At 37.3% G+C, this 109,206-nt stretch carries 99 protein-coding genes, 2 pseudogenes and 1 riboswitch (1 of these 102 running past the window's edge); of the genes and pseudogenes, 75 read left to right on the top strand and 26 right to left on the bottom strand.

All coding sequences use genetic code 11. From position 1 onward, the window contains the following. On the bottom strand, nt 1-226 hold a 226-nt coding region (locus tag BUC25_RS05470), incomplete at its 3' end, for a helix-turn-helix domain-containing protein (protein WP_139251766.1). A gap of 202 nt (nt 227-428) precedes the next feature. On the opposite strand from BUC25_RS05470, the gene BUC25_RS05465 reads away from it, so the two are divergent. The 13 genes from BUC25_RS05465 (at nt 429) to erm (ending at nt 9,428) form a co-directional block, all read left to right on the top strand. Then, nucleotides 429-623: a hypothetical protein gene (locus BUC25_RS05465; protein ID WP_073200358.1), complete on the top strand. Its 195-nt coding sequence runs from the start codon at nt 429-431 to the stop codon at nt 621-623. Nucleotides 624-791: 168 nt separating this feature from the next. Further along, a complete protein-coding gene (locus tag BUC25_RS05460; RefSeq protein ID WP_073200357.1) occupies nt 792-1,277 on the top strand; it encodes an SRPBCC family protein in 486 nt (161 codons plus the stop codon). A 414-nt stretch (nt 1,278-1,691) separates the two neighbouring features. Continuing rightward, the gene (locus BUC25_RS05455) at nt 1,692-2,126 is read left to right on the top strand and encodes a YciI family protein (RefSeq protein WP_073200356.1); all 435 of its coding nucleotides are present in this window, start codon (nt 1,692-1,694) and stop codon (nt 2,124-2,126) included. Continuing rightward, on the top strand, nt 2,126-3,394 hold the full coding sequence (locus tag BUC25_RS05450; RefSeq protein WP_073200354.1) for an RNA polymerase sigma factor: 1,269 nt from the start codon (nt 2,126-2,128) through the stop codon (nt 3,392-3,394). The genes BUC25_RS05455 and BUC25_RS05450 overlap by 1 nt, the downstream gene beginning before the upstream one ends. Nucleotides 3,395-3,505: 111 nt before the next feature. Then, complete coding sequence (locus tag BUC25_RS05445) at nt 3,506-3,928, top strand: YciI family protein (protein ID WP_073200352.1); 423 nt, start codon at nt 3,506-3,508, stop codon at nt 3,926-3,928. A gap of 313 nt (nt 3,929-4,241) precedes the next feature. Continuing rightward, nucleotides 4,242-4,805: a dihydrofolate reductase family protein gene (locus BUC25_RS05440; RefSeq protein ID WP_073200350.1), complete on the top strand. Its 564-nt coding sequence runs from the start codon at nt 4,242-4,244 to the stop codon at nt 4,803-4,805. A 460-nt stretch (nt 4,806-5,265) separates the two neighbouring features. Continuing rightward, a complete protein-coding gene (locus tag BUC25_RS05435; protein WP_073200348.1) occupies nt 5,266-5,610 on the top strand; it encodes an ArsR/SmtB family transcription factor in 345 nt (114 codons plus the stop codon). Nucleotides 5,611-5,644: 34 nt separating this feature from the next. Next, nucleotides 5,645-6,148: an SRPBCC family protein gene (locus BUC25_RS05430; protein ID WP_073200346.1), complete on the top strand. Its 504-nt coding sequence runs from the start codon at nt 5,645-5,647 to the stop codon at nt 6,146-6,148. Then, nucleotides 6,145-6,600, top strand: a complete 456-nt coding sequence (locus BUC25_RS05425; RefSeq protein WP_073200344.1) for a hypothetical protein — start codon at nt 6,145-6,147, stop codon at nt 6,598-6,600. The genes BUC25_RS05430 and BUC25_RS05425 overlap by 4 nt, the downstream gene beginning before the upstream one ends. Nucleotides 6,601-6,694: 94 nt before the next feature. Next, the gene (locus tag BUC25_RS05420) at nt 6,695-7,588 is read left to right on the top strand and encodes a VOC family protein (protein WP_073200343.1); all 894 of its coding nucleotides are present in this window, start codon (nt 6,695-6,697) and stop codon (nt 7,586-7,588) included. 115 nt (nt 7,589-7,703) lie between these two features. Next, complete coding sequence (locus BUC25_RS19835) at nt 7,704-7,922, top strand: DUF899 family protein (RefSeq protein WP_084543372.1); 219 nt, start codon at nt 7,704-7,706, stop codon at nt 7,920-7,922. A gap of 307 nt (nt 7,923-8,229) precedes the next feature. After that, nucleotides 8,230-8,274 carry an erythromycin resistance leader peptide gene (locus BUC25_RS19830; RefSeq protein WP_139251780.1) on the top strand — a complete coding sequence of 15 codons (45 nt, stop codon included), beginning with the start codon at nt 8,230-8,232 and terminating at the stop codon, nt 8,272-8,274. 293 nt (nt 8,275-8,567) lie between these two features. Further along, the gene (erm, locus tag BUC25_RS05410; protein WP_073200341.1) at nt 8,568-9,428 is read left to right on the top strand and encodes a 23S ribosomal RNA methyltransferase Erm; all 861 of its coding nucleotides are present in this window, start codon (nt 8,568-8,570) and stop codon (nt 9,426-9,428) included. Between the two features lie 129 nt (nt 9,429-9,557). On the opposite strand, the gene BUC25_RS19680 is transcribed toward erm, so the two are convergent. Beyond that, nucleotides 9,558-9,692: a hypothetical protein gene (locus tag BUC25_RS19680; protein WP_280174039.1), complete on the bottom strand. Its 135-nt coding sequence runs from the start codon at nt 9,690-9,692 to the stop codon at nt 9,558-9,560. 433 nt (nt 9,693-10,125) lie between these two features. On the opposite strand from BUC25_RS19680, the gene BUC25_RS05405 reads away from it, so the two are divergent. After that, on the top strand, nt 10,126-10,710 hold the full coding sequence (locus BUC25_RS05405) for a Crp/Fnr family transcriptional regulator (RefSeq protein ID WP_073200340.1): 585 nt from the start codon (nt 10,126-10,128) through the stop codon (nt 10,708-10,710). Here the strand turns inward: BUC25_RS05405 and BUC25_RS05400 are convergent. Continuing rightward, nucleotides 10,707-11,411, bottom strand: a complete 705-nt coding sequence (locus BUC25_RS05400; RefSeq protein ID WP_073200339.1) for a DUF4386 domain-containing protein — start codon at nt 11,409-11,411, stop codon at nt 10,707-10,709. The two genes, BUC25_RS05405 and BUC25_RS05400, sit on opposite strands and share 4 nt — an antisense overlap. Nucleotides 11,412-11,556: 145 nt before the next feature. Here BUC25_RS05400 and BUC25_RS05395 point away from each other — a divergent pair, with 145 nt between their 5' ends. Then, complete coding sequence (locus BUC25_RS05395; RefSeq protein WP_073200338.1) at nt 11,557-12,525, top strand: NAD(P)-dependent alcohol dehydrogenase; 969 nt, start codon at nt 11,557-11,559, stop codon at nt 12,523-12,525. A gap of 60 nt (nt 12,526-12,585) precedes the next feature. On the opposite strand, the gene BUC25_RS05390 is transcribed toward BUC25_RS05395, so the two are convergent. The 3 genes from BUC25_RS05390 to thpD form a co-directional block, all read right to left on the bottom strand. Continuing rightward, a complete protein-coding gene (locus BUC25_RS05390) occupies nt 12,586-13,188 on the bottom strand; it encodes a DUF421 domain-containing protein (protein WP_073200336.1) in 603 nt (200 codons plus the stop codon). Nucleotides 13,189-13,295: 107 nt separating this feature from the next. Further along, nucleotides 13,296-14,603, bottom strand: a complete 1,308-nt coding sequence (locus tag BUC25_RS05385) for a chloride channel protein (protein ID WP_073200334.1) — start codon at nt 14,601-14,603, stop codon at nt 13,296-13,298. Between the two features lie 826 nt (nt 14,604-15,429). Beyond that, nucleotides 15,430-16,362: an ectoine hydroxylase gene (gene thpD, locus BUC25_RS05380; protein WP_073200332.1), complete on the bottom strand. Its 933-nt coding sequence runs from the start codon at nt 16,360-16,362 to the stop codon at nt 15,430-15,432. A 306-nt stretch (nt 16,363-16,668) separates the two neighbouring features. On the opposite strand from thpD, the gene BUC25_RS05375 reads away from it, so the two are divergent. The 9 genes from BUC25_RS05375 (at nt 16,669) to BUC25_RS05335 (ending at nt 28,452) form a co-directional block, all read left to right on the top strand. After that, nucleotides 16,669-17,340 carry a FadR/GntR family transcriptional regulator gene (locus BUC25_RS05375; protein WP_244535127.1) on the top strand — a complete coding sequence of 224 codons (672 nt, stop codon included), beginning with the start codon at nt 16,669-16,671 and terminating at the stop codon, nt 17,338-17,340. A gap of 216 nt (nt 17,341-17,556) precedes the next feature. Next, nucleotides 17,557-19,230, top strand: coding sequence for a dihydroxy-acid dehydratase (ilvD, locus tag BUC25_RS05370; protein WP_073200330.1), 1,674 nt, complete (start codon nt 17,557-17,559; stop codon nt 19,228-19,230). A gap of 306 nt (nt 19,231-19,536) precedes the next feature. Then, nucleotides 19,537-20,412: a carbohydrate ABC transporter permease gene (locus BUC25_RS05365; protein WP_425292868.1), complete on the top strand. Its 876-nt coding sequence runs from the start codon at nt 19,537-19,539 to the stop codon at nt 20,410-20,412. Further along, nucleotides 20,413-21,240 (top strand): carbohydrate ABC transporter permease, encoded by an 828-nt coding sequence (locus BUC25_RS05360; protein WP_073200328.1) that lies wholly within the window; start codon nt 20,413-20,415, stop codon nt 21,238-21,240. A 76-nt stretch (nt 21,241-21,316) separates the two neighbouring features. Continuing rightward, nucleotides 21,317-22,636 (top strand): ABC transporter substrate-binding protein, encoded by a 1,320-nt coding sequence (locus BUC25_RS05355; RefSeq protein ID WP_073200327.1) that lies wholly within the window; start codon nt 21,317-21,319, stop codon nt 22,634-22,636. 137 nt (nt 22,637-22,773) lie between these two features. Further along, nucleotides 22,774-24,594, top strand: a complete 1,821-nt coding sequence (locus BUC25_RS05350) for a cache domain-containing sensor histidine kinase (RefSeq protein ID WP_073200326.1) — start codon at nt 22,774-22,776, stop codon at nt 24,592-24,594. Beyond that, nucleotides 24,575-26,158: a response regulator transcription factor gene (locus BUC25_RS05345; RefSeq protein WP_073200325.1), complete on the top strand. Its 1,584-nt coding sequence runs from the start codon at nt 24,575-24,577 to the stop codon at nt 26,156-26,158. Before BUC25_RS05350 ends, BUC25_RS05345 begins: the two co-directional genes overlap by 20 nt. 542 nt (nt 26,159-26,700) lie before the next feature. After that, complete coding sequence (locus BUC25_RS05340) at nt 26,701-27,861, top strand: ParM/StbA family protein (protein ID WP_073200323.1); 1,161 nt, start codon at nt 26,701-26,703, stop codon at nt 27,859-27,861. Nucleotides 27,862-27,870: 9 nt separating this feature from the next. Next, nucleotides 27,871-28,452, top strand: a complete 582-nt coding sequence (locus BUC25_RS05335; RefSeq protein ID WP_073200315.1) for a hypothetical protein — start codon at nt 27,871-27,873, stop codon at nt 28,450-28,452. A 101-nt stretch (nt 28,453-28,553) separates the two neighbouring features. On the opposite strand, the gene BUC25_RS05330 is transcribed toward BUC25_RS05335, so the two are convergent. Then, nucleotides 28,554-29,012: a staygreen family protein gene (locus tag BUC25_RS05330; RefSeq protein ID WP_073200310.1), complete on the bottom strand. Its 459-nt coding sequence runs from the start codon at nt 29,010-29,012 to the stop codon at nt 28,554-28,556. Nucleotides 29,013-29,299: 287 nt separating this feature from the next. Here BUC25_RS05330 and BUC25_RS05325 point away from each other — a divergent pair, with 287 nt between their 5' ends. Further along, nucleotides 29,300-31,411 (top strand): peptidoglycan D,D-transpeptidase FtsI family protein, encoded by a 2,112-nt coding sequence (locus tag BUC25_RS05325; RefSeq protein WP_073200309.1) that lies wholly within the window; start codon nt 29,300-29,302, stop codon nt 31,409-31,411. 94 nt (nt 31,412-31,505) lie between these two features. Here the strand turns inward: BUC25_RS05325 and BUC25_RS05320 are convergent, their stop codons facing one another. Both BUC25_RS05320 and BUC25_RS05315 read right to left on the bottom strand, forming a co-directional pair. Further along, nucleotides 31,506-31,889: a VOC family protein gene (locus tag BUC25_RS05320; protein ID WP_073200308.1), complete on the bottom strand. Its 384-nt coding sequence runs from the start codon at nt 31,887-31,889 to the stop codon at nt 31,506-31,508. A gap of 86 nt (nt 31,890-31,975) precedes the next feature. Then, on the bottom strand, nt 31,976-32,257 hold the full coding sequence (locus BUC25_RS05315; protein ID WP_073200529.1) for an ArsR/SmtB family transcription factor: 282 nt from the start codon (nt 32,255-32,257) through the stop codon (nt 31,976-31,978). Between the two features lie 160 nt (nt 32,258-32,417). On the opposite strand from BUC25_RS05315, the gene BUC25_RS05310 reads away from it, so the two are divergent. Then, nucleotides 32,418-33,407 carry an aldo/keto reductase gene (locus tag BUC25_RS05310; RefSeq protein ID WP_073200307.1) on the top strand — a complete coding sequence of 330 codons (990 nt, stop codon included), beginning with the start codon at nt 32,418-32,420 and terminating at the stop codon, nt 33,405-33,407. A 129-nt stretch (nt 33,408-33,536) separates the two neighbouring features. Here the strand turns inward: BUC25_RS05310 and BUC25_RS05305 are convergent, their stop codons facing one another. The 5 genes from BUC25_RS05305 to BUC25_RS05285 all read right to left on the bottom strand — a co-directional run bounded on the left by BUC25_RS05305 (nt 33,537) and on the right by BUC25_RS05285 (nt 37,076). Further along, the gene (locus BUC25_RS05305) at nt 33,537-33,983 is read right to left on the bottom strand and encodes an OsmC family protein (RefSeq protein ID WP_073200306.1); all 447 of its coding nucleotides are present in this window, start codon (nt 33,981-33,983) and stop codon (nt 33,537-33,539) included. Nucleotides 33,984-34,092: 109 nt separating this feature from the next. Continuing rightward, nucleotides 34,093-34,197: riboswitch (SAM riboswitch) on the bottom strand. Between the two features lie 159 nt (nt 34,198-34,356). Further along, entirely contained in the window at nt 34,357-35,256 is a 900-nt protein-coding gene (locus BUC25_RS05300; protein ID WP_073200304.1) for a ferritin family protein, read from the bottom strand. 160 nt (nt 35,257-35,416) lie between these two features. Beyond that, the gene (locus tag BUC25_RS05295) at nt 35,417-35,962 is read right to left on the bottom strand and encodes a hypothetical protein (RefSeq protein ID WP_073200302.1); all 546 of its coding nucleotides are present in this window, start codon (nt 35,960-35,962) and stop codon (nt 35,417-35,419) included. Between the two features lie 86 nt (nt 35,963-36,048). Further along, nucleotides 36,049-36,522, bottom strand: coding sequence for a DUF4188 domain-containing protein (locus BUC25_RS05290; protein WP_073200301.1), 474 nt, complete (start codon nt 36,520-36,522; stop codon nt 36,049-36,051). Between the two features lie 14 nt (nt 36,523-36,536). Beyond that, nucleotides 36,537-37,076 (bottom strand): PadR family transcriptional regulator, encoded by a 540-nt coding sequence (locus BUC25_RS05285; RefSeq protein WP_073200299.1) that lies wholly within the window; start codon nt 37,074-37,076, stop codon nt 36,537-36,539. A gap of 567 nt (nt 37,077-37,643) precedes the next feature. On the opposite strand from BUC25_RS05285, the gene BUC25_RS05280 reads away from it, so the two are divergent. The 5 genes and pseudogenes from BUC25_RS05280 to BUC25_RS05265 all read left to right on the top strand — a co-directional run bounded on the left by BUC25_RS05280 (nt 37,644) and on the right by BUC25_RS05265 (nt 43,908). Further along, nucleotides 37,644-40,835 carry a carbohydrate binding domain-containing protein gene (locus BUC25_RS05280; protein WP_073200298.1) on the top strand — a complete coding sequence of 1,064 codons (3,192 nt, stop codon included), beginning with the start codon at nt 37,644-37,646 and terminating at the stop codon, nt 40,833-40,835. 32 nt (nt 40,836-40,867) lie between these two features. Beyond that, a pseudogene (gene bglS / locus BUC25_RS19765) lies at nt 40,868-41,599 on the top strand (beta-glucanase); the annotation flags it as partial. A gap of 54 nt (nt 41,600-41,653) precedes the next feature. After that, nucleotides 41,654-41,992, top strand: a pseudogene (locus BUC25_RS19760) (carbohydrate-binding protein); the annotation flags it as partial. A gap of 151 nt (nt 41,993-42,143) precedes the next feature. Then, nucleotides 42,144-43,211, top strand: a complete 1,068-nt coding sequence (locus BUC25_RS05270) for a LacI family DNA-binding transcriptional regulator (RefSeq protein ID WP_073200293.1) — start codon at nt 42,144-42,146, stop codon at nt 43,209-43,211. Between the two features lie 76 nt (nt 43,212-43,287). After that, on the top strand, nt 43,288-43,908 hold the full coding sequence (locus tag BUC25_RS05265; protein ID WP_084543387.1) for a DUF3298 and DUF4163 domain-containing protein: 621 nt from the start codon (nt 43,288-43,290) through the stop codon (nt 43,906-43,908). A 275-nt stretch (nt 43,909-44,183) separates the two neighbouring features. On the opposite strand, the gene BUC25_RS05260 is transcribed toward BUC25_RS05265, so the two are convergent. The 3 genes from BUC25_RS05260 to BUC25_RS05250 all read right to left on the bottom strand — a co-directional run bounded on the left by BUC25_RS05260 (nt 44,184) and on the right by BUC25_RS05250 (nt 48,117). Beyond that, nucleotides 44,184-45,476: a serine hydrolase gene (locus BUC25_RS05260; RefSeq protein WP_084543369.1), complete on the bottom strand. Its 1,293-nt coding sequence runs from the start codon at nt 45,474-45,476 to the stop codon at nt 44,184-44,186. Between the two features lie 204 nt (nt 45,477-45,680). Beyond that, a complete protein-coding gene (locus BUC25_RS05255; protein ID WP_073200291.1) occupies nt 45,681-47,414 on the bottom strand; it encodes a sensor histidine kinase in 1,734 nt (577 codons plus the stop codon). Next, entirely contained in the window at nt 47,401-48,117 is a 717-nt protein-coding gene (locus tag BUC25_RS05250) for a response regulator transcription factor (protein WP_073200290.1), read from the bottom strand. Before BUC25_RS05250 ends, BUC25_RS05255 begins: the two co-directional genes overlap by 14 nt. A 151-nt stretch (nt 48,118-48,268) precedes the next feature. Here BUC25_RS05250 and BUC25_RS05245 point away from each other — a divergent pair, with 151 nt between their 5' ends. The 9 genes from BUC25_RS05245 to BUC25_RS05210 all read left to right on the top strand — a co-directional run bounded on the left by BUC25_RS05245 (nt 48,269) and on the right by BUC25_RS05210 (nt 56,085). Then, complete coding sequence (locus BUC25_RS05245) at nt 48,269-48,961, top strand: ABC transporter permease subunit (RefSeq protein ID WP_073200289.1); 693 nt, start codon at nt 48,269-48,271, stop codon at nt 48,959-48,961. Then, nucleotides 48,962-49,867 (top strand): ABC transporter ATP-binding protein, encoded by a 906-nt coding sequence (locus BUC25_RS05240; protein ID WP_073200288.1) that lies wholly within the window; start codon nt 48,962-48,964, stop codon nt 49,865-49,867. A gap of 230 nt (nt 49,868-50,097) precedes the next feature. Continuing rightward, nucleotides 50,098-50,796, top strand: coding sequence for a class I SAM-dependent methyltransferase (locus BUC25_RS05235; RefSeq protein ID WP_073200287.1), 699 nt, complete (start codon nt 50,098-50,100; stop codon nt 50,794-50,796). Beyond that, nucleotides 50,793-51,962 carry an ABC transporter substrate-binding protein gene (locus BUC25_RS05230; protein WP_073200286.1) on the top strand — a complete coding sequence of 390 codons (1,170 nt, stop codon included), beginning with the start codon at nt 50,793-50,795 and terminating at the stop codon, nt 51,960-51,962. The genes BUC25_RS05235 and BUC25_RS05230 overlap by 4 nt, the downstream gene beginning before the upstream one ends. Nucleotides 51,963-51,998: 36 nt before the next feature. Continuing rightward, nucleotides 51,999-53,027 (top strand): FecCD family ABC transporter permease, encoded by a 1,029-nt coding sequence (locus BUC25_RS05225; protein ID WP_073200284.1) that lies wholly within the window; start codon nt 51,999-52,001, stop codon nt 53,025-53,027. Further along, nucleotides 53,027-53,788 (top strand): ABC transporter ATP-binding protein, encoded by a 762-nt coding sequence (locus BUC25_RS05220; protein WP_073200283.1) that lies wholly within the window; start codon nt 53,027-53,029, stop codon nt 53,786-53,788. The genes BUC25_RS05225 and BUC25_RS05220 overlap by 1 nt, the downstream gene beginning before the upstream one ends. A 144-nt stretch (nt 53,789-53,932) precedes the next feature. After that, nucleotides 53,933-54,088 (top strand): hypothetical protein, encoded by a 156-nt coding sequence (locus BUC25_RS19280; RefSeq protein WP_170862639.1) that lies wholly within the window; start codon nt 53,933-53,935, stop codon nt 54,086-54,088. A 57-nt stretch (nt 54,089-54,145) separates the two neighbouring features. Beyond that, nucleotides 54,146-55,195: an NAD(P)H-dependent flavin oxidoreductase gene (locus BUC25_RS05215; protein ID WP_073200282.1), complete on the top strand. Its 1,050-nt coding sequence runs from the start codon at nt 54,146-54,148 to the stop codon at nt 55,193-55,195. Between the two features lie 53 nt (nt 55,196-55,248). Then, a complete protein-coding gene (locus BUC25_RS05210) occupies nt 55,249-56,085 on the top strand; it encodes an SDR family NAD(P)-dependent oxidoreductase (RefSeq protein ID WP_073200281.1) in 837 nt (278 codons plus the stop codon). A 335-nt stretch (nt 56,086-56,420) separates the two neighbouring features. On the opposite strand, the gene BUC25_RS05205 is transcribed toward BUC25_RS05210, so the two are convergent. Further along, nucleotides 56,421-57,065, bottom strand: coding sequence for an FMN-dependent NADH-azoreductase (locus BUC25_RS05205; protein WP_073200280.1), 645 nt, complete (start codon nt 57,063-57,065; stop codon nt 56,421-56,423). 512 nt (nt 57,066-57,577) lie between these two features. Between BUC25_RS05205 and BUC25_RS05200 the strand changes: the two genes are divergently transcribed. From BUC25_RS05200 to BUC25_RS05145, 10 genes are all read left to right on the top strand, one after another. Further along, complete coding sequence (locus BUC25_RS05200) at nt 57,578-59,647, top strand: Ig domain protein group 2 domain protein (protein ID WP_244535143.1); 2,070 nt, start codon at nt 57,578-57,580, stop codon at nt 59,645-59,647. Nucleotides 59,648-59,976: 329 nt separating this feature from the next. Further along, nucleotides 59,977-60,732 carry a hypothetical protein gene (locus BUC25_RS05195; RefSeq protein ID WP_073200278.1) on the top strand — a complete coding sequence of 252 codons (756 nt, stop codon included), beginning with the start codon at nt 59,977-59,979 and terminating at the stop codon, nt 60,730-60,732. Between the two features lie 23 nt (nt 60,733-60,755). Beyond that, complete coding sequence (locus BUC25_RS05190; protein WP_073200277.1) at nt 60,756-61,388, top strand: hypothetical protein; 633 nt, start codon at nt 60,756-60,758, stop codon at nt 61,386-61,388. 1,437 nt (nt 61,389-62,825) lie between these two features. After that, nucleotides 62,826-63,848: a LacI family DNA-binding transcriptional regulator gene (locus tag BUC25_RS05175; RefSeq protein ID WP_073200271.1), complete on the top strand. Its 1,023-nt coding sequence runs from the start codon at nt 62,826-62,828 to the stop codon at nt 63,846-63,848. Nucleotides 63,849-64,094: 246 nt separating this feature from the next. Next, a complete protein-coding gene (locus tag BUC25_RS05170) occupies nt 64,095-65,444 on the top strand; it encodes an extracellular solute-binding protein (RefSeq protein WP_073200269.1) in 1,350 nt (449 codons plus the stop codon). Between the two features lie 74 nt (nt 65,445-65,518). Further along, the gene (locus BUC25_RS05165; protein WP_073200267.1) at nt 65,519-66,400 is read left to right on the top strand and encodes a carbohydrate ABC transporter permease; all 882 of its coding nucleotides are present in this window, start codon (nt 65,519-65,521) and stop codon (nt 66,398-66,400) included. 14 nt (nt 66,401-66,414) lie between these two features. Continuing rightward, nucleotides 66,415-67,287 (top strand): carbohydrate ABC transporter permease, encoded by an 873-nt coding sequence (locus tag BUC25_RS05160; RefSeq protein ID WP_084543368.1) that lies wholly within the window; start codon nt 66,415-66,417, stop codon nt 67,285-67,287. A 38-nt stretch (nt 67,288-67,325) separates the two neighbouring features. Further along, nucleotides 67,326-68,801, top strand: coding sequence for a glycoside hydrolase family 32 protein (locus BUC25_RS05155; protein WP_073200265.1), 1,476 nt, complete (start codon nt 67,326-67,328; stop codon nt 68,799-68,801). 57 nt (nt 68,802-68,858) lie between these two features. Further along, entirely contained in the window at nt 68,859-69,734 is an 876-nt protein-coding gene (locus BUC25_RS05150; protein ID WP_073200263.1) for an ROK family protein, read from the top strand. A gap of 116 nt (nt 69,735-69,850) precedes the next feature. After that, nucleotides 69,851-71,194 carry a NosD domain-containing protein gene (locus tag BUC25_RS05145; RefSeq protein WP_073200261.1) on the top strand — a complete coding sequence of 448 codons (1,344 nt, stop codon included), beginning with the start codon at nt 69,851-69,853 and terminating at the stop codon, nt 71,192-71,194. 157 nt (nt 71,195-71,351) lie between these two features. On the opposite strand, the gene BUC25_RS05140 is transcribed toward BUC25_RS05145, so the two are convergent. From BUC25_RS05140 to BUC25_RS05130, 3 genes are read right to left on the bottom strand one after another with little or no spacing between them, the layout of a single operon-like run. Then, nucleotides 71,352-72,221, bottom strand: coding sequence for a phosphorothioated DNA-binding restriction endonuclease (locus BUC25_RS05140; RefSeq protein WP_073200259.1), 870 nt, complete (start codon nt 72,219-72,221; stop codon nt 71,352-71,354). Then, a complete protein-coding gene (locus BUC25_RS05135) occupies nt 72,218-73,495 on the bottom strand; it encodes a hypothetical protein (RefSeq protein ID WP_073200257.1) in 1,278 nt (425 codons plus the stop codon). The genes BUC25_RS05140 and BUC25_RS05135 overlap by 4 nt, the downstream gene beginning before the upstream one ends. Beyond that, nucleotides 73,492-75,315 carry an AAA family ATPase gene (locus BUC25_RS05130; protein WP_073200256.1) on the bottom strand — a complete coding sequence of 608 codons (1,824 nt, stop codon included), beginning with the start codon at nt 75,313-75,315 and terminating at the stop codon, nt 73,492-73,494. Before BUC25_RS05130 ends, BUC25_RS05135 begins: the two co-directional genes overlap by 4 nt. Nucleotides 75,316-75,592: 277 nt before the next feature. Between BUC25_RS05130 and BUC25_RS05125 the strand changes: the two genes are divergently transcribed. Then, nucleotides 75,593-78,472: a DEAD/DEAH box helicase gene (locus BUC25_RS05125; protein WP_073200251.1), complete on the top strand. Its 2,880-nt coding sequence runs from the start codon at nt 75,593-75,595 to the stop codon at nt 78,470-78,472. A 19-nt stretch (nt 78,473-78,491) separates the two neighbouring features. On the opposite strand, the gene BUC25_RS05120 is transcribed toward BUC25_RS05125, so the two are convergent. Further along, on the bottom strand, nt 78,492-78,902 hold the full coding sequence (locus BUC25_RS05120; RefSeq protein WP_073200250.1) for a (deoxy)nucleoside triphosphate pyrophosphohydrolase: 411 nt from the start codon (nt 78,900-78,902) through the stop codon (nt 78,492-78,494). An 841-nt stretch (nt 78,903-79,743) separates the two neighbouring features. Between BUC25_RS05120 and BUC25_RS05115 the strand changes: the two genes are divergently transcribed. The 3 genes from BUC25_RS05115 (at nt 79,744) to BUC25_RS05105 (ending at nt 82,685) form a co-directional block, all read left to right on the top strand. Next, nucleotides 79,744-80,475, top strand: a complete 732-nt coding sequence (locus tag BUC25_RS05115) for a DUF4145 domain-containing protein (protein ID WP_073200248.1) — start codon at nt 79,744-79,746, stop codon at nt 80,473-80,475. A 12-nt stretch (nt 80,476-80,487) separates the two neighbouring features. Then, the gene (locus BUC25_RS05110; protein WP_073200246.1) at nt 80,488-81,003 is read left to right on the top strand and encodes a hypothetical protein; all 516 of its coding nucleotides are present in this window, start codon (nt 80,488-80,490) and stop codon (nt 81,001-81,003) included. Nucleotides 81,004-81,392: 389 nt separating this feature from the next. Next, the gene (locus BUC25_RS05105) at nt 81,393-82,685 is read left to right on the top strand and encodes a DUF3427 domain-containing protein (RefSeq protein ID WP_084543367.1); all 1,293 of its coding nucleotides are present in this window, start codon (nt 81,393-81,395) and stop codon (nt 82,683-82,685) included. Between the two features lie 76 nt (nt 82,686-82,761). On the opposite strand, the gene BUC25_RS05100 is transcribed toward BUC25_RS05105, so the two are convergent. Then, entirely contained in the window at nt 82,762-83,169 is a 408-nt protein-coding gene (locus tag BUC25_RS05100) for a (deoxy)nucleoside triphosphate pyrophosphohydrolase (RefSeq protein WP_073200244.1), read from the bottom strand. Nucleotides 83,170-83,307: 138 nt separating this feature from the next. Between BUC25_RS05100 and BUC25_RS05095 the strand changes: the two genes are divergently transcribed. Both BUC25_RS05095 and BUC25_RS05090 read left to right on the top strand, forming a co-directional pair. Beyond that, entirely contained in the window at nt 83,308-83,403 is a 96-nt protein-coding gene (locus BUC25_RS05095; RefSeq protein WP_073200242.1) for a putative holin-like toxin, read from the top strand. Between the two features lie 343 nt (nt 83,404-83,746). Then, nucleotides 83,747-84,283, top strand: a complete 537-nt coding sequence (locus tag BUC25_RS05090; RefSeq protein WP_073200240.1) for a hypothetical protein — start codon at nt 83,747-83,749, stop codon at nt 84,281-84,283. 177 nt (nt 84,284-84,460) lie between these two features. On the opposite strand, the gene BUC25_RS19670 is transcribed toward BUC25_RS05090, so the two are convergent. Continuing rightward, entirely contained in the window at nt 84,461-84,595 is a 135-nt protein-coding gene (locus BUC25_RS19670) for a hypothetical protein (protein WP_280174038.1), read from the bottom strand. Between the two features lie 326 nt (nt 84,596-84,921). Between BUC25_RS19670 and BUC25_RS05085 the strand changes: the two genes are divergently transcribed. The 5 genes from BUC25_RS05085 (at nt 84,922) to BUC25_RS05065 (ending at nt 89,849) form a co-directional block, all read left to right on the top strand. Continuing rightward, nucleotides 84,922-86,619, top strand: coding sequence for a T7SS effector LXG polymorphic toxin (locus BUC25_RS05085; RefSeq protein ID WP_073200238.1), 1,698 nt, complete (start codon nt 84,922-84,924; stop codon nt 86,617-86,619). 17 nt (nt 86,620-86,636) lie between these two features. After that, nucleotides 86,637-87,026, top strand: coding sequence for a hypothetical protein (locus BUC25_RS05080; protein WP_073200236.1), 390 nt, complete (start codon nt 86,637-86,639; stop codon nt 87,024-87,026). 456 nt (nt 87,027-87,482) lie between these two features. Beyond that, the gene (locus BUC25_RS05075) at nt 87,483-88,121 is read left to right on the top strand and encodes a DnaD domain protein (RefSeq protein ID WP_073200234.1); all 639 of its coding nucleotides are present in this window, start codon (nt 87,483-87,485) and stop codon (nt 88,119-88,121) included. Between the two features lie 142 nt (nt 88,122-88,263). Continuing rightward, the gene (locus BUC25_RS05070; protein WP_073200232.1) at nt 88,264-88,590 is read left to right on the top strand and encodes a replicative helicase loader/inhibitor; all 327 of its coding nucleotides are present in this window, start codon (nt 88,264-88,266) and stop codon (nt 88,588-88,590) included. Further along, on the top strand, nt 88,497-89,849 hold the full coding sequence (locus tag BUC25_RS05065) for a replicative DNA helicase (protein WP_244535126.1): 1,353 nt from the start codon (nt 88,497-88,499) through the stop codon (nt 89,847-89,849). The genes BUC25_RS05070 and BUC25_RS05065 overlap by 94 nt, the downstream gene beginning before the upstream one ends. A 255-nt stretch (nt 89,850-90,104) precedes the next feature. On the opposite strand, the gene BUC25_RS05060 is transcribed toward BUC25_RS05065, so the two are convergent. Together BUC25_RS05060 and BUC25_RS05055 are read right to left on the bottom strand one after the other, a co-directional pair. Then, entirely contained in the window at nt 90,105-90,695 is a 591-nt protein-coding gene (locus BUC25_RS05060; protein WP_073200229.1) for a hypothetical protein, read from the bottom strand. Nucleotides 90,696-90,844: 149 nt separating this feature from the next. Beyond that, complete coding sequence (locus BUC25_RS05055) at nt 90,845-91,312, bottom strand: hypothetical protein (RefSeq protein WP_073200227.1); 468 nt, start codon at nt 91,310-91,312, stop codon at nt 90,845-90,847. Between the two features lie 100 nt (nt 91,313-91,412). On the opposite strand from BUC25_RS05055, the gene BUC25_RS05050 reads away from it, so the two are divergent. The 14 genes from BUC25_RS05050 to BUC25_RS04985 form a co-directional block, all read left to right on the top strand. Then, the gene (locus BUC25_RS05050) at nt 91,413-92,573 is read left to right on the top strand and encodes a GntR family transcriptional regulator (RefSeq protein WP_084543366.1); all 1,161 of its coding nucleotides are present in this window, start codon (nt 91,413-91,415) and stop codon (nt 92,571-92,573) included. 225 nt (nt 92,574-92,798) lie between these two features. Next, on the top strand, nt 92,799-94,085 hold the full coding sequence (locus BUC25_RS05045) for a glycoside hydrolase family 125 protein (protein ID WP_073200223.1): 1,287 nt from the start codon (nt 92,799-92,801) through the stop codon (nt 94,083-94,085). A gap of 23 nt (nt 94,086-94,108) precedes the next feature. Next, nucleotides 94,109-95,401 (top strand): ABC transporter substrate-binding protein, encoded by a 1,293-nt coding sequence (locus tag BUC25_RS05040; protein WP_170862638.1) that lies wholly within the window; start codon nt 94,109-94,111, stop codon nt 95,399-95,401. 199 nt (nt 95,402-95,600) lie between these two features. Beyond that, nucleotides 95,601-96,320: a carbohydrate ABC transporter permease gene (locus tag BUC25_RS05035; protein WP_244535142.1), complete on the top strand. Its 720-nt coding sequence runs from the start codon at nt 95,601-95,603 to the stop codon at nt 96,318-96,320. Between the two features lie 16 nt (nt 96,321-96,336). Beyond that, nucleotides 96,337-97,206 (top strand): carbohydrate ABC transporter permease, encoded by an 870-nt coding sequence (locus tag BUC25_RS05030; protein ID WP_073200220.1) that lies wholly within the window; start codon nt 96,337-96,339, stop codon nt 97,204-97,206. A 20-nt stretch (nt 97,207-97,226) separates the two neighbouring features. After that, entirely contained in the window at nt 97,227-97,862 is a 636-nt protein-coding gene (locus BUC25_RS05025; RefSeq protein WP_073200218.1) for a YesL family protein, read from the top strand. 69 nt (nt 97,863-97,931) lie between these two features. Continuing rightward, nucleotides 97,932-99,728, top strand: a complete 1,797-nt coding sequence (locus tag BUC25_RS05020) for a glycoside hydrolase family 76 protein (RefSeq protein WP_073200216.1) — start codon at nt 97,932-97,934, stop codon at nt 99,726-99,728. A gap of 32 nt (nt 99,729-99,760) precedes the next feature. Next, the gene (locus BUC25_RS05015) at nt 99,761-100,729 is read left to right on the top strand and encodes a Gfo/Idh/MocA family protein (protein ID WP_073200214.1); all 969 of its coding nucleotides are present in this window, start codon (nt 99,761-99,763) and stop codon (nt 100,727-100,729) included. A 43-nt stretch (nt 100,730-100,772) separates the two neighbouring features. Further along, on the top strand, nt 100,773-101,624 hold the full coding sequence (locus BUC25_RS05010; protein ID WP_244535125.1) for a sugar phosphate isomerase/epimerase family protein: 852 nt from the start codon (nt 100,773-100,775) through the stop codon (nt 101,622-101,624). Between the two features lie 94 nt (nt 101,625-101,718). Beyond that, nucleotides 101,719-102,771 (top strand): oxidoreductase, encoded by a 1,053-nt coding sequence (locus BUC25_RS05005; RefSeq protein ID WP_073200210.1) that lies wholly within the window; start codon nt 101,719-101,721, stop codon nt 102,769-102,771. A 140-nt stretch (nt 102,772-102,911) separates the two neighbouring features. Then, complete coding sequence (locus BUC25_RS05000; RefSeq protein WP_073200208.1) at nt 102,912-103,733, top strand: sugar phosphate isomerase/epimerase family protein; 822 nt, start codon at nt 102,912-102,914, stop codon at nt 103,731-103,733. Nucleotides 103,734-103,854: 121 nt separating this feature from the next. Beyond that, nucleotides 103,855-104,925, top strand: a complete 1,071-nt coding sequence (locus BUC25_RS04995) for a glycoside hydrolase family 76 protein (RefSeq protein ID WP_073200206.1) — start codon at nt 103,855-103,857, stop codon at nt 104,923-104,925. Nucleotides 104,926-105,490: 565 nt separating this feature from the next. Beyond that, the gene (locus BUC25_RS04990) at nt 105,491-106,483 is read left to right on the top strand and encodes an Rpn family recombination-promoting nuclease/putative transposase (RefSeq protein ID WP_073200519.1); all 993 of its coding nucleotides are present in this window, start codon (nt 105,491-105,493) and stop codon (nt 106,481-106,483) included. 187 nt (nt 106,484-106,670) lie between these two features. Then, nucleotides 106,671-109,206 carry the 5' portion of a phosphatase PAP2 family protein gene (locus tag BUC25_RS04985; RefSeq protein WP_084543385.1) on the top strand. The gene runs 407 nt beyond the window's last position, so 2,536 of the gene's 2,943 nt are visible here — the first part of the coding sequence; its start codon is at nt 106,671-106,673; its stop codon lies beyond the right edge, outside the window.

The raw sequence follows: 109,206 nt of genomic DNA, 5'->3' as shown, positions 1-109,206 counted from the left end.
CTGTGGACCATTTTCCGACACGGCCGCAATTTAACCGACGTTCGTTATATTTCTCTTGAGCATATTCAGATTTATAGGATGCTTTTTGTGAATTACGCTTTAACTCTCTTGAAATGGTAGACGGCGAACGCTGAAGTTTTTCAGCGATGGTACGAATAGGTTTACCTTGTTCATATAGCGTTTCTATACGTGCTCGTTCAAATGTGGTAAGATGACTGTAGCTCATAACAGACCTCCGTGTATGTGTTTGTGTGGTTACTTACATTTTACACGAAGTCGTTATGGGCTGTTTTATTTTAGCCACATTTTTAGGTGTTGCACTTAATATTACAATTCGTCTTATAAAAAAACGCAATAAAAAAGAAATTCGGAATCAAGGTACATGTTATACTTTTGACAATATGAAAAACATATGAAGGAGGATTTTTATGAGTTCCCATAAGGTGATCATAGCAGGATGGTTTATCGTTGATCCAGCACGAATTAACAATTTCGAGTTTTGGCAATCCGAAGAAGATTTGCAAGCGTTTCGTGCTGTAGCAAATCCCCCAAAAGAAATTACTCCAATGCTACGTGTAGAAATGCAAAAACATGAAATTAATAAATCCGGACTGCCATTTTAGGTAAGTCTTAGAATAGCGATACATCTTCCTCAAAAGGAGGTTCACTTATCCAAAACTGTGGACCTTATTACAACCACTCTGTATATCACTCAATGAATGGAAGCTTTTAACTAGTAAAATCAAAATTATCAAGCTGTGAATGTAGAATTTAAAGGGAGGTTAGAAGTTATGAATGATAAATCGAATAAACCAAGAATTGATTCTGCTTCGAGAGTTATTAAAGCGTCACCTCAAACGATCTATAAAGCGTTCGTGGACCCGAATGCCCTCGTTTCGTGGCTTCCTCCGAAGGATATGAAAGGTCATATATACGAGTTCGATGCTCGGGATGGTGGAGCTTATCGAATGTCATTAACTTATGTTGATACGGATCATTCACTACAAGGAAAAACATCAGAAAACACTGATATAATCAAGGGGAAATTCTTGGAGTTTGTCCCAAATAAGAGGGTCGTACAGTTAATAGAATTCGAGTCCGAAGATCCAGTTTATTCTGGTGAGATGATCATGACGTGGACTTTAACAGCTGTTCCCAAAGGCACCAAGGTTTCTATTGATTGCAAGAACGTACCCGAAGGAATACAAAAAGCTGATCACAAAGTTGGTTTGTCGTCTACCCTAGAGAATCTTGCAGACTACGCTGAACGAATCTAATAAGGAAGTAATCAATCAATTAGAGAATTGACCAATCTATAACAATTTGACACTTTATCGAGGAAAAACGACATTGGTTTCTATTGAGCCATAATGAATAAACATTGCTCTCACAACGTCTTAGGTTGAGGACTGGAAGATAAAAGACTTTCTTTTCCTTCAGTCTTTTTTCTGTTAGTGAAAAACAGTATAAATGCTCGTCATTTTCAAAAAATTGCATGCCAAAAAATGTTGGAAGTTATATGAAAATATAGTAATTCTCCAGTTGAAGAAATTATTAGGGAAATGGATGAAAATTTTGTAACCGCTGTCGATTTAGTCGCGATTAGTTCGTCGTATAAATAGAAGCGGAATTACCCACATGGTTTTAAATCGGTATACGAAGCTTCACAAAAATAAAGGAGGTAAACACAAATGAAATTTATGATGATTGTCAAGGCTACAACTGATTCAGAAGCGGGAGTTATACCACCCCAGGAACTTATTGATGCTATGCAAAAATATAACGAGGAATTGGTAAAGGCCGGTGTGTTATTGGCAGCTGATGGCCTGCAACCTACCTCAAGCGGAATCCGCATTTCCTATCCGGAGCCCGGAGAAAAACCTAAGGTAACAGATGGCCCTTTTACTGAGTCAAAAGAATTGATCGCAGGATATACGCTAATTGAAGTGAGATCAAGGGAAGAAGCCGTTGAATGGGCCCTCCGTATGCCGGATCCCCACGGATATGGACAAGGGGAAATTGAACTCAGACAGGTGTACGATGTGGAGGATTTTATCGATAACCCTGAAACACTGGAAAAAGAAGTAACACTTCGTAAACAAGTTGCAGAGCAAAAAAAGGCGTGATGACGTTGACCCAAACCCATCGAACCATTGAAGCAATATGGCGAATGGAATCGGCAAAGCTAATTGGAAGTTTAACCCGTATGCTAAGAGACGTGGGTGTTGCAGAGGACCTTGCTCAGGATGCTTTGGTAATTGCCTTAGAAAAATGGCAGGAGATCGGTATTCCAGACAATCCTGGTGCTTGGTTGATGACAACGGTTAAGCGGCGTGCGATTGACCTTATGCGCAGGAAAAAGTTGCGAGATCAAAAGCATGTGGAGATTGCCCGCGAAATGGATTTAAATCATGAGGAAGATATAGATCAGACTTTAGACGGGGAAATCGGTGACGATCTCCTTCGTCTGGTCTTTATGACTTGCCATCCAGTGCTATCACAAGATGCCAAAGTTGCCCTCACACTTCGACTGTTATGTGGACTTACTACAGCTGAAATCGCACGTTCTTTCCTCGTTGCTGAATCGACGATTGCCCAGAGGGTGGTTCGGGCCAAAAGAACCCTTAGGGTTGAGAAGGTTCCTTTTGAGGTACCTCCTAAAGGGAGACAACGAAAAGAACGTCTATCTGCAGTACTTGAGGTGATTTACCTGATGTTCAATGAAGGGTATTCAGCAACCTCTGGGGACCAGTATATTCGACCACTGCTATGCCAGGAGGCACTAAGACTCGGACGCGTACTTTCCGAGATCACACCACATGAATCAGAAGTTCACGGACTGGTTGCTTTAATGGAGATTCAATCCTCGCGTCTTAAAACTCGTGTTAGTGCTACGGGTGAACCTGTACTTCTGATGGACCAAAATCGGGCAAAGTGGGATAGACTGCTGATCCGTCGTGGATTAGCGGCACTTAAACGAAGCCAGACGCTTGGAAGTACACTTGGTCCATACGCCTTGCAGGCTGCGATTTCTGCTTGTCATGCGGAAGCTCCTACTGCAGCCGATACCAATTGGATCCGTATCGCGGCCCTTTACGAAGCTCTGTCCAGGGCAACTCCATCGCCGATCATCGAACTAAACCGAGCGGTTGCCATATCAATGGCTTTTGGACCCGCTTATGGACTACAGATCGTCGATGAGTTGAGTGCAGAACCTTCCCTAAAAGGATACCATTTACTCCCTAGTGTTCGGGGCGATCTCCTGTTCAAGCTAGGGCGGTGCGAAGAAGCCCGTAAAGAATTTGAACGTGCAGCATCAATGACCCGTAATGACCGTGAGAAGGAGCTTTTACTGAATCGGATAAATGAATGTGAGTACCGAGGTACGAATTAATGTTTTTCAACCTTGTCGATTATAGAGTTCCTTGTTCGTCGTTATAGTAGGGAAGGGTTAGGAAAATTGAGCGGGTGAAAAGGTCATCTTCCCACAAGGAGGAAAATAATAATGAGATTCTTGTTGATTGTTAAGGCAACAGAGTTTACAGAAGCAGGTATAAGGTATGGTAGAAAATATACCGATGCAGTAAATGCGTATAAGAAAACATTAGCTAGAGCAGGAGTGTTGCTTGCTGCAGAAGAACTTCATTCTAGCTCCAGCGGAATCAGGATCTTATATCCATCACATGGTGGAGATCCTGAGATAACGGCAGGACCTTTTCTTGTAAGTCAAGAGCTGATTGCTGGATATACTCTGATTGATGTAAATTCAGAGGATGAGGCAACAAAATGGGCGCTACAGATGCCTTTTCCAAAAGGGTTCGGAGCATTTGAAATTGAGATGCGGAAGCTAAAAGAAGAAACAGAATCTGTACAAGACCCTATAACACGAGCTATGGAAGCCGAATTAGAAGACCAAACCAACATCTGAAAAAATATAACTTTCTTAATTCAATGTTAATTTTTTAAAAGGCTGAAGATAAATGTTCAATAAAAGGATGAACTTTTTAAATAAGTGCCTTCGTCCAAAAATGGACAAGTTTATTAAGTAGCATAATTTTAACGATAAAGATATTAAAATAGCAAACTAGTAGCAAGGGGATATAAGTAATCAAGACATTATGAGTATATACAATTTTTAAAAACAAATAGAAAGGATGTATGGAAATGGAAACGTTAAAGCTATACACCATCTCGGAGAATGCAAGAAATTGTTTAGTTGAATACAAAGGAGGCAACTGCATATGAGAAAAGTAGTTCTAAGAATGAATGTATCTCTTGATGGATTTGTCGCGCCAACTAGTGGAGCGCATGACTGGGTCTTTCGCAGTTTTGATGATGAGTTGGAAATGCATACTGTCGAACAGCTATGGCAAGTGGGTACGCACATCATGGGAGGAGTGACCTATCATGACATGGCAGAGCATTGGCCATCTTCGAACAGTAAATTAGCTCCTGCTATGAACGAAATCCCAAAAGTCATTTTCTCAAATACACTGAAGGAAACCAATTGGAATAATTCACAGGTGGTACACGGTGATATTGCAGAAGAGATTTACCGCTTGAAACAACAACCTGGCAAGGAAATCATGGCACATGGAGGTGTGAGGTTCGCACAATCTCTGTCTCGCCTAGATCTTATCGATGAATATCGATTGATTATTAATCCTATTGCATTTGGAAGTGGGTTACCATTATTCAAAGACTTACCAGATGCACACCTCTTAAAGCATCTAAGTACAAAGGTATTTAAAAAAGGAGCCGTCCTTCATACTTATCAACCAATAAGGAGCGTGGAAAATCAATAAAAGAGAAAGTTTGCCTTCAACTCGAGATAGCCTAAGCACTTAAGAAAATGGTTAATGCCCGAGTTGGAGAGCTTACTTTAACTATTGGGCATTGAATTAGGCTCATTGCAGTTACTTTTTGAATAGATAAGACTTTTCAGAGATTCAGATTTAAAGAGTATAACTCCCCTATATATAATTTTTCTTTCAACATATCCCCGTATTCATTGAAAAACCCAGTATATGATGTCTTTCGCGAGCAGAGGGGTAAGAGCTCTGATCTCTGAAATATTTAACAATCACTTCTATTATTGATAGCTCTATTTTGCTGACTTACTAATCTCTCTTAACTAGCCTTAGTTTACAATCTCTTTAGTATTTTCCTTCAAAAGAATTTTCCTTATTTGGAAATTTCCCTTGAAGGAAAATATAAGATGTGGTATATTATCTTCAGATAGTAAAGAAAGGAGGGGAGGTATGCATGAACGCCGCAACTTTCAGTGCTTTGGCTGAACCCAATAGAATGAACATTATTGAATTGCTACGAGACTTTGGAGCTCTAACTGTTGGGGAAATTTCCAATAAGCTAGACTTACGAATGCCCCAGTCTTCCAAACATCTTCACGTTTTGGCTAAAGTAGGACTTGTTAGCGTGAAGGCTGATGCGAACAGACGGATCTATTCCATTCGGCAAGAATCGTTTGTAGAGATGGACAAATGGTTAGAATCATTTATCCGAGATAAAGAAGAACAGTTTGATAGATTTGAAAATCTTTTAATGAAAAAACAAGCTATTGAAAAGAGCGACCACGACGAGCCAAGATGATGTTTCTCAAATTTAAAGTAGAGGAGTAGATAAAATGTCAAAAACTCGAATTATAGCTGAAAAAGGAACGCATGATGTTGTCATCTCTCGAATCTTTAATGCACCTAGGGAACTCGTCTTTAATACTTATACGGAACCAACTACAGTCCCTGAATGGTGGGGTCCTAAAAGATATAAGACAACAGTGGATCAAATGGACGTGAAAAAAGGTGGCATTTGGCGATTTATTCATCAGGACGTTGAAGGGAACGAATATGCATTCAATGGCGTCTATCATGAGGTCAAGTCACCTGAAAGGCTGATCAATACCTTTGAGGTTGAAGGATTTCCAGATTTTGTCGGGCTTGTCACAATTAACTTTGAAGAAATGCCTGATGGCAAGACGAAGTTCACCGAAACTACAGTTTATCAAACAGTAGAAGGTAGGGATGGGATGATAAAAGCAGGTATGTCTGAAGGAGCAATGGAACTTTTGGATCGACTAGAAAGATTGTTGGATAATCTTCAGCTTGATAGAAAAGGCGGAAATCATTCATGAAACCACCTGTACGTGAAAATGCAATGAACCGACTAGACATTTTCGAAGGGGAATGGGAACTGGAATTGATTCACCCGGATTTTCAATCCATTTTAGGACACACGTCGTTTACTTGGATGGATGGCAATCAGTTCATGATTCAGAGTGCGAATGTAAATCAATCTGAATTTCCAAGCAGTATGATTGTTTATGACTACGATTCAAACACAGACACCTATATACAGCATTATTTTGACTCGCGAGGTGTTGCTCGTTTATATAAAATGAGTATTAAACAGAGGAATTGGGAACTATGGAGGAATTCATCTGATTTTTCAACGTTGGATTTGTCTCAACGATTTTGGGGTGAATTCAACGCCTCCTACGATACAATTCAAAGTACGTGGGAGAAATCATTTGATGGTGAAAAGTGGGAACATGATTTTAAGATCATATATAGAAAGTTGAAATAGATAAAAGCATAGGAAATGTAACTGCCAAAAGTGAGCACTTCAATTTCTTAAAGTGAAAACTACTGAAAAAATTATTTTCCAAGGAGGAATAACGATGACGACAAATCAAAATATCGTTCCGCATTTATGGTATGACAAGGAGGCGAAGGAAGCGGCAGAGTTTTATGCTTCCATTTTCCCTGATTCCAGAATTACGAGTATAACTCCACTTGACGACACACCATCTGGCGACTCTCATTTAGTCTCTTTTGAGTTATGGGGACAAAAGTTCTTGTCCATTAATGCAGGACCTATTTTCAAATTTAATCCTTCAGTGTCTTTCATGGTGAACTTTGACCCAAAGAGCGATAAAGAAGCGATTGAAAAAATAAACATGGTTTGGAGTAAGTTGTCAGAAGGTGGCACAGTATTAACGCCGCTTGACAAGTATTCCTTTAGTGATAAGTATGGCTGGATTCAGGATAAGTATGGTTTGTCATGGCAGCTAATTTTAAAGAATACTGAAGATGAAGAGCGACCTACAATCATGCCTTCGCTTATGTTTGGCGGTGATCAATACAACAAAGCCGAAGAAGCGCTCCAATATTATTTATCCGTATTCAATAACGCAAAGAAGGGATCAATCGCCCGTTCTGACAAAGAAGGAGCTGTAATGTTTTCTGATTTTATGCTTGAAAATCAATGGTTAACCGCTATGGACAGCGCGGAAAATTATGAATTTCGTTTTAGCGAGGCAATCTCATTGACGGTATATTGTGATACACAAGAAGAGATCGATCACTACTGGAACAAGCTATCCGCAGTTCCTGAATCCGAGCAGTGTGGCTGGTTGAAAGATAAGTACGGAATGAATTGGCAGATTGTACCGAGAGAAAAGGAAACAATGATGACGAGTGGCACACCAGAGCAAGTTGCACGCGTTACACAAGCAACATTAAAAATGAAGAAACTTGATCTTGCCGAGTTACAGGAAGCTTACAAGGGTTAATGAATACTGTTCGCTGATTGCAAGCATGGAAGCGTGGAATTGGTCGAACAAATGTAAAAGGAGTCAAGAGAAGTACTTTAATAAAACTATATTTATTGATTAAAGAGGATTTCAAATTAAATGGCAGCGATTTCAACTGCGACTTTGGGGGCCTCATGAAGCCGAGCGGGGTGGTGTGAGTGTATTCCTCTGGTGTCTCCACACTTATCCCACAACGGACCGAGAGACCGACATTCTTTTCGGGATATACAACTGGCTTGACATGACGCCGTTCGGGCGACAGGAGGAGGGTATGGCCGCAAATCCCTCGTTACGTGTGGTTGCGCCTTCATGACGAGTACGATCACTCAAAAACTCGGACTGCCGTTGTCATTCGTGAGAGGGCGACTCGTAAGAGTTTCATATTTCACTAGTGCCCTCGTTTTATGATTTGCGACGTGCGAAACCGTCTTAAGTAAGCTTAAGACGGTTTCATTTTCGGATTATAGTGTGGTGTGGAAAAACAAGATTATTTATTAATTACCATATCGTCATAAAATGGTTTATCATGCGGAAAAAAAGCATTTGATTTTTAGATTGACATATTTTAGGGGGAAGTATACAATGAAGATGTATTTTACATTTAGGAGGATTATTAAAAAATGACGCATTATATGAGACTTCGTTTCCCAACTTTGAACCAGTAATTAAATACGTTCAAAGGCTCTGTTTTGTGCTTACAGAGTAAACGGGATATGTCTGTCCTTTTTTAATAATCTTCATTTCATATAAAAATATATGCAATGTTTAGAAAGGCGGATTGTTCTGCCTTTCTTTATTTTTGTATAATTTAACCTTTCTTTGTTTACACCAAAGACCGGTTTATTTGCTGACGACTCCTAACAGCTCCCTTATTAAATAAGGATGGGTCTCTTTCCCTTTACACTCAAATCACAAGCAGAGGCTTGTGATTTTTTTATTTTTGAAAGGAAGATGAAACATGACCCAAAAGAAAATTAAGAGAATGAGAAAAAATAGTCGTAGGAAGCTACCAAACTTTTCCGGACAACATTTGATGCATAATAAGAGACAGATTCATGAGATTGTAGGTCATGCAAAAATTAGCCTAGATGATTTAGTTCTAGACTTAGGCGCCGGGAAAGGCGCTCTAACATCGGTTATGAGTAAAAAAGCAAAAAAAGTCATTGCTGTGGAATATGATGGTAAGTTTGTAAATATTTTAGAACAAAAATTTATTCATAATCCAAACGTTAAGGTTGTTCATCAAGATATTTTGAAAATTCACCTGCCTAAGGAACCATTTATTGTTGTTTCTAATATCCCATATTCCATTACAACACCAATAATGAAAATGCTTCTAAATAGACCTACAAGCAATTTTCAAAGGGGAATTATTGTTATGGAAAAGGGTGCAGCGAAAAGATTCACATCGAATTTTGTGAAAGATTCATATGTGATTGCCTGGAGAATGTGGTTTGATATCCGGTATGTTAAAGGGATTTCAAGAAAGAATTTCACTCCTATGCCAAGTGTGGATTCCGCTATGATTACTATAAATAGAAAGGTTAAACCGATGGTAGCCTTTAAGGATTATAGAAACTTTTGTGGATTAGCCGATTATGTTCTTAAAAATCCCCAATTGTCTATTGATTCAGCGCTGAGAGGTGTATTTACACCACCACAAATTAAGCAATTAAAAAGAAATCTTCGAATAAAGAATGCGATTTCAGTTGCGACTTTAACTGAACAGCAATGGTGCTTCATATTTGAAACAATGGTGAAGCACGTTCCAAAATTCAGATGGCCCAAGATAAATAAAGCAAAATCAAACCATTTTTGAAGGCTTAAACAATAAAAATAATGAGTAGATTTATTTACTCTTAGATGATCCCATCATCACCGTAGCCTAATTCCAGTCTTACCTTGACGAGGAATTAGGCTATATTTTCGTTCCTTAATAACGGTTTGATTACATTTGACTTAATGCACAGATCGCTCCGGCCGGATATTCAATTACCGCAAAACTGCCGCACCCTGACCCACTTGGTTCACGCAATACTTTTCCACCATGTTCAGATCGCTCACCTGGAAATAGACCATCCATATAGGAGGCAATCCTTCATTGCTACCAGATTGGTGGCAAATACCGGCGACAGGTGTACCATCCTTCGAAATCATTCTTTGACGGTTAAGTCGGCGGAAGCAATTTTTCCTTCGAGTTCCATGTCATCCATCCCCCTCTTTGATTGATTTCCTTTTTATTATATCGTAATGAGATACACTAGATTTCTCCTGGATTCCGGTAATATGAAAAACCTGTTCAAAGTATTTTTTCATTAATAAACTTGAAATCAAGATCAACGGACCAATACTTAGCCTGGGCCGCATCTTAAGATCAATACTTTCCCTTATATGTATGTTTTGGTCAAAATTCACATTTTTACAATAATATGATTTAATAGACTCATATATTGGGCAGCATCAAGTGCTGTTTTGGCGTAGAAAAATCAATATTCCAATAGATTGGAGGAATGAAAGTGAATGAAATATTAAAGAAATATATGTCTCAATTTACCTCGCTAGAAGAAGCAGAACAGCAAGCAATTATTGATAGCTTAGATATTGCTGAGGTGAAGAAGGGAACAGACCTGCTCAGACAGGGTGATACTCCCACCAAATGTTATTTTGTTTTGCAGGGATGTATAAGACAATATTCACTGGACGAAATGGGAAAAGAAACGACATCCAATTTCTACACAGAAGAACAGGCTATTTCCCTGTTCAATCATGATAAAGAGGCAACCTTTTCTGCCTACACCTTCACAAGTGTAGAAGATTCCATTCTGGTAATTGGTGATTTAGATGAGGAAGAAGAAATGTATGACAAGCACAATCAGTTAGAGACGATGACAAGAAAAATGATGGAGGAAGCATTTGGTCAAGCTCAAGATAATTTTGCAACCTTCATCTCTTTGTCACCAGAGGAACGCTATCAATCCGTTTTAGTGAAGCGACCTACATTAATTCATCGGGTGCCCCAACATCAGTTGGCAAGTTATCTAGGCATGACACCCGAATCGTTAAGTAGAATTAAAAAGCGTGTCGATCATCGTACTAGTTAGGCCCTGATTAAGACTTTCCCTCCTTTGAATAATAACCATAATCCGAATCCTAATTCTCCAGCGATCATAGGCAGAATAAATATAAATTCTAGAATGGAAAGGATACTATCCAAATCTGGAAAAAAGGTTATACACAGCTGGATAACGATATAACCTAGAGATGCAATGAGTAATAAAATACTAATAATTTTTGGTATGACAGACGATTGAAATGCAATGTAACCAACGATTAATAAATGAAAGCCAAAAATAATCAAACCAAAATTCCACACGGCATCAAAAGTCTGTAAATAGAACATGGTGTGGAGTGATGTTTGCTCAGTACCTATTAAGCCTTCCTTACTTGTTAAAAGTTGCACCATTAATAAATGCAGGATAGCAATGGCTAATATAGCCGTATAAATTAACCGAAACCATCCACCAAGTAAGGAAAGGGATTTATTAATGGGTCTTAGTACAATATAAAATCCCCAGGAAACTACAATATCTGTAATAAGAATAACCAGCCAACAAGCAATCCCAGCTTTAAAAAGGAGTTGGGAATTTGCGATAAGTTGATAGGTTGAATTAGGATCCCCTTGTACAATAAGTCTTTCATTCACAAGTCCCGTAGAAAAAAAAGCAGCAATAGCCATTATTAGTAAAGATAGTCCAGTGATAAGTGTCACTAACCGTTGGTTCTTAAAGTCATTCGTAACCATTTTTTATATCCTCCTTCATTTTACTCGTTTTTTGTATTTTAATTGTTTAAAAAGAATCCCGCATTGACTTAAGTCAATGAGCATTCATAAAAATAATGATAAAACAAAGAAAACACAATTTTTATGTGTGGGGGGATGATAAAATATGAAAGCAATTGTTTATAAGAAGTATGGCACAGCTGATGTTCTGAACTTGAGAGAGGTGGATAAGCCGATCACTGGAGATCATCTGGTGCTAGTTAGAATTCATGCTGCATCGCTGAATTATGGGAATCTGTTAATGATAAAGGGAAAACCGTTGGTGGCTCGACTATCATATGGTTTATTAAAACCAAAACATGTCATACCAGGCGGTGATATTGCGGGGGAGGTGGAAGCGGTAGGTAAGGATGTGACACAATTTCGTGCAGGTGATAAGGTATTTGGAGATTTAGCTAATTTTGGTTGGGGCGGCTTTGCCGAATATGTATCTGTTTCTGAACATGCATTATCGATAAAACCTGGCAATCTATCCTATGAAGAAGCGGCTGCTATACCCACAGCTGCAGTAACAGCTTTACAGGCCTTACGAGATAAGGGTAATATTCAAGCTGGCCAAAAGGTGCTGATTTATGGGGCATCTGGCGGGGTAGGATCCTTCGCTGTCCAGATTGCCAAATCATTTGGAGCAGAGGTAACAGGGGTTTGCAGTACAAGAAACACAGACATGTTACGAAAACTTGGAGCAGACCATGTGATGGATTATACGAAGGAGAGCTTTCACTCCAATAAACAAAAATATGATCTGATTCTTGCCGTAAATGGTTACCAGCCGCTTTTCAGATACCTACATGCTTTAAGTCGAAAAGGTACCTTTGTTCACGTCGGAGGATCAGGAGTACAGATGATACAGGCCATGATGCTTGGACCGATTATTTCCAGGATCGCCACCAAGAAAGTGAAAAGCCACGTCCAACAACAGAGTCAATCAGATCTAATTTTCTTAAAAGACCTTGCAGAAGCAGGGGAGATAGATCTCTTTATTGATAAACATTTTACATTAGCTGAAGTCCCGGAAGCCTTCCATCATTATGAACAAGGCCATGCTCAAGGGAAAATAGTGATCAAGATTTAACATCGCTGCCACCCTTTTTTTCCTTGCCAATTAAACTGCAATCTAACCGGTGAGGTATGGTTAATCCAAATTCTCTTTAGGTTTTACCTTATGCTCTCTATTTTTTACTTCAGTAAATAGGTTATCTGAACGATCTGTATCAATTTGAGGTAATGAATTAGACGAATTGGATGTGATTAGCGATTTCAACATCTCTATATCCTCTTTGGTAGCGTATTGTTTCTCCGACTTTAACATATATCCTAATTGACCGTTCGGTTCGATGGTAGCCCATTTTAAATCGGTAAAATGCTGGATGTTTTGTTGTCTCAGACGTACTTCCAGCATATCAACCGTTAACCGGAGCTTCCTCAAATTTTTCTCATTAATTTGGCCGTTTTCGACTACTATCAGCGATTTTCCATAAATGAGTGTCTCAAGCATATTCGATTTGATCACGATATATTCAATAAAAAGAAGTGTACTGACCATTAGAAAGGTAATCACCATTGTGATCCAAATGTTCCTGTCACCAACAGGTTGAATAATTAAAGAACCAACTGCTATCATCATAACTGTCTGCGCAACCGTAAGCTGGGAGATTGATTTTCTTCCAGCTAACCGCAAAATCAAGACACCACCTATTACAACGACAATAGCTTTCCATATGAAATGAAAATCCATATACATCCCCTCTTTTCCATAATTGCTAAAATATAGGCTCAACCCTTTGTCTATTGTGAAGTATACCGTTTACTTTATTCTTCAAACGTCATCATCCACTGATCAATTTATTGCTTTCGCTTTTTCCTGGTTTCCACGTTTTCGATCGTATCTCCATTAACGAGCTGATACAATCTGCTTTTAGGCTCATATATTTGTTGAGATGGCCATAGTCCATGATGCCCGGAGAACAGATAGCTGACTAAACAAGCAACAAAAAAATACTCCAATCCCTTTCCGTCAAATATCTCCATAGCTAAGAGGAAAGCGGCTATAGGAGTATTCGCTCCCCCGCAAAAAACAGCGATTAATCCTAATGCAGCAAGGAATGACAAAGGTAAATCAATGAATGTGTGTAAGGCATTCCCTAATGTTGCCCCAATAAAAAATAAAGGAATTGCTTCCCCGCCAAAAAAGCCACTGCCAAGAGTTATCGCAGTAAATACCAGCTTGGCCAGAAAAGCGAATGGTGGAACATCTTCTGTAAATGATTGCTCCAGCATCTGTAATCCCCGGCCATTATAGTCCTGTGAACCAACCATCCATGTTAATAAGACAATGAGGATACCTCCCACAAAAGCTCTTTTCATATGATTCTTTTTAAAAATGTTTTCAGACACTTTTTCTATTCCATGTCTCAACTGACAATATAAAACACTTATGAGGCTAAAAAGGACCGATAGAAGTATAATAATTATAAAGGTGATGATAGATTTTTCAGGCAAGGTTTGAATGATAAATTCTTCATGTTTATGTCCCCATGCAGCTGTAGTGATATAGTGACCAACAAAGCTTGCCATGAGACATGGCACAAATGCCTCCAATTTCAGTTTTCCTAAAGCAGCCATTTCCATGCCAAAAACCGCACCAGTTATCGGTGCACCAAAGGCTGAACCAAAACCGGCACTTATACCGCTCATCATTAAAATTTTCTTATCGAGATTATTCACCTTGAAAAATCGGTTGACCGCTGAAGCCACACTCCCTCCCATTTGAACAGCAGCACCTTCTCTTCCGGTGGAACCGCCAAATAGAACAGTAATAAATGTGGCGAGATAGACAACAGGACCCATTCTCAGTGGTACCTCTTTTTTTCCGTGCACAGAGTCTATAACAAGGTTATTAGATTTAGCCATGTCGTTATTTGTATGATTCAAATACACCTTTCCATAGTTCATATATATATAACCTATTAATAATCCTCCAAAGGGAAGAAGGATAATAAGCCAGTCTCTTTTTGCTCGTATATCATCCCCTAGATAATCGTTTATTTCTAAAAGTAAAGTGGTGGTTGAACCTACGACTATACCAATGATGCCTCCAAAGATAATCCAGGAAAACAACACTGAAAAAAAGTTTTTATACTTCAATAGCATCCATACATTCGCCTCTTTTCTTTCTCTCGAAGTAAGTTAAGTTTATTGTTGCCTGTTATTTTTAAATTATTTAGGTGAATAGCAATAGCTAATAGGAAAGCCGCTAGATATCCAATACTGCTTATTATCTCATGTGAAGTTCCCGGCATATTCTTTCTACCTATTCGAAGCCAAGTTACAGCTTTTTGAAAGTTCATGTTTAGGAAGGGGTGATGAAAGGAATTAACGTTAATATCTTTTATAGTTGGAGAACTCGTTCTATGACTTATCTACAGGAGGCACATGATGAGATTTGCAGGTATAGGCTGGCTTAGTTATGTTAGCTGCTTTATGCTGTGGCATTAACGGGGGAATTTCCGCTATATTAATGGGATCGGAAAGCCGCAAACCACCTTAACGAGCGCTTTACTTGCATTTTGTCTCATCCTTTTTCTTTTATTAGGGATCATAGGGGCTGGAATTCCATTTGTAATTTATGTAGATGGAATTCGCAGAACTGCACCCTCAACCGCCTAAATGGCCGTTATGGTAGAGCCGATCACCGCTTTATTATTTGGTGTGCTGTTCATTGGAGTTCACCTAACCATTATTCAAGGTTTGGGAATGACGCTTATCCTCCTTACGGTCACCCTACCTGCTTAGTGTGAAGCAGTCCGACTAACTACAAAGGACAGTAACAAGCGTCCCTGACTAAGGATTTAATCTTGCGGGGAAGGGAGTTACCTTCTCCCTAGGAAAGAAGATGAAAAGAATTGCTATTTAATCGACTCCTTGATTTAGCACTTGAAAAACAAAAGTCCCACCAGCACAACTGGCGGGACTCTATTTATTGATTCATTGAAACTTTTCGTTTACCAATATTAAATTGCTTTGGTTGTATAGCCTTCACATTCGTCCGATTTGCCACAAATTCTGGTCTTGCCGACACATCTGCGAATGGTTCCACTAATTTATTTTTAATACTGTTAAAGACAAAGAAGACATTACTGCGTGGCATTGGTGAAATATTTCCATTAGAACCATGCATAGTATTGGATTCAAAGAATAATACAGATCCAGCTGGTCCTGTTGCACTGTCAATTCTTCCGCCTTTTTTTAATAACCAGTTAATGCTATCATGATCTGGAACACCAAGACTTTGCATCTTTAATGACTGTTTAAAATGATCCTCTGGTGTTTCCCCCACACATTGTACAAAGTAGTTGTGAGAACCTGGAATTAATAATAATGGACCGTTATATGAATAATTATCGGTTAGAATAATACTGCAGCTAACTGCACGCATATTAGGCATGCCATCTTCCATATGCCATGTTTCAAAGTCTGAATGCCAATAAAAGCCTTTTCCTTTAAAGCCAGGTTTGAAATTAATTCGAGACTGGTTTATGTAAACCTGACTTCCTAATAATTGTTCGGCAATATTGACGATACGTTGATCGGACGATAAATCCTGAAAGAATTCATCATTGTTATGGATATCGAATACGGAACGAATTTCGTCTCCACCTGTTTCTCTAATAACAGAAGGAGCATCAGAGGACTGATTGTCATGCATATTCCGTTGTAACTCCTTTTGTAATACCTTTACTTCTTCCTCAGAAAAGAAATTCTGCTTAAATAGATAACCATTTTTCTCGTAAAAATCTAATTCCTTTTGTGGAAGAGGGCCGTCCTCTGGTGTAGAGTTGTGAATAATGGGTTCCTTTCTTTCCAGAATAGAAGGCATGCCTTTAATTCTTGAAGGATATAAATCTTTCATAATTCATTCACTCCTTGTCAGATATTAGATTTTACGGTAAGTGTTTACCCTTTATAAAACGTAATAAACAATTAATAATAAAATAATTTCTTTTAGACTAAAAAAAAATTAACGGCAAGTTAAAGGCACTCCTAAAGGCTTGCCGGTACTTTTTGGGAGATGCTTTTGGTCTAATGTTCATTGTCTTTTGGAATCGGAAGGTGTGGAAGGATTATACAGTGATAACATAGTATTAAATGATGAAGTATTCCTGTTCTTTGTACAACCTATGCTATACTTAAAAGAAAAGATTAATGGGGTTTTATGATGCAAAAACGACTATCTGATAGTGTGGCAGATGATTTAATGTCGATGATTACGATAGAGAAAAGGTTTCTTCCAGGTGATAAACTTCCGAATGAAAATGAATTATCAGAAGAACTAAATATCAGTAGGACAACACTTCGTGAGTCTATCCGTATATTAGTTACCAATGGCGTGGTGGAGATTAGAAGAGGAAAAGGTACCTATATAAAAGATAATATTGATCTGGAAAACTTAGAATCTTTAAGCTTTCTTACCGATGCTAAAATTAATGCGAAGGACTTATACGAGATGCGCTTAATTTTTGAACCAGAAGCAGCTTATTATGCAACAATTCGAGCGAGCGATATGGAATTAAAGCGTATTTTAGAATATGGAAAACAAATAGAACAAAGAATTAAATGGAAAGAAGATCGGACCGATGTAGAACAAAATTTTCATAAATCGATCGTAAAGGCAACGCATAATGAGTTTATGGAAAAGTTAATGCCCGTCATTTATCAAGCGATCGATAAGGGCGTGATTCTCTCTCAAAAAAAAGAGCTCGCTATTAAAGATACGATAAATGATCACAATATGATTATGGAATTTATGAAAAATCGCAATCCAGAAGGTGCAAGAAGTGCAATGAAAATTCATATATTGCATGCGATGGATGAATTAGGAATTAAATAAGAGTTAAATGGAGACATGCTGGTAATTGCCAGGATGTCTTTTTATTTGCTTTAGAAAAGAAAGTTTCAGCGATGAAGTAGTTCAAAGAAGGGAAAATTTTTGGCACTCGCTAAAAAACAAGACGTATACCAAGCTTGTGTAAACATACAACTAACTTGACAGCAGACAACATACAATATAAAATACATTAAACAACAATGGAGGGTGTGAGTAAAAATGAGAAGAAGTGACACGATTAAAATGGGAGTAGATCGTGCTCCTCATCGTAGTCTTTTGTATGCTACGGGGAAAGTGAAAACCAAGGATTTAGGCAAGCCGTTTATCGGCGTTTGTAACTCTTATATTGATATTATTCCTGGTCATGTCCATTTACGGGAATTTGCCGAGATCGTAAAAGAGGCGATCATTGAAGCTGGCGGTATTCCATTTGAATTCAATACGATTGGGGTGGATGATGGCATTGCGATGGGACATATCGGTATGCGCTATTCCTTACCAAGTCGGGAACTAATTGTCGATAGTGCAGAAACCGTAATAAATGCACATTGGTTTGACGGAGTATTTTACATTCCGAACTGTGACAAGATCACACCTGGTATGTTAATGGCTGCTGCTCGTACAAATGTACCTTCTGTATTTGTTTCAGGTGGACCAATGGAAGCTGGTACAAGTTCTAGTGGGAAACAATTATCCTTGTCATCAGTTTTCGAAGGTGTTGGTGCTTATAAATCGGGGAAGATGACAGAAGAGGAATTTAAAGACATTGAAAATAATGCTTGTCCCACTTGTGGGTCTTGCTCGGGAATGTTCACTGCGAATTCAATGAACTGTTTAATGGAAATGTTGGGCTTAGCATTACCTGGAAACGGTTCTGTTGTTGCTACAAGTGACAAACGTAAAGAATTGATTTTCGAAGCTGCGAAGCATCTCGTGCGCATGGTGGAAGAAGATGTGAAACCTCGAGACATCATAACAAAAGAAGCGATCGATGATGCATTTGCATTGGATATGGCGATGGGTGGATCTACCAATACCGTACTGCATACACTAGCTATTGCAAAGGAAGCGGGAATTGATTATAACCTCTCAGAAATAAATAAAATTGCCGAACGTATTCCCTATCTTGCGAAAATTATGCCGGCATCTGATATCTCGATGGATGATATAAATAAAGCTGGTGGGGTAAGTGCTATTATTAATGAGCTAACAAGAATTCCAGAAGCGATTCATCCAGACCGTTTAACGATTACTGGAAAGACAATGGGTGAGCTTGTTAGCGAGTATAAAATTACCAATAATCAAGTGATTCGCTCGAAAGATAACCCATACAGTCCTGTGGGTGGATTATCGATTTTATACGGAAATATTGCCCCAGAAGGAGCGGTAATAAAAGTAGGCGCTGTTGATCCTACTATTAGCGTGTTTGAAGGAGAAGCAATTGTCTTTGAGTCTCAAGAACAAGCACAAGAAGCGATAGATAATGGTGCTGTAAGAGAAGGGCATGTGGTAATTATTCGTTATGAAGGTCCAAAAGGAGGACCAGGGATGCCAGAGATGTTAGCACCCACTTCAGCGATTATGGGACGTGGGTTAGGCAGTAGTGTAGCACTTTTAACAGATGGTCGTTTCTCAGGTGCTTCCCGTGGTATTTCAATTGGCCATATCTCACCCGAAGCAGCTGAAGGTGGCCCCATTGCGTTAATTGAGAATGGCGATACAATTAAGATTGATTTGCCGAATAGAACATTACACGTAAACCTATCAGATCAACAACTAGAAGAACGAAGAAAAGAACTAAAACCCTTTGAACCAAAAATAAAAAACGGCTGGTTAGGTAGATATTCCAAACTAGTAACAAACGCTTCAAATGGCGGAGTGATGAGTATATGAAACACGGGGACGGTTCCACCGTTTCACAAAGCTGGAGACATTGGTGTCTTCAGCTTACTTTATTGTTAAGGATACTATTTCCATGCCCGCTGTTCCATTTTCAAAACGCGCCTTATCTTAACAGGTCAATTTTGTACTCCTTTTTGGTCAATATTGTTTCTCTTATTTTCTGGGGGAACCCTTTATAATGGATTTAGAAAGCGTTACCAATTAAGAAAGAAGGTGGTGTGACATATGAGAACTGAGGTGGATGTAGATGGGGCTTATATGGAAAAGAGAAAAAAGTCAGATGTGAAAGCAAAGCGAATGTCACGTATTAAAAAAATACTAACATATGCTGCGTTTGTTGGCCCTGCACTACTATTCTTTTTGACGATTCAAATTGTGCCTTTTATTATGGGAGTTTCTTATTCCTTTACATCGTGGAATGGTGTTAGTTCGGCGGTGGAATGGGTTGGTTTAGACAATTATATAAAGATTTTTACCGATGATTCAAAATTCTTTAATTCCTTTGTATTTACAACGAAGTTTATGCTGGCTGCCGTATTCATTAGTAATATTATCGGATTTGGCTTAGCTTTATTGTTAAATATTGCACTGAAAACAAAGAATATTCTACGAACTGTATTTTTTATACCTAACGTCATTGGTGGACTGCTCTTAGGTTTTATTTGGCAGTTTATCTTTATTAAAGGATTTGCCTCCGTTGGTAATTTAACTGGTTTATCTTTTTTTAATCAACCATGGTTAGGTGATGAAGTGACTGCTTTTTGGGGGATTGTCATCGTGTTTGCGTGGCAAATTAGTGGTTATATGATGGTTATCTATATTGCAGCATTGCAAAGCGTGGATAAAAATTTATTAGATGCAGCTAAAATCGATGGGGCTTCGAGTGTGCGAATGTTAGGTAGCATCATTATCCCATTAATCTTACCGGCATTTACCATTTGTTTCTTCTTAACGATTTCGATGGCATTCAAAATATTTGATTTAAATATCTCCCTGACAGGTGGAGGCCCATTTAATTCAACTGAGTCTGTTGCCATTAATATTTATCAAGAAGCCTTCCAAAATAATCGATATGGATTAGGAAGTGCAAAATCGATTCTATTTTTCATCGTCGTTGCCATTTTTACCACGGTACAGGTTATGACTACTAAGAAGAAGGAGGTGGAAGCATAAATGGATGAAAAATATACTACTAAGACATTATTGATCGAGCTTTTTGCGATATGTTTGGGAATTTTATTCCTTATTCCTTTTTATTTCGTGATTGTTAACTCCTTGAAGGGCTTCTCGGAAATTTTACTTGATGCTGCTGCTTGGCCAAGAGAATTGATGTTTAGTAATTATGCAGAAGTATGGGAAATACTGAACTTTCCAAGAGCCTTTCTAAATTCTTTAATTATCACCGTGTTCAGTATTATTGGTATTGTCCTCATTAGCTCAATGGCAGCTTGGAAGATGGTCCGGACGCCAGGGAAAATTAGTTCGATCCTATTTATTCTTTTTGTTTCTGCAATGGTGATCCCATTTCAAGCCGTCATGATTCCGCTGGTAAAATTAGGTGGTATATTAGGGGTTATGAACAGCATACCCGGGATTATTATGATGTATTTTGGTTTTGGTGTTTCGTTATCTTTATTTCTCTATCACGGATTTGTAAAAACCATTCCTCTTGAAATAGAAGAATCAGCTAAAGTAGATGGCTGTACGCAATTTGGTGTGTTTTGGAGAATTGTATTTCCGTTGTTAAAACCAATCACTGTAACCGTTGTCATTTTGAACACATTATGGATATGGAATGATTATTTATTACCGCTTTTAGTGTTACAGGATGCTAGTTTAAGAACGATTCCATTAGCAACGAGTTCGTTCTTTGCTCAATATACGAAGCAATGGGACATGGGGTTAGCTGGCCTCGTGTTAGGGATTACGCCAATTATTATTTTCTTTCTGTTTTTACAAAAACATATTATTAAAGGCATTGCAGCTGGTTCGATTAAGTAAGCTATATTCTTTTGTATCGAGTTTGTTGCAAAAGATTTATATAGTAAAATAAAAATATCAAGGAGGTCAATAGTTTATGAAACGTGGTTTATTTTTATTTCTTTCTATGTTATTTGTGGTTGCAATTATTACAGGGTGTTCGTCAAGTGATTCAGGTGGGGATGACACAAGCAGCGAAGGTGAAGATACAAACACAGAAGAAGAGACAGAGGAAAGCACGGATAATAGCGAGGAACAGGTGACACTTGACTTCTTCCAATTCAAGGTGGAAATTGCCGACCAACTAGAAGAAATGATTGCGGAATATGAAGCAGAAAATCCTAATATTAAAATTAATCTGGAAACAGTAGGTGGTGGTGCTGATTATGGTGCTGCTTTAAAAGCAAAATTTGCTTCAGGAGAAGAACCTGATATTTTTAACAATGGTGGATTTAAAGAATTAGAGCTTTGGAAAGAACACTTAGCGGATCTTTCTGATGAGCCATGGGTGGATAATCTTCTCCCGATCGGAAAAGTCCCAATGACAGATACAGATGGTAAATTGTATGGAATGCCAGTAAATTTAGAAGGATATGGCTTCATTTATAATAAAGACTTATTTGAACAAGCAGGAATTGCAGAGGCTCCAACTACACTTACTGAATTGAAGGAAGCAGCACAAAAGCTCGAAGATAATGGAATCACGCCGTTTGCTGCAGGATATGGTGAGTGGTGGGTAATTGGTCAGCATTTATTGAATATTCCATTTGCACAGCAAGAAGATCCTGATACCTTTATTGAGGGATTATATGATGGAAGTGAAACATTTATCGGTAATGAAAAGTTTGAGCAATTTAAAGAAGTAATTGATACAGAAATTGAGTACGGTAATGATAACCCAATTACGACAGATTACAATACCCAAGTAACGTTATTTGCCTCTGGGGAAACAGCGATGCTTCAACAAGGTAACTGGACAGAAAATATGATTTACGAAATAAATCCAGATATAAATATGGCCTTTTTGCCGATACCATTAAATGATGAATCGGAAGCAGATCGTTTGCCTGTGGGAGTTCCAAACAATTGGGTATTAAATAAAGACTCAGAAAATCTAGATGAAACAAAAGCATTTTTAAACTGGATGGTATCATCTGAAGTAGGTCAGCGCTATATAACAGAGGAATTTGCGTTCATTCCTGCTTTTGATAACATCGAACCAACTGGTTTAGGTGCATTAGGTCAATCGATTTTAGAATATTCCAAAGCCGAGCAGACGATTCCATGGACATGGTTCAGATGGCCAGATGGCGCGAATCAAGAGTTTGCTGCTAAAATTCAGGAATATGCTTCGGGAAGAATTGAATACTCGGAAGTGGTTGAATCTTTCCAAAGTATTTGGGATGATATGAAATAAATAATTCTCTTTCTATATAAGGAAGTTTAGCAAAGCATGTCCGCTTCTTGGGCATGCTTTTCAAATGATATAGGCATTGGATTACGGTTATTGTATACTTTATATAATTCTTAACAAAAATGGGGGGATTGATCTTTATGATAAGGAACAGTATTAGAAATAAGCTCATTGTACTTTTGTTAGCGATTACTATTATTCCTTTTGGTACCTCCATTCTCATTACTTATTTTTATACCAAGGAATCTCTAAAGGATCAATTTATCGAAGAAAATGTCAATCTTTTGTATCAAGGTGGGCGTAACGTCGAGAGCTATATCAATGATTTAAAAGATTTAACGATGTCTTTCTATAATAATCCCGATTTTATGAACTATTTAAAAGGGCATGGAGAAGATGATCGTTATCTAACATTAGATACGATAAAAGATGTAATGGTGACGATTTTATACGCGGAAAGTAATATTAACCGAGTTACTATCACGTTTCCTAAACAAGAAAATGAGTTGCAGAATGTTGTTTCGGTATCAAAGCAATCAACTCTTGCTTTCTCATCTGCTAGCAATCATCAAGACCAGGATTTTTTTGAGAAAGCGGATGCGAATCCGTATTATATGTATATTGAACCAGCGCGTCATCATAATGTAACTAAGCAGAACAAAAAGGGGAATTCTATCACACTTCATCGTTCACTAAAAGATGCTCCGCTTAATCGGCAATTGGGATATATGTCGATCGATATTGCCCCCAATAAATTTCTAAATCTTAGTGAAAATTTATACAATAAAGAATCAGAGGAATTTTATATCTTAACGCAAGAAGGAGATAGCATTTTTAGCTCAAACCAGCAGGTGACAAACAGCTCAACTCATCCTGAATGGTTTACATACTTGTTAGAGACAGAGGAAGATAGTGGCACACTGGATTGGGATGAACCGTCTTTTCAAGGGGTGATGGTGTTTAATAAACTTCCAGAATCGTCAGGAGGATGGATTTTAGTCAAACAAATCCCCTATACATCGCTATTTCAAAGTGCATTAAGTGTGGCAAAAATCAATATTTTATTTGGAATCATTGGATTAACTTTAGTCATTTTAGCTACACTGCTAGTATCTTTTAAAATTACTTTCCCAATCAGGGTACTCTTACAAAACATTAGTCAAATTGAAAGGGGAAATTTGGAGGTTCAATTTCAATCCTTAGGTCATGATGAAATTGGTTTGTTGGGACACCGTTTTAAAAGAATGATGGGGAGAATAAATGATTTAATTAACCGTGAATACAAATTAAAATTAGAAAATAAAACGAATCAGCTTAAAGTTCTTCAATCACAGTTGAATCCACATTTTTTAAACAATGCACTTCAATCGATTGGAACGCTAGCATTAAAAAACAATGGGCCACAAGTATATTCCCTTGTTACCCATTTATCAAAAATCATGAGATATGGCATGCATATAGACGAAGACATGGTTCCGTTAATGGATGAAAGAGATTATATTCAAGCATATCTACTCCTGCAACAAGAAAGGTTTGAAGACAAATTATCCTTTGCTATCGACTTAGAAGAAGGCATATTGGATAAAAAAATACCGAAAATGCTGTTACAGCCAATTGTCGAGAATTATTTTAAGCATGGATTTGATAGTCGGGATAAGGTAGGAGAAATTCATATTATCGGAACAATTGAAGCCGGTAGCCTTACAATTGAAATTAAAGATAATGGCATAGGTGTATCTGAACAAAGGATGAAGGAGATCTATCAATGCATTTATAGGGATGACATAAAAGATGACAAAGTGGCCAATATCGGATTAAAAAATGTGTACAGTCGATTAAAATTATATTATGGCGATCGTGCAAATTTACAACTTCAAAATCAGAAATCTGGGGGATTAGCAGTCACAATTCAACTTCCTATAGATACGGATGGTGATAAAAATGAAGGCGATTATCATTGATGATGAAAAACATGTGAGAGAAGGCATTTTGTTATTAGCAGATTGGCATTATGTTGGTATAACAGAAGTACTAGAAGCAACCGACGGGGAAGAGGGGATTCAATTAATTAAAGAGCATAGGCCTGAGATTATTTTTACGGATATGAGTATGCCAAATAAAGATGGAATCACGCTATTAAAATGGATCCACAGTACTGGAATGGATAGCAAAACGATCATCATAAGCGGGTATGATGATTTTCGTTATATGAGAAGTGCCCTTTTCTACGGGAGTTTTGATTACATATTAAAACCAATCGATCGAAATTTATTAAATGAAACGTTAGAAAGGGCTGTTCACAAATGGCAGGAGCAGGATGAGGATAGAAGGTCTTTGTTAGAAAAAAATCAAGTAATAAATGAAGTCAAACCACTTTATTGGGATCGGTTATTCACAGGAATAATCGAGCAAAAAGACCTCTCAATTGAAACAATTAAAAAAGTGCAAAAAGAATTTAGGCTTGATATAAAAAATGCAAGATGCACCCTAGCTATTCTACCTGTTCCTTGGTTGTTAATGAAAAAATTTAATGGAGATCGAGATGTTGTCTTTTTCGCCTTGTTAAATATTGTCAATGAAATCGTTCGTAGCAAAAATAGTGGGATCAGTTTTCGCAATGTAAATAAAGAAGATGAAATTATTATTTTATTATGGAATACACCACAAACCAATTTTGCCTTGGAAAAGATCTATGACGCTATTTATCAATATATTAAAATGAAATGTACGATTTTTAAGGGGGATGAGACGACCTGTGTCGCTGATTCGTATCGAAGTGCATCCAAGGTGCTACAGAACTATCCTTTATTGGCAGGTGAAAAGAAGGTGGTTACAACCAAAGAAATGAATCAAAAAGGTAACCTTCATTTATTAGATTATGCACAGGAACTGAAATGGGCATTGCAACGAGGTAGTACGGATGAAATGGATGTTATTTTGCAAAAGTTATTTGAAAAGTTAGAGACAAGTCACAATCTTTCATTTGAACAATTAAAGATTTGGGAAAATCAATTTCACTTACTGCGGAAAAATTGGCTAGAAGAATATGATATTTCTGGTCATGCACCTATTGACCAAGGTTGGAATTTTTGGGAGGAAGATGGCACTTTTTCGTTTGAGAAATTTAAAGAGGAGAAGCAGAAAGAATTTTATGATTTAATGAATCTGCTAGAAAAAGTACATTACCAAAAGGAGAAAACGAGCATTCAAGAGATTGAGGCGTATCTAAAAGAACACTATTATTTAGATATTAAGTTACAAGATATTGCAGAACATTTTTTTCTTAGTCGTGAGTACATCTCAAGAAAGTTTAAACAAGTCTATCATGTTACAATTACCGATTATTTAGCCAACATTCGAATCGAAAAATCCAAAGTACTATTAGAAAATCCACACTTAAAAATATACGACATCGCATACGAAGTCGGATACAAAGACGAAAAATACTACAGCAAAGTATTCAAAAAAATCAACGGACAAACCCCAAACGAATACAGAAGGGATGAAACACGGGGACGGTTCTAGTGTTTCACAAAGCTGAAGACTGTTGTGTCTTCAGCTTACTTCATTGTTTTAAAGATGTTGCATTTATCCATACTCATCATCGTCAACTGTACCTATTATATCTAAATCGGGTTTCATCATTAGAATAGTCATAGGCATTCTTCATATTTTTCAAGATGTCATTACGAAGTATTGTATAGTTTTTCCTCTTTACCGTTTTTAAAACGATCCACCATATACTCACTACTTTTTTCAATATAAATTAACCGCAATAGATTACATATACATTACGGTATACATGTAAACAAAAAAAGTGTACATTGCTTACGGAAAGGGTTTACAAGTATACAAACATGTAAACATACTGCGGTAATAACACGTGTGCGAATGTTGTATACATCAAATACAAAAACGTATACAAATTTGCTGCTTTTCAAAAAGATTACGATTATCTTTCTTTTCAACTAAAGGCATTGATGAAAGCCTTTATATCAACTATCCTTTGTCTAAGACTTTTTTATAAGTAGAAGTCTGAATGTAAAAGATAGGAAGGATGGAAACATATGAGTCAATCAAGAATAGCAGCAATTGATGTAGGTAATGATTCCGTTAAGGCGATATTTGGAGAGATGGAAACTGAGTTCAATCTGCCAAATATTATGGCCAGAGATACGGAAGACCGTCCTGTAATTGGAATTGAAGAATTAGACCAAAAGGATCCAATAGAAGGGTTACATATTCGTATACATTCGCCTGCATTGAAAGAAAACAATGCGATCTATCGTGTAGGCCATTTAGCGGCAAAAGCAAGCAATTCAACAGAGCTTGATCCAGGTAGCAGTAAATCCCAGGAAGACCAAACGTTAGTCATGCTCTTTGCGACGATCGCATTAGATGCAGCAAATGCCTTTAAACTAAATAGTAATCAAGTAATTGATGCCAATTATACGTTGGGGACAGGTTTGCCTTTACGTGAAGTAAAAGAAGGAAAAGATGCAGGATATCGCTCCAAGCTGATCGGTTCTGTTCATCAGGTCGAGTTTTTAGTTACACCACAACACCAAGGCAAAAAAGTGAACATAAAATTTGATGAAGCGAAAGTATATCCTGAAGGGTTTGCCGCATTTATCAATCTTGTGATGGATCAAGATTTAAAAATTATTAATAAGAAATTGATCGATAAACAAATTTTAATTCAGGATATTGGTGGTTTATCAACAGATATCGCAGTAATTAAAAACAGAACCGTTGATGATGATAAAGCTCAAGGGTTTAATTTGGGTGTATCCGAGTCACTCGAACATATCCGTGAAGATATTTTCTCGAAACATGGTGTAGAATTAGACAGTCGTCGTGATGTCGTGGACATTATTACAAGAAAAAATGACCGTAATCATATAATGGTAAAAGGAAGCAGAACGAACGTCCATGAATCCACAGACAGGATTTTATTAGAATTAGCGAAGAAACAATACCGACTGCTGCGCAATGTATGGCAAAAAAATTCCCAAACAGAAATCTGTTATTTTGTTGGTGGAGGATCGAACGTATTAAAAGAATACTTGAAAACATTAAATAATAATTTAGATGGATATAACATTGAATTTTTTGAAGATGAAAAGGAAAGCATATGGATGATGGCAAATGCGTATTATAAACTGATCGCAGAACATATAAAGAAGTCTGGTAAGAAGGAAGAGAAAAAAGTCTCACAACAATCATAAGGTGATCACATGAAGAAAAATAACCAAATCGATAGAGGTCAAACGATATCATTTCGAATCCCATCAGATACTCCAGATTATATACTAAAGGAATTGCAACGTTTAAAAGAAGTAGAACGTCGTAACTTTTCCAGTAAGATAGCTGAGTTTGCCCTGAGAGGTGTCAATGAGGGAGCTTCGAATGAGCAGGAAACAATTACGGTACCTCTTCCTAAACGTCTAACGAAGGCACAACGTAATTGGGTGAAACATGAACATTCGGAAGCGTTGTTAGGAAGTATCATGTATCAACTATTAAATGATCCGGTTCGCTCCACTTCATTATTAGCGTCACTAAACAGCAATGCAACAGACATCGATGAAGCACTCTATTTACAGGAAGAACCTCCAGAGGAAGTTCATGAGCAAGAACCTTTGAAAGCTGAAAAACAGAAAACACCTCCAAGTAATCAAGAAACAGAAGATGAATTAGACTCGATCGATTGGAATCAAGCATTAAGTCAAAAACGCAACACCGAAAAACCAGAAGAAACAGAAGAAGAAGACCTCAACGACCTCTTAGGAGACTTTTTGGATAAGATGAATAAATGATTGGATGCGACATGGGGACGGTTCTCGTGTTTCATTGCTGATATAGAGTAACAAACCTAGGTAGAAGGATTAGTTTCTACCTAGGTTTTTATATATGATGGTTATCGATAAATAAAGCGGTCGAAAGTTCCCCAGTTTTCTTGTCTTGCAAGTTGTGGATAGGCAGACATAAAGTTAATGATGAGGGAAGATTGATTTAAGTGTGGGTGTTTGTTGAATAAAGCTCTATCTCCGTATCGGATAGCGGTTAAGGCAAGAGGTAATTCACGTATAAATATTTCATTACGTTTTGTGGCTGCATTTATGTCATATTCGCCTTGATCAATATAGAGATAAACACAATAATAAAGGGTATTTCCACTCCTGTGTCTCCATTCACCTAAGACTTCATCTCTCATTTCATTTATATTTTCCCAGGCATACTGAATGCCAATCGTTAAAAAAAGCTCTCCGGTAATATCAGAGTGTGTAAGGGTGTATTTTCTAGGAATAACGGGTGTTGTAGCTGTGACACCACCAGTGTAGATAACAAATAATTTTTCGGGATTAAAATCACTCAAGTAACCAACTCCTATCTGTTCATTAGTTAATAAATATGATCATTTTCATTTTTTCATACTTAAAAAGTAATGGTGGGTTAGCCTTTAAGTGGTAATTTCTTACCTTATTCAAATGATTGAAAAGTAGTACAAGTAAGCGAACACCCTCCAAAGGAAATCCAAAGTCCGTATCACTTACCATTATGTTTTCAATAAATGGAAAAAAGTTATTATTATACCAATAAATAGAAAATATTCCCTCCGTTATGTTATAATTAAGTATCTTTTTTATGGTTGGAGGAATCTGGATGAATCAAAAACCTGGTTTAAAAAAGAATCGAAAACTTAAAAAGAAAAAGGTGCAATTACCTTTTCGTTTAAATATATTGTTTGTAGTGGTGTTCTTGTTGTTTTCACTATTAATTGTTCAGCTAGGTGTGGTGCAAATTTTAAATGGGGAAGAAGCACAACGGGAAATTAACCAGACAGAAAATACACCTAGCGAAAAGCCTGTACCTAGAGGGAAAATGTATGACCGTAATCATAATATGATCTTAGATAATCAGGCTGTTAAGTCGATCACCTATACACCACCTAAAAATGGTGATTCTGCACATTTTCGCTTAGAATTAGCAGGGAAACTAGCTTCCTACATGACCATTATAAAAGACGAAGAAGAATTAAATGATACCATTAGAGAACGTGATAAAAAGGAATATTGGTATTTAAAAAATCAAGAAGCAGTAGCAAAGCGTTTGACAGAGGATCAAAAAAATTCAGATGCAAGTGACCAGTACCAGGCGCAATTAGACTCTATAACAGAAGAAGATTTAAATAAAGTAGAGTGGAATAATTCGTTGCTCAATACATTGGCAATAAAAAAGGAATTGGATGCAGCGTATGAGCTTTCTCCACATGTGATTGTTAATGAAAATTTGACGGATGAGGAATATGCACAGGTTGCTGAACACCTCTATAACCTACCAGGTATTGACGCCGTTATTAACTGGAAAAGAGACCAAAAGTATGATGATACACTCAGTTCTTTCCTTGGTAATTTAACATCCGCTGATGAAGGTATTCCAAAAGAAGAGAGTGATTTTTATCTTGCGAATGGTTATACATGGAATGATCGTGTGGGCACGAGTGGATTGGAGCAACAATATGAACATGTTTTAAGGGGACGAAAGGAAAAAACACTCTACACAACAGATACCAGTGGGAATGTAACTAATGCTGAAGTCGTGGTGGAAGGGCAAAGAGGAAAAGATCTAGTATTAACTTTCAACATGGACCTCCAAGAAGAAATGGATAAAATCGTCGAGGATGAACTTAGAAATGCGATTAATCATCCCGTTAACAACAATGGTTATTTAGAGGATGCAATGGCAGTTTTAATGAATCCTCAAACTGGAGAAATACTCTCATTATCCGCTATTCGATATGATCGAGATAATAAAGAATATGTAAATAATGCTTATCGAACCATTTATGATGCACATGCGCCAGGGTCTTCGATAAAAGGTGCAACAGTTCTAGCCGGTTATGAGGAAGGCGTCATCGATATTGGTACCGTGTTAGATGAATCACCTATAAAAATTAAGGGATCTGGAGAGAAGTCATCCTATGATTATTTAGGTCCTAGTTTGAATGATCTTCAAGCTATAGAATTATCGTCAAACGCTTATATGATGCGTATAGCTATACGCATCAGTGGTGCCACTTATCGAGAAAATGAACGATTATACAATTTTAACTTCGATGCGTTCGATACAATGCGAAATTATTATAGTCAATTTGGTCTTGGAGTAAAAACAGGTATAGATTTGCCATATGAAGCAAAAGGAGTTATTGGTACGAATCCAGGGGCAGGTAATTTTCTGGATCTCTCTTTTGGCCAATACGATACATATACAGCACTGCAACTAGCACAGTATGTGTCGACAATTGCAAATGATGGTTATCGGGTCAAACCCCACTTAATGAAAGAAATTAGAGAGCCCAATATTGAAAATGAGGAACTCGGTAAGATCCTTCGATTGAAGGAAACAGAAGTACTTAATCGTATCGATATGGATGAGACGTATGTTAAACGCGTTCAAGAAGGTTTTAGAAAAGTATTTACAAGCGGTACAGCAAGTAGGGCGTGGAGAAACTACCCTTATGACGTAGCAGGAAAAACGGGTACTGCACAAAATCCACAATATAAGGATGGCGAAAAAGTGGCGGAAACTCATAATTTAACGTTAGTAGGCTACAGTCCAGTTGAAAATCCTGAAGTAGCCTTTGCTGTTGTAGTACCAAAAAACGGAACTGGAAGTGGACAATATTCCGTTCATCATGAAATAGGGAAGCGGGCAATAGAAGCCTATTACGAATTAAAAGACAATTCTGAAAACAAAGATGGAGAAGATGAATAACAATATTTTTAAAAAAGGAGATAATCTCTTTTTTTTAGCTGTGGAGCTTATTTCTACTCCAATTTTTTGTCTGTAACATGTTTTCCAGGTATGGTTATTGCTGAATGAGCTGAATAAGATTGCCACAGGTATCGTTGAATACAGCGATTGTGATATTGTCCATATCTGTCGGCTTCATCGTAAACTGTACACCATTCTCCATCAATCGCTTATATTCTTTGTGAATATCTGTAACACCAAACATTGTTACCGGTATTCCATCAGCAAATAACTTCTTTTGATAGTCTCTGGCAGCTGGATGATCATTCGGTTCGAGTATAAGCTCTGTTCCGTCTTCTTCCTCTGGAGAAACAAGTGCTATCCATCTGTATTCTCCTGCAGGAACGTCATGCTTTTTGACAAACCCCAATTTGTTTGTATAAAATTTTAGTGCTTTATCCTGATCGTCTACAAATATACTTGTCACAATAATCTTCAAAATTTTTCCTCCTTTACTATTTTACTGACGTGTTCCTATTGATCTGGCTTGTGGATGTAATCCATGAAACTTTGATATTTTAAATATCATTCGTCTATCCATTGTTGAAGCAAATTTTTTAGCGGTTCATTGTTAAATATAAGTACTCGATACTTCCCCCTTCTTTTCGATTTTACAAGCCCGGCATCTTCCAATGCAGAAAGATGCTTTGCTATCGCTTGTCGTGAAATGGATAGCTTGTGCTTCATAATGAGGCGTGCCGTAAGTTCATACAAGGTTAGCTCGTTTCGTTCAGATAGCTCATCTAATATAAGCCTTCTGGTTGAATCACTAAGTGATTTGAAAATTGCGTCTTTATCCCAATTCATATTTTTATTATATGCAACTTTTTGGTTGCTTGTCAAGGTTGAGCAACTAAAAAGTTGCATATAATGTCAGAATCTTAAGGGATTCAGGTTCTTCATGTTTAAACAAGGGTAAAAGTGGAAAATGACTCATATAATTTCCTAATACAAGGAGGAGTATTTAATGAAGACATTAGAGCAAGCGCTTAAACATAAAGTAGGTTATGGTACGGCACCATTGGGAAATATGTTCAGAGACGTGCCAGAAGAGGAAGCACAGGAAACGATACAAACCGCCTGGGATCAAGGGATTCGCTATTTTGATACGGCCCCTTTTTATGGAGCAGGATTAGCAGAAATGCGATTAGGTGAGGCGTTGTCGAAATATGATCGAGATGATTATTTGATAGGAACCAAAGTCGGACGTTATATGACAGATGAAAAAGAAGAAAAGGAAGGCATATTTCAGGATGGCCGGAAAAATAAAATAATTACAGATTATACAGAGGAAGCTACCCTCAAATCGATTGAGCAAAGCCTAAATCGCTTAAAAACAGACCGATTGGATATGGTGTACGTGCATGATATTTCCCCGGATTTTCATGGCGATGAATGGCTTGCAAAATTTGAAGAGGCAAGAAACGGGGCCTTTCGTGTCTTAAGCCGCCTTCGTGAAGAAGGAGTGATTCAATCATGGGGAGTTGGTGTTAATACAACCGAACCCATTGAACTGGTGATGGATCTGGATGAAGCTCAGCCTGATGTCTGTTTATCTGCCACTCAATACACGCTTTTACAGCATGAACATGCCTTAGAGCGCATGATGCCAAAAGCAGAGGAAAAAGGTGTAGACATCATTGTAGGAAGTCCATTTAATTCTGGGGTGTTGCTTGGAGGAGATCATTTTAATTATGCGAAAGCCGATGCTGAGATAGTGAATAAAGTAAAACAGCTAAAAGAAATTGCTGAAAGTCATAACGTAAACTTAAAAGCGGCAGCATTACAATTTTCAACAACACACCCAGCAGTGAAAGCAGTCATTCCTGGCTCTACTCGCCCAGAACATAATGCAGAAGATGTAGCGATGATTAAAAAAGATATCCCGCAATCCTTCTGGAATGAATTAGTGGACAAAGGCTTTATTTCAGCCCAAGCGCCATTACCGACTAAATGAAACATGGGGACGGTTCTACTGTTTCATAAAGCTGAAGACTTTTGTGGCTTCAGCTTATTTTATATATATTGAAAATATTTCCATATTTTTTCGACAGGTGCGTGTCACCTGTCGAAGTTAAAATAACCATTATGCTTTTTTATTAACTTGATAAGAAGAAGAGAAATTCACTGTGTTTTCAATTGTATCTCCTACAGGGCAATGAGCTTCAAGGAACTTCACAAACTCCGCTACTTTTTCCTCCGATGCATTGGTTTTGATAAAGTAAGTTGCTCGAATATCCGAGTAACCTGGACGTACATTTGCTTTATCAAAGAAACCATCTAAATTGATATCACCTTCTAATTCCACTTTGAAATCTATCAGATCAATATCAAATTTTTCTGCGTAGGTACGTGCCACAATCGATTGACAGGATCCTAATGCAGACAGTAAAAGTTCTACTGGGTTCATTGCTTCGTCCTTACCGCCTAGTGAAGCTGGTTCATCTACTAAAACGCGGTGCTGCCGTGCAGTATTCTCCACTAAATATTTTTCCTTTAACTGTGAACTTGCTTTAAATGTTTGAATTGACATGTGATTCTCTCCTTTTTCAATCAATAGTTTTTTTATCACAACTCAATCCATAATAAAACCCCTTCTCGCAAAGAAAGAGAAGGGGTTGCTTATTCGGATGCAACGTATCTTCTCATCTTTAAGCATATCTATGCTTCTGAAATTGGCACCTTGCTTATCATAAGCGGTTGCCGAGAGTTCTTAGGGTCAGTCCCTCCCTCTCTCTGGATGAGTTGTAATGAATATGAAATTTAAGTAAATATATCATGTAGAAGAAAATCTGTCAATCTCCTATTTTTCAGATTAAAAAAAGATAATTATCACGTAAAAATCATAAAAGTATGCACGAAAAATTATCGGGACGATGTAATCACCTCTTCATGCAACAATGAAATTAATTTCTAGCTAACCCTCTTTCAAATGCTGCTAAATGGTTTAATGAAGCATTCCGAAGCTGAGTAAAAACAGTTCTAACATCATTAGGAATATTTATTGATAAAAATCTCTCATACATAGCTATGTTGTCTATTTCTCCTTGAACACCTGCTGCATATGCAGCCTTAAGGTTTTCCGGAGTTGTCACAAAGGATGCCGAAATATCATTAGGTAATGGTACTTGATAACGTTCGAAAAGTGGTAATAATGCACTGATATGTCTCAATTCAGCTTCTCTAATTCGTATAAAAGTAGGAACGTTACCAAAAGTTCCAATAATGTTATTATATCTCGCCTGGGCCAGGTACTCATCTTGAATAGCGTAAATCAACATTTGAGATAAAGATAATGAAGGAGCATTTAAAGCACCAATAGCACCATAATCCTCCATTTGCCTTTGAGCAGATTGTGTTGATGGATTTTTTGACTGAAAAAATAAAAACCATACCGCATGATTTTGCTCATCTGACGCCGCACGTCCGAAGCTCTCCTTAATAAAGGTGTGCTCTGCTTTATCTGAGATGTTTAAATAAAAATCTACCGCCTCTTGCTCATCTTTAAATGCAAACTCAATACCCGCTTTATAATTGTCTGGACATTGCTCGCTGATTTGATAAGATGGAGTGCTACCTGTTAGATGATAATAAATGGTACTAAATTCTTCGAGATGTCGTTTTTCATCATTCTGTATCTCCTTTATTTTGTCCCTCTCATCTTGTGTAGGTGCCATCTTCGCTAACTCCTCGTAACAAGCAATAGCACTATACTCAGCATGAATTGCTTGCTGGATATCTGTTATTAGCTGGGTATCTGCTACACTTCGATAAAAAGCATTATCATATAGTGAATTGGAATACATCGTTATCCTCCCTAAGTTGAATAGTCTGTATATCTTATGTATTTGAAATGGGTTAGTGTGCATGGGGAAGGGAATTAACCAGCTGAAACATGGGGACGGTTCTACTGTTTCAAAAAGCTGAAGACTTTTGTGTCTTCAGCTTACTTTATAAATAATTGACTTATTTCCAAATTTTCATATACTTTTTTCTGTACTTATCATCGTCAACTGTATCTATTAAATTTAGAGCGGTTTGTTTAATGCTTTCATCATTAGAATAGTCATAGATATTTTTCATGTTTTGCAGGATGTCATTACGAATTAATGTATAGTTTTTTTCCTCAGTTCCATTTTCAAAACGGTCCACCATATACGCCATCACCATTTCTTTTTGAGACGGTCCAGCAATTGCGACTTTCCAAATAGATTGCAAACTGTGTCTAGCAGTTACGAATTTTTTATCGTAAGTAACTTCCCACAACTTAGGGAAATCCTTCATCATTCTCATTTCTGGGTCACTTTTTGCTAAATTAGCTAAGTATTGTGCTGCACGAGAACGCTGATGGCTATCTTTATGAGCTAAATCCTCTACCAGTTGATTCCATACCTCATACGCCCAATCTACTTTTTGTTCCGTAGCATTTAAAATGGTTTGATAGGCTTCATATCGTTCATCTTTACTGCCTGATTTTGATTTTTCGAATTCCAACTCCATTTGATTATCCATATACTTCACCTCATGTTCTATAGATTTGCGAGTAAAACGGTAAACTTCAATCACAAAGAGTGAAACACTAGAACCGTCCCTATGTTTCACTCAGCGAGCCGTTTACGTGCTGATCTTTTGTCATGACGAACTGGAATATGTTCCATGGCTTTTGCTAAACCGTATTGTGGCATGTTTCCATAAATTGATTCATACTGCCCTTGTTTTACTTTATATGTTTCATGGTAAATGCCAACTGCTGGATTGTCACCAACTTTTTGATTAAAGTTTTTCCAGGCCTTTAGGTGGTTACTCCCTTTTGCATAGGCAAGCAGCTCTTCGGTTGAGCGCCAATATTGAATCATCACTGTTGTACGAAGTCCAAAAAAGCTCTCCATCGATAGAAATCCAAGCTCCGTCTTGTTTGTATAAAGCTCTTTAATCATGGAAGGCATTGCATTAAAAACAGGGCCCCATTTATGGACAGCCCATCGCTTGTTAATGCGCATCCCAATCAGAAAAACAACGAGGTCTTGTTCATTTTTTGTCGTAAACCTGCCACTGAAAATTTCCTTACTCATTTTCGACTCCTCCTTTAGATCGCTTTTATCGTCGCTTCGCACCAGTCAATTGCGGCAACGGTAGTTCGCTTTCCATAGTCCAATGTAAATAGCCAATACTGTGCATTCGGATCGTTTTCATGATGTGTCTGAATAGAATGGGCGATAGCATGATAGGTCTGCAGACGTTCTTCCAGCTTGCGTTTGTAGTCTTCTAATTGCATACGATTTTGCTCTGTAGACTGGTGTTTACCGAAAAACAATTTTAGCAGCACTTCATTTCGTTCCACTGGAATTTGTTCAATTGGTTGTGAGAGCCAATTCTTTAATGCATTCAATCCTTTTGGGGTAAGGTCGTACTCCTTTCTGTCAGGCTTTCCATCTTGCTGAGTATTTGTAACTGTAACAAGTTCATTCGCAGTAAGTTGTTTCAATGTAGGATAAATCTGCCCATAGCTGATCTTCCAGAAGTGGGTAAGACTTTGATCCATAAGCTGCTTTATGGCATATCCTGATTTGCATCCTGTTGTAAGAATTCCCAAAATTGCGTAAGTCGTATTATTGTATTCCTTCATGAATTAAAATCATCCTATCTAGTTGATATATATCATTTAGATATATTATATGTCATAAGTATAAAAAAATGAAGTGCAAATTAAGTTTTTTTAAAAACACTTTCTCATGAGAGAATAAGTGATGCGCTTGATCTATTACATAAAGCGACAATAATGTTCTCAGACTTTGTCCAGATACACTCCAATTAGTGAACGAGTTTTTTAAAATAGAGATGAATTTTTCATAAAAAGATTGAAATTGTTTAAGTAATAGTTTAATATCATTAGTGAAACCGTTTTCCTTGTGTAAAACGTTTTTTTGTTACTCATTTACTAACACGTGTTAGTAGTTTGTTAGTAAATAAAAAGACATATGAGTGAACTACACTTTTTTAAAAAAATATCAAATAATTACTTCTGAGAACTCCAAGCAAATAGCGACAACCTCTGAAAATACAAAATGCCTGATATTTCTAAAGCCAATAATCCATTAATAAAACCATTTTTAAAATATGCCATTTAAGGAGGTGATGGGTTTTCACAATCTGCATTGATAATACGTTAGTAAATTATTAGGAGGATAGGTTAATGATGAAGTTTAAAAAAATCAGCATTGTTTTACTAGCGGTTATTCTTATTGGTTCTAATTTTAGCTTTATCGGTAGTGTTTCCGCTAATACTGCCGAAACTAATTCCGACGACTGGAAATTACGGTGGTCTGACGAGTTTGATGGTAACGAAATAAATATGGATAACTGGAGTTATGATGTACCTACAAATGGTAGATGGAACGGGGAAATACAATCTTATACAGAAAATAATGCTTTTATTGAAGATGGATCTCTAATCCTTGAAGCGAGGGAAGAAGAGATCACAGAGGAAGATGGGCAAACATATGACTACTCTTCTGCGAAACTCATTACCAAAGGCAAACAAAACTGGACATATGGGAAAGTGGAAGTAAGAGCAAAAATGCCTACTGGGCAAGGGATTTGGCCAGCTATTTGGATGATGCCAGAGGATGAACCATTTTATGGCACATGGCCAGTAAGTGGTGAAATCGATATTATGGAATTGTTAGGACATGAACCAGATACTGTACATGGAACGGTCCACTTTGGTGAACCGCACCAACAAATTCAAGGCACGTACACATTACCTGATGGACAAAGCTTTGGTGACGATTATCATGTGTACAGTATTGAATGGGAGCCAGGGGAAATTCGATGGTATATCGATGGTGAATTATACCATACTGCCAATGACTGGTTTACCAAACACAATGACAATGCGGATGAATATACGTACCCAGCTCCGTTCGATCAAGATTTCTTCTTAATTATGAATATTTCCGTTGGTGGGGGCTGGCCTGGAAACCCAGATGAAACAACCGTTTTTCCACAACAAATGGCTGTCGATTATGTAAGAGTTTATGAGAAAGATGAATACCCAATTCATGAAAAGCCGATTAATGAAGAGGAAGACCAAGTGAGAGAACCTCTTGAAGATGGCAACTACGTGTATAATGGGAGCTTTGACACAGATGACCCTGAGGTAGACGGTGTAGAAGGAGTTCCGAATACGGATTATTGGACATTTTTACAGGATAGTAGTGCTAATGCTAGTCTTGCTGTGAATAATGATGCATTAGATGTAGAGATTGAATCAGGTGGGGATGTTGAACATGGTGTACAGTTACTTCAAGCTCCTATACACCTGGAAAAAGGAGCGAGGTATAAAGCTTCCTTTAAAGCAAAGGCAGAAGCAGAAAGGCCTTTAAAAGTAAAAATCGGTGCAGATGGAGATCGCAGCTGGGTCGATTATGCTGGTCAAGATCCATTCACGATAACGCCTACTTGGGAAGAGTATGAATTTGAGTTTACCATGGAACATGCAACAGATGTAAAAGCCCGGTATGAATTTAATATGGGACTAAACGACAGTAGTATTTCTTTTGATGATGTCAGGCTAGAAAAAATTGCAGATCCAGAACCGGTTGATCCTTCAGAAACAGTAAGAGATCCACTTCCAACTGGTAACCATATCTATAATGGAACGTTTGATCAGGGTGCGGAAAGAATGGGATATTGGGAATTCACCACCGATCAAACGGCAGAGGCAACGAAATATATTGGAAGTGCAGTAAACGAAAGAAGATTTGAGACTCGCATTAGCGATGGTGGTGACAATGCAAGTTCTGTACAGTTAGCGCAAAGCGGCTTCCGATTAGAAAACGGTAGACAGTATCAATTGACGTTTGATGCAAGTGCAGAAACAACAAGAGATATTCAAGTAGCTTTTAAGAACGCGGACACGGAAGTAGTTCATGAGGAAACGATTACGTTAACCTCCAATACCGAAGCACATACCGTAGATTTTACGATGGAGGCAGAACACGATAATAATGCTGAGCTCTACTTTAATATGGGCGGTAATGAAAGCGATGTCTATATTGATAATGTATTTTTGAAAAAACAGCCATTAGAACAGGTAGAGGGTAATCTTATTAAAAATGGGATCTTTGATGGACTCGCTAATTGGAGTGCCGAAGCCTATAATCCTGGTAAGGCAAGTTTTTCAGTAGATGAAGAAGGACAAGGACAAGCAGCAATTACAGATATCGGAAGTGCCGATTGGAATATTCAATTATTTCAACAGGGAGTTGAAATCGAACAAGATGCGACATATGAAGTATCCTTTGATGCAAAATCAACCGTTGATCGACCTTTACGTTTGCAAATCCAACATAATGGAGAAGAAGATAACGATTGGACAGGCTATTTTGACCAAACGGTATCCTTAACAGACACATTGGAAACGTACACGTTCACTTTTGATATGACCGAACCAACCGACGTTGCAGCTAAATTCGGTTTTGCGTTAGGGAAAGATGAAGAGGGGTTAACCCCATTAGAAGCACATGACGTAGTTATTGACAATGTTTTATTGAAAAAGGTAGAAGATGAGGACGAAGATACAGACGAACCAAATCCAGAGGAATCCGTAATTACGGATGTGAATGAGTTAGAATTGGTTGATCACGTCTACAAAACAAATACAGCAACCAAAAAGACAGTGGTAAGTAGAGAGGTCATCGATCAACTAGATGAAAATGCCACGATTGAATTTACGTATCAAGGAGTTACAGCTACAGTACCAGTAAGTACGTTACAAACCGGAGAGGATATCACATTCGAATTTGGTGATGTATCCGACGAAGTGAAAACGAATAATTCGGATGCCGTCAGTGAATTGTATGATTTCCGATTAACTTCAAATGGAGAAGCGATTGATTTTGATGAACCGATTACACTTACATTCACAGTGGATCCATCTAAGATATCAAATTGGGATAACTTAAAAGTAATCTATATTAATGATGATGGAGAGAAAACAGACGAGGTCATTCAACCTGCTTCATATGACAAAGATAACAAAAGAGTAGTTGCTGAAGTATCACACTTTAGTATTTATGGAGTATTTGAAGTGGAAGATACAGAGGAGCCAGTTACAGAAGATCCAGAAGCAGAGAATCCGGGCACAGAGGACCCAGTAACTGAAGATCCAGAGACAGATAAAACGAGTAACGCCGGGTCAGAAACAGACGAAGATAGTGAAGAAACGGAAGCTGGAGACACTCAAGGCTCTAATGATAATGACAGTGAGACCTTACCAAATACAGCGACTTCGCTATATAACTATCTATTAATTGGTCTATTAGTGCTTGCAGCTGGTGTTTTCTTTTACGTTAGATCAAGAAAAAAAGTAACAGATAAATAGTAGCAAGATCATTCAAATCTTAATTAGGAGTGATGACAATTAGAGTGAAAAGTATGATTCGACTGGTAATTCTGACGCTATTAATGATGTCTTTTACGATGGTAACTTATGCGCAAACCGTGTTAGCCGAGTATCATCCCTTTGACAGCCATGATGGGCAAAACTGGCAGATCTCGGATGGCTGGAGGAATGATGATCCTTTTTTCGGATGTCACTGGAGTGCAAACAGAGTTAATTTTAATGGCGGAGAAATGGAATTATCTCTTCGTACCAATTATTCGTACGAAGCACCATATAACTATGAGTGTGCAGAGTATGCGACAAGTGATTTCTATGGGTATGGTTTGTACGAAGTATCGATGAAGCCAGCAAATGTATCGGGCGTAATCTCTTCTTTCTTCACATACACTGGTCCATCTTACGGGGCCCCTTGGGATGAGATTGATATTGAATTTCTCGGAAACGACACGTCCAAGGTTCAATTCAATTACTACACGAATGGTGTCGGAGGAAATGAAATAGTGCACGATTTGGGTTTTAATGCTGCCCACAGCTTTAATACCTATGCTTTTGATTGGCAAAAGGACTATATTAGCTGGTATGTTAACGGTCAGTTGGTTGCTACAGCTACTGATAATATTCCGACTAACCCGAGTAAAATCATGATGAATGTATGGAATACGCACGGTATTGATGAATGGGCAGGCCCTTATTATGGAGAAGACGCCAATTCTTCTTATGAATGGGTTCGATATACACCGAATAGCGGAAACCAGTCCCCTTCACCTGCTCAGGATTTTCAGTTACAGGCATGTGATTTTACCGATTCAAGCGGAATAACATCATGGGAATGTGGCGTAGGATCTTTTCACTCTGGTAATTGGATTAAATTTGATGACGTGGATTTAGCTACAGGATATAATGCTTTCGCTGTCAGCTATGCATCACCGGAAAGTGGTAGTTTTGATATTAGAATAGGCAATCCAAATGGACAAACTATTGGAACGGTAGACTATCCTGCAACTGGTGATTGGTCCACCTATCAATGGAGCGGCACTCCGTCATTAGATGTTTCGGCACAGGGAACACATGATATATTTATCGTGTCTACCAGCGGTGCTGCAAATCTTGGTGAGTTCTGGTTTAAAAACGAATAAGTAATGTTAGCTACATGTTAGATAAAAATAAAAACGGAGGCTGTCCAAGAGGTTTTTATAATCTTTGGACAGCCTCTTTTAAGAAAATAGAAAAATAAAGATCTCTTTTTTGATATAATGGGATAAATAGTAATGATTAGGTGGAGAATGTATGCGCAGTGAAGACTTAGCAAAGCTTCTGGGCTTATCCAGAAGTACCATATCAAGAGTAATTAATAATTATCCAGATATACCCCAGGCAACTAGAGACAAGGTGTGGAAAGCCATCGAAGAACACAACTATGCACCCAATGCTTCCGCACGTAATTTAGCTGGTGTAAAAAATAAAATGATAGCCATCATTTTATTAGATATAAACGATAATGAGGAGCCACATCATGTGAAAACGACAGAGGATACGATCATCCATGATAACCCATTTTTTTCTCCAGTTGTGAACGCTGTCAGTGACCAGGCGAATAAAATGGATTATTATGTCCTTGTTTCGATTGCCTACTCCAAAAAGGATTTAAAAAAAGTACAAAATATTTTTCATCAAAAAATAATAGACGGTGCCATTTTTGTAGGGACACAGGAAGCAGAATATGAGCTGATATTTAATCTAATTGAACAAAATCATAAAATTGCCATGATTGATACGAGTGAAGTGTATAACACCGACCACGATGCGATTTATATAAATGCGGATAACTACGAAGGTAGTGTCAAGGCAGTATCGTACTTATTGGAACTCGGCCATACTTCTCTCGGTATTATTACTGGGAACTTAAAAAAATTGTCTGCCATCGAAAGATTGAAAGGCTTTGAACAAACGCTCACACAACATGGAATCGAAAGGCATAAGGATGCTATTTACCATGGTGATTTCACCGAGAACAGTGGGTACGATGGGGCAAAACATCTATTGAGTGGCCCCAACCCTCCAACAGCTATTTTTGTGAGTAATGACACGATGGCCATTGGTGCCTATAAGGCAATTAATGAACTAGGACTACGCATTCCAGAAGATATATCGATTATTGGATTTGATAATTCCTTTTTTTCACCTTATCTAAATCCTGCCTTAACAACCATCGAGATTTCCTTTTCCGATATAGCAAAAAGAGCCACCACACTTCTGATTGAATCGATTGAACAGGAACAACAACGCAGGATTGTGGAAAAGGAAGATGCTACTCTTATTAAGAGGGAGTCTTGTAAGGCTATAAAGTCTATGTAGTAATGATATATAGGCAATTACACACATTTCATCCTCTAAGAATACAATGGGTAAAAACAGGAGGGGATGGATGATGATGCCTTATACATTTCCAGTCGATATAGAAACACATAAAATCAGTGACGGTTCCAATAAAACCGTTTTTTACCCCCAAGTGACAGCATTACACAATCAGCAATTGGAAAGGTTGATTAATCATGCGATCATCGATCAAACTCAACAGCTGATCAACGAACAAATAGGGAATATGCCAACAGAAGTGGAAGAAATGATTGGATTATATGAAGTGAAAAACAATCAGCGTCAGGTACTGAGCTTGTCACTTTCCAATTATACGTATCACTACCAGGCAGCACATGGGATGACATTTATCAAGTCGCTCACATTTGATTTGGAAAAAGAAAAGAAGTGTGAGCTGAGTGACTTATTTAAGCCGGGAAGTGCTTATGTGGAGAGACTCTCACATTTAGTCGCTCAACAAATAAAACAGCGGGATATCCCACTTTTGGGTGAATTTACGGGTATTCGACCTGATCAAGACTTTTATATGGCGGACAAAACGCTTCTGATCTATTTCCAACTATATGAACTTACCCCCTATTATTTCGGATTTCCGATGTTTCCAATTTCAGTATATGATCTCCAGGATATTATCGTTGAAAACGGCCCACTTGGCCGGTTGGCTGTAAACAATTAACTATGAAACATGGGGGACGGTTCTACTGTTTCATAAAGTTAAAAATATTTAAATACTCTTTTCTTTATAAATGGAAGCATCCACGAACAGTGAAACACTAGAACATTCCGGGACCAGTGAAAAGTAGTTGTTCTTGAAAAATTACGATTTTTAGAAGGACATAAAATGTCTCACTGTCTTCCAAACGTTGTTTAGAAACGATCCTAGAGCCTTATTTTTTCTGTGTAAAATTTTGTTTAAGTAAATCGGACTTTTTCACCGGTCTCGAACCCTCCCTACGTCTCAATATATTCAGCAAGAATTTCTTTCATATATGCGTTTATGTTTTGATTGATTTTCATGCGTTCGATAAGGTTAAATCCTTCGGTAAAGAGGATTAGCTCGACTTTTTTGCCGTTGTTGTCTTCTACGTATAAGGCTTGGTTTATAATGAATGCTGTTGAGCCACCTTTTGCTCCAAAATGGGCATACTTTTCTCGATTGGATTGGTGTATTTCCATTGGCCATTCCATTATATCGCGAAGGATTTCTTCTCCTTCTGGCACTGTTGCTGTATTGTTTGAGATGGCTTGCATGACTTTCCCATAATCTTCAACCGTTGCATTCGGTAAACGATCAGACCAAACTTTCTGCAAATCCATAGGGACAGAAACCGTTTCATCAAAAAAATCAGATTCTCCTTGTTTCAACTCATCATGAATCTGCCAAACCAATTCTCGGTATTCTTCTAATGACATTGCCTGAAGCATATCCTCTAATTCTTGGTCACTTAGATTTCCATCATGTTGATGATTTAAGTATACAGATGTCAATAGAGCGGATACCAGTGGATATACAGGATCATGATTGTCTAATTCCAAGGTTTCTATGACACGGTTAATAGATTCGGCGCCTAACTTTTCTATTAAAAAATCAGTATTGGCATTGGAACTGTAATGAATCATTCCTTTGGCCACTTGATGGAGAGAAATTTCACCGTTTACGATTTGTTCAGTAACTCTCATGTCGTCTAACCACGCAGGATGTGCCCCTCCATCGGTATTTTCTAGGTAATATTTTTCTAGTTCGGATAATGGTATTTGTTGATCAGGATCGATTGTACCCTCTGTCACCTGATTGGCATATTCTATTGCTATGACAGTCTTTACTACACTTGCAAGAGGTCGTTTTACGTTAGCTTGTTGGCTGACAACCGTTTCTCCATTAACATTAATCTGTATGGATGCTTGTTGAGGGTTGTTGTCTATGTATTTCTGAACATAGTCTGGGTCATCGTGAAATAAATAATACGCTCCCGCAGCAAGAAGAAGTAAGACTACTCCAGTGATAATAAGCCCAGCTTTCGTATAAGTTGATTTGTCAGTAAGAAAACTAACGATCACAACTAGGATGAGCGGTACTAATGGAGGAATTTGTAATAGTTCGATTGCTAATATGACAAGGATAATGGTAGCAGTTACCACAATCGCTTGAGTAATTTTCCACTTTGTTCTATTTTTTGCAGATAAAAGTGGTAATGTTGATAATAATATAAATCCGGCAAAAACAATCCATAAAAAAGGATACATCTGTACAATTCCTTTCTAAATTTAATAACAAATAGAGTGTAGGATCATGAAAAAACTAGTTAGAGAGTGTTAATGGATTCCATTTTCAGAACTCCGTCATTCTATTACGTTATGACACTGGGATGCTGATAATTGGTCATCATTTCCAAATTATAACCTAGATTTTGGAACCTAACAATAATTTTAATTAGCTCTCATCTAAAGTCATAATTTATCTTTTGACTCTTTTCTATCAACAGGCAATAACATCCGAATAGTCGTTCCTTCCCCAGGCTCACTCTGCACGCTGATCGATCCATTGTGTAGGTCTATCAATTGTTTGGAAATTGCTAATCCTAGACCTGTGCCGCTATCTAAATCCGTTGTATTGGTGCCTCGATAGTAACGTGTGAATAGGTGCTGTAAGGTATCTTTATCCATTCCTACTCCATTATCTGTAACTTTTATGACAATTAAATGTTGTTCGATCAGTTCGGTCGAGACCGTAATAATTGTGTTCGGCGGATTATATTTCAAAGCATTTGCGATCAAATTATCCATAACCCGTTGAAACCATTTCGGATCAAACGATGTAATAAGTTCGGTTTCTGTAGGTTGAAAACGAAGCTCTTTGTCATTATAAATGGAATTATTGAAAAAATGTAGAAAACTTCTGCGAATACATTCATTGATATCGGCAAGCTCTTTTACCATAGATAATTCCTGGTTTTTCAACTGATAGGTTAGGTTCAAGTCATGAATTAGATCCTTCAAGTATGTTGATTTTTCGCCAATAATAGTGGCGAAACTTCTAATTTCTTCTTCACTCCAAGAATAAGTATCCGATTCCATCATATTTGCATACCCTTGGATGGAAGCGAGGGGTGTTTTTAAATCATGTGAAATGCCACTGATCCATTCCTCTCTTGACTGAGAAGTACGCTTACGCTCGAATTCACTTTCTTTCAAGATCGTTGTCAATTGTTTCAAAGTAAATATTAAATCCTGATAGAGATGATAATTTCTTTTTAATTTTCCATGCTTATTTAACAAAACAGGTTGTCCTGTTTTTGGGTTTACAGGCTGTTCATAGATACCTTGTCTTAAGTTTCTCAGCCAGTTCATAAAGGTAACTAATGGAGAGCTGAACTTATGGGCATACCAAAGCGTAGCAAATAGTAAAAATAAAATTACAAGTATAGTAATGACAATAACACTATTATTGATCGAGCCCTGAACATTGGTTGCCAAGCTGGAAGGAACAGGTGCTTTTCCTACAATTAATCTAAGCTGGGAAGCTTGATGGAAATAGCTTGTTGTATTCGTTCTATGTTGACTGGAGTTTGTGGCTAGCAAATCTTCCGTATCATAAGCAGAAGGAGCCTCTTTTCCAAAGCTATCTAGTACGGTTCCTGAGCGATCAACAAGGATCGTCCAACCTTCATAATTATTTAAGTCTTCTTTCTCGGATAATGAAAGCTCTAACTTCTGATTCTCCCAATTTACATTTTTCTGTATAGCTTCCAGACTGTTTGCTTGCCAGTCATGTGTGCCAAATACGACATAATAAGTAGAATCAGTGAGCTCCTGTAACTTCCAATATGTAGTAATATCGAACTGCTCCTGAGACAAAAAAGTCTGTAAATCGCCTGCTTCTAGATTTTCAGGAGCTTGAAAGCTATTAATAATTTTCCCGTTTTCCGTTAAAACAGCAAGCCACCCGTCCTGTTCCTCTACTAATACTTTTAAATCGTGCTCATAGCTTGCCGTTTCCCCTTTTATTTCTACTCTAGATTCAATATATGAGTCACTAGCCTTTGTTAAATCATCGAACGTTTCCGTTTGTTCAAAAAAATATCCAATTAACGCAAAAATGGTTCCTGTTAATACAAAGAAAAAGAAAAAGAGTACAAGTAGTTGAACGAGGAATTGCATGACAAACCTTTTATGTGTTTTCATGCAAATCACCGTCTGGTACAAATTTATAACCAAGTCCTCTAACCGTCACGATGTAGTTAGGCTTGCTTGGATTTTCCTCTATTTGCTCTCTAAGTTTGCGTATGTGAACCATTACTGTATTGTCTTCTCCTAAGTATTGATCTTTCCATACTTGCTCATATAGCTGACTTTTACTAAATACTTGATTAGGATGTTCGCAAAAAAAGACTAACAGGTTATAGACTTGCGCTTGCAGCATCACCTTTTTTCCGTTAATCGTAACCTCTGCTGTTAAGGTATTCAGGTGTAAGTCGTGATATTTATAATACGTTGTTTGTTGCTGGGGAATTCTTTCATGATTTCGCCGTAAATGTGCTTTCATCCGGGCCACAACTTCTAATGGATTAAATGGTTTGGTAATATAATCATCCGCTCCTACGGCAAATCCAGATAATTTATCCAAATCTGTTGTACGAGCTGTTAAAAAGAAAATAGTTGCATTGGAGGTAGCCCTTATTTTGGGACATGCATCGAACCCATCCTCACCAGGAAGCATGACATCTAATAAAATGATGGCGTACTGCTTGTGTTTACAAAGTTCTACTGCTTCCTCGGCGGTTGTAGCTGTATCAATCTGCGTGAAACCTTCTTTATTTAATATGGTTTGAAGCATTTGTAAGATTGCTTGTTCATCATCAACAATTAATATAGGTGACTGTTGCATAGTGGCACTCCTAAATGTAGTATTCTATATGATTATCATACCATTTCTTGAAAAAATGAGTGGCTAATTAAGGAAAAATTAAGGTAGCATTTCATTGATGTTAAGGAAGTGACTATATAATAGATTTAGAAAAGAAAGAGGAGGAAGTAAAATGCTTGCCATTTGTAAACGAGAATTTATTCAATCATTTAAAGGGATTAAATCGATTATTGTGATCGCGATCTTTTTAATAACAGCCTATTATTCAGCTGATTTTTCCAATTTGTTTCTATCATTAAGTAATGATTTTACAAGCGAGGAAAAGGAAGTTATCCATACCATTGGAATTTCGATTTTGAGTATGTTTTTTGGGATGCTGTTTGTGATGGGACTTTCACACGATACAGTGAACCGGGAAATCCATGAGCGGACGATTCGATTTTTAGTTACACGTACTTCACGTGCATCGATTATTTTTGGGAAATTTCTAGGGATCGCGCTATTTTGGTTTGTTTGCTTACTGACTTCATTTGTGATCATCAGTATATTTGTCCGAGATTTTGATTTTATTATCTTTTTTCAATCTACAAGCTTGGCAGTCTATTATAGTGCATTTACTGTGTTAATGTCTGTGCTGCTGCCAAAACCAAGTCTTACCATGTTTTTAAGTATTGTTATTGGGTTAGCGTTCCCTATTTTTAACGGCTGGGTCACGTTAACTTCTAATGGATGGGTAAGCTGGCTAAAGTATGTCTTACCATTCTATTATACAGAAGATCAAAACTTTGAATTTCTTGTCATTCTATTATTAGCTGGGGTTATGATATATATCGCATTACTTGTATTCAGAAGGAGGGAATGCTAAATGTTGGCTATTGAAACAAAGCAATTATCGAAATCATTTTGGAGAAATACAGTCGTAGATAATATTGATCTGCAAGTTGAAACAGGAGAAATATTAGGTTTTTTGGGTCGGAATGGGGCAGGAAAGTCGACATTTATTAATATGTTAACAGGAATTATTCAACCAAGCTCAGGTTCTTATAATTTGTTAGGAGTAAAAGGGCCGAATGATACTATTAAAAAGGAGCTAGGCGTTATGCCTGATTACTCCTCCTTATACGGATCAATGTCAGCAATAAAGCATCTTCATTATCTAGCGGACGTCTCAGGTAAGCCGGTAACTCGTCAGCGTTGTATCGATGTGTTAAAGCTTGTCGGACTCGAAGCACACGCAAATAAAAAGACAGCAAAATTTTCATTCGGGATGAAAAAGAAGCTCGCAATAGCTCAGGCAGTTATCCATGACCCGCAATTAATTTTCTTAGATGAACCGACCTCAGGGTTAGATGCAGAATCGGTTATTCATATTCATCAATTGATTCGACAGTTACATCAACAGGGAAAAACGATTTTTATGACCTCGCATAATTTAGATGAAGTAGAGAAAGTTTGTTCTCGGATTGCTATTATGAAAGATGGAAACATTAGAAAGATGGGTTCAATGGAAGAACTCCGGGCATATTACCAATCCACCATTACGGTTACGATTAAACACGCACCGATTCGATCTGCAGACTTGGACACGATGCAAAAATGGCTCCAGCAAGCAGGGAATCAATTAGATATGAAAGACTCTCAGTTCACACTCCAAGTAGAAAGTGAGAAAAAAATTGCCGAAATCATACGCGCCCTAGGTACATATAAAATAGATATATACCGAGTCGACGTCGAAGAACCTTCACTGGAGGAGATTTTTTTAGAGGAATAAAGAAACATGGGGACGGTTCTCGTGTTTCAAAACAAGTTTTTGGACGAACAGACTATACAGAAATTAACGATAACGAATAAGAAAACCTCTATCCTTTCTGATCAGATTGGGTAGTGGTTTTCTTCAATTCATTGACATAAGTCTTGCATCCATTCATATATCTAATGTATACTACTTAATAAATCGTAATTATTACGATTTATATTTTGTTTTAGTGAGGAGAAAAATACATGAGCGATATGTTATATGATGTTTGGTGGCAAGATACAAGTAACGGAGAACAATCAATGGAAGAGGACCATTTGAAGGGCTGGCAGCAGACTATCGATGAAATGGAAGAACATTCGTTAGAAGGGAAAGTGATTTTGGATTTTGGTTGCAATCAAGGAGGATTTTTGCGCCATTTATATAACTATTCCCCCTATAAAAAAGCAGTCGGAATCGATTTAGCAAGAGAATCTATCAAGGTTGCCAATCAAAGAAAGGGTGACTTGCCAATTACTTATGAGGCTACTGCTCAAGTAGAATCGTATGGACAAGCTTTCGATCTGGCATTTAGTACCTCAGTTATTTACTTGATGGAGGATTTATATGCACATGCCAGGCAAATAAAAGACGTGATGAAGCCTGGTGGAATCTATTATGCTACGTTTTCGGATCAAAGCAAGAACCCTAGCCTAAATTATATGAAAGCACAAATTGATAGATTTGGGACGACACCAATGCAGTTACATACGCTTGATGATATAGCAAAGGCCTTTATTAGCGAAGGCTTCACAGTGGAAATAAAAAGAGTTAAACCGAAACAATTTATAAATGTAAATCGAAATAGTGAATTTTATCAGAGCGTGTCAGACAGAATGATGTCTGAATATGAGAGCTCTTACTTGCTTCGTTTTATCGCACCAAAAAAAGGAGAAAACAGATGAATAAAATAGTTAGAACACTTGTACCAGTAATTTTAGCAATTATTTTTATTGCAGGATGTTCAGAGGGTAATGTTACAGGTAATGCAGAAGGTGCAGCGGAAGTCATTACGGTAGTGGATGTGCTGGATAGAGAGGTTGAAATAGAAGGAACCGTAGACGAGGTATATTATGGATTTTATTATGAAAATTTGTTAGCTGTGGCTGGACCAGATATTTTTAAAAAAGTGAAGGCCACCTCCTTATATGATACGGAGGGTTATTTCTTATCACTATCGGAAATGTATCGGGAGCATGTCGAAGGTTATGCCGATATGGTCGACATCGGTTCGACCCTGCAGGATAACTTTGATGTCGAAAAACTTTTAGAAGTAGATGTAGATGTGGTCATTCTGGGAGCATACCAGTATGATATGTTAGGAGATTCGATCTCAGTAATTGAGAATGCAGGCATACCAGTGGTTGTGATTGACTATACAACAGGAAGTATGGAGTTGCAGGTGGAATCAACAGAAATACTAGGAAAAGTATTTGGAAAAGAAGACCGGGCAAACGAATTAATAGATAACTATCAGTCTAATTACAGGGAAATAGAAGAACGCTTGGAAGCTAGCTCAGTGAAACCAAAAATATTCGCGGAATTTCATACAACTATTTCTAGTTATAAAGATATTGGTACCTCAGGTGGAGAAGGAAGTTTCCTAGGCAACTATTTAGAAAAATCGGGCGGGGATAACATTATGGTTGGGTTTATGGAGGATAGTAATAAGCCAACGATTGACCCTGAGTATTTATTAGAGGAAGATCCAAGTTATCTGGTGTTTGTCGGTGGAGAATCAAATGGAGCAAGTAAAGAAGGTATCATTCTTGGCCATCAAATTACAGCTGAAGAGTTAGTCGATTCAGCGAAAGGTATATTAAAGAATCGACCAGGTTGGAGTGAATTAGAAGCCGTCAAAAACAATCAGATATATGTGATAGATGATGCGATCGCCCGTACATTAGCTGATTATACGATTGTTCAATATTTAGCTAAAGCTATGTATCCTGAAGAGATGACAGGCATCGATCCCTTGGAGAATCTCAAGCAATATTATGGGGAATTTTTACCAACTTTACCATTAGAAGGAGCTTTCTTCTACCAATTACATGCAGACGAAATACAATAATAATAGAGCTATTAAGGGTAAGTGGGAGTTGGAGAAATGGAAAGTGTAAGTCAATACAGTCAAATTATTCGTAGAAGAAAACAATTCTTATTCATTCTGGCTATTGTTTTTGTCGTCATTTTCATCATAGATATAATGGTGGGTTCTTCTTCATTGACAATGGTTGAAACGGTTAAGATTATATTCGAAGGCCCGAAAGAAAATGAAAGATATAATGCAATCATATGGGGCATTCGTTTGCCAATGGCTCTCACCTGTGTATGTGTCGGGGCATCCCTTGGATTAGCAGGCGTGCAAATGCAAACGATATTAAATAATCCATTGGCGAGCCCCTATACTTTAGGGGTATCATCTGCTGCCGGATTTGGCGCAGCATTTTCTATAGTGTTTGGTTTCCCTTATTTGTCACCGTCATGGATTAATATTCCTGTGTCTGCCATGATCTTCTCTTTACTGGCAAGTGCCATGATAGCACTTGCCAGTAAACGAATGGAAAATAATGATACGAAATCTATGATTCTTTTTGGAGTCATTATGAATTTTTTCTTTGCAGCTCTCCAAACATTGATGCAATATATCAGTAACCAATCCCAAACGACAGAAATTTTACATTGGCTGTTCGGATCTTTGGCAAAAGCAAATTGGTTAGGAGTTCTCATATGTTCCAGTGTCTTCCTCATTATTTTTTTAATATCTCTTCGCTATAATTGGCAGTTGACGGCGCTCTCTGTCGGTGAAGACCGTGCCAAAAGCCTAGGTATCCGAACCAATAAGCTGCGGATCATCGTTTTTATTTTATCAGCCTTATTAATAGCTGCAGCCGTTTCTTATGTAGGGTCGATTGGTTTTATTGGATTAGTTGCACCACATTTTGCTCGCACATATATGGGTGAAGATCAAAGGTATTTAGCTCCGATGTCTGCTTTTTTTGGTGTCATTCTGTTGTTGACGGCATCCATACTGTCCAAGATCGTGATCCCAGGTATAATCATTCCAGTAGGGATTATAACCAATTTGGTAGGTGTAGGATTCTTAGCCTATTTAATGCTAAGGAGGAAGATTTAATGCTTGAGTTAAGAGTAAAAGATGTAATGGTTGAGTTGGATAAACATATCATTATTGATAGCGTGAGCGCTCGTTTTACAGAAGGAACAGTAAATTCCGTTATAGGTGTTAATGGGGCAGGAAAAACGGTGTTCGTGAAGGCGATCGCAAACCTCCTTCCCCATCAAGGAAGCATCTCAATCATAGATAGAGGGAGAGAATTAGACAGGAAGAAAATCGCTTATGTACCGCAAATGACAGCAATCAACTCAGAACTCACCGTTTTTGAAATGATTCTTCTTGGAAAAGTATTGCATTTAACCTGGAGAGTAGAAAAGGAGTTATTGAGGGAAGTAGAGTTATTACTAAATAGAATGAAGTTATCACAATTAAGTAATAAACGATTCTCGACGTTATCTGGTGGGCAAAAACAGATGGTTATTATGGCGCAATCGATCATAGCTAAACCTAAAGTATTACTTTTAGACGAGCCCACGTCTGCTTTAGATTTGAAGCATCAGATTGAATTGTTGGATATGTCCAAAGAGTACGCAGAAGAAAATCAAGCGATATGCTTGGTTATCATGCATGATTTGTCATTAGTGTCCAGATATTCGGATACAGTCGTTGTCCTACATAAAGGCACGCTTTTTAAACATGATTTACCCAAACATGTTATGGAACAGAATCTGCTAGAGCAAGTGTATGGAGTAGAGGTAGAAGTAACAGAAACCAAGAAAGGATTTAAAGCAATAACACCACTGAATGTTTCTATAAGATAAAAAGAAATGAAAGCTTATAAAAAAATAGCTTCAACCATAGAAAGTTGTTGATACATCTCAAATTCAATTTTCGCCCTAATTTGGAAAGGTGAGAACAAATCTATATAATGGTAGTTAATTCAGAATCAGTTAAGGAGAGATAATTTGACTAATAAACCTCTTTTTGTAGTTGGTGTAATGATACTTATTGCAGTTTTACAGTTTGGGTTAAATGTAAGGTCGGGTTATATATTCGTTTTAGCAATTATTGGTGGATTATCGATTGGAGCAAGTTTTAACAAAAGGCTTATCTCTTTTTGAAAGAATTAGGTTAAAGCGTACTGATTAAAAATAAATTGTACAATAGAGGTGTAAGTAATGATAAATAATACAGTTACGAAAGTATTACAGATCCGACATCCAATTATCCAGGCCCCTATGGCAGGGGGAGTAACAACATCTGAGTTGGTAGCTGAGGTTTCGAACTGTGGAGGCCTTGGAATGATCGGAGCAGGCTATATGACACCAGGTCAAATGGAAGAGCAAATTAGAGAAATAAAAAAATTAACGCAGAACTTTTTTGGTGTGAATCTGTTTGTTCCTACCGAATTTAAAGTAAATGATAATGAAATTAAAACAGCTAATCAACTACTAAATCCTATTCGCGCAAAATTGAATGTACAGGATGATAACAAGGAAATTCCGGCATCTAAAAAAATGGTTGAGACCTTCCATCAACAGGTGAAGGTCATTCTTGAGGAAAAGGTTCCTGTTTGTTCCTTTACATTTGGAATCCCATCAAGTGAAGTAATAAATGAATTGAAACAAAATGGAACTGTAGTTATAGGTACAGCAACAACGGTTAATGAAGCAGTTGAAATCGAAAAATGCGGGATGGATATGGTAGTGGTTCAAGGAAGCGAAGCAGGTGGACATCGTGGGAATTTTTTAGAAGGTCATCAAGAAAGTCAAATTGGTTTATTTTCACTTGTACCACAAGTTGTAGACAATGTAGGAATACCTGTGATTGCTGCTGGAGGAATTATGGATGGAAGAGGGTTACAGGCTGCGATTTGCTTAGGTGCAAAGGCGGTCCAAATGGGAACAGCCTTTTTAACTTGTATGGAGAGTGGCGCTAGTGAACTACATAAAGATGAAATTCTCCATACACCTGAGGATCAGACAGTATTTACACGCTCCTTTTCAGGAAAATGGGCAAGAGGAATAAAGAATCGTTTTATTTCAGAGCTGGAAAATAGAGAAGAATCACTACCAAATTTCCCCGTGCAAAACAAACTCACAAAAGAAATTAGAAAAGCTGCTACCCAACAAAATAATCGCGAATACATGTCAATCTGGTCAGGACAAAGCCCAAGATTAGCCAAAAAACAAACAGTTAAATCGCTTATCGAAAGCATCGTGAAGTGAAACACGGGGACGGTTCTCGTGTTTCATCCGAATAGTTGAAGGAGGATTTATTCATGCAGACAATCGTAATTACTGGAGCAAGTGATGGTATTGGTGCGGCATCTGCTCGTCAGTTAAAAGCTAAAGGTTACAATGTCGTAATTATAGGTCGTTCCAGGGAGAAAACCGAAAAGCTTGCAAAAGAACTTCAAGCTCCATCTCATTTAGCTGATTACTCACGATTGGCCGATGTGAAACGACTTGCTTCTGAGTTAAAGCAATATAATCATATTGACGTATTGGTAAACAATGCAGGCGGGGTAATGGGAGGTCGAGAATTAACCGAGGACGGATTCGAAAAAACATTTCAGGTGAATCATCTGGCGCCGTTTCTGTTAACGAAATTACTTATGGAACAATTGATTGAAAGTCAGTCAAAAATCATCCAAACTTCTAGCGCTGCTGCAAATGCGTTCGGAAAGAATTTTGACGTAAAGGATCTTAATAACAAAAAGAATTATGCTCCACTGACAGCTTATGGTTATGGTAAATTGGAGAACATCCTGTTTACTCGTGAACTAGACCGACGCTACCGGGAAAATGGAATCTCAACCGTAGCCTTTCACCCAGGAGTAGTCCGTTCCAACTTTGCGAGTGAGACCAATCATTTCATGCGGTTTTTCTATCACACTCCTCTCAAGTATTTGATCACCATAAGTCCGGAGAAAAGTGCCCGCATGTTAACAGAGCTTGTCGAGGGAAAACCGGGTACCGATTGGCAATCAGGAGAAGTCTACTCAAAAGGCAGGCCAATGTCCGTCGCATTTAAAGATGATGGCACAGTAGCTCGTGAACTATGGGAGCGTAGTGAAGAGTTAGTGAAACACGGGGACGGTTCTACCGTTTCATAAAGCTGAAGACTTTGTATCTTCAGCTTACTTTTTTGTGTTTACAGTTAACAACTGTATTTATTAAATATAGAGCGGTTAGGTTAAGGGTCACATCATTAGAATGATCAAATAGGTTTTTCATGTTTTGAAGGATGTCATTATGAATTAAGGTCTTGTTTTTTCATCTCTTCCATTTTTCAAAACGATCTGTCTTAGATCGCCAGTATTAGTTTTTCGAAAATTCAACTCCATTTGAGTAGCCATAACAATACTTTATGTTCTATACATCTTTTAGGAAATCTGTAATCTTAAACCATGATGAATGAAACACTAGAACCGTCCCTGTGTTTCACAGTTTAAATCGTAACTGCCATTTTTAGTAAACGATTTGCAGAATCCTTCACTTCTTCCATTCCTGCAGTGATGATTTCCTGTGCTTTATCAGGCATTGCATTGTGACCTTCAATAATTACTTCATCGATAATTTCCATACCGAAGATGCCACCAAATACGTTACGCATATAGTTAACCGCCATTTCCATTGGAGCCGCTTCTGGTGCGGAGTAAACTCCACCGCGAGCGTTTAGAAAAATGGCTTTTTTATCTGTCATTAGTTGAATCAGGTTGCCTTGTGAGTCATATTTAAATGCGAATCCTGCAGCATAAACATAATCAATGAATGTTTGTAATTTAGCCGGGATTGTTAAGTTCCATAATGGGAATGCGAATACGACGACATCTGCAGCTGATATTGCATCCATTGCTTTTTGTTTTGCAGCTAATAGACGTGATTCCACGTCAGTTAATTCTTCACCATTTTGAACCTTGCCAAAAGCGTTAAAGGCATCTTGACCGAAGAAAGGCGTGTCTTCTTGATACACATCATAAGTTGTTACGTTTACATCTTTACCTTCTAATTCTGCCATGAATGTTTCATACATTTTACTAGAGATTGCCTCTGTGGAAGGGCGATTATTTGCTTTAACTACTAAAATATTCATATATAAAGAAAGCTCCTTTTATGTCTATTTGGATAAATGCGAACCTTCAGTATAAATTAATAAAACGATCGTTAAAAGTAGGCACTTTAAAGTTATTTAGTTTCTTTAAGGATACTATTAAGGCGGGATATCGAAAAAATTTGGAGTATTATATGAAATGCTAGGTGAAAGATTGCCTCATCCAACATTTTTAATAGATAAGCGAAGTGAAGTTAAGTAGAAGATGTGCTTCTTTAAATAGATACGAAAGAAGTACGAAAATTATTGGAAAAGATATGAGTAAACCAAAAGGCTAAGCACTTAATGCTTATCCTTTACCTAGTATAAACAAAGCAGATTAGTTTGCTTAATTTCTTGTTTAATAATTAACTTGAACTTAACAAAATCCTTGATTGAACATAATATTGTTTTGATAGTTTTAAATGGAAGGTTTTATTAAAGGAGGGTAGGAAAAAGGTAGCTAAAAATTAAAAATGGGAGGAATTACATTGTTGCAAAAGCTTTCCAAATGGATGGTTGTATTCGTTTGTAGTCTGTTTATTTTTGTCCCTGTGCTTAGTGCTGAGAGTCCACTAGATCCTGCGCCAGAAATTAATCCTAGTAGTAGTTCAGATAATAGAATGTCTGTCTTGTTTGATAACACACATGGACAAACTGCTGGTGCAGCAGACTGGGTAATCGATGGTGCTTTTTCTGACTTTGCTGAAGCGATAGCAGATGAAGGATATTATGTCAAAGAATTAAGAAAAGAAGGTAGATTTACGTTAAATGATCTCTCAAGCTATGATGTATTTGTTATCCCAGAAGCAAATATTCCTTTTTCCACTCAAGAGCAACAAGCGATGGTAGATTATGTTAATCAAGGCGGAAGTATTTTTTTCATTGCCGATCATTATAATGCAGATCGAAACAAGAACAGATGGGATTCTTCCGAGACGTTTAACGGCTATCGACGTGGTGCGTGGTCTGATCCAACTCTAGGTATGAGTCAAGAGGAAGAGGATTCTTTCTATATGGAAGATGTTGCTAATTCAGATTGGTTAAGTGATCATTTTGGTATGCGTATCCGCTACAATTCAATAGGTAATGTCCATTCCGATGTTATTGTGTCTCCTTCACAATCGTTTAATATCACGAGCAATGTCAATACAATGACGATGTATGCTGGCTCTACAATAGCTATTACCGACCCCAATAAAGCAAAAGGTATCGTTTATATTGAAGATACAAATGAAGCTTGGGCACATGCTGTTGATCAAGGTGTATATAATGGCGGTGGAATTGCGGAAGGGCCATATGTAGCAATTGGTAAATATAATTTAGGTAAAGTGGCAGTTATCGGTGATTCTTCTCCGGTGGAAGATATTACTCCGAAGTATGCAAGAGAAGAAACTGGTGGCACCAAAACGACCTATGATGGTTTTAATGAATTAGATAATGGTACTTTACTCGTTAATTTGATGAATTGGTTAGCAACACAAGAAAATTATACTTCGTTTGACCAGGTAAGTGGTCTGCAATTAGATCAAACAACTTCATTATTAAGCATGGAAGATCCTGTTTCTTCAACCGAACCAGAGTCGGAGCCGTGGGATATGCCAGATGCAGGATATGACTGGTGGGATCGTTCAACTTTTGCAGCAGGTTCTTACGGTTATGAAGAAAGTACCGACCCAGGTGATCCAAGCGATCCTGCTGATGGTGTAACAGAAGATTTTGAGAGCGGTAGTAAAGGAGCTTATGCAGCGGCTAATGTTACGTTAGCATCTGGTTCATGGCACTTTGACAATGCGTTATTAGGCACGTTATCATCGGACAAGAAGAATGGTATACAATCTACCCGCATTCGTTCAAACGGATCGATAACGATGAATTTTGATGTTGATGGAGCAGAGAGTGTCACGATTGAACATGCCAATTTTGGGAATGATAGTGGTGCGAATTGGAGTTTAGAAAAGTCAACAAATGGAGGAACAACATGGACAAGTGTAGCAGGTCCTTACACAAGCGGTAGTACACTTGCCACTGAAACCATTCAAGTGAATGAGACGGGAACAGTACGATTCCGTATTGTAGTCGACGGAACATCTGGAGAGCGAATTAATATTGATGATTTTACAATAGCTGAACCTACTGATGCTCCATCTTCGCCCTTTGAAGATTTTGAGAGTGGTAGTAAAGGAGCATATGCAGCAGCTAATGTTACGTTAGCATCTGGTTCATGGCACTTTGACAATGCGTTATTAGGCTCATTATCATCAGACAAGAAGAACGGTACACAGTCTACCCGTATTCGTTCAAACGGATCGATAACGATGAATTTTGATGCCGATGGAGCGGAGAGTGTCACGGTAGAACATGCCAATTTTGGAAATGATAGTGGCGCAAATTGGAGCTTAGAGAAATCAACTAATGGAGGAACAACATGGACAAGTGTAGCAGGTCCATATATAAGTGGTAGTACACTTGTCGCTGAAACCATTCAAGTGAATGAGCCAGGAACAGTACGATTCCGTATTGTAGTAGACGGAACATCTGGAGAGAGAATTAATATTGATGATTTTTCTATATTAAATGATTAATTAACGAAGATGCTAGCTATCCACAAGCTAGCATCTTTATTTTGTTATAAGGTTTACGGTACTATATTAATTTGTGTTTTTTATCAAAAAGCCAAACACTTAAATTTACTGGATATTACCTTGGAAATCATCAGTTATGGTGAATTAGCTACTTTCTAATATACAAGTTAAAATATCGTGGGAATGAACCCATGTTTTGAGTTAGATGTGATATACTAAAATTTTGATAATATTCCCTTTTGTTCAGGTCGGCTAATCACTGAACAAAAGGGGAGTAATGCTTATGAATAACGACTATGGCTATACTATAAAAAGGAGGTGAAATTATTATGGGTTTAGTCTCTAGTATATCTAAGGAAGCAAAAGTTAGTGCTCTCTTATTGTTTGTCCCTTTGTTAATAACAGTGATACTTTTGTTTCCTAAGCATGAAGAATATATTGCTACTGGGGACATTGTTCCTGTGGAAGAATTAGGTGTAAGTGGGAGTGTTTATTTTACATACGTAAACTTAGGGGTTACGCAAAATATCTATGAAAAATTAACCATACAATATTCCTATGATGAGATCGAATTTATTCCGTTGGATTCCTATGAACATGAAAACTATATTTATCAACTAGAAGAGATGGAATTTTCTAAGGACGAGGTCGTTAGTAATGCAGTTCATCTTCCAATATTTGAACAATCACAGAATTCTAATGAACTACTATATAACAAGATGAGTAACATATTAGAAAACTCTTCCTCATATGCCGGAGACTCTTTTGGTTTAATGTTAACAATTGGATTATATGAAGAAATGTATAAGAAAGACTTTTCGAAAAATGGGTCTTACATAATTGCCGGAACCGGAACAATCAACCCAGATTACAGTATTGGGGAAGTAGGGGCAATTCGCCACAAGTTATTAACTGCAGAACAAAATAATGTAGATGTCTTTTTTATACCGGATAACAAAGATTCTTATAGTGGCCAAAGTAACTTTGAAGAAGCATTAGAAATTGTAAAAGAAGAAAAATTGTCATTTCAGGTTGTTCCAGTGGCTAAGTTAGACGATGCAATTTCCTATTTAGAAAATTCTTAAGATTAGAAAGGTGGAGAAATCAATTGAAACTTAATTCGAAATCAATTGGTAAAATATTGAGCGTTTTTTTATGGGGAGTTATTATACTAAATGGAGTTGGACTAATTAATACATACCTTTTCGCATTTCATTATAACATTTACCTAAATATTATGACATTTGATCACTTCATCAATATATTTTTAGGTGTTAGTTTCTTAATCTTAGTAATTTTGTACTTAATTTGGCTTTATAAGATTCATATTGATTTAAACCATTTTTCTATCCAGTATCCTATTTCTCCATTAGCGGCTGTACTGAGGGTAATTATTCCAATTTATAATTTGTGGGGAATGTGGAATGTCTATTCAACGATGGCAAAACAACTTGACTTGAGATTTGATACTAACACCTTAGCAAATCAATTAAGATTATTTATCCCTTTCTATTATTTTTTAAACATAATCTCTAGAGGAGTATCAAGTTCCCTGTCCAATTCTACATCAATAGGAGTTTGGTTAGCTTCCTATACAGTTGATCTCGTTCTAGTTATTTTTTATCTATTGATGGTAAAAACTATTACTAAGGCCTTACAAATTATAGCTGGTGAAAGTGTTGGTAAGACTAACGAAATAGAATTGAAACCGAATGAACAGGCGAAAAAGGAGACAGTTTAATTTGGGAATTTTTTGTATTTGAGTGGTGAAAAAACTTAAAGAATAATGAGAGAAACAAAATACGAGTCATTTTCTCAAAACATCTAGGGCCTTTTTTTCCATTTTCTAAGGAAAAAGGGTGTCTATGGAGGTGATTTGCATTCAAAAGCACTTTTCAGGTATAACGCTCCACATTTCTGAAAAGAGCATTGAATTAACATGAGTAAATATGGTGGAAGACGTGCACTTTAAATATGTTTTTCTTCTGTTCTTTAATATCTAAAAACCGTGCGTATTCTAGATTGGACTTTAACTCTTGCCTTTTTGATTACCATGATGCTTTTCAAATCCCTCAGCTTGATATGGAAGTAATTATGAAACTATCTTTAATTTGGGATCTAATGTACGCTAACGAGATTCCCCACGTAGTAGACTTTGATGAAGTTGCTAATTTTGATTTTTAATATCACTAACTAAGTCTCTAATATTTTTATTAGAGGCTTCTTAATGATGCCTTGCTTGAGAACAATCAATTGAAATTAAATCTTTTGGTTAAGGACGGAGAGTCACTAAATTTTGGTTGATACAAGCAAACTCACCATCCTCTTAACGTTAAATAATAGATTAATTGTACGTTATTCATACGCTAATTGGATTTAATAGTGTATAATTCATACGTTATTTACGAGGAGTAATAACATATATAGCGCATGCCCTTTTACAATCTATTCAATTGTTTAATAGCTTTGCTTTGCAATAAATGTCCTTCATGCGTGAGCGACTGGTCTTTCGAAGGGGGTGACCGTCTTAAAGACTATATAACGTAATCTGGAGCACTCTTTCGCTTGTATACAGAAGCATTATTTCCGAAAAAATTTATAAACATCATACTCCATATTATTCAACGCAGTAGTCCACCTTAACCCAGAAACCTCTGCTAGTAGATCACGATAGTATCCCCAATTCAAGATGTGAATATTTCTCAGTCTTTCTTCAGGAATAGTGATTAAATTCTGCGTATTGTATGCAGGCTTATGGACATTAATCAATAATTTTTCTGCTAAATCAATTTCTTTTGACCATTGATTGTCTAAAGAGTGGATTCTCCTGCTATTTTGCCACAATAAATCTGCAAGTTATTAGGATCACTTGTATCCCACCACCATAGTGCTTGTGCTAATCGTTTACCTAAAGTTTGTCTATCAGCTTTCCCAATATATAATAAAATATTGGATCCATATACATTATGAGATCCATAGATTTGATAAAATTACTTTTATTTGATCAATCAACAACTCATTATTATTTCACATTATATATAAAGGAATTACATCCTATATCTATGTAGTGAATAGAACTTATGAATAAATAAAGTATTGACTATAAAAAGAAAAGATATTATAATTCAGTTAATCGATTACGTAAACGATTACAATAAAAGGTGTTGGAAGTGAGTATATGGTAAGCGTTAACTCGAAGAAAAATATAAGAATTAAAGATGTTGCTGAAAGAGCTAATGTTTCAACAGCAACTGTATCACATGTGATTAATGGTACAAGATATGTCTCTCCCAAAGTTACTGAAAAAGTAGAACAAGTTATGCAGGAACTAGATTATCGTCCAAATTCTGCTGCTAGGAGCTTGAGAAGTACGAAAACCAATACGATTGGATTTTTGATTCCTGTAAAAAAAGATGATACTTCTAAATCATTTTTTATGTCAATTGCTGAGGGTATAGAGGCGAATTTAAATAGTAAAGGATATAACTTAATATTAAGTAACTCTAAGGAAGATATGCAAGAGGAAATAAACAGAATGAAAATGTTCAATACCCAATTAGTCGATGGATTAATACTAGCACCGACAAATGATGATTTTGACCACATTCAAGAAGTATTAGACAATCAATTCCCTATCGTAATGATAGATAGGTTACCTATTAATTATGAAGGTGATTATGTATTGGTTGATAATTTCCAAGGAACATACGATGGTGTGACGAAATTAGTGACTTCAGGCTATAAGAAAATTGGTTTTATCAGTTCTGAGTTAGGTATTACTACAACAAATGAAAGATTTGAAGGCTACAAACAAGCACTAAAAGATAATCATATTCCGTTTAACGACAAGTTTATTGAATTAGGACTATCTTCTTTTAGCTCAGGTTATGAACTGACGGAGAAGCTCATAGCTAATCAAATTGATGCCTTATTTATTGCCAATAATATTATGACAATGGGTTCTGTTAAATGTATTCAAGATAACGGTTTGAAAATGCCAAAAGATATTGCTGTGATTGGATATGACAATTATGATTGGACTAAAATAACTACACCTCCATTATCTGTAGTAAACCAACCAGCATTCGAAATCGGGTATAAAGCTGCTGAATGTATTTTGAATCGTATAAATAATAAAAATCAAGAAAAAGCGAACCATATCAAATTGAAAGCTCAGCTTAAAGTGAGAGAATCTATTTAAAAAGGTTTTTTCACTCTATTATTTAATCGATTACGTAATCGATTAAATAAGTGCATATAAAAAGCAAATTGCTTTTTTATATAAATATTATAATAAATTTGTGGGAGGATGAAATTAATTGAATGTATGGAAACCAAATAGTGCGTTTGGAACAACATGATGTTATGCACCTTGATATTTGCCTAGGTGATGGTCGGAACACAAGCATTGGGATAAATAAAAATACATTTTACGGAGGTTAATCATATGAATAAGAAATTATTATTTCTAATTACTTTATTATTTGTTGGTTTGTTGTTATCAGCATGTGGTGACAATAACGATAGTACATCAAATGAAAGCAATGACGAAGGAGAAAACAGTGAAAATGAAGAAAATAACGAAGGTAAAAAATTGACAGTACTAGTTGAAGGTGGAAGTCCAGCAGAAGCAGTAGCTGAAGAAACACGTGATTCTTTTAAAGAAGAAACTGGTTATGATGTGATTATTGAATCTGTACCATATACAGGTGTGTACGATCGAATGAGAACCGAATTAACAACAGGGTCAGGTGCTTTTGATGTTGCCACCATTGATACAATTTGGCTCCCAGCACTTTATGAAGGGTTAGAACCTATCCAAGACATCGTCACGGATGAAATAAGCGCAGACCTATTTCCAGGTTTAATTGACGGTGCAACAATTGAAGACAATGTTTACGGATTACCGACATGGACCAATTCTAAAATTTTATTATATAGAAAAGATCTATTTGAAGACGAAAACAATAAAAGCGCATTTGAAGCTGAGTTTGGTTATGAATTAGCGCCACCAGGAGATTGGGAACAATACAAAGATATTGCAAGCTTTTTTGGTAATAATGAAGATTATCCTGAACTGTATGGAACTAGTGTTTTTGGTGCGAGTTCAGGTGATTCAGTAGCAAGTTGGTTAGACCACGTAACACAAGCGGGAGCAGATAATTTGGTATTGGATGATAATGGAGAAGTGATAGTTAACGATCAATATCATGTAGATGCATTAAATATGTTGAATGACTTAGTTTCAACAGAGGGTTCTGTTCCTGAAAATACTTTGGAAACGGCTTCAGCTGAAACAGCAGAATTATTTTATAACGGAAACTTAGCAATGATGTTAGCATGGGGACATTTCTATGTACCAGCAAATGATCCCGATACGTCTGATGTAGCTGGGAAAGTTGGCGCTGCTCCAATGATTGCGGGCGAGGAAGGCATTGGTGTTGTACCGGGACCTTGGTATCAAGTAATTCCATCTTCATCTAACAAAAAGGATATGGCTAAAAAGTATTTAGAGTTTATGTATGAGAAAAATGAACTGTATGCAGATGCTTTAGGCGTAGCAGCAAGACAATCTGTGTTTGAAGAGTATGGAAAAGAAGAAAAATATTCTCATTTAACACCATTGGCTAAAACATTGAACGCTGAACAAACTCAAAATCGCCCCTCAACTGATCAATGGCAAGAAATTGAAAGTGAAGCGTTAATTCCTGCAATACAAAAAGTACTTGGTGGAGAGCTTACAGCTCAAGAGGCCTTAGATGAAGCAAATGAAATAATCGAAGGAATTGTAAATTAAAAAAAAGATGAAAAAGGATAGGTTAACTTCCTATCCTTTTCTCAATCAAATCATCATAGAAGGAGAGTGATTATATGACAAAAGAAGCAAAAGTATCCTTTTTATTCTTCGCACCAGCAGGTATTTTCATGCTCATCTTCTTACTTTTTCCTGTAATGCTTTTAATAAAAGATAGTTTTTTTCAAGTAGATATGATCTCACAAGATTCAGGAACCTTTGTAGGTATAAGTAATTATATAGAATCTATTACATCGGATCGTTTTTTGGGGGCAACAACTAATACACTAATTTATGTTGTTGTTGCAGTAAGTGCAGAACTATTGCTAGGGTTATTTTTCGCTATGTTATTAAATACTGGCTTTAAAGGCCATGGTTTTGTTAGAACAATTTTGTTGAGTCCATTAATGATTGCGCCATTAGTTTCAGGTTTAATATGGAAATTTATGCTGAACAGTCAATTTGGTATTGTTAATCAATTATTATATGACTTTAATATCACTTCGAGTAGAAATGCAATTCAATGGTTATCAGATGATAGGACGGCATTACTTTCGACTATTATTGCTGATATTTGGTTGACTACCCCATTTATGATGCTAGTACTGCTCGCTGGCTTACAAGGAATTCCAGTTACATTGTACGAGTCAGCAAAAATAGATGGTGCTAATAAAATCAAAACATTTTTTTATATTACATTACCATCTTTACTTCCAGTACTGGTTGTAGCGATTTTAATAAGAACTGTGGATGCTGCCAGAACATTTGATATTGTTTGGGTTTTAACGCAAGGTGGACCTGCTAATTCATCGGAAGTGTTAAGTACCTACATGTATAAAACATTAACTAGATATGGTGAAGTTGGTGAGTCTAGCGCAATGGCAGTGCTGTTTATTATTCTTCTATTGTTACTTAGCTCTTACTTCCTTATAAGTATGTTTAAAGCAAACAAAAAATAGAGAGGAGATGTAAAATGGAATCTTTAACAAATACAACTCAAGATAAAAAATCACTGTTTCAGTGGATTAGAAAATATAATAAACAGTTTATAGGTATTATTACAACCATACTAGCACTGTTGTTTATAAGTCCATATATATATATTATTCTCACTTCTATTAAGCCATCTTCAGAAGCAATCAGTAATTCTCCAACTTTTTTTCCTAGAGAATTATCTATAGAGAATTATATTTCTATGTTTAATCAGATGCCAATTTTAAGTTACTTTTTTAATAGTTTTATTACGGCTTTTGTTAGTACGGTTTTGTCTGTTTTCTTAGGTGCATTAGCAGCATATGGGTTAGCAAGGTTTTCATCGAAGTTAGGAAATGTATTTCTTTTAATCACCTTATGTATTCGCATGGTCCCTATGATCAGTATTGCGATTCCGATGTACATTATTATTAATTCAATGGGTTTAATAGATACTCATGCCGCCTTAATTATAACCTATACAAGCATAAATGTTCCTTTTGCAATATGGCTAATGATGGGATTTTTTAATAATATTCCGAAAGAATTTGATGAAGCGGCAAGAATAGATGGATGTAATATTTTCACATCTTTTTTAAAAGTAATATTACCAGTATCTTTACCCGGTTTGGCAACTACGTCAATATTTTGTTTTATGCTAGCATGGAATGATTTTTTATTTGCTTTACTATTAACTAGCACAAATGCTAAAACAGCTACCGTTGGAATTTCTGAATTTTTAACTGCATATAACCTAGATCTTGGTCCCATGACAGCTGCAGCGGTTAGTTTCAGTTTACCGGTAATGATATTTTCCATATTAGTTCAAAGATATATTGTAAGTGGAATGACATTAGGATCTGTTAAAGGATAGAGAATTTATTGTTACATCAAAGTAAAGGGGACAACTTTATGACACAAAATCATAGTGAACAAGTTAATCAAGCAACTAAGTATATTAAGCAACAGGAAAATAAAGTGGGAAATACAAAATATCGATTGAATTATCATATGATGCCACCTGTAGGTTGGATGAACGATCCGAATGGACTGGTTCAATATAAAGGTGACTATCATTTATTCTATCAACATTATCCTTATGAACCTGTGTGGGGGCCAATGCATTGGGGGCATGCAATAAGTAAAGATTTAGTGAATTGGGAACATTTACCCGTAGCATTAGCACCTTCTGAATTTTATGATAATGGTACATTGGATGATCATGGCTGTTTCTCAGGTAGTGCAATTGAAAAAGATAATGAATTGTATTTAATTTATACGGGGCATTCTATTGAACGTGACCCTATGCAAGTTCAGTGTATAGCTAAAAGTGCAGATGGTATACATTTCACAAAGGAAAGTCAAAATCCTATCATTGATCATTTTCCAAAAGATGGTTCAAAGGATTTTCGTGATCCTAAGGTCTGGCAATATGATAATCAATATTATATGGTAGTAGGTTCTAAAAAGGATGGGAAAGGAAAAGCTCTCTTTTATCAATCATCTAATTTAATAGATTGGACATATAAGGGTGTAGTAGCTGAGAGTAATGGTGAACAAGGAGACATGTGGGAATGTCCAGACCTATTTCCATTAGAAAAAGAACATGCTCTTATATTGTCTCCGATGTATGGGGAGAAAAATGAAAAGCCTATTATTATTTTTGGTGAGATGGATTACAAAGCCGCAAAATTCTCCCAAGAAAGAAGTATGCTCTTGGATTATGGTCATGATTTTTACGCCCCTCAGACATTGAAAGATGAAAAAGGAAGACGAATAATGATGGGGTGGATGGACATGTGGTTTTCAAAGCGACCATCTGAGGAGGATGGTTGGGTTGGTGCTATGACCATTCCTAGAGAATTAACATATAATCATAACGGAGTTTTTATACAACAGCCAATTGAAGAATTAAAAGCCTTAAGAACGGATCATCATCACATTGAAGATTTTGAAATACATGGAGTGAACAGGTTTTCCAAGTTCGATGGCATTGCAACTGAGTTATGCATGGACTTTGATATAATTAATTCAGATTCACCGGTATTTGGTCTACATTTAAGATGCTCTATAGATAGATCAGAAAAAACAATTATTAAAATAGATACGATTAATGAGGAAGTTATTGTGGACTTAACATTAGCTGGTAAAGGAGAGAGTGGAGTTTATAAGGCACCTTATAATATTGAAGCTAACGGGAAATTGAACTTAAGAGTATTTCTTGATAAGACATCAATAGAGGTATTTGTGAATCATGGAGAGCAAGTTATAACAAATAGGATATATCCTGACGCTTCTAGTAAAGAAGTAGATTTATTTGCTGAAAAGGGAAAAGCAAGAATAGTAAAGGCAGATAAATGGTCTTTACGATCCGTATGGAAAGAATAAATTATTCTCTTATAGGAGTTTCATAGAATTGAGTGAAAGAAAAGGAGCAAAGTTGTCATGACGGAGAAATTATTAGGCTCGATTGAGGCAGGAGGGACGAAGTTTGTTGTTGCCGTGGCGGATTTCGATTTCAATGTAAAGGAAATAACACAGTTTCCAACGACAACACCGGAAGAAACGCTTGCAAAGGTGATTAATTTCTTTAAATTCTTTGAGGTAGCGGCTATTGGCATTGGTTCCTTTGGTCCGATTGATGTGAACGTAGATTCGAAAACATATGGGCATGTGTTAAATACCCCTAAAGAGGAATGGTCTGGATTTGATTTTTTAGGAACCTTAAAAGCAGCCTTTGATATCCCGATGTATTTCACCACGGATGTAAATTCTTCAGCTTACGGAGAGTATACAAAGGGTTCTGCGAGTGGTGCTGATTCGGTGGTTTATTTCACGTTAGGTACGGGTGTTGGTGGTGGTGCTATACAAGGTGGGCAGTTTATAAGTGGAATCGCTCACTCTGAAATGGGCCATGCGACGGTTATTGCGCACCCTGAAGATGCGTATGTGGGTGGTTGTCCTTTCCACAGCAATCATTGTTTTGAAGGACTTGCTGCTGGTCCAACATTAGAAGGGCGAACGGGGATTAAAGGAGAAAAAATCCCTCGAGATCACAAGGTTTTTGATTTTATCTCTTACTATGCAGGGCAAATTGCCTTTAATACTTTCGTGAACATGGCACCAGAGAAAATTGTGTTCGGTGGTTCTGTCCTCCAAGAAACGGATATGGCGAAGGTTCGCGAATATTTCAAACAATTTAACAATAACTACGTTGCCACACCAGATTTAGAAGATCTCATCGTTCGACCAAGCATCAAAAACAACGGCTCCGCAACGATTGGTAACTTTGGGTTGGCCTTAAAGGCGTTAAAAGAATAAGTGGATAGTCGCTACCTTCCACGAGCTTTTTCAAGAATTCGTAATGCATTACTTCCGGTTATATCAAGGCAAAAGTAGAATATGAATAAACATTAAAAGGATAGGAGGATTTCATTATGACTAGTAAAAATTATTATGACGTAACGGATTGGTCTGTCGGTAATCCGTATGAGGATATTGGAGAGGTAATCAATAGCATTATAGCAGATATTAAAAGTAGGCAAACAGATACAGATGTAAATAAAGGCGGAAAGCCGGGTGCGGTTATCTATATTCCCCCAGGCGATTATCATCTTGTCAATCAAGTAGTTATAGACATCAGTTATCTTAAAATTATGGGTTCTGGACACGGGTTTACATCTTCTAGTATTCGTTTTAATACTTCTGAGAATGAATGGGCGGATATGCATGAGTTGTGGCCGGGAGGAAGTCGCATACTCGTAGATATTCCCCCAGAAGTAGATGAAGAGGAATATAAAGGAGCTGCATTTTATATTGAACGAAGTGGAAGTCCTCGAATAAGTTCAGTAGAGTTTTCTGATTTTTGTATCGATGGTTTGCATTTTATTGAAGATGGTTCAGTAGAAACAGCTCCGGAAAACACATACACTAACGGGAAAACGGGTATTTATGTTGCAAGTGCTTGTGACTCATTTAAGATTACAGGCATGGGGTTTGTGTATTTAGAGCATGGAATTACTATTTATCATGCAGATGCACTGACAATACATGATAATTTCATAGCTGAATGTGGTAACTGTATAGAACTACGAGGTTGGGGACAGGCTTCAAAAATTACCGATAACTTGATAGGTGCCGGTTTTAAAGGATATTCCATATACGCTCAAAATTTTGGTGGACTTTTGATTACAGCGAATAATGTTTTTCCACGAGGTGCGAGCAGTATCTATTTTGATGGTGTGACACGGTCTAGTATCACAAATAATAGACTTCATTCATTTTATCCAGGAATGGTCGTACTCAAGGAAAATTGTTCTGAAAACCTTGTTTCTTCCAATCACTTTTTACGTGATCATGAACCTTGGACACCTTTTCTGGGAATAGACAATGGTTTAGATGATGTGTATGGTCTCCTTTATATCAGTGGTAATAATAATACTGTAATTGCTAATCACTTTTCTAAAATAGTTAATACTCAGAATATCAAGCCGTTAGGTGCAACCCCAGTAATCATACGTATTGTTTCAGGTAACGGAAATTATATTTCTAATAATCATGTTGTTGCAACGGATGTTCATGCCAAAACAAGTGATTCTTGTTTCTCAGCGCAAGTAGACGCATTGTTGACTACCGAATCATCAGAGCCGCTTACTGTAACAACAGTATTGGTGGAAAAAGACTCACTTCAAAATACGATTCTTGATTCAGGAAGTGATGCACAGATTGTTATGGACAAGACTGTAAATGCATTCAGAGCTACACCAACACCAGGGTCATAAATAATATACTCAACTGAATTATTTCGTTTGTCATTTAATTTTTGGGGTGCTTCTTAGCGATGGAAGTACCTCTTTTTCTCATATTTATAAATATTAAGATCACAAAATATCACCTAATAAGGAAGCGTGTTAGCTTATTTTAACAATCTATAAAAGCCTATATAAAATCCCCAACCTCACCTTTATAAACTTCCTTCACATGCCAATAGATAAATTCTTCCTTTGGAAAATAGCTTTGTTGCAACGGCCTGTGCAGTGGTTGCTTATCATACCGCTTCACATAATCATAAAACGTCTCATTTCCAACTGCTTGTTCTGAGACATGTATTTGATGATCATGCGAAATAGCAACTACTCCTCTGTCGAATAATTTATGATGCAGAGAGCATAACGCCAATCCATTTTCCTCTCTATCAGGGCCTCCAATGTTGTGCCACTTGATATGCGCCGCCTCAAGACCAATCACTTGTTGATTAAGTTTCACTTGAAATCCACATATTGCACATTGATGCTGATAGGCACTTAGAACTCTTTCCCTAAATTCAGGATCTCTTTTTCTTCGTCGATAATACGTTAATTGTAAACCGACTGCTTGTAAAATTTCATTATGTAATGTTTCAGGGAAATGTAGCTCTAATAATAGATTAGCAATTTGATCAATAAGAGCACCATCTGTTTCTAGAAGTTGATAGACCTCCGTGGTAAACCCTCCTGATACATGGTAGTCTATCAATGCCTTATTAAATGAACTACTCATCAGAATCGGTTTATCCAATTCCCAGATGCCATCGCGCTCTAGTCGAACAAAAGGCTGTTCAGGATGATAAGATTTCCGTTTCGGACCATATTCGATTAGTAATTCTACTAATTTAGGCCTAGCATTGGCGTATAAAAAATGCTTCTGACGAGTTAACTGCCATTGCCCTAATGCATATAAAATCAGTAGTGGTTTATGTGGTGCTCGTTGATCTCCTTTTTTCCAAACTGCCAAATGTGATATGCGCTCTAATAATTCAGCCTTATTCACAGGTGAGTCCTCCTATTACTCCTACTTAAAACCTTTAACATTCCAAAGCTTCCACTATCAAATTCTACCTGATCTAAACACAATATTCCTTGAACCGTCACATCACTATTCAATAAGTACCTTCCTTTACGATCCTTCACCAAATAAAGATACTCAACCAGTTCTTCTAACCCCGTCGTTGCATACTCCACCCTTGACGTATTCTTTACTTCACCAATGGTCAGCTTCGTTAATTTATTGGTAGTTTGATCATACGATTCAATAAGGAAATCTGGCCTTCCTCGCCATAAATGACTAGTAACATTACGCCCAAATATGCTTTGTACTAAATCTTTGGTTGCTTCTAACGATTGATATTTTTGCTTTAGATATGGATGCCCACTACCTTCAATTTCACTGGTTGGAATATGAAAAATAACAGAATCAGAGCCGCTTGAATCGTGGTACAGGTGATGGATATGAGAATCATCCTCCCATGTTGCTACTTTATTGTGTCCACCGTCCATTAGATGTAATTGACTCTTTTCCGTATTTTGCTTAATGATCTGAATAATCCAATATAGTTCAAATAAGACATCCTGATTTTCTGGTGCAATAAAGGTTTCACGGAGTAAAATTTTTAAATCCTCTTCGTTGTACTGACCTTTTATTATTTTTCGATAGGATACTAATAATTGGGCTGCTTCGCGATATAATCTATTTCTGTGATTCTGTGTTTTTTGAACGGTGCGGTCACTAACATGTACTGAATGGACTCGCTGTAAATATATGTTGTGTTTAAATGCGTATTCTATATTGGATTTTAACTCTTGCCATTCTGAGAACCATGCAGCCTTTTCAAACCCCTTCAGATAGGAATCATGAAAAAGAAGTCTGTAAAGTATCCCTAGTAATTCCTTTAATACTAGATTTTCTGGTGTATCATAAGATCGAACACTTTCATTCGTTGAAAAGATGGTCCGATCTATATGATTTCTAGCTAAACGACGCTTGGTGGTTTCTGCCCAATCAATTTCTCCTCTTACTTCCCCGATATTTGTTTCTGTACGTGTAGCTGTTGTGGTTTTAAATTGCTTGAGTAAAAAAGGTAATTTTTGAACAAAATGCTTTGTTTCCTTTAATAATAGAAAACGTATCGTTAATAATTGCTGCAGATTAGAGATGTTGACATTCGTTTTGGATAAAAAGGAGTTAATTCTTACATTTCCTGATTTCAAATAACCATGGAGAAACCCAGAAATCTCCTCTAAAATTTCCTCTTCTTTTTCCCTCATTCCAATCCACCAGCTTCAAAAAAGTCATTCACAAAGTCAGTTAGATAGTCTTTATCAATGATGGCGTCTGTTTGTTCGTCAAGTTTAGTGATAAATTCATTCATTTTGTATATTGGTAACCCTTCAAACTGTGGCAACACATATAAGATAATCGCTGAGGTAAAATCATCATTGAACTGGGTATGTTTCGCAATGTCTGAAACGATAGCCGGTCCAATTTTTCGATAGTTATTAATTAATTTCCATATACTCGTTAATGTATCAACATTTGGATAGGTATCCATGTTCCAAGCATCTAAATACTGTTGAACTAAGCTCGGCGTAATATTTTTCGGTATGGTAACGGGAATAAAAGCGAAACGACGCATAAACGCATAACTCATTTCGTATAAAGAAGCTTTGTCAACTGTATTCATCGTTGCGATAATCCGCCAGTCATTCGGAATGACATAAGTATGATCATTTGTTTTAAAATCCTTTTCCTTACCTTGTGGTTTCATCACGATAGAATCACCACTTTCTGACTCAAAAGGAAGTGTAATTTCATCCCCTGTTAAAACAGAAAATAACGAACCAAACGCTTTATCGATATCTGCTCGATTAATCTCATCAATAATCAACCATTTATTTGTTGGCTGATTGGTAGTTGTATCCTTGACGCACTTTAAGAAGATTCCTTCATTAAAATGTAAGTTACCTTCTTTGTCTGGCATATATCCACCAATCGTTTCATAAGTTGACCAATTAGAAGATGCCGTTACCATCGATGTTTGAACCTGATACATGTCGCAAATTTTGCTCGCTAGCTTCGATTTCCCTGTGCCTGGAGGACCTGTTAAAATGATATGTTTTCCATTCTGAATAGAAGTCATTACTTGGTTAAGTAGCAAATCCACATTTTCAAATACTAATCCTTCCAGTTCTTTTTCAATATTCTCCATAATCAAAGGTCTATCAATTTTCTGCTCGTTCAATTCGTTGTCTGTATCCTGGGGTGGGTCTTGTTCAGGTTTTTTCTTTTGCCAAACCTCCGCAATTTCAGGTATTCTATAAAAATCAATTTGCCTATCTGGATATTGCTCTTGAAGCTTTTCTCTGATAATTAAAAGTTGTTCATCTGTATCCTCAACGGAATCATCTGTTATATATTCAGAATATGCCTTTACGATCTGTCCCTTATTGCCCCAACTAGCAATCGATTCGAAGTATTTAGGTAGCAACAAGTGTAAAAATATATGTAGTATTTGGACGCGCTTGCCAAGGCTTTGTCGCATTTCATCCGCATGTCGTTTCAATTGTTTTGGATCATGTAAAATTTCTTTTCGAATATCTAATGAGAGTCCTTTTAGCTTTTCTACAGCTAAAAATAGAAAGGATATTTCAAAATACTTGCTAGTATTATAGAAAGTACCAGTAGCCCCTAGTCCGTCTTTTAATGCCTCAAACACTTTTAAAGAAGGATCAAGTTTTATTCTTCCCCATGAAGCGATCATTTCCAGCTTTTCCATCTTCGTTTTATAACTAACAGATCCTTTATAAGGAAACAAATAATAGATAAACATTATTTCGATCGCAAATTTATAGACGCTTTCGGCTTCATTTTCTAGCTGTTTTTTTAACTTGTCATCGAAACTGTTACCTGAAGCGTCTGGGTTTTCTATAAATATTGCTCGAAAGCGGTTCATATTTTGCTCGGTCCAAATGTGTTCTCCGTCCCAAATGATGGACTTATTATCTAATAAACACTCATTTTTCCATTTTTCTGCTGTGTTATAGATTATTTTTCTGTCGTCTGTATGACTTTCATAGTATATTGCCATGGTTTCACCCTTTTTGTTGTATTATAGTATGTGTTATACATAATTGTACCATTTTTATAGGACTTATTCCTATGTTCATATCGCTGAATTTACTATTGCATAAGTGTATTATGAATTTTGAGACCTTATAAATTATAGGCAGACTAAGGAGGTATTCATAAATTTAGAACAAAAGAAAAATCTTACTTGTCAATAATAAATAGGTCAAATAAACTATACGGCAATGGATAAATAGTATATACTTTCTGTAAATACTAACTTAAATTTAGGTGATAACATGTCTAACTTAATAAACAAATTACAGCAATCCTATCATAAAGGTCTTATTGATAAATACTCGAATTACAATGGTAAATTCAAGCCTGAGCTATTATTAAATAATGAACAAAAAAAGCAAAATGTACTGACATCGTTAATAGATGAGTTAAAAAATTGCCAATCATTTTTATTTTCTGTTGCTTTCATTACCGAAAGTGGACTGGCAACTTTGAAATCACATTTACTAGATTTACATAATAAAGGTGTAAAAGGTAGCATTCTTACTTCTACTTATCAGTACTTTAATCAGCCTAAGATCTTTCGTGAATTACTCAAATTAAAAAATGTCGATGTGCGAATTTCTGATGTAGAGGGCTTTCACTCAAAAGGCTATATTTTTCAACACGAAGACTATGCCACTTTAATTGTCGGTAGTTCTAATTTATCTGCGCATGCTTTACAAGTGAACTATGAATGGAATATCAAGCTGACCTCACATGATAACGGAGAATTACTTGATTATTTTCAAATGCAATTTAATGAACTGTGGAATACTTCAACACCATTAACGAACGAATGGATTAACCAATACCAGGAAACATGGGAACAGCTTCAGCCGCAGAAGGTTGCTGAAATGCCTTCTAGTTATAACAGCAATAAAGTAGAAAACGCATTGACCATAGAGCCTAACAGTATGCAAGTCCAAGCATTAAAAGGTATCGAGGCCATTAGAAACCAGAACCAAGACCGAGCTTTAATTATTTCGGCAACTGGTACTGGGAAGACCTATTTAGCTGCTTTTGATGTGCGAACAGTAAGGCCTGAGCGGATGTTATTTATCGTCCATCGTGAACAGATTTTGCAAAAAGCAAAGCAAGATTTTATGCAGCTTTTAGGTGGAAATGAAAATGACTTTGGGATTCTTTCAGGAAGTAGTAAACAAATTGATCGGAAATATGTTTTTGCTACCGTTCAAACTATTTCAAAAGAAGACACGCTGCAGCAGTTAGACAAAGATCTGTTTGATTACATATTAATTGATGAAAGTCACCGAGCGGGCGCTACTTCGTATCAACGAATTATCGATCATTTTAAACCAGAATTTTTGCTAGGAATGACCGCAACACCTGAGAGAACGGATGGCTATGATCTATTCAAGCTGTTTGATTATAATATAGCTTATGAAATTAGACTCCAAGAAGCATTAGAAGAAGACATGCTAGTACCTTTTCATTATTATGGTGTGACCGATTTAGAAATTGATGGAGAGGTAAAAGATGTTACGACCTTTAATCAATTAATATCAGACGAGCGAGTAACACGTATTATTGAAAAAATAGATTACTATAGTCACTCCAGTGATAAAGTAAGAGGTTTAATGTTTTGCAGTACGAAAAAAGAAGCCAAGGCTTTGTCAGAGCATTTTAATCATCGTGGTATAAAAACAGTAGCTTTGACAGGTGATGATCTACAGGAAGTTAGACAGTATCAAGTAAACAGACTTGAAAATGGTGAATTAGATTATATCATCACTGTGGATATTTTTAATGAAGGTATTGATATACCTGCGATAAACCAGGTAGTTATGTTAAGGCAAACAGATTCGAGTATTATTTTTATTCAACAGTTAGGTCGAGGATTACGTAAACACGCTACTAAGGAATATCTTACAGTTATAGATTTCATAGGAAACTATCAGAATAATTTCTTGATTCCAATTGCTTTATCTGGTGATAATTCGCAAAATAAAGACTCGATTCGCCGGAAAATGATTGATACTAGTTATATTAAGGGTACTTCTACCATTAATTTTGAAGCAGTGGCAAAAGAGCGAATCTACCAATCGATTCAAACAGCCAATCTTATGCATATGAAAGTATTAAAGGATGCTTATCAAACATTAAAAATGCGAATTGGACGCATACCTTTATTACGAGATTTCTATGATCATAACTCGATCGACCCAACAGTGATTGTAGATAAAAAAGATAATATGCTAGATTTTCTACAAGCAATGAAAGAAGAAGTAGAAGCAATTCCAAAGCATGCGCAGCAAATCTTAACTTTTATTTCGAAAGAAGTTCTACCAGGTAAAAGAAAACATGAAATAATCCTATTACAAAGCTTGGTGAAATCAGGTTCCTTGAGTAAAAACACATTTATCGATATGCTCGTATCAAAAGGTTTACCAGTAGATGATCAAACCATACAATCTATCGAAAGAATATGCGGTTTGGATTTCTATACAGAAGCAGATCGAAAAAAATATGGAAATGAACCGATTGTCGAGGTGTCAGGTGAAGGTTATACGTTATGCGAAAAGGGCAAGCAGTATCTCAATCAATCATGGTTTGTTCAATTAATAGAGGACGCATTATATGTTGCAGAGAAACGATCAGAGAGATTTGAGTCAAAGGGATCCTTAAAAAGGCTAGAAAAATACTCCCGTAAAGATGTTTGTAAATATTTGAATTGGGAAAATGATGAACACTCTACCATGTATGGCTATAAAACAAAGCATCAAACATGTCCGATCTTTGTTACATATCACAAAAAAGATGATGTGGAAGAAAGTGTTAACTACGAAGATACTTTCAAGAGTCCTGAAGTCTTACATTGGTACACAAGAAGTAGAAGGAGAAAGACTTCTCAAGAAGTGATCGATATTATCGAAGCAGAAGAAAAAGGTATAGATATTCACGTTTTTGTGAAAAAGGATGACGATGAAGGAAATGATTTTTACTATCTAGGAGAGGCAATCCCTGACCAATCATCTGTGGAAGAAACAAAAATGGCTGGAAAGAATGGCGAAGAGCTGCCAGTTGTTACAATGGATCTACATTTACAGGAAAGTGTCGATCAAGCTATCTATGATTATCTACATGAAGATATCGGTTAATAGAAAGAGCACATTCATTTTATTGATGTGCTCTTTCTGTTTGCTTGATTAATGTTTCTACAGCAGGGATATCTGCAGGGGCCCAAACAATGGAATCAAGGTTTTCTTTTGGTAACCAAAGTAACTTAGTATGCTCCGTTACGATAGGTGTTCCCGAAACAATTTTTGCATCTAGCGCAATTAAATTTATAATGAAGCTATCGTATTCATGTGTATGATCATAAATGACATCGCCAGCTTTTATAAAACATTTCATTTCTTCCTGTATTTCACGTTCTAATGCCTCCTGCAAATTCTCGCCTTTTTCTACTTTACCACCTGGAAACTCCCACTTGTTTGGAATTGACATATCATGCGATCTTAATGCGCATAAAATCTCCTCTTGATCGTTTTTTATCACCGCCGCTACTACTTTAACTTTCTTCTTCATATGAACCCCCGATATTTATATTTGTCATTCATTTTAGCATGGAATGGATAGAACAGCTAGACTATAGTGGAAAATGCTCTTAGAACGTTTACTAGGAACTGTTTAATGAGGATTTATAAGAGAAGGAATTGTGTGAGTAATTATTTAATATTCACATTAATTTGAGTGCTTTTTTTGCATACTTCTAATTTCAATACGCAATTAGGTCAAATATTATCATAGCCCAACTGCTAAATTAAGAGGTATTTCTAGCTCTCAGCAGCCATTTATCGTAAGGAACAGAGAATCCATATAATCAAACGTATGTTCATGACTATTTTGGTATACTAAAAAAGGGTAGTATACTTTAACGTAGGGTAAGATAATCCCATCTTTGAAAGAGGGGATGCTTAAGCGCATGTATGCATCTATTATGGTGATTTTTGGTTTTGGAGCTTACTTGATTGCATTGCTTGTTTTGTCATTTTACTGAATCAATAGAAAATAGACCTCCCTATATGCCCAACAAGTAACTAGGGGCCAACCCTTTTGTTTCTGCTCTGCCATTTTCTACACAAATACTTCAGCGATTATTATGCTTCACAATCTAATAGTAACGCACCATGTGTTTCTGTTACTCCACCTAGTATAAAAATCATCTTGTTCTAATAACTTTCTACGTTTGCATTCTTTAATTTCGAAAAAAAATCTTTTTCTCATTTTAACACGCTCAAGAATTCAGTGCTAAAAAAGTAATTTTGTGAATCTTTATCTTCAAAAATTTTACTTCTTTTTAAAAAATAGAGACTATGGTATGATGAAATAGGAACTATATGAATGGGGTAAGGGATGATATTTTTATATGATTTCAAGTAAGCTTTTAGATAATGTTGGTTTTTATACAAAATCCGAAATCGAGAAAGTTAAATTTTTAATTTATTTTCAAACTAATAGTGGTATAAATGAAGTGTCACTGGATGAAATATGTGAAACTTTTGTCGAATTAGGATTAGCGTCACCAAACAAGTCCCGCTTAAAGACAAAGCTGAACAAATCTAAACTTTTTGTTAAGGGGAAAAGGGACAATCATTACAAGCTACACGCAAGTTTATATATGGCACTTAAAAACGACATATCAATTCCTTCATTAAGTAATTTTAATGAAATTGAATCATTTAATTCGGTCTTAGATAAATCATCCTATATAAACACCAGGGGTTATCTTGAACGATTAGCTAAACAAATTAATGCTTCATATGAAAATAACATCTTTGACGGCTGTGCTGTACTTATGAGGAGGTTTCTTGAGATACTATTAATTCATACATATGAAAAATATGGTATTGATTCAGAAATAAAAGATAGCTCTAATAATTTTAAAATGTTATCCGATATTATTAAAAATGTGAAAAACAATACCACGATATCTCTTTCCAGAAATACCAAAGAATGTTTAGATATTTTTAGAGAATTAGGCAATTTTTCAGCTCATAAAATATACTTCAATGCTAGAAAAAATGATATAGACCATGTAATGCTTAACTATCGAGCAACTATTGAGGAATTACTATATAAATCGGGTATAAAAAAATAGGGAGGAAAAGTAATGGAAAACGCTAAGGTTAAAATTAACGTTCAAACAGGTGATATTGAGCTTGAAGGGACGGAAAAGTTTGTAACAGAACAAATGAATGACTTAGAAACTACGGTAGATATAATTGCGCAATTACTTAAAAATGAGCCTGAAACCTCTGTAGAAGAATTTGAAGAAAGAAAAGAGCAAGAACAAGAAAAATTGGCTAAAGTCGAAGAAAACACGTTGGATACTAATTGTCCAATGGGTGAATTTTATCAGAAATTTAAAGAGGGGCTAAATGATCTAGATAAGGCTCTAATCACTGCATACTTTATCCAGAAACAAAATCCTGATAATGAATTTAAAACTCGTGAAGTATCTGAAGCATTAAAAGAGCATGGAATTAAACTTACAAATCCTTCCACTTCATTAAATAGATTGTCTGATAAGAAATATATCTTTCTAACAAGAAAAGAAGGGAAAAAATTAAAGTATCAAAGAGTTTCTGCCGATGGTGTTGAATGTTTGAAAACATTACTAAGATAATTTTTCTACTTTATGATTGACCGGTTCATTGATAAACATAATCTTTTCCATTTTCATAGGATCCTTATCAATATAATTATCATGTCTGATATTGACTTTAAATGAATCTGGCAGTTCTTTTTATTTCTTTGTATTGTTGACGTAGAAAAACCTATAAAGACCACAAAAGGAGTATCATCATAATGAGTAGAATTTGAATCTGGCGGGGCAAACACATAAATCGAGGTTTGCTCCTTATATTAAGTTTTCTTTATATGACTCTCTCGCAAGCATCACCTCGGCCATCTGGCTTTAACACTTCTATCAAGTCTCTAAACTTCACCTCTTAATCTCATAACGACATGACACTATTCTTGTCCACATCAATATTCTCATCATTCCATTGAACTATGTCTTTCTATAAAGGGGTGTACTTCTTCCTCTTTACTCGACCACTTACTTCTTTATCAGAAACATCCTTATTTACCAGGTCAAAAAAGCAACTAGGTCGTGGACTTCGCCTGCATGATGATAAAGAATGCTTAACGGTACTTGATTTTATAGGACAAGCCCATAAGGAATATAAGTTTGAGGATAAATTTCGAGCATTAATTGGACGCTCTCGTCATGCGATTAAACATTATGTAGAAAATGGATTCTCTACTTTACCACGAGGGAGTTTTATTCAATTAGAGAAGCAGGCAAAAGACTATGTGCTTAGAAATATTATGACAATTAAAAATTCGAAGCAAAATATCTTGATGAAGTTGGAGAACTTTACCCATCACACAAGTCAAAAGTTAACGCTCGTCAATTTTTTGGAATTTTATCAACTGACAGCTTATGATTTTTATGGTCGGAGTGGAGATCGTTCCTTTTACCGTTTGCTAGTAGAAACTGGACTATATAATGACTTTCATTATGATAGGGAGAAAGATATAACGAAGCGTCTTCCATATTTATTACACATTAATTCAGAGCACTTGTTAAGCTTTTATTTGCGGTATTTAAAGGATGGGGAAGTACGTAATCAAGAAGAGCAATTCATGCTCAATATGTTATATTACACTATTTTCCGTAAAAGTCCTGAAAAATTGGAAGTTGATTCGATTGCAGAAGGTTTACAAGAGGTATTAAGAAGCAGTGAGATGAAGAAAGAGATCCAAGCCATCTTCACGTATAATTACCAACATTTAGAACTAGTGGAAAAATCACATGATCTACCTTTCACTACGCCATTGCGTGTTCATTGTAGTTATTCCACCGATCAGGTTTTGGCTGCTTTAGGTTATTATAATGAAGAGCGGCGTACTGAGTTTCGAGAAGGTGCCATCCATCTGAAGGATAAAAAAGCAGATGTCTTTTTCATCACGTTAAATAAATCGGATAAAGATTTTTCGCCTTCTAAGATGTATGATGATTATGCTATGAATGAGTGGTTATTTCATTGGCAATCCCAAAGCAGAACATCGGTTACTTCTGAAACGGCTAAACGCTATATTCATCATCGCGAGCGCAATCATCAAATCTTGTTGTTTGTGCGAGAATATCGACAAGAGAATGGCTATGCGGCTCCGTTTACTTTCTTAGGCACTGCTGAGTATGTAAGACATTCTGGAAGTAAACCGGTTAGTTTTGTTTGGAAGCTTCATGAAAAAATGCCAGCAAAGCTTATTGTTCAGGCTAATAAGCATATTTTATAAATGACGGCTTGATTAGTGGTGTTGGTATACGTCTGATAATCATTATAGTCGCTGTAATAAAAAGGTCTTCCTCGTGCTATGAGGAAGACCTTTTAGCTTTCATGATTTTTTCTACAGCAGGTATATCTGCAGGTGCCCAAACAATTGAATCTAAATGTTCTTTGGAAAGCCATATTAATTTAGCATGTTCGCTTGCTTTAAGCGTACCTTCAATAATGGTAGCTTGGATGACGTGTATATGAATAATAAAGGTGTCGTATTCATGTGTATGTTCACAGATGATCTCACCGGTTGTTATTTTACAATCTAGTTCTTCTGATATTTCTCTTTGTAATGCAACATGAGCAGTCTCATCTTTTTTAATTTTTCCTCCAGGAAACTCCCATTTGTTCGGGAGGCTCATGTGGTGGGAACGTAAAGCACAGAGAATTTCGCGGTTTTCATTTTCAATACAGGCTGCAGCTACTTCTATTGTTTTTTTCATTAGGATCCTCCAATGAGAATGTGAATAAATAATTTATAAAATAGAATGAATGTTCGATATGGTTATGGTATACTAAAAAATGGATAATGTTCTTTTAGGGTAAGGTCGGCTAATCCCCTTTGGAAGGGGGTGATGCCTATGAGTATGTATGAAAGTTTCATGGTACTATTTGGATTCGGTACCTTCTTGATTGCATTACTCGCTTTGATCGTTTCGCTGATCAATAGAAAATAGACCTCCCTATTTGCCCAAGAAGTAACTAGGAGAGGTCTATCACACTCGATAGCCGATCCCTCTGGGGGAACCGCTTATCCATAACCCGTAGTATCCGCTACGGGTTATATTATATGCATTTCTTACCAAAATTATAACATATCGATTAGTATTTGTCATTATGGCTAAAGTGATACATGGTGGTGGTTCGATCCTCTTTTTAAATGTGAAGCATTCGCAGTTACCCCATGAATAAAATGTTTGTTTCAACTTATATATTCTATTGTCTATCTTATGGTAAAATATGTATGAGTTAATTGTTTCTTCAGAAAGTAGGGTAATAGATGAGATAGGAGTGAGGATATTGCAGCGAAAAACTTACATTTATACTATTTGGGGTGTTATTGGTTTAATCGCTTTTATTATAATAAGTGTTACCCTTTATTTGAATAATGAGCAAGATGATTTTGTTAGCACAGAGGATATAAATTTTAATGTATTAAACGTTGAAGAAAAAGGAGAAAATACCTTTTTCATAACTGCAGAGATTATTAATAATAGTAATTTTGATTTAGAAACCAATCATATATATATAGACGAATTAAATCATGCAACTCAGCAAGAAACTTCCTCAACAATATCAGGGAATACAAATAGCTCTTCCAATACATTAACTGTGGATGATGAACAACCAGCAGCTATTCCCGTGATAAATCATAGAGGGAACTTTAACAGTATATCTGCAAATAACTCCATTGAAATAGGCTTTGAATATCAATTGGAGGAACATGGCACCGATGAGTTAATTATATTATTTCGCAGTGATGAATATCGAGATGATAGAGATGCGTTGACAAAATACTATACCATAATCACTACAAGTACAGTTATTAATAAGTAGATTGAAGTTATCAGCAAGATAGGGTTTTAACCTTTTAATAGTGACAAACCAAAAGCAGAACATCCGTTATCTCTGAAACATTACAATGCTACATTTCTTCCACGCAAAATCTACATGTAAAATGTCAGCAAAGTTGATCATACAGGTGAATAACGACCAAATCTTATTAAGGGAGAATTAATCTTGCATTCGTGTGCCTTCAATAATGGTAGATTGAATGACGTATATATGAATAATAAAGGTCTCTGTATTCCCACATTCACTCGGTACCTTCTTGATTGCATTGCTCGCTTTGATCGTTTCGCTGATCAATAGAAAATAGACCTCCCTATTAACCGACAAAGTGAGTAGGTGAGGTCTATTCGTATGTCGATAGCCGATCCCTCTGGGGGAACCGCTTATCCATAACCCGTAGTATCCGCTACGGGTTATATTATATGCATTTCTTACCAAAATTATAATATATATTGTCATTATGGCTAAAGTGATACACGGTGGCGGTTCACTCCTCTTTTTATATGTGAGGCATTCGCAGTTACCCCCTGAATAAAATGGTCATTTCAACTTATATATTCTACCGTTTATTTTGTGGTAAAATATGTATTGGTTTATATTTCCTTTAGAAAGTGGGGTAATAGATGTCCAATCTAAAGATAACGGTGGAGGAAGTAAAAGCATTTCACGACAAGGTTCAAAGAGAAACCTCCTCTCTTGCAACATCTATTCAGGAAGTGGAAAACAATATTGAGAAAATTGTTCAAATGGATCGATTTCAAGGAGAAGCAGCTGAGGCAGCCAAAGCATATTTCCAAGTGTTACATAGGACGCTACTTCAGGCATTTAAAGGTCTCTTTGAGCAACTAGAAGCAAACATAGGCCATCATCTAAACGATTTTCATATGGAGGTCGATGCGAGTCACGACACCACGATTCACCAAGCCTACCTAGACGAAACAGAAGAGGGCATCCAACAGACTTCCCAACAGCTAGAATCATTACATACAGATATCCAGCACATCATAAAAAGTGTTTCAGATATATCATCGGCTCGCGCACCAAATTCTTCTAAAATGTTAGAAGATAAAGAGGCGAGTAAACAAGTTGTGACCAAATTATCCGATCGATTGGAACGCTTTTCGGTGGGATACAGAAATGATCACAGGGAGATTGACCAGGCATTACGTGAGATTAATAATCTAATGAGTAAAGCTACTACACAAACAGGCAAGACTCAAATAGCGGATGACTTTGCCGCGCGGTTACCATTTATTCAATCATATGTAACTGAAGCAAGAGGAAGTACGGTATTTCAAGGGTTGCTTATGAGCCATAAAGAGCAGTTTGGACAAGCAACATTAGGTACTATTTCTTCTCAAGCAATAGGAAATACAGCAGGTTTACAACAATATATGCATCCATCCTACGTTGGTTATAACGGCAGTCCAATTGCTTACCGCTATATGCACCTTCGAACAGTGGGAACGATCCAACAGGCAAATGCGTGGTGGTATCAAACCATGTTTTATCAGACGAGCAAGACGAATCAGCAGTTGAATCAAATGTCGTTATTTAACTATCAAACTAGCCAAGTAAACCACAAGACTGATAAACTAGCATCAGAGGATCCTGGTAATGCGGAACCGGTAACAGAAGAAGAGGCTATACAGGCCTATTTGAAAAACCTACAAAATGGAGAAATAGAGAGCGATCCTAATTGGAGTTCGGATATGCTAGCATATCCTGAGCCAAGTTTTGAAAATAAGCGAGCAGTGATGGGTGGCTTGGGAACGGGAAGCCCGGATGGTTTAGCAGGTCCCGCTACAGAGACGGTTGACTTTTTCACAGAAGATATTGCCACTATGATTGATCCGAATGCTTCCATGGCAGACAGAACGATGGCTTCGATGTTTACTCTTGTGAAGCCTTTGAAGTTGCTGGATAAAATAGGTGATGTAGCAGGTCCAGGTATACAAAAGGTTGTTAGGAAACAAGGTACGGGTAAAAGCACTTCAAATTTTCCAAATCGTGCAAAACTCGAAGGACATTTTGATAAGCATGGTAAGGAATTTAATGGATTATATAAAAATGCGGACGAGTATCTTGAAGGTGCAAAAAGGGTTATTAATAATGGTATTAAGGTGAAGTATGAATATAAAGGGGAAATAAGGACAGGATATGTCAAATTTATGGGGAATAACAAAAATGGTAAAGCAAAATTTGAATTTGTAGGTACTAATAATAACGGAAATATTACGACCTACCATACTCAGAGTGGTAAAAAGATTTGGAAGACCATTAATGGTGAAAATATTCCAGTAATTAATCCAGCAGATTAGGAAGGGAGGAATTATATATGGTATATACTGCTCTTGTTAAAAGGCTAGACCCACTTATTGAGGAAGAAGTGACACTTGAGCTCGAAGGTATTGAATTTACAGGATTTGCTTTTATTTGTCCATATAAAATTGAAGAAGGAAAAAGTTATCCTGTATCAATAGGGTTTACTATCTTAAATCAGTTAATGATTCATGAAATCCAAGAAGAGAAGAAAGAAATAGAACGTATTGGTTTGGGTTATGAATATTATATAAGAGGTTTGTTACATCAGGATACAATTGACGCAGGGTTAGTTTTCGTAGATGACGATGAATATTTCTCTGATTATCCTGAATTGATGGATAAATATGTAGAAATAAAAGTTGACAGAATTAGTATAGAATTTCTAAGGACAACAACTGATTAAATGAAGAAGTTTGAATTCGTAAAGTATTAATACTCACAAAAGTTAAATAGATAGCTGTAAAACACTTGATTGCCATTTTAAGCATCAAGTGTTTTTTATGATTATATATAGTAAATCAAGACTTAAAAGACATAGATAATTTTTTATTTTACCTTGATGGGTTTAATAACCTTTCAAGGTTTCTTTTATTAGGAAGGGGGTTAGCCATTTCCACTGGGGAATTATAAAACAATTTAAGAATACAAACAATTAGAAGAACAAGAAACCAAATGTATAGCAACACTTTATCCAATACAAGATCCAACCACTAATAACATTCAATTCCCTACCCAAAAGACCCCCAACTTTTCACCAACAAAACGACACCTTTCCCACTCTCAAATTGATTATAAAGATGAACAGCAAAATGGACCAATGTAAGTTCCATTTATCATCTTTATAAGGAGAGGATTACCAATGAATTATTTGAAAGAACTGAATGCGTTTCGAGAGTATGTATTAAGGTTCCACCTTCCTACCAGTGCCGTTGTATTGTGGTATACGTTGATGCAGATTAACAATTCAACCGGATGGAAAAAGCGGTTTGAAGCATCAAATTCCATTGTCAATCAATTATGCGGCTTATCGAAGCAAAGTGTTGCGAACGCTCGGACGACCTTGATTGAAAAAGGACTGATTGATTACACTCCAGGTAAAAAAGGAGTCGCTCCGATTTATCAAATGTTATCGGTATTGGACCAATTACCATACGCAACTAAAGATTCCTATACTAGTACTAACACTGAGCCAGCTCAAGACCAGAACATAAATCCTACCACAAACAATGACCCGTCCTTTGACCAATGTGAGGAAGCAAAGTGGAACAAACTTAAAGAAATACCTAAACAAAAAGAAAGAAGAAAAGAAAGTAAGAGTGAAGAAGATGCTTTTATCGTCTATGAAGCTAATTTTGGCATACTCAGTCCAATTGCTAGAGAGAGTTTGCAAGAGTGGATTGCCGACATGGGAGATGCAATGGTTATTGCTGCGATGAAACTTGCGATAAAAAGTGGTGGGCAGACGTTTCGTTATCTTGAGAAAATTTTGCAAGAATGAACGCGGGCGAAACTGGAAACCGTTGAGCAGTTAAAAGTGTATCAACAGCGGAAAGACCAACATAGAGCGAGAGGTTCTTCGCATCATGCCAAGGTAGATCAAAAAGGTGCCGTATTTGCGAAATTGCGAAAGGGGTCAGCACATGACGAGAGATGAGGCAATCGATGTATTGGAAAGTATTGCGGCCCTCTATCCGAACTTTGAAATGACAGAACGGAAAGGGAACTTACTTATTCCCGTTCTTATGAAAATGGACTATCAAGGTTTGCTCAAGCAGCTTTCTGACTATGCGGCAAGTAACCCTTTTCCTCCGACGATCGCTGCGATTGCTGACTATCCACCTGAAGACAATGTGTATTTAACAAGAATGAAGCGATGGAAAGAAGAAGCTGGCAACGTACCACTAGAGGTAAAGCAACGATTTCGAGTTCAAATGAAGACGCTGATCAAGGAGAAGGCGAAATCATGACTGCTCTTGTCAATTATGAAGCAGAGGTTGCCGTACTTGGTGCTGTCTTAGTTGACGGGACATTGATCAAAGATTTGGAGTTGGAAGTTAAGCATTTTTATCACAAGAACCATCAACTGATTTACCGATCGATGCAAAAGGCGTCAGAGCAACAGGAGTTTATCGATATCCCCGTGGTGACGACACATTTAGGCAAGGCGATACACGAAGTCGGAGAAGTGTCCTATTTATTAAAAATGGCAGAGTCTGTAGCAACGACAGTCAATTTCAAACATCATGAACGATTGATTAAAGACGCCTATCGCATTCGGAAAGGACGGGAAGCGGCACTGAAATATACATCGAATCCTTCGGAGGAAGGGCTGGATGCGCTCATCAAGAATTTACAACATTTCCGCGAAGAAGGGGCGAACAGGCAGGAGAAGACAACCTATGATTATTTAATCGAATTAACCGAGGAGATGTATGCAAGCGACGGACCGACAGGATTTATGTCCACCTATCAGGAATTAGATGATATGACAGGTGGCTGGCAAAAAGGAGATTTAATTATAGTAGCTGCCAGACCATCTGTTGGGAAGACTGCCTTTGCTTTAAATCTGGCAGCGAGCCATTGCAAGAACGGCGACGCAGCAACGATTATTAGTTTGGAAATGGGCAGTAAACAGCTGTTACAACGAATGACTTCGGCAGAGGCGCGTGTGAACGGACAGAAGTGGAGAACGTCTTCCTTTTCCGAAAAAGATTATCAACAAGCAAGTCTTGCGGTAGGTGAAATATCTAATTGGGACCTAACGATTTTTGATAAGAAACGAACAATTAGTGAAATACGTTATGCGATCAGAGGGCAAATCCATCAGAATCCTGACGCGAAACACATTATCATTGTTGATTATCTACAAATGATCATACCAGCAAAGCAATATGATCGAGAGGATATTTCGATCGGTGAAATGACCCGCGAAATAAAGTTGTTAGCGATTGAAATGGAGGTGCCAATCCTGTTATTATCGCAATTATCAAGGGGTGTGGAGGCAAGGCATAACAAACGGCCACTTATGTCGGACTTAAGAGGATCTGGCAATATTGAACAGGATGCCGATCTCATTATGTTTTTGTACCGGGAGGATTATTATCAGAAGGAAACTGATAAGGCGGATGTGATGGAGGTGATTCTTCAAAAACATCGGAATGGACCAGTTGGCACTGTGGAATTGGGGTTTTTTAAGGAATATGGGCAGTTTGTTGGGAGGGGGTGAGGTTTTTACATCTACGGATGGAACATGCTATGAGGAAGAATTTAATAAAAAGATTAACACGATAATATGATGATTATGTAATGAATGAGTGGTTATTTCATTTGCAATTTCAAAGTAGAAGGTCGATTTAATCAATTGAAAGAATTATTCTTCCTTTTTACTAATGACTTAATGTCTACTTTATGTTGAGCTTTCGAAAAAGAGTGCAAGGCTCCTCACTTAAAGCTCGCCCATAAAATAAATGTAGACTAAATTTTATTCGAGTTTCTCTAGTGTTTCTAATTTTATTGTAATCGTATTATTAGGGTTGCTTATTATTTTTCCGTTTTCATATTCATAAGAACCTTGAAATGGATTTAATAAATTAGCAGGTGAATCATCAAGTGTTTCTAAAAATAAAATGTATTCTTTATCTTTTTCTAAATAAGAGACATCCTCATCAATCATTATTGTGTTTCCTATTTCACCGCCGATTTGTTTGACCTCAATAATATCACCTTTTTCGATATCACCCTTATATGAATGATCTACTTTAACTTTGTGGACAGTAAATATTAATTTAGTGTGATCAATTTCACCACCAGGGTTAGAATATTCATCATCCGTTTCGTCTGGTTCGATTGCAGGATCTCTCCACTCCACGGTAGTTCCAAGAACCTTTCCTTTTACGACTAGGTTTGCTAAATTCTCTAAACTCTCCACGTCTTCATGTAAATTAAAGTAGCCCCCCGTATAGAATACTTCCTTATCATTTGCAACCGTTGTTTTATCTTCCGCTTTATTAGCACATGCAGTGGTTAATATGGAGGCGAACAATAAAATTAGAATCAATGTCATTTTTTTCAACTCAAACACTCCTCTTAAGAGTTTTATTTTTATGATGTTAAACATATCACCGATTTAGTGCGTTCTTATTTCAAACATCTAATTTGTTACTTCTCATTAACCCTTATAGCATTATTCAACGGAGTCGTAATTACTTTGTCAATTCACTTTTAATAAAGCAAGTAAACGTTTGTTACGTAACAGAAGTGCTCGTTCTGCCCCAGCAAGTGCTCCAATCCGGCAATTATAATGTTATCAATCGGACCTAATTTTATGGGAGATTCAAACGTGCCTATATTATCAGCAACCCAAGGAATTTGAGTTAGACTTTCTGCTATTTGGGGGAGACCTAGAATGGTAACTACTAAAAGTGTGCATATCGATATGAATCCAATCCACTTACTTAAAGTAGGATATTGATCGTCTAGTTTCAAACGTAAGCCTCTAATGGATTTAGTGTCTGGAAGTAAGGGATACTCTTTTTCTTCCTCATTAACGTAATGCATTCTGTTAATTCCGTGAGAACCAGATGATACTTCTATAATACCATTTTCAACCGGGAATGTAGCAGGAAGAGTGGAATATGCAATATGCTTACCATTACGATATAAGTCAGCTCTTGGTTCTGTAAGTACCATAGCATATGAATCTTACAATCCATGCCACATTCCATAGGAGGCTTTACAAATATGATATAACATGATATAACATTAAGTAGATGTTTAAATAAAGGTTGGTGTGTTTGCTTTGTCAAAGCCATTATATGAAGTTTTATATGAGAATATAAAGAACGATATAAACCTAGGTGTATATAAAGAGGGAGACCGTGTCCCCTCAGAGAAAGAATTATCCCAGCAATTTGAGGTCAGTAGAATCACAACTAAAAAAGCACTTGAATTATTAGCAACGGAAGGATTGATTATAAGACAGCCGGGAAGAGGGTCTTTTGTAAAACATACTTCTACCAACGAAAAAGAGTCAGTTGAAGATGATGGAAAGTTATCGAAAAAAGAGAGGACTGCTCCGCTGATTGGTTTAGTGATTACAGATTTCGATGATAGCTACGGGACAGCACTTATTTCATCTATTGAAAAGTGTACCGCAAAACACTCTTGCTTCTTAGTGCTACGTCGTACCTTTGGAATCGTAGACATCGAGCAAAAAGCGATTCGAGAATTGGTGGAACTTGGGGTAGAGGGGCTCATTATCTTTCCTGCTCAAGCAGAATATTTTAACGAGGAAATCTTAAAGCTCGTCTTGAATAAATTTCCGTTAGTATTAGTTGATCGTCACTTGAAGGGTATATCTACGGCATCAGTAAGTACAAATAATGTGGAGGCAGCCAGAAAAGGCGCTGAATACTTGTTGGACTTAGGCCATAGGCATATTGGTTTGATGACTCCGCCTCCAAATGATACCACTCCTTTGGAGGATCGGATTGAAGGGTTTATTCAAGCGCATGCAGAAAATGGTGTAATGGTTGATCGGGACCTTTGGATAAATAGCTTAACGTCCACACTGCCAAACTCATTTCGGCCGCCTAATATTAATCAAGACATAGAAAAAATAAAAAAACATTTGCTAGATCATCCATCTATAACAGCTTTATTTGCTGCAGAATATTATATTGCTTTAATGGCGATTGAAGCTGTAAAAGAGTTAGGGATGTCTGTGCCTGAAGATGTTTCAATTATCTGCTTTGATAGCCCGCCGACACATATAGGGGAATTCCAACTCACTTACTTGGCTCAGGATCAGGAACAGATGGGTCAAAAAGTATTTGAAATCCTAATGAAATTAAGAAATAAAGGTGATGACAATGTAGTTCCAAATCGTATAGTATTAGATGCTAATCTAATAATTGGTAACTCCACAGCATCGTTGGCAGTAAAAAAATGATACAGGTTAATTTGCGCCTCTACTATTGATGAGGCGTATTTTTTTCTTTAAATAATAAAATTGACACATACTGCATTAATATAAACCTCCATTCCTTACATAAAAATTCTTTTTCTACTACAAATGGTATATTCATATGTTATATTTATTTTCCTATTGACATACTATTTGTATATCATATATACTATTTGTAAGCGCTTCAGAAAAAAGGAGGTGAGTACATAAATGAGAACGAATGAATTACCGGTAGCAATGACTGATGTGATGGAACATGTCACCAAACAATTAGCAGATCGTCCAAAGCTTGCAAAAATGTTTGAAAATTGTTTTAAAAATACGATACAAACCACAGTGGAGGAGTTAGATGAACGATTTACTTTTATTATAACTGGTGACATTCCTGCAATGTGGTTGCGAGATTCAGCTGCTCAAGTAAAGCCCTACCTTGCAATTGCTGATCAAGATAAGACAATTGCTCGTATGATTGAAGGTGTGATTAACCGGCAAATCTATTATATTAATCTTGACCCTTATGCAAATGCGTTTAATAAAGAGGCTAACGGAGATGGACATCAAAAGGACATAACTGATATGTCAGATTGGATCTGGGAAAGAAAATATGAAATTGATTCATTATGCTATCCTATTCAATTATCTTATCTATTTTGGAAGAAGACAGGGATTACTAGTCACTTTGACGATAACTTTTTGAAAGCAGTTAAGAAGATAATCGAGGTTTGGAAGGTAGAGCAAAACCACGAAGAATTTTCGAGTTATAGATTCCAACGAGAAAATTGTCAGCCGTCAGATACACTGACGCGTGAGGGTTTTGGTGAACCAGTACGTTACACGGGCATGACATGGTCGGGTTTCAGACCGAGTGATGACGCATGTAAATATGGCTATCTGATTCCTTCCAACATGTTTGCAATTGTAGTTCTTAACTATATGGAAGAAATTCTGACGACATTTTATAACTCCAGCTCTATCCTAAATAGTGTAAGGAAACTGAAAGATGAAATTCAAGCTGGAATTGATAAATATGGGATTGTTGATCATCCGAAGTACGGAAAAATATATGCTTACGAGACAGATGGTTTTGGGAATTACAATTTGATGGATGATGCCAATGTACCGAGTTTACTAGCATTGCCATACCTCGGTTACTGTAGAATTGAGGATGAAATCTATCAAAATACGAGAGCTTTTATTTTAAGTAAAGAAAATCCTTATTACTTTGAAGGAATGGCTGCTAAAGGTATTGGCAGCCCGCATACACCCGATCAATATGTATGGCATATTGCGCTAGCGATTCAAGGGCTGACAACAAATTCTTCTGAAGAAAAAGAGGAGTTACTAAAACTCTTTGAAACTACGGATGCTGGAACTGGCTATCTCCATGAGGGCTTCCATGTCGATAACCCTAATGAATTTACCCGTAAATGGTTTTCATGGGCGAACGCCATGTTTTGTGAATTTATTATGAGTATAACAGATAAGGGTTCAGATTAACTAATATACGAGGAGTGACGGCGATGAAAAATATCCAATTAAAGTGGATGGCTATGTTAGGTTTAATTCTGTTTTTAGCATTAGTAGGTTGTAGCGGTGACGATTCCGCTACCAGCGAAAATGAAAGCGGTTCAAACGATGAGAAGGTTAACCTGACATTTTGGGGTGACTGGACCGGTGAAGGGGAAGAGCAGTTTAACCATATGGTTGAAAAGTTTAACGATTCTCAGGATCGCATCGAAGTAGAATATGTCATTCAAGAAGATTTAGTTACTAAGTTTATGACAGGTATCACGTCTGGTCAAGTTCCTGACGTATTACTTTGGGATCGATGGAGAACGTCTCTTTATGCTCCAAAAGGAGTTCTACATCCCATTAATGAATACATGGAAGCCGATGGTATCTCGGAGGATGACTTTTTCGGAGAAGCTTTAAAGGAATTAAGCCATGATGGTAACTTATATGGTTTGCCGTTAACGGTTGATACAAGGGCGTTGTTCTATAATAAAGACCATTTTGAAGAAGCAGGGCTTGAGCCGCCTTCCACATGGGAAGAGCTACGAGATGCAGCGAAAAAGCTTACAGTGAAAAACGGAAATGATTTTGAACGAGTAGGTTTCTCCTTAAGTGATTTAGGGTTGTTTAATATGTGGATTCAACAAGCTGGTGGTCAAATGCTGACAGATGATTTATCAGCAACTGCTTATAATAGTGATGCAGGTTTAGAAGTTCTTGATTTCTGGAGCAAATTACTGTTTGAAGATGAAGTATATAAGCCTGGATTCGACAAAGGACTGGAGGGTGCACAACATCCGTTTATCACGGGAAAATCATCGATGCACTTTACGGGTCCATGGGATTTGCGTACGTATGAACAGTATAGTGACCAGTTAAACTATGGTGTTGTTCCACCGCCAGCAGGTCCAAATGGTGACCAAGGAGCAGTTATGGGTGGCTTTGGTTTAGCTGTTCCAGAAGCCTCCGAAAAGAAAGAAGCTGCCTGGGAATTTATTAAATGGTGGTTAGCAGAACCAGAAAATGCGCTCGAATGGGGTAAAACAAGCTTAAACATGCCGGGTAATAAAGTTGCTCTTGAGGATCCATTCTTCCAAGACGATCCTTTCTGGAAGCCGTTTATCGATGCTTTGGAGTTTTCTAAGATTCGCCCGCGTCATCCGGGTTATTCAGTTGCTGAACTTGATGCGTTAATTCCAAATCTGGAGAAGTTCGTTTTGGAAGAGCAATCAGCAGAAGAAACGTTAGAAAAAGCCCAAAAAGAGGGAGATAGGATGCTAGAGGAAAATGAAGCTGAGTAATATAGGCAGAGCACAAGAGAGTACCCTCTCTCTTGGCTCTGCTTCCAAAAAAAGTGGCTTTAACCGCTATCAGTCTCGGGCAGCATATTTCTTAATTGCCCCTACACTCATTTTATTTGTCATTTTTATGGTGATTCCAATTGGTATGGCGATATTCCTCAGTTTTACCAATTATGATATCATCAGCACCATGAGCTGGGTGGGCTTGGATAATTTTAAGCGACTAATGGATGATGCCATTCTATGGCAGACTTTTAGAAATGTCGGCTTGTTGACACTATTTTATGTACCGCTGATGATAATTATTTCGTTACTATTAGCTGTGTTGGTTACTCAGCCGTTTCGCGGTGTTACGCTATTTCGACTCGCTTTTTATATGCCAACCGTAACATCGGCAGTAGCGGCTTCCATTGTATGGCTATGGATGTTGAATTCAGAATATGGGATTGTTAATCAATTATTAAAATATGTAGGGATTACTGGTCCTGCATGGTTGTCTGAATCTGGTCCAGCTATGGCTTCTGTTATTGCGGTTACGCTCTGGCTTGGTGTTGGAGGCAACATGATCATTTACATGGCTGGTATTAAGGGGATCCCTGCTCAGCTATACGAAGCAGCAAGAATTGATGGTGCATCCGCCTTTAAACAACTTATTCATATAACATTTCCTATGCTTCGCCCTACGACATTATTAGTAAGTACGATGACTATTATTGGAGCGCTACAGATTTTTGACCAGGCGTATGTATTAACCCAAGGTGGTCCGGCGAATTCAACGAAAACGATTGTATACCATATTTATACTACGGGATTTGAACAGTTGCAAATGGGCTTTGCATCGGCTCAGGCCCTTGTTCTGACGTTAACAATTTTAATATTTACGGCTATAAACTTTAAGATAAATCAAAGTAAGGATTAAGAGGGGAGGACGTGAGATGAAAAAAGATCAAAATTTAAAAAAGCTTCTCTTTTATACCATAAGTTCGGCAATCGCGGTTGTGATGGTCATGCCGTTTATTTGGAGCTTGCTAACTTCGATTAAGCCAGATGCAGAAATATTTAAGATTCCACTGCAATGGCTTCCGTCTACGATAACCTTTGATCACTATATAGAAGCATTTGAATCTGTACCCTTTGGGCGTTACTTATTTAACTCCTTTTATCTCGCTATTATGGGGGTATTATTTAATCTGTTGTTTGGCTCTATGAGTGGATATGCATTTGCGAAGCTGAAATTTAAAGGTCGAAACGTTATCTTTGCCGTGTTACTTGCTGCGATGATGATTCCAGGCGTAGTGGTTATGATCCCACAGTATATTGTATTAAACAACATGCCATTAATGGGTGGGAACGACATTCTCGGTCAAGGTGGGCATGGACTTCTGAACAATTTCTGGGCGGTTATTCTTCCGGGAGCTGCTGGTTCGTTCGCAGTATTCTTTATGCGTCAATTTTTCTTAACTTTACCAGATGAATATATGGAATCAGCACGGATAGACGGGTGCAGTGAATTTCGAATTTATTGGAATTTGTACTTGCCGCTAACTAAACCTGCACTGGCAACGCTCGGTATTTTTACATTCCAGGCAGGATGGAACAGTTTCTTATGGCCCCTGATCGTCTTAAATGATCGCTCTTTATATACGGTGCAAATTGGGCTTCAGGCATTTACATTCGATAAGCAAACGGCATATGGACCGATGATGGCTGCAACTGTTGTTATAATTCTGCCGGTTATTGCGATCTTTATGTACTTACAAAAATATTTCATTGAAGGTGCAAACTTTTCTGGTATTAAAAGTTAAAACGATAGAGGGTGGATAGCATGCTTAAATTGATGGAATGGATTGCAAAGGCAGCTGGATTAAACATGTTATGGATTTTGTTTACATTATGTGGCTTTGGTTTCTTTGGAATGTTCCCGGCAACAATTGCTTTGTTAATGGTCACACGTGATTTACGAGTTGGAAATGATAAAAGAATAGCTAAGTCATTTCTAAATTATTATGTGGAAAATTTCGTGAAAGCAAATGTATATGGATATGTTTTTGTGAGCGTCAATCTAGTTATGATCACACTTACCTTCCATGCTATTTATCAAATCTCTTTATGGTTTGCCGTACCTATTTTTGTGGTGACAGTATTACTATTCATCATATCTCTGTATGTGCTACCAGTATTTACGTACTTTAAAGCCTCATTTTTGAATCACGTGAAACTTGCAACCGTGATTTCTTTAGGGCATCCAGCTGCCACGTTTGTATTGTTTTCTTTATTCGCGCTCAATTTTGGAGTGATTTTTTATTCGCGCATTTTAATCGCTTTTCCTATTCTGTTTATGTTCTTTATGGTTAGTCTTTCTGCCTATTTTGTAATGGTCATTTTATTGCCAGTTTTTAATAAGTATGGAAGATCTGACTTATTAGAGGTAGCAGAGGTCAACCAGGTGTCAAAAGTCTGATTGCTTTTTATCTGTTACTAAGATTAAAGTAAGCGCTTCAAAAAATATATATGAAAAAGGAGGGACTTCATGCTTTTTAAAAGGTGTGGGTTTCCAGTAGTAATTGCAGTCCTGTTCGTTTTTTCTACGTTAGTTTTCCAATCAGAGAACTTAAAAGCAACAACCTCGTGGAGCGAGGAATACGATGCAGCACAAGGCACATTGCATAATGTGGTAACAGAAAACGCAGAAGCTAATTATTTCGGAGAGGGTTATGTCGCTGGCTGGAATGGTGATGGTCAAGCGGTAGATATTCAGGTAAACGTGCCTAGGGACGATAAGTATACCCTTGTCTTTAACTATTCGGGTGCGGCTGGATCTGCAACCCGTTATCTCGAGGTAGACGGTGAGATGGTTGTGGATCAAGTGCGTTTCTCGGGAACAGGAAGCTGGGCGGATTGGCAGACAACCTATGTAAAAGATGTTTTCCTGACAGCCGGTGAGAATACAATAACGCTTGGCTTTGATTCTACTACAGGTAGCAGGAACTGGCTCAATTACGACAGTTTGCTTGTGAAAGAAGCTAGTTCGGAAGACGTGGTTGAATGGGGATTGAAGGAAGAAGCGGATCGCGCGCAACAATCCACTTACGAAAACTTCTGGAACGATAATAGTCACATGTTTAACAACCAATATCCCCATAATGAAAATAATGACCAATTCCATTATTGGTGGCAGGCACATGGTATTGATATATTGATCGATCGCTATGAACGATCGGGTGATGAAACTTATCTTGATCAGGCGGGCATTTTATATGAAGGAATTAAAACGCGGAACGGTGGAGATATTCGTAATGATTTCTATGACGACATGCTTTGGATGGCGCTTGCACTGCAACGTTTGCATCTCCATACGGATAATCCGGAGTATGAACAGGCTGTTCACACACTATGGGAAGACATTAAGACAGGTTGGAGCGATGAATATGGTGGAGGAATAGCATGGAACAAATTCCAACTTGATTATAAAAATACGCCTTCAAACGCTCCGGCAGTTATTCTTGCAGCACGTCTATATGAACAATATGGCAATCAAGAAGACTTAGAATGGGCTAAGAAAATATACAATTGGCATAAAAATACGTTAGTTGATCCGACAAACGGCTTAGTATGGGATGGCATTAACCGGACTGGTGACGGCAATATTGATAAAAGCTGGGAATTCACATACAACCAAGGGGTATATATCGGAGCATCTGTTAAGCTTTTTGAGATAACTGGCGACCAGCAATATCTCGATGCTGCTATTCAAACTGCTGAAACAACAAAAGAGAGATTTACGAATCACAACGGTATTATCTATGAAGGTGGTACTGGAGATGGAGGATTGTTCAAGGGTATTCTCACACGCTACGTAGCCGAGTTAGTGAAAACGGACCAATCACAAATAGAGCTGGCGGAGTGGATTGTTACTAATGCCCAAAGCGTTTGGAATCAAACAAAAACAGAGCCGGAAATTTTATTTGGGGGCACGTGGGAAGGTACGCTTAGTAAACCAGTTGAATTAAGCCAGCAACTAAGTGGTGTGATGTTAATGGAGCATGCAGTAACACTTGAGCCAGTCATTTTTGAGAGCGTATACAAAGAGCTGGCAACACAGGTCGATACTCTACAAACAGACGGTGATTTGAAAAAATCCGTTGCGAAGAAGTTAAGCAACCGAGTTAGACAGGTAGAGCACCACTACAATAAAGGAAATGATAAGCAAGCACTCAAGCATCTAGCTGAGTTTGAAAAGCATTTGCAAAAAGGGAAAGAGAAAGGTCATGTTACCGAATTGGCTTATGAGAAGTTACAATTACTCGTTGATAAAATATTGAACTAATATTGCAAGACTTAGTAAAAGGAGTGGGATGATTGGAAAAAATTCGAATTGGCTTTATTGGGACCGGAGGAATGGCACAAGTCCATGCCAGTCAGTTACTGGAGCTTGATAACGTGGAAATTTCCGCAATCACTGATGTGAGCGCTGAAGCACGTGAACAGTTTATATCACAATTAGGACTGACAAATGTTAAGCAATTTAAGGAGTACCACGACATGCTGGAGCAAGCTGAATTAGATGGAGTAATCATTTGCTCACCGCATACGCTACACTTTGAACAAGCTACAACGGTATTGGAGAGGGGCTTGCATGTTTTAATCGAAAAACCAATGACATGCTCCTCACGCGAAGCTGAACAATTAATCGAAACCGCGAAACAATCCGGAAAGATTATGCAAGTTTCATACCAGCGCCATTTTCAGCCAGAATTTATTTACATTCACGATGCAATTGCTTCTGGAAAGATCGGCGAAGTTACGTCTGTGACGGCATCGTTATACCAGCAATGGTGGCGTGGATCAAATGACACGTATTCGTGGCGGAAGGATCCGAAATTATCTGGGGGAGGTTTTTTAATGGACTCCGGTAGTCACATTATCGATGTATTACTCTGGACCACAGGTTTAACACCAGCCCATGTAACTTCACAGCTTTCCCAGCAGGGAGCACCAGTTGAAATTGATACGTTTACATCCATTCAATTTAAAGAAGGAGCGGTTGCCGGCTTAAATCTTGTAGGCTACTCTCCTACGTGGCATGAAACATATGTATTCTGTGGGGAAAAAGGTGCGATTTTTTATGAAAACGATAAAATCACCCTTCACATGTCAGGAGAAGAGCCAATACATCCACAATTACCGAAGCCGACAACCAACCAGGACAAGAGCTTTATAGATGCAATCTGTGGCGAGCATGAGGTGCAAGTACCTGGAGAGTTTGCACTAAAGGTTGTAAAGCTTTCGGAAATGATTTATAAATCAGCAGGCTATAAGCCTTACTAAAATGAGCTAGAGGAGCTGTTGCTAAATGAATTTTAATATTGGGATGCGGATCCCGCCGAAAATTGGAGCAGAAGGAATCGAGAAGATTGCAAGATGGGGAGCGGAAGTCGGTCTGGATTCCCTTGATGTCCCTCAATTAACGCCTGAAATAAGATCGGCCTGTGAAAAGGCTGGACTTGAAATTGGAACGGTCGATGTTGCGGGCGTTGCCCAGTTGTTCAGTTTAGATGAGCAACGTCGTGCTAATGCGGTTGACAACTTGAAACAACAAATGGCAGAAATATCGGCATTAGGGGGACGTGTATTATTTATGTGTTTAGTTCCTGAGGATCATACTCTTCCACGTGAAGAAAGCTTGGCAATTTGGAAAGATACATTTCCAGAAATCGTTAAGTACGCTGAGCAAAAGGATTTGTACATTGCGATAGAAGGCTGGCCAGGACCTGCACCGTATTATTCAACGATCGGATGTACGCCAGAAACATTGCGAGCGATGTTCGAAGCGATTCCATCCAAGCATTTCGGAATGACTTACGACCCGTCACACCTTGTTCGATTAGGCATTGATCATATTCGCGTGTTAACGGAATTCGGCGAGCGAGTAAATCATTGCCATGGTAAGGACACAGAAATATTATCTGACGAATTATACGAATGTGGCGTGATACAATCCACCTTCCCGGAAAAATATTTGTTTTCAGAAGGCTCCTGGCGCTATACGATACCAGGTCATGGGGAAGTTGATTGGGGAAAAGTTGCTGTCCGCTTGGAACAAATGGATTATAAAGGTCCGGTCAGTATCGAATTAGAGGACCATCGCTATTGGGGGTCCCTGCAGGCAGAACAGCAAGGCATCGTCAAGGCGGCGGAGCATCTGAAACTGTACTTTAAATAATAGTAAATGCTAAGGGCTACACACTGAATCTACTATTCTTTAATAAGCAATAGAGCGCAAGACTATCTCAAATAGGTGGATAAGGAGAGGAACGATGAGCGAAAAGGTTGGAGTGGGTATAGTCGGTTATGGGTTTGCATCAAGTACGTTTCATGCACCAATTATCGAAGCTGTACCACATCTACAGTTAAATAAAATTGTCCAACGTAACAGTAATAGTGCAAATGAGCGTTATCCAGAGATAGAGGTGGTAAAAGATGTGGACGCTCTTTATCGCGATGATGCCATTGATCTAGTTATAGTGACAACACCAAGTACAAATCACGTGCAGTTTGTTCGTGACGCCCTGCTTGCCGGAAAACATGTTGTCGTTGAAAAGCCGTTCACTACTACCTTCGAAGAAGCAGATAAGTTAATAGAACTGGCGAAAAAGCAAGGTAAGGTGCTGAGCGTCTTTCACAATCGCCGCTGGGATGGTGACTTTAGGACATTGTGTAAACTAGTGGACAGTGGAACGCTGGGCGAAGTAAAAGAGGCGATATTTCGGTGGGACAGATATATTCCTGAAGCGGACCCAGAAAAATGGCGTGACAGTAACGTACTTGGTTCAGGTGTCTTATATGACCTGGGTGTTCATTTCCTTGATCAAGCGCTTTGTCTATTTGGAAAACCAGCTACCATTCGTGCAGAGGTGAGAACGCTGCGGACGAGCGGAAAAGGCGATGATTATTTTGATGTCACTCTCGGGTATCAAAGCGGTTTGAGCGTTAACTTACAATCGAGTGTTCTTGCCCGTGAGCCTGGCCCGCGTTATGTGGTTCATGGCACATACGGTTCGTTTGTTAAGTATGGAGAAGACCCTCAGGAAGAAGCTTTAAAAGCAGGGGGAACACCTGTTGATCCGGATTGGGGCAAGGAATCGCCTGAAAGATGGGGGGAGCTCAACACCACTATGAATGGTCTCCATCTTAGTGGAAAAGTTGAAACAGTAGCGGGGGCTTATCAAGCATATTACCAAAATATTTACGAGACAATTACTGGCTGTGCTGATTTGGATGTTAAGCCGGAAGAAGCAGCTATGGCTATTAGATTAATTGAACTGGCTCATAAGAGTAATAGGGAAGGCCGGACGATTGAGGTAGAGTAATTAATTTGGCAAAAGATGTGGAGTTTGCTTGGAAGATGCTTTAATAAATCCGCGCAAGCTACTTGCCGTATTAACAAGTGAATTTTTTTACTTATTATTAAAGTTGGTTTAGGAAAAAATCTTCAAAAAGGATGAAGCAGATGCGTAATTTTAAATTTGCCATAAACACCTCTACTATAATTCCGTTTGATTTGAGCGTGATTGATCAAGTCAAGGTGGCAGCAGAGGCAGGCTATGATGGGATTGAGCTCTGGGTAAAAGACCTCCAAGCCTTTCTCGAAAAAGGTGGTTCACTAAATGAGTTAACAGATTGTTTGAAAGAAAGTGATATCGAAGTAGTTAATGCCATTAGCTTTTTTAAATGGTCAGATAGTGATGAGGCAACTAGAAAGCAAGGTCTACTGGAAGCAGAGCAGGAAATGAAACTTCTAAAAGAAATAGGCTGCAAAGCTGTTGCTGCCCCACCAAGTGGAAATCTGGCAGATATCCCTCTACAAACGATTGCAGATCATTACCATGAATTAATCATGCTTGCCAACCAGATAGGGATCGATGTTTACCTGGAGTTTTGGGGTAAAGCATTGAAGCTTAAAACGCTAAGTGAGGCAATATTTATTGCAATTGAAAGCGAGCTTCCTGATGTGAAGATATTGCTAGATCCTTTTCATATGTACATCGGGGATAGCAATTTCACTGGATTAGCATATCTTAGACAAGAACATATCGGTATTTTTCATGTAAATGATTATCCTGCTGAACCCCAACGGGATGTAATAAACGATTCAGATAGAGTATTTCCTGGAGATGGTATAGCGCCGACCGAGCAGATCGCCACTTACTTAGAAAAAATAAACTACAATGGTTATTTATCTTTAGAACTGTTCATTGAAGATTACGGCACACAATCCGCATTAGAGGTAGCGCGATATGGATTGAAAAGGATGAAGCAAACTTACCTTTAAAAAGAAGAAAAGAATTGGGATCTATCAAATGATTTAGATATAGACGTGTATAGCACCTGTGCATCTTACCGTAATTAACAATTATCTACTCGAATAAAACATAGGGTATGGGGAGGACATAATGAAGATAATAAATGACACAACAAAATGGGAAGAAAGAGCGCGGAAGGCGTTTGATAGCATGATAGAAAACTATTGGAATGATAACTTAAACATGTTTAACAATCATTATCCAAATCCGGATAACCGTTGCAACATGACTTTTCATTATTGGTGGTATGCACATGCCATCGATAGTTTAGTAGATACCTATAGTCGTACAAAGGATGAAACGATCCCATCCTACATTGAAAAGGAGTATAACGGACTTATTTTCCGTAATGGAGGTCAGCCAAGAAATCTATTATATGATGACATGGAGTGGCTCGCACTTGCATTATTGCGAGCCTACCAAGTAACGGGAAATGAAACTTACTTAACTGATGTAAAGGTTTTATGGGAAGATATCAAGACAGGTTGGAATGATCATATGGGTGGTGGGATTGCATGGCATAAAGATCAGTTGGATTATAAAAATACGCCAGCAAATGGACCAGCAATTATCTTGGCAGCTCGACTATATAATTACCTTGGAGATGAAGGAGATTTGGAATGGGCACAGAAAATATTTGCTTGGCAGGATGAATACCTAGTTGAAGCAAATACAGGATTTGTCCTGGATGGAATTAATCGACTTGGTGACGGTAAGATTGACAGTGAATGGGAATTTACGTATTGCCAAGGGGTGTATGTCGGTGGGGCAGTCGAGCTTTACCGAATTACAGGTGACAATCGATATTTAGAGAAGGCAGTGAAAACCGCCCATTCATCAATAGAAAAACTTTATGATCAGAAACATGACGTGTTAAAAAGTGAAGGTGATGGCGATGGTGGTTTATTTAAGGGTATAATGGTTCGTTATTTCACTGAGCTAATTACAATTGCGCCCGAAGAGACAAAAGCAATACGTTCTTTTTTGGAACGGAATGCTGATACACTTTGGAATCAAGGCACTAACAAAGAAAAAATGATCTTTAATCATCTCTGGAGTGAGCAGCCTGACTTACATGCAGGTGTGGATCTGAGTGTACAACTAAGTGGTGTCATGTTACTTGAAAGCTTAGCGAGGCTGGAGCAACAAAAATTGATTTAAAGGCTATGCGGTGCCTACTTCTTTTACCTCTGAGAGGACATATGACATCATCTAGCTACTTCATTGGATTTAGTCATATGAATGTAAGGTGAATGGTGGGGCCGCTATTTTTCATTCATTCTATGCAATATGAAATGCAAATAAAATATAACCCGTAGTAGACAATACGAGTTATGAAAAAGCGGTATACCTATAGGGTTTGGCGATCAAATGGGGTGATAAATCTCACCTAGTTACTTTATTGCCAAATAGGGAGGTCTATTTTCTATTGATCCACGAAACGATCAAAGCGAATAATGTAATCAAGAAGGTACCAAGTGATGAAGGAACGCAGGCTAAGACCTTTTCTATAATACTGTCTATTAATCTGCCACTAATGAAGTCTCACCCTCCATTGTAAACACTACGGACAATGCTTGCTACAGATAATGTACTCAAATCAAGGTTATCAAAGAAATATTTTTTTAAAAGTAGATGTTGAATCTAATAGGCGAGTGTTTTATAATGTAAACAGAACATACATTCGTATTAAGTCATCATTTTTCTAAGAAAGTAGTTGATAATGATGACCATTCAGAATCCACATGATAAGTTTTTTAAAGAAACTTTTTCAAATGTGGATGTATCTAAAGATTTTTTTCTCAATTATTTACCTCCGCCTATTGTTAACCTCATAGATTTAGAAAGTATTGAGCTACAGAAAGACAGCTTCATTTCAAAAGATTTACGAGAATATTTTTCCGATTTGCTTTTTCACCTGCAACTTAATGAAAACGAAGGTTATTTGTATGTATTACTGGAGCACAAAAGTTATCCCAGTAAAATGGTTGCTGTTCAATTATTACGATACTTGGTTGAAATATGGGAAGCAAAATTAAATAAGGAACATGCTCCAAAGCTGCCGATTGTGATACCTGTTGTTATTTTCCATAGTGAAAGAGAATGGGGTGCTTCCAAATCTTTAGGAGAGATGCTTCAAGGCTTTGACCAGTTGCCAGAAAATATTCAACAATATGTCCCGAATTTTGAATACATTTTAATCGATGTGTCAAACTATCGTGATGAGGAGATAAAAGGTATTGCACAACTGAAAGTAATACTTACCATTTATCGCGACTTAACAACCAAAAGTGAAAAGAATTTACGTAAAGCTTTGAAACGATCGTTATATTACCTACAGCAATTAGAAGATCAAGAAACAGCTATACAGTATTTAGAGACCTTGATACATTACATTTTTCACCTAGATCGCCAGCTTACAAAAAAAGACTTTCATGATATCATAGAATATGTAGAAGGTACTTATTTTGAAAGGAGTGAAATGGTAATGAGCTTAGCGGAATTATTTCGAGATGAAGGCAGACAACAAGGCAAATTAGAAGGCAAAACGGAAGCATTAGCTAATACCACGATTCGCTTAATCACAAAGTTCGTCGCTCCTGTACCAGAAGAACTACAACAAGCCATATACAAGCAAGACAATGAAACATTAGAATCGATCATTGATCAGATCGATGCCTTTACCACGATCGATCAAATTAAACAGTATATGAATTAAAAAGCCACGAAGTTGTTTTCGTGGCTTTTCTAGGTTTAAATCGGGACAAGGAACCTGTCCCCTTGTCCCTCAAATTTACGGAATTTTAACAGTTCTCCTAAATTTCTCTAATATACATTCTTTATAGTGTAACAAGTGTGGTTATATGTTTCAAAAATATGTAGGAGAAAAGGAGAAATAAAAAAGTATGAAATTTATGAAAAAAATATCGATACTACTATTGCTTACAGTACTGACTATATCTTCATTTGAGCTTCCTGTTTTGGCCACCAGTCAATATGCTGAGCTGGAGGAGGCCAAACCTTCAAAGCCACAAGGGACTACTGAAAAAATAAATACAAACCCTCCTGAAGTCGTGCAACCTTTACCAGCAGTGGATAATGGTGGGAATGCTAATGATTCTCACTTAAAGAATATAGCTACGACTAATCCTTTTATAAGTATTTTAGATGGTTTTGATCAAGTATGGTCTATGAATCAACCGGATTGGAGAGACGGAACAGCGTTAACTGTACCCGGTGCCAATGGTGAGGTAGCTAACTATGGTGACGGACCTACCGTTTATTTTGATGGGTATAAAAATGATGAAACAAAGATAGTTGCGGATAAAAAAACATATGCTAACGAAGAAATTAGAGATTCAGAGACTTGGATAGCTAATATAAAATATGTAGAAAAGGTTACTAAAAACAGAACGGATGAAGAAGCGTTAGCTGCCTATTATGATGATCAAAGAGATAAGGTATATAGTATGATGGATGCTTATGGACCTTTAGCTAATGATTACGTGGATATCGTTAATCCGATCACAAGTGTTGTCAGATCAGTAGACGACATGAATAAAGTATTGGAAGAAGCGACTGTTGAAGACCAAGCCCAAGGGATGGGGCAATGGGAGGAATCTGAACTTGCAGATGCGATGGATTTAGTTCATTTAATTAGATTTAGAAACCCTTCCTCATCAAATCCTTCTAAGTACTTTTTCTCTTCTCCAAGACCTTACAGAATGAATTCAAATGGCGAGGTAAAAGAAGTGGTGGATGAGAATGGTTTACCGCAATGGACCACCATCGGCAATGGTGAAAGTACAACAGAAGTATTACCTTCAGGCGGTAAAAAAGAAACGGGAGAAAGACATTACCAGCAATATGAAACGAATGTGGAAGTAATTCCTGCATTAGAATATGTAAAAAGAAAAGCAGAAGATGGGAGAGGCAAAGACGGAGCTTTTCCAAGTGGACATACAAGTGCAGCATATTTGTCAACATTTGGATTTGCATACGCAACACCGGAAAGATATGCTGAATTTTTAACAAGAGCAGCTCAAATGGGAGAAAATAGAATAATGAGCGGTATGCACTCTCCACTTGATGTTATAGGAGCTAGAATACAATCTACTGCAATGACTGCCTATGCATACAATCTTTCAGAAAACCAAGAGGTATTAAATAAGGCTTATTCAAATGCTGGAGAAGTATTCGGTGAATTAGCAGCATCAAAAGAAATGAGCTTGTACGAATATGCACATACAGTAACAGAGGATTATACGTTTGAAAGTGCGTACGATAAAGAAAAGTGGGAAGATCATGACGCAAATAAAGCATTTTACCGGGAAAAACTTACATACGGATTACCTCAAACAGGCACAAAAGGTTTGGACCCTGTAGTACCTAAAGGGGCTGAAGTTTTATTGGAAACTCGCCAGCCTTATTTGACCGATCAACAGCGTAGAGAAGTATTGTATACCACTGAAATTGAATCAGGCTACCCTGTAATAGACGAATCAAATGGTTGGGGACGAATTGATTTGGTAACAGCATCTGATGGATATGGTGCGTTTTTAAACAATGTAACAGTGGATATGGATGCTTCAAAAGGAAGATTTAATGCCCATGATTGGTGGAGAAATGATATAACGGGAAATGGTATGCTTACCAAGCAAGGGACAGGAACACTTACATTGACAGGAAATAATAGTTATTCAGGAGGGACATTGCTACAAGAAGGAACGCTAGAAGCTACTTCTGCTACTGCTTTTGGTGAAGGTGATCTTTATGTAGAAAATGGTGCGGTTTTGGTTAATGTAGATGAACCTCTGAATTTAAATGGTAACTTTACAATGGAAGCTGGGAACCTAGATATTGCATTGGATAATGACAATACTCAAGTAAATGTAGATGGCCTTGTATACCTTGATGGAGGGGATCTGAATTTGGATCTTTCTCATTATGAAATAGACAAGGAAGCAACTATTACTTTAATGACTGCTGACAAGGTGAACGGTACATTCGATAATGTAACTGCGGATGATTACGAGGTAACTGTCACTTATAATAATAATAGTGTCGTTGCAGAAATCAAAGCAGTCGATACTTCTGATCCAGTTACACCAAATCCTGAAGATCCCGAAGCACCTGTTAACCCGGAAGATCCTGAGGATCCAAAAGATCCAGAGAAACAAACTAGTGTTACCTTAACACCTGGCGTTACCAATGGTGAGGCAACGATCGAAACAGACGCACTCTATCAGCTAGCTGATCAAGGTGAATTATGGATCGATTTACGTGATCATAATGATTCTGTTAATCTAGCATTTTCTTCTGATCAAACAAAATGGCTGAAGGAACATCGAATAACGGTCATCATTCAGTTGAAAAATGTAAGCTTGCAACTGGCTGCCTCCAATTTCACTAATGCATCCGAGGTAGCAACCATCCAGTTAG

This window comes from Gracilibacillus kekensis, assembly GCF_900143085.1.
GTDB lineage: Bacteria > Bacillota > Bacilli > Bacillales > Amphibacillaceae > Gracilibacillus > Gracilibacillus kekensis.
This window is presented reverse-complemented; position numbering and strand designations above follow the sequence as displayed.

Excerpts from the sequence above, each read along its gene's own strand:
- BUC25_RS05465 (WP_073200358.1), top strand. The coding sequence starts at position 429 with ATGAGTTCCCATAAGGTGATCATAGCAGGATGGTTTATCGTTGATCCA.
- BUC25_RS05460 (WP_073200357.1), top strand. The coding sequence starts at position 792 with ATGAATGATAAATCGAATAAACCAAGAATTGATTCTGCTTCGAGAGTT.
- BUC25_RS05455 (WP_073200356.1), top strand. The coding sequence starts at position 1,692 with ATGAAATTTATGATGATTGTCAAGGCTACAACTGATTCAGAAGCGGGA.
- BUC25_RS05450 (WP_073200354.1), top strand. The coding sequence starts at position 2,126 with ATGACGTTGACCCAAACCCATCGAACCATTGAAGCAATATGGCGAATG.
- BUC25_RS05445 (WP_073200352.1), top strand. The coding sequence starts at position 3,506 with ATGAGATTCTTGTTGATTGTTAAGGCAACAGAGTTTACAGAAGCAGGT.
- BUC25_RS05440 (WP_073200350.1), top strand. The coding sequence starts at position 4,242 with ATGAGAAAAGTAGTTCTAAGAATGAATGTATCTCTTGATGGATTTGTC.
- BUC25_RS05435 (WP_073200348.1), top strand. The coding sequence starts at position 5,266 with ATGAACGCCGCAACTTTCAGTGCTTTGGCTGAACCCAATAGAATGAAC.
- BUC25_RS05430 (WP_073200346.1), top strand. The coding sequence starts at position 5,645 with ATGTCAAAAACTCGAATTATAGCTGAAAAAGGAACGCATGATGTTGTC.
- BUC25_RS05425 (WP_073200344.1), top strand. The coding sequence starts at position 6,145 with ATGAAACCACCTGTACGTGAAAATGCAATGAACCGACTAGACATTTTC.
- BUC25_RS05420 (WP_073200343.1), top strand. The coding sequence starts at position 6,695 with ATGACGACAAATCAAAATATCGTTCCGCATTTATGGTATGACAAGGAG.
- erm (WP_073200341.1), top strand. The coding sequence starts at position 8,568 with ATGACCCAAAAGAAAATTAAGAGAATGAGAAAAAATAGTCGTAGGAAG.
- BUC25_RS19680 (WP_280174039.1), bottom strand. The coding sequence starts at position 9,692 with ATGGATGGTCTATTTCCAGGTGAGCGATCTGAACATGGTGGAAAAGTA.
- BUC25_RS05400 (WP_073200339.1), bottom strand. The coding sequence starts at position 11,411 with ATGGTTACGAATGACTTTAAGAACCAACGGTTAGTGACACTTATCACT.
- BUC25_RS05395 (WP_073200338.1), top strand. The coding sequence starts at position 11,557 with ATGAAAGCAATTGTTTATAAGAAGTATGGCACAGCTGATGTTCTGAAC.
- BUC25_RS05390 (WP_073200336.1), bottom strand. The coding sequence starts at position 13,188 with ATGGATTTTCATTTCATATGGAAAGCTATTGTCGTTGTAATAGGTGGT.
- BUC25_RS05385 (WP_073200334.1), bottom strand. The coding sequence starts at position 14,603 with ATGCTATTGAAGTATAAAAACTTTTTTTCAGTGTTGTTTTCCTGGATT.
- thpD (WP_073200332.1), bottom strand. The coding sequence starts at position 16,362 with ATGAAAGATTTATATCCTTCAAGAATTAAAGGCATGCCTTCTATTCTG.
- BUC25_RS05375 (WP_244535127.1), top strand. The coding sequence starts at position 16,669 with ATGCAAAAACGACTATCTGATAGTGTGGCAGATGATTTAATGTCGATG.
- ilvD (WP_073200330.1), top strand. The coding sequence starts at position 17,557 with ATGAGAAGAAGTGACACGATTAAAATGGGAGTAGATCGTGCTCCTCAT.
- BUC25_RS05365 (WP_425292868.1), top strand. The coding sequence starts at position 19,537 with ATGTCACGTATTAAAAAAATACTAACATATGCTGCGTTTGTTGGCCCT.
- BUC25_RS05360 (WP_073200328.1), top strand. The coding sequence starts at position 20,413 with ATGGATGAAAAATATACTACTAAGACATTATTGATCGAGCTTTTTGCG.
- BUC25_RS05355 (WP_073200327.1), top strand. The coding sequence starts at position 21,317 with ATGAAACGTGGTTTATTTTTATTTCTTTCTATGTTATTTGTGGTTGCA.
- BUC25_RS05350 (WP_073200326.1), top strand. The coding sequence starts at position 22,774 with ATGATAAGGAACAGTATTAGAAATAAGCTCATTGTACTTTTGTTAGCG.
- BUC25_RS05345 (WP_073200325.1), top strand. The coding sequence starts at position 24,575 with ATGAAGGCGATTATCATTGATGATGAAAAACATGTGAGAGAAGGCATT.
- BUC25_RS05340 (WP_073200323.1), top strand. The coding sequence starts at position 26,701 with ATGAGTCAATCAAGAATAGCAGCAATTGATGTAGGTAATGATTCCGTT.
- BUC25_RS05335 (WP_073200315.1), top strand. The coding sequence starts at position 27,871 with ATGAAGAAAAATAACCAAATCGATAGAGGTCAAACGATATCATTTCGA.
- BUC25_RS05325 (WP_073200309.1), top strand. The coding sequence starts at position 29,300 with ATGAATCAAAAACCTGGTTTAAAAAAGAATCGAAAACTTAAAAAGAAA.
- BUC25_RS05315 (WP_073200529.1), bottom strand. The coding sequence starts at position 32,257 with ATGAATTGGGATAAAGACGCAATTTTCAAATCACTTAGTGATTCAACC.
- BUC25_RS05310 (WP_073200307.1), top strand. The coding sequence starts at position 32,418 with ATGAAGACATTAGAGCAAGCGCTTAAACATAAAGTAGGTTATGGTACG.
- BUC25_RS05305 (WP_073200306.1), bottom strand. The coding sequence starts at position 33,983 with ATGTCAATTCAAACATTTAAAGCAAGTTCACAGTTAAAGGAAAAATAT.
- BUC25_RS05300 (WP_073200304.1), bottom strand. The coding sequence starts at position 35,256 with ATGTATTCCAATTCACTATATGATAATGCTTTTTATCGAAGTGTAGCA.
- BUC25_RS05295 (WP_073200302.1), bottom strand. The coding sequence starts at position 35,962 with ATGGATAATCAAATGGAGTTGGAATTCGAAAAATCAAAATCAGGCAGT.
- BUC25_RS05290 (WP_073200301.1), bottom strand. The coding sequence starts at position 36,522 with ATGAGTAAGGAAATTTTCAGTGGCAGGTTTACGACAAAAAATGAACAA.
- BUC25_RS05285 (WP_073200299.1), bottom strand. The coding sequence starts at position 37,076 with ATGAAGGAATACAATAATACGACTTACGCAATTTTGGGAATTCTTACA.
- BUC25_RS05280 (WP_073200298.1), top strand. The coding sequence starts at position 37,644 with ATGATGAAGTTTAAAAAAATCAGCATTGTTTTACTAGCGGTTATTCTT.
- BUC25_RS05270 (WP_073200293.1), top strand. The coding sequence starts at position 42,144 with ATGCGCAGTGAAGACTTAGCAAAGCTTCTGGGCTTATCCAGAAGTACC.
- BUC25_RS05265 (WP_084543387.1), top strand. The coding sequence starts at position 43,288 with ATGCCTTATACATTTCCAGTCGATATAGAAACACATAAAATCAGTGAC.
- BUC25_RS05260 (WP_084543369.1), bottom strand. The coding sequence starts at position 45,476 with ATGTATCCTTTTTTATGGATTGTTTTTGCCGGATTTATATTATTATCA.
- BUC25_RS05255 (WP_073200291.1), bottom strand. The coding sequence starts at position 47,414 with ATGAAAACACATAAAAGGTTTGTCATGCAATTCCTCGTTCAACTACTT.
- BUC25_RS05250 (WP_073200290.1), bottom strand. The coding sequence starts at position 48,117 with ATGCAACAGTCACCTATATTAATTGTTGATGATGAACAAGCAATCTTA.
- BUC25_RS05245 (WP_073200289.1), top strand. The coding sequence starts at position 48,269 with ATGCTTGCCATTTGTAAACGAGAATTTATTCAATCATTTAAAGGGATT.
- BUC25_RS05240 (WP_073200288.1), top strand. The coding sequence starts at position 48,962 with ATGTTGGCTATTGAAACAAAGCAATTATCGAAATCATTTTGGAGAAAT.
- BUC25_RS05235 (WP_073200287.1), top strand. The coding sequence starts at position 50,098 with ATGAGCGATATGTTATATGATGTTTGGTGGCAAGATACAAGTAACGGA.
- BUC25_RS05230 (WP_073200286.1), top strand. The coding sequence starts at position 50,793 with ATGAATAAAATAGTTAGAACACTTGTACCAGTAATTTTAGCAATTATT.
- BUC25_RS05225 (WP_073200284.1), top strand. The coding sequence starts at position 51,999 with ATGGAAAGTGTAAGTCAATACAGTCAAATTATTCGTAGAAGAAAACAA.
- BUC25_RS05220 (WP_073200283.1), top strand. The coding sequence starts at position 53,027 with ATGCTTGAGTTAAGAGTAAAAGATGTAATGGTTGAGTTGGATAAACAT.
- BUC25_RS05215 (WP_073200282.1), top strand. The coding sequence starts at position 54,146 with ATGATAAATAATACAGTTACGAAAGTATTACAGATCCGACATCCAATT.
- BUC25_RS05210 (WP_073200281.1), top strand. The coding sequence starts at position 55,249 with ATGCAGACAATCGTAATTACTGGAGCAAGTGATGGTATTGGTGCGGCA.
- BUC25_RS05205 (WP_073200280.1), bottom strand. The coding sequence starts at position 57,065 with ATGAATATTTTAGTAGTTAAAGCAAATAATCGCCCTTCCACAGAGGCA.
- BUC25_RS05200 (WP_244535143.1), top strand. The coding sequence starts at position 57,578 with ATGGTTGTATTCGTTTGTAGTCTGTTTATTTTTGTCCCTGTGCTTAGT.
- BUC25_RS05195 (WP_073200278.1), top strand. The coding sequence starts at position 59,977 with ATGGGTTTAGTCTCTAGTATATCTAAGGAAGCAAAAGTTAGTGCTCTC.
- BUC25_RS05175 (WP_073200271.1), top strand. The coding sequence starts at position 62,826 with ATGGTAAGCGTTAACTCGAAGAAAAATATAAGAATTAAAGATGTTGCT.
- BUC25_RS05170 (WP_073200269.1), top strand. The coding sequence starts at position 64,095 with ATGAATAAGAAATTATTATTTCTAATTACTTTATTATTTGTTGGTTTG.
- BUC25_RS05165 (WP_073200267.1), top strand. The coding sequence starts at position 65,519 with ATGACAAAAGAAGCAAAAGTATCCTTTTTATTCTTCGCACCAGCAGGT.
- BUC25_RS05160 (WP_084543368.1), top strand. The coding sequence starts at position 66,415 with ATGGAATCTTTAACAAATACAACTCAAGATAAAAAATCACTGTTTCAG.
- BUC25_RS05155 (WP_073200265.1), top strand. The coding sequence starts at position 67,326 with ATGACACAAAATCATAGTGAACAAGTTAATCAAGCAACTAAGTATATT.
- BUC25_RS05150 (WP_073200263.1), top strand. The coding sequence starts at position 68,859 with ATGACGGAGAAATTATTAGGCTCGATTGAGGCAGGAGGGACGAAGTTT.
- BUC25_RS05145 (WP_073200261.1), top strand. The coding sequence starts at position 69,851 with ATGACTAGTAAAAATTATTATGACGTAACGGATTGGTCTGTCGGTAAT.
- BUC25_RS05135 (WP_073200257.1), bottom strand. The coding sequence starts at position 73,495 with ATGAGGGAAAAAGAAGAGGAAATTTTAGAGGAGATTTCTGGGTTTCTC.
- BUC25_RS05130 (WP_073200256.1), bottom strand. The coding sequence starts at position 75,315 with ATGGCAATATACTATGAAAGTCATACAGACGACAGAAAAATAATCTAT.
- BUC25_RS05125 (WP_073200251.1), top strand. The coding sequence starts at position 75,593 with ATGTCTAACTTAATAAACAAATTACAGCAATCCTATCATAAAGGTCTT.
- BUC25_RS05120 (WP_073200250.1), bottom strand. The coding sequence starts at position 78,902 with ATGAAGAAGAAAGTTAAAGTAGTAGCGGCGGTGATAAAAAACGATCAA.
- BUC25_RS05115 (WP_073200248.1), top strand. The coding sequence starts at position 79,744 with ATGATTTCAAGTAAGCTTTTAGATAATGTTGGTTTTTATACAAAATCC.
- BUC25_RS05110 (WP_073200246.1), top strand. The coding sequence starts at position 80,488 with ATGGAAAACGCTAAGGTTAAAATTAACGTTCAAACAGGTGATATTGAG.
- BUC25_RS05105 (WP_084543367.1), top strand. The coding sequence starts at position 81,393 with ATGTCTTTCTATAAAGGGGTGTACTTCTTCCTCTTTACTCGACCACTT.
- BUC25_RS05100 (WP_073200244.1), bottom strand. The coding sequence starts at position 83,169 with ATGAAAAAAACAATAGAAGTAGCTGCAGCCTGTATTGAAAATGAAAAC.
- BUC25_RS05095 (WP_073200242.1), top strand. The coding sequence starts at position 83,308 with ATGAGTATGTATGAAAGTTTCATGGTACTATTTGGATTCGGTACCTTC.
- BUC25_RS05085 (WP_073200238.1), top strand. The coding sequence starts at position 84,922 with ATGTCCAATCTAAAGATAACGGTGGAGGAAGTAAAAGCATTTCACGAC.
- BUC25_RS05080 (WP_073200236.1), top strand. The coding sequence starts at position 86,637 with ATGGTATATACTGCTCTTGTTAAAAGGCTAGACCCACTTATTGAGGAA.
- BUC25_RS05075 (WP_073200234.1), top strand. The coding sequence starts at position 87,483 with ATGAATTATTTGAAAGAACTGAATGCGTTTCGAGAGTATGTATTAAGG.
- BUC25_RS05070 (WP_073200232.1), top strand. The coding sequence starts at position 88,264 with ATGACGAGAGATGAGGCAATCGATGTATTGGAAAGTATTGCGGCCCTC.
- BUC25_RS05065 (WP_244535126.1), top strand. The coding sequence starts at position 88,497 with ATGGAAAGAAGAAGCTGGCAACGTACCACTAGAGGTAAAGCAACGATT.
- BUC25_RS05055 (WP_073200227.1), bottom strand. The coding sequence starts at position 91,312 with ATGGTACTTACAGAACCAAGAGCTGACTTATATCGTAATGGTAAGCAT.
- BUC25_RS05045 (WP_073200223.1), top strand. The coding sequence starts at position 92,799 with ATGAGAACGAATGAATTACCGGTAGCAATGACTGATGTGATGGAACAT.
- BUC25_RS05040 (WP_170862638.1), top strand. The coding sequence starts at position 94,109 with ATGAAAAATATCCAATTAAAGTGGATGGCTATGTTAGGTTTAATTCTG.
- BUC25_RS05030 (WP_073200220.1), top strand. The coding sequence starts at position 96,337 with ATGAAAAAAGATCAAAATTTAAAAAAGCTTCTCTTTTATACCATAAGT.
- BUC25_RS05025 (WP_073200218.1), top strand. The coding sequence starts at position 97,227 with ATGCTTAAATTGATGGAATGGATTGCAAAGGCAGCTGGATTAAACATG.
- BUC25_RS05020 (WP_073200216.1), top strand. The coding sequence starts at position 97,932 with ATGCTTTTTAAAAGGTGTGGGTTTCCAGTAGTAATTGCAGTCCTGTTC.
- BUC25_RS05010 (WP_244535125.1), top strand. The coding sequence starts at position 100,773 with ATGCGGATCCCGCCGAAAATTGGAGCAGAAGGAATCGAGAAGATTGCA.
- BUC25_RS05005 (WP_073200210.1), top strand. The coding sequence starts at position 101,719 with ATGAGCGAAAAGGTTGGAGTGGGTATAGTCGGTTATGGGTTTGCATCA.
- BUC25_RS05000 (WP_073200208.1), top strand. The coding sequence starts at position 102,912 with ATGCGTAATTTTAAATTTGCCATAAACACCTCTACTATAATTCCGTTT.
- BUC25_RS04995 (WP_073200206.1), top strand. The coding sequence starts at position 103,855 with ATGAAGATAATAAATGACACAACAAAATGGGAAGAAAGAGCGCGGAAG.
- BUC25_RS04990 (WP_073200519.1), top strand. The coding sequence starts at position 105,491 with ATGACCATTCAGAATCCACATGATAAGTTTTTTAAAGAAACTTTTTCA.